Source organism: Vibrio ishigakensis, assembly GCF_024347675.1.
In the GTDB taxonomy this organism is placed as follows: domain Bacteria; phylum Pseudomonadota; class Gammaproteobacteria; order Enterobacterales; family Vibrionaceae; genus Vibrio; species Vibrio ishigakensis.
On sequence record NZ_AP024882.1, the window covers coordinates 1,669,328 to 1,784,670 of the forward strand.

Sequence of the window (115,343 nt, forward strand, 5' to 3'; positions counted from 1 at the left end):
TTTAGCTCAAAATATTAAGCAATTTAAAATAAAGCGAATTTCCCATTATTATTCTGAGAAAGTAGTACTCGCTTGTTTCATTTTTAATAGGCGGTATTTCTCCGCTTCTATTTGTAAGAGTTTCAGTTCATGCTCTGCCTGAGCTATTTCTTCTTCTCTTGAACGTTGACGAAGCTCAAATTCATAGAGCTTTGTGCAATCAACTCTGTCTTCACCACCAAATTGAATAGTTAACGCAGCATAAATACCTGCTTCATCTTGGTTCTGGTAATAATAATTGTTGTAATAGTTGTCACTGTCTTCATTTCCAGTTGCACCATAAGTGCCAACCTGGAATGTTTTACCCGTCGACACCGCTTGCTCACATGAAGCGCCCGCAGACGTTCTGACTCGGTCTGTACCAGACGGGTTAGAGATACTTGGAATTGGGTTTGCAAAGGCGAACGGAGATAGTAGCCCTAACAATAAAGTAAGCTTTTTCATAATTAATAACGTTTAAACTTCAAACGAGTACACACTTCGTAATCGTTAGGTCCATCTACGATAGCTAGTGTGCAGACCAGTTTCGTTGAGGTCCTTCCAGCCGGTGTATCAACGGTAATATCCAGCTCTTTGCTCTCGTTTCTTTCTAGAATAAGTTTTTGAGGGAATCGCTTCTCATCGATTCTGACGTAGTAAGCTGCCGTCTGAGGAAACTTATTGATTACCTTAAATTTAACGTGTGTTTTGTCCGTGTAGGTTTGATAAGTAGTCTGATCCCACTGGTGCACGTTCGCTTCCGCAACACCGCACATCACCAGCAGTGCTATCACAACCATATTTTTTGCAAAACTAATCATCATTACCCCTGACACAAACCGAACACAGATCACGTTTCATATAATTTTTGTGATGCACATCATACACAGGCTGTTACAGAAAAAATTACCATTACGCGCCACTTTCAGAAAAAGTGTGATCTTAAGAGCGCGCTAATTTAATCAATTTGGCTATTTTGGATAATGAATCTCTTAGATACCTGATATGCCCTTCCCGCATACCCTTATCCGCTCTGGCTTGGTACACTGTTTTGATTAGTAAGTTTTTATAAAGTAAAGAAAATGACTCAGCACCACTCCCTTACCGAACTGGTAAACACCCGCCGCTCTGTACGCAAATACGACCAAGAACATGACTTTGATTCCACGGCTGTTGATAAGGCTTTGGAGCTCACTCTGCTCAGTCCTAACAGCAGTAACATGCAGCTTTGGGAATTCCATCGTGTGGTTACTCCCGAGATCCGAGCAGAGCTTTCTGAGATTTGTATGGGGCAAAATGCGGCCAAAACGGCAAACGAGTTGGTGGTATTCGTTACCACTCCAGATAAGTGGCAAGAGCGCGCTCAGATGAATGCAGCGCAAGTTCGCAAGAATTTTGAGGGTCGCCCTATGGACTCAATTGCCAAGCGTGCGACCAAGTACTACGAAAAGCTCATTCCATTTGTGTACAGTAATGATGGTCTTGGCATTAAAGGGCTAGCTCGAAAAGCAATGATGACCTTCATGGGCATGAAGAAGCCAACCTATCGTGAAGTGATGAAAGAAGACCTTCGAGTTTGCCTTCATAAAAGCACCTCTCTGGCAGCTATGACTTTTATGCTAGCTATTCGCGATCAAGGTTACGACACCTGCCCAATGGAAGGCTTTGATTCAGTTCGAGCAAAGAAGCTTTTAGGCCTGAACAAAAATGACGAAATCACTATGATTGTTAGTGTGGGTAAGCGCACCGAAGAAGGTATCTATGGTGTCAGACATAGAGTGCCAAGCGAGTCAGTGATCTTTACTCACTAAAGAAGAAAAATAGAAGGGATGCTATTTAGATGACGAAGTCTTTCAAACGCTGGTTTAAAGCTTTTTTCGCACTTTGCGTCAGCTTAATTATCGTCGGGTGCGCCTCTGCACCCGAACCACCAGAGAAGGAGTATTCGGAGCATCTTTCATTTCAAGCTGATTCAAATCTCGCTAGGTATTTTGAGCAGAATCAGTACGATACCTCTATCGAGACTGGCTTTTATCCACTAGATAAAGGCCATGATGCCCTACTCGCTCGCATCTCATTAATTGAAGCAGCCGAGCACAGCCTCGATCTTCAGTATTACATCTATCGCAACGACGAAACCAGTAAGTTGATGACGTGGCGCTTATTTGAGGCCGCTGAGCGTGGAGTCAGGGTTCGTATCTTGCTTGACGATATGCAAAAACGAAATGACCAAGGACTGGCACTTCTCAATTCACACCCCAACATCCATATCAGGCTGTTTAATCCAAACAACTACAGGACCGCGAGAAACCTCGGTTTTCTGAAGGAGTTTGGACGGCTCAACAGTCGTATGCACAACAAATCCATTACCGCCGACAACGTCTCCTCTATCGTGGGCGGGCGTAATATCGGCAACGAGTATTTCTCCTACGACACTTCAGTTGAGTTCGGTGATTTCGATTTATTGCTATATGGGAACACCGTTGAACAGGTTGCTGATCAGTTCGACCAATACTGGAACAGTGACTTTGCTATTCCGGTTGAGTGGATTTTTGAAACCGATGAGGTAATAACCGCTGAAGATGTAAAGCAGACCGTACTCACTGAGCGTCTAGAAGAGCAGTTCACCACAGGTGCCTATGACATCACCAAACTGGATCTGCACCGCAAGCTGGTTAACAACGAGTTGCCTCTCTATTGGGGAGAAGGAAAACTTCTGTATGATCTGCCCGACAAAGTCGGAACCCAAAATAGTCAGCTTATTGATGACCTCATGCTAATACTCGAAGATGTCGAGGACAACATCGTTATCATCTCACCCTACTTCGTTCCTACAGAGTTAGGTACACAACACTTGGTTGAAGCGGTGCAATCGGGCAAGCAAGTGACAATTATCACCAACTCCTTGGCTTCCAATGACGTGTTTGCGGTTCACGGTTGGTATGCAAAGTATCGAGAGGATTTGATAGAAGGTGGCGTTGATCTTTGGGAGATAAAATCCACCGCTAAGTTTAAAAGCAAATGGTCAATGACAGGCAGCGGCCGTTCCAGTTTACATGCCAAGGTGATGTTCTTCGATGACCGCTATCTATTTGTCGGCTCGATGAACTGGGACCCTCGTTCGGCACTGCACAACACTGAGATGGCCGTGATCATAGACCAAGCGGATTTTGTGTTGGAAAACGAAATTGAACTTTTTAATGAGCTAGACACATACGCCTATCAACTCAAGATCCGAGATGGTGATTTGGTCTGGGTAGACAACATGACCCAAGAGGTATTTGAAAGTGAGCCTGATGCAAGCATTTGGCTAAGAATGGGAGCTTGGATGGCCGGTATTCTGCCCATTGAAGAGCAGTTATGAAAAAGGGTTGGCGCGTTGCCAACCCTTGTCGTTCAACCTAACGATTAGAAATTAAAGTTCACGCCCACAAAGTGGATGCGACCTTCAAATGTGCCGTTAACGCCAACAAGATTACCGTTCAATGCACGTTTCTCAGATTCCACTTCGCCAAGGTCTGCATACTCATAGAAGAAGTCGATCACAACATCATCCCAGTTTGTTGATGCGCCTACAGAATAGCGGTACTGCTCGCCAACTGGCAGATCTACCCATTGCTTAGTAGGGTCGTCTTGTGGAGAAGTCTCGTAAGAGAAACCGGCTTTTAGTCGCCAGTCGCTGTTTAGGCGATAATCAGCACCCAGTGCAAGCTTCCATACATCATCCCAATCGCGCTGAATACTCACGCCATTGCGGTCCGTACCACTTAGGTTAAGTACGGTTTCATCCCACTGACTCCAACGGTGGAATTGAACGCTAGCAAGGAGGTTCAAGTCTTCGTTGAAGCCATAACGCATACTCATGTCGACGATTTCGGGTACGATCACATCGGTACCAACAGAGCGGTTAACCCGCTGCAGATCCGCATCAAAACTATGCTCAGATTTAGAGCGGTAGCTCAAACCAAAATCTAGCTTGTCAGTTGGACGATACATTACACCTAGGTTGTAACCATAAGCCCAATCACTGTCCTGATCAGTTGCGAATAAACTGCTCGATTGCTCGAAAGCCGCCCAGCTGAATTGAACCCCGCCACCTACAGACCACTGGTCATTCAGTTTGTAAGACAGAGATGGATTCAAAACGATCACATTCAAGGTGATTGAATCAAGCCACGGCGCTCCAGCCCATTCGTCACCATAAGAGAGGCTCGAGCCACCAGCAGCGCCCAGCGCTAAGCCAAGATGCATGTTTTCTGATATTTGGTGAGCGTGGAAGATGGAGACAGAAGGAAGATAAGATTGTGCTTCTCCATCATTACGAATACCGTCGTTCTTATACTTCATCTTAAGATCAAAGCCCATCACATTGATGGTGGTGAGTGACTCACCCATATAAGACATGGTTGCAGGGTTGGTCCACATAGCAGCGGCCGATTCGGTGTATACACCATCACCAGCGCCTGCAACACCTGCATTTGCAGTGACTGCTTCTTGGAGGAAGATACCACTTGCACTGGCGCTGGTTGCCGCCAATGAAGTCGCAAGAATACCGAATGCTTTTACAAGCTTGTTCGGTTTGAATTTATGAGTAACCTGATGCATGTTTTTCGCTATTTCTTCTACTAATTAGGGCGCGCGCTATTGTAGACACGGCCATTTAAACTTATGGTTATAAAGGATATTCTTGGGTTCATGGCGCCCTTTCTAACTAAACGGAATATCATTTATCACGGACGAAATTCATTAAATCTCGAGGTGAAAGGCTGAATGCAACTTCTCAATAATCTCCACGTTTTTATCGCATTGATGCAAACCCACTCCACTCAAAGAGCGGCTAAAAAACTGGGGCGCTCTCAGTCTTACGTTTCTAAGGTTCTGGCTCAGCTTCGAGAAGATCTGGATGACCCTTTGTTTGTCCGTAGTGCCGAAGGTCTCTCCCCTACCTCTTATGCGGTAAGCATCTATCCCAAGCTGCAAACAGCGCTCGAACAAGTAAACCATGCGTTAGAGCCAGAGGATTTTGACCCCAAGAATATCGATAGAGTCTGCATTCACATTCTTGAGCCAGTGCTTACCATGCATGGCAAAGAGATAATCCTTAAGATAAGAGAGCAAACCGATGCCCTTATTGAAGTGCGCACCTGGAATCATCTTTCTGAAGGGATGATTATCGATGAAGAGGTTGACCTCGGTATTCACGTTCTCAGCGACAAGCCGCAAACGCTGTGGCAACACCGACTCTTCCGAGGATCTGGTCAGTTCAATGGCAACCTTGATGGCTGCTATATCAAGTTCATGTCAACGGGAGTGAATGAGCATTTGAACCGCTTTCAAGAGGTTAGGCCGGATGCTGAAGTCGATATCATGGTGGACAATCAAGCCCTGCTCAATCAGCTGAAAGACATTGGCTATACCATGGATTTCGTACCATACAGCGAAGACGCCGACCATCCAGATCTGGATATTGACCTTGCTGTGGTGATGAAGGCAGCTAAACGTAAATCACCAAAGTATCAATGGTTGCTTGGCATCATAGAGTCCATTGCAACATCAATAAAATAATGTCTAAAAAAGCCCTCATTCGAGGGCTTTTTCTTTGCCTGCATTACAGTGCAGATAGGTAGGTCTTGTAAGCTTTAAGTCTAACGGTCGCAGCACCTATGATGTCCATAAAGCCAAGCAGTGGATGAGGCTTATCAGCCGATACCCAGCCTGAACCGGTAGCACCGATTGGGATGTTATAACCTTCTGGCTCTTCAAACTCGATAACGATAGTACGACCGTGCGAGTTGGTATTGTTGCCAACGTGCTGTCTCACATGTTGAGAACCCTGACGTACCGATACCTGAGCTTCACCCGTACCTGTGGTCACACTGTGAACACGACCACGGAAGATTTCGCCTGGATACGCATCAACATAGAATTCAGCAAACTGACCGATTTTGATGCCTCGATAGGTTTGGTCTGGAATACGCATCTCTACAAACTTCTTGTTGATATCGTACAGATGCATGTTACCTAGACGAGTACCCTCAGAGATGTTGGTGATAGAAAGCTGCCCATCAAATGGTGCTCTAACCTCGCGACGAGAGTTTTCCCACTCTGCAGTCGCAAGTTGCGCTTCAATACTCTTGATTTGAGCATGTGCAGAGGCCATTTTTGCATCCGCTGATTCGATGCGAGTTCGTGCATCATCCTTTTCAGACTCTTGAGCAAAGTCATCCAGTTTGATCAAACGATTAAGTGTACGCTTGTCGTTGGTCTGCTGGGTCTTAAGAGATAGGATCTCAGCTTCATAAGCCGCTTTCTGAGCATTCAAGCTTTCTACCTGAGACACCGAATCTTCAGTGCGCAGCGTATAAATAACATCGCCCTTCTTAACCATTTGGTTGTGGGTAACGAATACCTGATCAACCTCTTGGCCGATGAGTGGACTTAGCACTGCGTGGGGCGCTTTAACCGTTGTACTGTCAGTCAAATCCGCTGGAGACCAGAAACGGTGCGAGATAAACAGCATTGTCGCGATGAACATACCAATGCTCACCATTAGTGTGCCGCTACGCAGGTTCCACTTAACAATGCCAGTCTTAACCAACAACCAGCAGACCAAGATATAAGGCAGCATAATCTCTTTCATGGGTTACTCCTTATTCTCGATAGCTTTTGGTTTGGACACACCGTTACGGATAACCTTGGAGATAGAGTCTCCAATCACATCCCAGCGTGCAAAGGCGATGATGATGGCAAGAACCCACCAGGTTTTGCTGATAAACAGGCCGCATAGAGAGAGAGCAAAAACGATCTGAGTGTGTGCGCTCGACATTTTTGCAGCTTTATGGACTGCGATTTCATGGAGTTGCCAAAAGAGATAAAGAACGTAGACAACCACGGCTAGGGTGACAAAGAAGATAAAGCCCATAAAGATTTCAGAATCTAGAAGCTTCAAGATGGTTGGATAGCCGTTTGAGAAATATTCCGCAGGTAGATCCTTTCCGTGAATCTCGCCTAGATGCGAAAGCGCCACTGAAGAGCCAGCGACTACCGCAAAAATGGACACCATTTTCACGATATAAAGTACAAAATTTAAAATGCTCCTTGCGAATGTACGTCCCTTCCCTTCAGGTGCTGAAGGCAAAGCATTTGCAGACATAATTGTTTCACTGTAGTTGTTAAAATCGTAATGAATTTTACACAGTGAAATATTCTTTTAAGAATTACCGAAATTCCCTTGAGAATTTGGGGGCATTATTTTTATATCTAATATAACTTGCTGTTAATAAAGCCCTTTACTTATATGCACTTATTAAATTTTTCTTCGTAGAACTTCTCAGTTTCCTCATCCAAAACAGAAATTTTTAATACTAGGTCTTCAAGAGATGAATAGGTTAAGCGATTTTCCTCGGCAATATTTAATTCCAAAACCAGATCTCGCTCATAGATCTTCCAATGCTCTAGAAGTCCCTCATCGTGAGACATTCCCGGCCAAGCGGAACTCATGAAGGGTTTAAACGCAACCGCACCACCAGAATGAATCAAAAATCGCCACATGATCTGACCCGGATTAACCGCAAGCGCAGTCACTATTCGCGGCATATCAGAATAGGCTTTAGTCACCAACTCTTGAATATGAGGACTGAACTCTTCACCCTCTTGGGCTTCATTTTCTGGGTGATGGATATAGTCGAGCATGATCTGACACAGCTGAGGTTTTTTCAGCATGTACGCCATGAAGTGGCATAAGTAGCGATAGAGTCGCTCGTTGTCAGGAAGTTCAGTATCAATATGATCTTCTAGCTTTGCGCAGTAGGCATCTACAAACTCGTGAATTTCATCGATGATGGCTCGCCAGATCTGAACCTTAGCGCCAAAGTAGTGACGAATCAGGCTATGGGTGACTCCGGCTTGTTCACTGATGTCTCGGATCGAGACTTGGTTATAGCCTTTCTCACAGAATAGAAACGCAGCACTCGCCAGTATCTCCAGCTTAGTTCTTTCTGCCTCTTCTGCGGTTCTTCGCCCTTGTTTTCTTTGCGCCATCGGATTCTCCAAGTTTGTACTTCCTGAATAGTAACATTAAACGCGAAAAATATTTTACTGCACAAGTGTAAAATATATTGATCTTGAATGGGATCAGAAATTATACTGCACACGTGTGCAATATGAGATTCCAATAGTGAAACTACTAACTTTGATCTTTACTGCGTTTATCAGCTTGCTACTTGTTGGGTGTGATGTCTCACATTCCGATGAGGTAGCGGAAGAGTTCTCTAAACCAGTAAAAGTGACGCAACTTGAGTTGCAAAATCATGCCCCTATTTACCAATTCTTGGGTGAGGTTGTGCCTGTGCAGAACTCACCTATCTCTTTTCGAGTAGGTGGCGAGCTTGAATCTATTTCGGTTGAAATGGGTCAGAAAGTTAAACAAGGCCAACTGCTGGCGCAGCTAGACAGCATCGATTTTGAGCTGGCAGTTCAAGCTGCTAAAACTCAATTTGATCTAACCAAAGCTGAGTATCAAAGGGCTAAGCGTCTTCAAAGCCAAAAGCTCATCAGTAAAGACAGCTTTGACCAAGCTTTCACCCAATATAAAACCAGTGAAGCAGCACTTGAGCAGGCTCGAACAGACCTTTCTTATACCAAGATCTACGCGCCGTTTTCTGGGGTGGTGTCACTGCGTCATGTGAATACACATCAGGTTGTAGGCCCGCAACAGCCAATCGTGAACGTAATCGACAACGGTACCTACAACGTTTCGGTTTCGGTTCCAGTGAACATTGCACACCGTCTCATGGGACGAGATCCAAGACTGGTGTTTATCAGCGATACCCTAGACACCCCATTCCCTGCTCACATGGCTGAGGTTTCCAGCCAGCCAGATGCAGACACCAACAGCTATCTGGTTACAGTGGCGTTTAGCTCGGCTAAGCCTCTAATGCCAGGTAACAGTGGTCAGCTACAGGTATTCCTAGATGATGCCATCCAGACAGAAGAACCTATTCAAGAGTCCGCTTGGTTAGATTCTCGATTAGAGCAAAACACACGCTCAGGTCAGGTTTGGGTATTCGATCCAGATTCTTCTCGAGTAAGCCGTCGTCATGTTTCGGTAAACATGGTTTCTGGCTCGATAAGTGGCGTCCATAACGGTGAGTGGATCGTTGAAAGCGGCGTAAACCAATTGGTCGATAACCAAATCGTTCGCCCATGGGTGAGAGAGCGAGGCATCTAATGAAAAGAATCATCACGATAACTGCCATCGCAAGCTTGCTAAGTGGCTGTTTTGGTCAAACGCAGCAGCATCAAGCGCCGCCTTTAGTTCTTAAGACCTTTCAAGTTGACCAGGTGGTTGAGTTAGGAAGCCGCGATTTCATCGGTGTAACTATCCCTGCTGAGCTTACTCCTATCTCGTTTCTAGCCGATGGCGAGATTACCAGTTTGTCCATCAAATCGGGTGATCGCGTCTCTAAAGGTGACGTGCTTGCCAGCCTCGACAACACCCGCATCAAGCAGCAGCTTAAAGAAGCGAAGATTGAGCTCGATCTTGCTAATAAACAGTTAGACCGCGCCAAACGCCTGCAAAAGCAGAAGATGATCTCAGCCGCTGAATTCGATGGCATCAATAGCAACTTCAAGCTAGCGAGCATTCAATATAAATCGCTACAGCGCCGCTTGGATCAAACACAGCTTATCGCCCCCTTTGATGCGCTAGTGGCCACTGTTGAGAAAGAGCAGGCACAAAACGTTACCACCGCAGAGCCAGTGCTGACCCTGTATCGCACCGACAGAATCCACGTGGATCTTAACGTGACTGAAGAAGTGCTGCTTAGCCTTAACCCGCAAGTGGGTAAAGAAGTCAGCGTGCAGTTTGAAGCCTTTGCAGAGCCGGTATCAGGCAAGCTTATGCTTTGGTCCGAGGAGCCGACGGTAAATCGCAGCAACTACCTGATGCGCTTCGAGATTCAAGAATTGGATAGAAAGGTTCTGCCCGGTACATCGGCGCATGTGACGATTCCTCTCGAAAATCAGAAGAACGAGCCCGCCTATCTGATCCCAGCCAATATTTTAGTGCCAGCTAAAGAGCAAGGCGCATTTGATGTTTGGCTATATCAAGACAACAAGCCGACCAAGCAAAGCGTTGAGGTGTATTCCATCACCAAACAGGGCGCGGTTATCAGCCAAGGTCTAGAGCAAGGTGACCTTTTGATAACCAATCAACTATCAAAACTGACTCAAAACCGTGAGTTCAAGATCGCGGGTGAGGCAACGAAGTAAATGAATATCGCAGACTACTCAATCAAAAACCGCGTCATCAGTTGGATGTTTATTGTCATCTTGGCCATTGGCGGTATCAGTGCCTTTGGTAACCTTGGTCGCCTTGAAGATCCGGCCTTTACCATTAAAGATGCCATGGTCATCGCTACCTATCCTGGCGCGACCACGCTTGAGGTTGAAGAAGAGCTCACCTACCCGCTAGAAAAAGCGATTCGTCAGCTTCCATATGTGGATAACATCACCTCGACGACCTCAGCGGGTAAAACCCAAATTATGGTGAGCATGGGCATGCAATATGGTCCCGATGAACTGCCCCAAATTTGGGATGAAATGCGCCGTAAGATCAATGATCTTCAGCCTAGCCTACCTCAGGGTGTACAAGGTATTTCCATAATGGATGACTTTGGTGACGTTTATGGTATGTCACTAGTGCTTACCGGCAAGGCCTACACCTACCCTGAGCTTAAGCGCTTTGCAGACTTCCTGTCGCGCGAGCTAGAGCTTGTCGATGGCGTAGGTAAGGTGATGATCACTGGCGATCAGCAAGAACAAATCTTTGTTGAGATGTCTACCGACCGCCTAACCGCTTTAAACCTTGATTCAAACACGGTTGTTGGCCTTATCAATCAGCAAAATGCTGTTCAAGATGCAGGTAAAGTCATGGTCTCGGGAGAAAGCCTGCGCCTTCGCCCTACCGGCAACATGTCTTCTCTGGAAGAGCTTGAAAACCTGATCATCCATGGTCGCGATACCGGCAAGCTTATCCGCCTAAAAGACATTGCTGATATCAAGCAAGGCATTGTGGAAGAACCGCAAAACTTGGTTCTGTTCAACGGCGAACCCGCTCTAAACATCGGTATCTCGTTTGCATCTGGCGTAAACGTGGTAGAGATAGGTAAAGCTATTCATAACAGGCTGGTAGAACTGGATAGCGAGATGCCTGTGGGTATGAACGTAGATGTGTTCTACGACCAATCCCATGAAGTTGCCAACTCGGTTGACGGCTTTATCGTAAGCCTCGCTCAAGCGGTAGGCATCGTAATTATCGTGTTGCTGTTTGCTATGGGGCTGCGAAGCGGTCTTATTATAGGCTTGGTTCTGCTACTTACCGTGTTCGGCACCTTCATCTTGATGGATTACAACAAGATTGAGCTACACCGCATCTCCCTTGGGGCTCTGATCATTGCGCTGGGTATGTTGGTAGATAACGCAATCGTGGTTGTCGAAGGCATATTGGTCGGTATTAAGAAGGGCTTGTCTAAGGCTGACGCTGCTATCGCCATCGTCAAACAAACTCAGTGGCCACTGCTTGGCGCAACTGTCATTGCTATCACAGCATTTGCGCCTATCGGTCTATCTCAAGATGCGACCGGTGAGTTCATGGGCTCTCTATTCTGGGTTCTGTGTTTCTCGCTGTTCCTAAGCTGGGTAACCGCGCTGACCATCACCCCTTTCTTGGCCGAGAAGTTCCTGAAGGACGAGACCTCACAGGTAAATGAAGATGATCTATACAAGGGCTTTATCTTCACTCTGTTTAAGAACACCTTGGTATTCGCGCTACGCTTTAGAAAGCTAGCTATTGCCACGCTAATGGTGCTTTTAGTTACCACCGTACTGGGTTTTGGTTCGGTAAAACAGCAGTTCTTCCCTGTTTCAAATACACCTATTTTTTATGTGAACGTGTGGCTTCCTGAAGGCACCGATATTCGTGAAACCACTGACATCACCAAAGAGATAGAGCAATACGTTCGAGCAAAAGAGGATGTGGAGTATGTAGCGACCACCATAGGTCAAGGTTGGCAACGCTACTCCCTAACCTATCAACCTGAGAAGTCCTACACCTCGTACGCGCAGCTTTTGGTTCGCACCAACAGCTTGGATATCATGTTTGATGTAATCGCAGACCTTGATAAGAACCTGCCAACACAATTCCCGAGCGGTGACTTCCGTATGCAGGTAGTAGAGTTTGGTCCATCTCCGGCTTCTAAGATTGAAGCGCGTGTTGTAGGCCCTGACACTCAAGTGCTGCGCAGTATCGCTACGGATATCGAAGCTATCATTGCTAGCGACCCTGGCGCTCGTAATGTTCGTAACAACTGGCGTGAGCAAAACAAGGTACTGGTGCCTGCGTTTAACGAATCTAAGGCGCGTCGCTTAGGCATCTCTAAACAAGATCTCTCTGCAACCCTTGATATGACATTTGGCGGTTCAGCTATGGGGATGCTTCGTGACGGTACTAAACAGTTGCCTATCATTGCGCGCCTACCTGAGATTGAACGCGAAGACATTCAAACCTTGAAGCTGATGCAGATCTGGAGCCCAGTACTGCAAAGCTATGTTCCAATTGAGCAGGTGGTTGATAACCTTACCCTAGACTGGGAAGAATCCATCATTATGCGTCGTGACCGTAAACGTGAAATCTCCGTGCTTGCTGACCACGATATTCTTAGTGATGAGACTCCTGCTGTTCTGTTTAGCCGTGTCCGCCCTCTTGTTGAAGCCTATCAACTACCCGAAGGCTACCATTTAGACTGGGGCGGAGAGTATGAATCTGAGAACGATGCGCAGGAGGCGCTGGGCGCGGCTATGCCGTTGGGTTACCTACTCATGTTTATCATCACGGTATTTTTATTTAACTCGTTCAGAAAACCTCTGGTTATCTGGTTTACCGTGCCTTTGTCTATCATTGGCGTGAGCTTCGGTCTGTTAGCAACGGGTCTACCGTTTAGCTTTACCGCCCTGCTTGGTCTATTGAGCCTTAGCGGTATGATCTTGAAAAATGGCATCGTACTGATGGATCAGATCAACATGGACCTAGATAGCGGTAAGGCCCCGTATACGGCGGTGATCGACAGTGCTATGAGCCGTGTTAAGCCGGTAAGTATGGCAGCTCTGACGACCATTCTTGGTTTGATACCTCTGGTAGCCGACCCGTTCTTTGGGTCAATGGCGGTGACCATAATGGCAGGTCTAGGATTTGCAACTGTACTCACCTTGGTAGTAGTGCCACTTCTGTTTGCGACCTTCTATAAGGTGCATCCGGAAAGCTAATCTATTGAGCTTCAAATACAAAAAAGGTCTAGCATTGCTAGACCTTTTTATTTGCCTCAGATTTAGTCCCACTCAGGAGCGAAATCAGGATTCGCCAATCTGTGGTTTCTATCCAGAGTTGCAATCTCTTCTAAATCAGATTGTGACAGCGTCACTGAGTCAGCTTTCAGATTGCTCTCAATATTCTTCTGCTTAGTCGAAGATGGGATGGTCACAAAATCATTTTGACGCATCCAAGCCAATACGATTTGCGCAGGAGTCGCTTTGTGAGAATCAGCAATGCGAATGATGGTTTCATCTTTAAGCACATCACCGTAAGCAAACGGCATGTAGCCAGTCACAATTACATCGTTCGCTTTACACAGTTCCACAACCTTACGGTTTTGCAAGTATGGATGAACTTCGACTTGGTTGGTGTAGATAACGCCCTCACCCAGAATCTCGATAGCTTGCTTAAGCTGAGCGTTAGTGAAGTTAGAAACACCAATCTGCTTCACTAAGCCCTGGTCTTTCGCAGCCTTAAGCTCAGTAAGGTATTCCTGCATTGAAACCTCTTCATTCTTTAGAGGCCAATGGATAAGCAGCAGGTCGACATAGTCTGTTTTCAGCTTTTCTAAGCTTTCATGAACGCTAGGCAGAAAAGTCTCTTTAGAAAATTTATCCATCCACACCTTAGTGGTTAGAAAAATCTCTTTGCGAGGCACATTTGAGTCCACCATCGCATTGCCCACTTCCGCTTCGTTACCGTAGATTTGAGCTGTATCGATATGACGGTAACCAGCCTTAAGCGCCATCATTACTGAGTCGTAAGCAGCTTGTTCTTTAAGGCGGAAGGTGCCAGCACCTAAATAAGGCATTGTTTTCATTATTATCTCCGTTGTAGAGCTAAAAAATAGCCGTGAAGCCCAAGACTCCACGGCTTTAGAATCAGGTTATCGTTTATTAGGGTCTGTTGACCTTTTGAGTTCGTTTTTGTAGCGAATTGTTGGGCGTTTATACAAGGCAGGCACTTTTAGGTGTAGTGGTTCTACATGAAAAGTGTCTAACGCAGTAGAAATGCCCAACAAACGCTACCCGAAGGGCTCGGCCAGAAACGATTTACTCTTTGTTGAGCCCCTTTTGCTTAGATGACTAGGCTACAAGGTTCTCGCCGCGATTAAATCGTTTCTGACTCGAGCAAAATTCAACTGCAAAAGGTCAACAGACCCTAGTTATAGGCGCCACTAGAATAATGTAACTCATAGCTATGGCTGTAGATCTCAAGAATGTTACCAAACGGGTCTTCCATATAGATCATGCGATACGGCTTTTCACCCGGATAGTAGTAACGAGGTGCCTTCATGCGCTTCTTACCACCAGCCGCAACAATCTTCTCGGCCAGACCCTCAACATCAGGGTCTTGCACGCAGAAATGGAATACACCGGTTTTCCAATACTCGAAGTTATCTTCTGGATTCTCTTGACTCTTAAACTGAAACAGCTCGACACCAATGCGGTCGCCTGTTGATAGGTGAGCAATACGAAAACTCTCCCAGCCAGCACCGAATACATCGGTACACATCTCACCAATCGCAGAATCGTCCTCCACGATCTTGGTCGGCTCCATAATCAGGTACCAACCCAGTACTTCGGTATAGAACTTCACCGCAGCCTCTAGGTCAGGCACTGAGATACCGATATGGCTAAAGCTTCTAGGATAAGTGTGGTTAGTGTTCGGGGCTACAATCGCCATGTCTATTCTCCTTTGGCTGAATAACCAAAGAAGTATAGGCTTCACCAATCAATTACGATCACTCTACCGTTCCACAAGACACACTAACAATTATCATTAGTCATGATATTGATAAAGAAAGTTTATATTGTGGAATTATACTTCCATCGTCGGATGGCCATCCTAACCAATGATCAACCAACGAGATTGACACCTATGATTCCGTGATACCTCTTCCTTGGTGTACGATGGATTCATTTGTACTTCCTGTCCAATTAACTTGCGGATGATGTTCTTCCCCACCATGCAGCACGATTAGTCCCCGTAATTCGCCTTATAATGTCCCATGAACCCCACATATTTGGTACTCACCAACACTTTTTCTACAGAGTAGAAATTTACCAGTCCCGTAATGTCAAAAAGTCCCGCGGCACGGGCTACCGCGACGCAGGACTCAAAATATGTCAATCTTTACGATTATTGAATATGCTGTAACACGTAATATACCCAGTCACGCTTCAAAGCTTCTTTACCCTCGCTATGCATAGCTTCAACAAGTGTCTCTACTACTTCTACAGGTACAGAAACGTCGCTGTACTCACATTGAATAGCATCATCGGTTACGTAGCCTTGACAGTAGAAATAACCATTGTCATCTTCGCTAGGGAACTCTAGTGAAAGGTTAACTAGCCCATAGTCTTGAATGGAAATGTCTAGGCGACCTTGGTTCGAATAGCACTCATTGACTTCGCAAATCTGATGCTTGTCTTTAGTTACTCTTAAAGCCTTTTGAGTACCACCATCACTTTCCTGTAAGTTAATCGTGACAGCATTATAACGCTCACCATCATTTGTCATGGAATAACGGAAGTCGTAGCCTGTACCGTATGGGTTCCATGTCGAAAAGAAGTATTCGTTTGCGTCTTCGAACTTATATTCAGCATGTGGACTGTCTTGTATCGGAGTAACAACACGTTCACCATCGGACATCTTTTGGAAGCTATACCAAGTACCATCACGGTCTTCCCACGCACTAACTAGATGCCAGTCTGTGTCCGCATATTGGGCTGGTTTAATGGACACAGAGTCCACCACTTCACCGATAACACCCACCGCGTCAACAACCACATCGAATTCGTATTCACTTGTCATGGTAAATACAAGTGGATTTTTGTACGAACCCTGACGGTAAACGAAGTCTTCGCCACGCTCACCTTTTGGGTATACACGCCAAATGTACTGTTGCGCCAACTCGGTTGATTCCACTAGACATTGCACAGGTTCGCCAACGTAACCCACTTCTGGACAGTCTACCGATATAGTTGAAACGATAGGATCTGCTGGTTGAACGATAGTTGTGGTGTCGCCGTCTGAATCACAACCCACTAGGGCACTTGCGACCAATGTCGCTAATAGAAACTTTTTCATTATTCTGTTCTACTTTACTTTAAAGTACAAGGTACGAATTGAGTGTAGTGTATTTAACTTTCCGTACTATGTAAAGATTATTTTGAACAGTTTTTAAGAGACTCAATTTCCATTTCTAGGAGTTTCAGTTCTAAACATTAAGCGCAGATTATTTCCTTACTTTGATCAGCTATAAACTACTCGATCAAATAGTAACGTCTGCACGAACAAGAAAAACCACACGATAGCGTACATCAATCAATCGTCCGCAGGATTTGATGAATTTCTTCAGTAGTGAACTCACCCGAGTCCATGATAAGTAGCGCATTAGATAGGAGATAGCTGAAATGACTTTGACGTTACATTCTTCATCAAAATAACACCCCGTTTGAACACAGTAAGTAGTTTCAGTAACGTCAAACAGTAAGAACGGAGCAGTCAGACTACCCTCACTAGCATCCTGCCAAGTAAATAATCCAAAACCATCACCTACGACTGAAAACAAAAGATTACCTTTCTGTCTAAAAACAATAAGTTTTTGTCATCAAATACAGGGCATTTAATAAACGGTTAAATCTCGACTTCGCACATTTGTACACGTAAGGTTTTTAAATTCGTTTTCAGCCAAGTAAACTAAAGGCGAACCTTCACTACTAAGTTGGACTCAGTATGACAACGCTTACTATCCCTAAAGATCCTCAAGAGCGCTTCAACCTTTTCTTCAAATCTGCCATCGAATCGAAAAAGATTTGGCTACTGATCGATGAATACGGCAGTGTGATGCTCAATACCGACGATGAAGAGTGCGTGCCTGTATGGCCATCAGATGAACATGCCCTGCAGTGGGCAACCGGAGAATGGGAGGGCTTTACGGCTGAGCCTATTTCTATCGCGAAGTGGAAATCTCGTTGGACGCGAGGCCTAGAAGAAGATGAATTATCACTGGTGGTGTACCCTGATCAAGACGGTGAAGGAATCATTCTTTACCCAGATGAATTTGAATTCGAATTAGTAAAACGAGAGAACAAAGCTCGTCGATAATTCTAGTGAAAGCCAGGCTTGATAGTCTGGCTTTTTTGATTCTTAGCCTATCTTTAAGCAACAGACTGCCTATATTTCCGCATTCCTACAGCCAGCTATACAACCAGTAACATATTAATTTCGCTCAGTAAGTTACATATAAGAATTGATCCAAATCATTTGCCCGATGGATTAATAAGCGATACCAGCGTGCATACGTCACAGAAAGATACAAGCTCTAGACTTCGATCCCATTTCTGCACACTTACTTACAATTGTATTATTAAAATATGTATTCTTATTACCAAGACAGAGCCAAGAACCTCTTGAAGTAGGGAATCTTGTGATTCGAATAAGAGCCGCACTGTCTCTTATGCATCTATTTTAAATTGGATTTTATACTACAAATCGCCCTTTTGATTTGTACTGCATTAGGTAAATAGTGAAATGAAACATATCTTCTTAAAAAGCTTAATCGCTTCTTCAGTTCTACTAGCTGTTGGCTGTACGTCAACGCCAGTACATCAGTTCGACAATAACAAAGAAACTGGAGAGCCAATCCTGACTCCTGTAGCGCTAACTGCTAGCAGCCACGATGGCAACGGTCCTGACCGTCTGTTTGACCAAGACCTAACTACGCGTTGGTCATCTGCAGGTGACGGCGAGTGGGCAATGCTTGACTATGGCTCAGTTCAATCTTTTGACGCAGTACAAGTAGCATTCAGTAAAGGTAACGAGCGTCAAAGCCGCTTCGACATTCAGATGAGTGAAGACGGTGAGAACTGGACTACTGTTCTTGAAAACCAAGTTAGCTCAGGCAAAATCCTTGGCCTAGAGCGCTTCCAATTTGAACCAGCAGTTAACGCTCGCTACGTTCGCTACGTTGGTCACGGTAACACCAAAAACGGTTGGAACAGTGTGACTGAGCTTGCCGCTCTAAACTGTGACGTGAACGCATGTCCAGCTAGCCACATCGTTACTTCAGCTGTAGTCGCTGCCGAAGCTACAATGATCGCTGACATGAAAGCGGCTGAGAAAGCGCGTAAAGAAGCTCGTAAAGACCTACGTAAAGGTAACTGGGGTGAGCCAGCGGTGTACCCATGTGAAACCACAGTTAAGTGTAATACCCGCACAGCACTACCAGTACCAACTAACCTACCAGCTACTCCAGTTGCAGGTAATGCACCAAGCGAAAACTTCGACATGACCCACTGGTACCTGTCTCAACCGTTTGACCACGATGAGAACGGTAAACCAGATGACGTTTCTGAGTGGAACCTAGCTAACGGCTATCAGCACCCAGAAATCTTCTACACTGCTGACGACGGCGGTCTAGTATTCAAGTCTTACGTGAAAGGCGCTCGTACTTCTGCAAACACTAAGTACGCTCGTACTGAGCTACGTGAAATGATGCGTCGCGGTGACCAGTCTATTAAGACTCAAGGCGTGAACAAGAACAACTGGGTATTCAGCTCTGCACCAATCGCGGATCAGAAAGCTGCTGCAGGTATCGATGGCGTTCTAGAAGCAACTCTTAAGGTTGACCACACTACAACCACTGGTGATGCCAACGAAGTAGGTCGCTTCATCATTGGCCAGATCCACGACAAGAACGATGAGCCAATTCGTCTGTACTACCGTAAGCTTCCAAACCAACCAACAGGTGCGGTTTACTTTGCTCACGAAAGCCAAGACGCAACTAAAGAAGACTTCTACCCTCTAGTTGGCGACATGACTGCTGAAGTTGGTGAAGACGGTATCGCACTAGGCGAGAAATTCAGCTATCGCATCGAAGTTGTGGGCAACACTATGACAGTAACTGTTATGCGTGAAGGCCATGACGACGTAGTTCAAGTTGTTGACATGAGCGAAAGTGGCTACGACGTTGGCGGCAAGTACATGTACTTCAAAGCTGGTGTTTACAACCAAAACATCAACGGCGACATGGACGACTACGTTCAAGCAACTTTCTATCAGCTAGACGTATCTCATAGCAAGTTCGAAGGTTAATTCCCCTTCTCAAAATCAAAGCCCCTAAGCTTTTAGCTAGGGGCTTTTTTATTATTTTCTTACGATAAAAAGACCGAACAGCCACGCCCCTGATACAAGAAAACGTCAATTACGAATGACACGCTAATCTAAATAGTGCCTATTTAAGTGATTCCCGATAGTCGCTCGGGGTACAAGATTTAATATTGGAGAAGTTTCTGTAAAAGCTACTTATGCTATCGAACCCTACCTCTAATGCGACTTGAGAAACCGGCAAATCACTGTGTAATAAGAGTCGACATGCATCTTCTACTCTTATGCTATTTAGATAGGTGAGGTAACTTACTGACATGGATTTCTTAAACCATCGACAAAACGCTGGCTTAGTCATATTCGAAAATTCCGCCATGGCGTCTACCGACAAAGATTGAGCTTTATTGGCGTGGATATGAGCAATAACTCGGTTCAGCTTTTCATACCTATGATCCTGCAACGCCTTTTTTGAAAACTCCACAGAGGAAAGTAACTGCGCTGAGGGATGCCTTATTAACTCGTCTAAGATAGAAAATAAAGCAATCAACTGAGTCGAAGGTTCAAGGGTTTCAACGCACTTCAGTTGCTGGTGCAATTCACTAGACAGCTTGTCGAAACTCATCCCAAAGCGTGATGATTTTATAAGCTGAACCATCTCACGAAACTCAGGGTACACAGACAAAATCTGAGCATCAAACTGAATGACCAAAATAACGCAGTCATTAACCCCTTCCCCAACACTAAACCCGTGGGGTAAATCTTCTCCAAGTAGCAGGAGCTCTCCTTGTGAGAAGACCCCTCGATTATCACCTATAAGGCGTTGTGCGCGACCACTATATGCATAGAGTAACTCTATCTGCTTGTGATAGTGCCAATATGGCTCTGGCGTATCCAAATTGACCTTCTGGCAAGTAATAGTACTTATTTGGCTTTGATCAGGAAGGTTCTGTCGAAATGGACGCATGGAGTAAAGGGATGTAAACGAATGATGATGTTGCCAATCTTAGCATTTAGGCCAATAACCCACTACATCAAGCCGAAGCTCTGCCCTCTATGTGACCCTATCAAGATCGCAAAAACAGTAAGTATTGGTTAACCCCAACTATGGCGGTTAATTTTTGGGAATCACTTGCCAATTATTGAGAAGCACACCTCAATCACTTCCTTTAATGTGAAAGCAATTCAAAACAAAAGAACTCTACCTAGGATTGCCCAATGACTACGCCTAACATCACCATCGAAGAGAGCTCACAGGGAGAAAACTTCCTTTCTCGTGTAAACCAAATTTCAGAATGCATTAGTGATGACAATGAAAAGCTGAGGTTCTTTGACAATCAAAGAATGCCATTGAAGCCGAAATTTCAGATCCCAAGCGCTGACAAGATTAAGCCTGAGGCATGGATAAAATCCCTGATGAACAATGACTTAAATCAAGGTGTCGTAGGTGCGTTGGACAGTCTATATCCAGGCATCAAGCGCGATGACATCTACAACACCCATCGCCGTGCGGGCCTTGATGATGTGCCAGAAATGGGCGACTTAGTGCTAACTGGTGATGAGTGGGAAGCGTCCATCATGTGGTGGAATGCCGAAACCATTGGCAATTGGTGGGATGGTTTCATTCGTCACGCATTCTTAACCGGTGAGCTAGAGGCACAAAATAAGGCTAAATCCATCGTAGAAAACCTTATACAGTCTCAAGATGAGGATGGTTACATAGGCATCTATCAGCCAAGTCTACGTTACCAACATGAGGGAGCAAACGGAGAGCTCTGGGCACAAACCACAGCATTGCGTGCCATGCTTTCCTATTATGAGTTCACCAAAGAACAAGTGGTTCTGACCGCAGTAGAACGCGCAATGGCAGTCTCGATGAGGGAGTATGGGCCAGAAGGTCGCAACCCATTTCGCCTGAAAAACGAATTTGGTGGTGCCACGCACGGCCTGATGCTTACAGACGTGTGCGAGACCCTACATCGCTTGACGGGCAAGTCTGAATATCAGGAATACGCGACATTCTTATACAAAGACTTCTCACGATTCCCAATCAACCGTGCCTTCAACGATTTCCGTTACCCTTATTTGATGGATCGTGAGGGTAAGTTTGAAAGTCATGGCGTACATACCTACGAACATCTGCGCTCGCTCCTGCAAAGCTATTTTTGGACTGGCTACCCTGAGCTAGAGGAGGCTTGGGACAATGCTCTTCACAAGCTGGGCCATACAATTTTACCAAGTGGCGCAGGTCATGGTGCAGAGTGGATCGCTGGACTAGCTGCAGATCCGGACTTCACTGCTACTGAATTTTGCACCATGTTTGAGCTGCGTAACTCACTATTGTTTGCCCTAGAAAAAACCGGAGATACATCTTTTGCAGATCATGCTGAGGTATTGACTTTCAACGGCATGATGGGATTTAGAAACCCTGCAGGGACAGCTATCACATATAACAAGTCAGACAACTGCTGCAAACTAAACAGTCACCATCAAACACCAAATGGTGAAGAAAAAGACGTACGATACAAGTACTCTCCAACTCACTCTGATCCAGCAGTATGCTGCGTGCCAAACTATGGTCGTAACCTGCCTACTTACCTTCAGTATATGTGGATGGAATCAGATGATGAACTGGTGACTATGCTTTATGGCCCATCAAGTTACACCACTATCGTAAATGATACCGAGCTGACCATTACTCAAAAAACTGAATACCCACTCTCTGATCAAGTGCAGTTGCAAATCACAGCATCAACGCCCACTCAAAAAACTATAAAATTGCGCAAGCCAGGGTGGTCTAAACATACAGTTGTAGTCGCCCCAGGCGCCACTATCGAAGAGCAAGAGCGATTTGTTGTGGTAAACAAAACTTGGCAAACCGGCGACACCATAGACATCACCTTTAATAACGAGGTACGCATCAAGCAAGCCAACAACGGTGATCGTTACTACCAGCGAGGTCCAATCGTATTCGCTGCCTCTATTGAACATGAAGAAGTCACTATCAAAGACTATGAGCAAGGTCAGTTCAGAGATTATCACTGCCTACCGCTTGAGGACTCGACCAACCAGCTTCGCTTTGACCCGAACTTGTCCGGTCAAGCCGTTTACTGCCCTGCTCTAGGTAAAAAAGCTTGGTACGAGAGCATGCCCTGCCTAGATGTCGTGATGATAAATCAGCAAACGAATAAATCACATCAGATACGTTTACAACCTATGGGTAGCACAATCTTGCGACGAGTCTCATTTAAAACTATCTAACCCTCACAATGAAAATAAGTAATTCGATGCAACCTAAACAACTGACTAAAGCGTGGTGGAAAGAACTCGTCGCGTATCAAATCTATCCTAGAAGCTTCATGGACAGCAATGGAGATGGCATTGGTGACCTAAACGGCATCACTAGCAAGCTAGACTACCTTAAAGATCTTGGTATAGGACTGATCTGGATATGCCCTATGTACAGCTCACCAAACACAGACAATGGATATGACATCAGCGACTATCACGGAATCATGGATGAGTTTGGCACCATGGAAGACTTCGACCGTTTGCTGGCTGAAACTCACAAGCGCGGTATGAAGTTGATTCTTGACCTAGTCCCTAACCACACCAGTGACGAGCATGCTTGGTTTGAGGAGTCCCGCTCTTCAAAAGACTCACCAAAGCGTGATTGGTATACATGGCGTGACAAGGAGGATATCAATAACTGGGAGAGTATCTTCAAAGGCTCTATCTGGAAACACGATGAAATCACCGACCAATACTACCTGCACTTCTTTGCCGACAAACAGCCCGATCTAAATTGGGAAAATCCAGAAGTTCGTGATGCCATGTGTGACATGATCAACTGGTGGCTAGATAAAGGTATCGATGGCTTTAGGATTGACGCCATAAGTGTAATGAAGAAAGTCGAAGGCTTACCAGACCTGCCCAACCCGGAAGGTCTAGAACATGTGCCGGCAATTAAGGCTATGACGAATCAGGAGGGAATTCTTGATTATGTTGATACCATGTGCGCTCGAACCTTTAATAAACGTGACGTGGTAACTGTCGGTGAGGCGAGTGGCGTAGATACACAAGGTGCCATCGATTGGGTCGGCGAAAAGCACCAACGACTCAATATGATCTTCCAATTTGAACACATGGGGCTTTGGCAAGAAGACGAAGAAGAACTTGATGTTGTTAACCTCAAGAAAGTATTTAAACAGTGGCAACAAGGCCTACATGGCATAGGCTGGAACTCACTGTTCATTGAAAACCACGATTTTCCTCGCAACGTTTCGACTTGGGGAGATGACGGTCAATACTGGCGAGAGAGTGCCACTGCGATAGCGGCCATGTATTTCTTAATGCAAGGCACACCGTTTATCTATCAGGGACAAGAAATTGCAATGACGAATACTCGCTATGCGTCTGAGGCGGATTTCGATTGTATCTTGATGAGAAATCGCTTCAAAGAGATGAAAGCACAAGGAATTGATGAGCAAGTGATCGTCAGCAAGCTGGCCAAGTTGACTCGAGATAACTCTCGTACGCCGATGCAATGGAACGACAGAGAGTTTGCGGGTTTCTCTAGCGCCAACCCTTGGATGCCAGTGAATCAGAACTACAACGAGATCAATGTTGAACATCAAGCTAAACAGCCAAACTCTGTACTCAACTTTTACAAACAATTGATTAAGCTCCGCAATCAGTCGAAAGCTCTTATCTACGGTGATTTTGATCTGATAGATGAAAGTAATGAAAAGGTATTTGCATACACTAGAAGTATTGAAGGTGAGGCATACCTGATAATAAGTAGTTTATCGAAAAGTACCGCTGAGCTTACCCTACCAAGAAACATAAAGCCGTATCAGCTCAAGATGGCGAACTATTCAGACGTGGCAGACAGCCAAGTCTTATCGAGGTTGAAACTGCGTCCATATGAGGCTCGAGTCTATAAACTCTAGTTTTCTGAATAGAGCCCAAACATATAAAAAACAAAGTGATTCAGCACGTATGAATCACTTTTTTGTTTGGATATGACAGTTTAACAAAGTGGAAACTGCTATTAAGGTGTTAACACCAAGCCTATTTCAGTTGTACTAAACTTCATGACGAAAATTTCTCATATTAAAACCAGAGAAGGTATGAAGCACAGTATGAATCAACACGAAAAACTCAACTATGTTGAATTCGCATCTGAAGACTTAAACGCGACTAAAACCTTCTTTACCGCTGTTTTTGGATGGGAATTTGTAGATTACGGGCCTGAATATACAGCCTTTTCAAATCAAGGTTTGGACGGTGGTTTCTACAAAGCCAGTGCCTGTAATCGAACAAACACTGGTGGTGCCCTGTTGGTTTTTTATAGCTCCAATATTCAATCAACCCTCGACAAGGTTGTTGCCAATGGCGGCTCAGTCGTAAAAGAGATCTTCGAATTTCCTGGAGGGTATCGCTTTCACTTTACAGAGCCGAGCGGGAATGAGTTTGCCGTTTGGTCGGAATCGATAGGCTAAAAAGACTCCCTGCAATGGGCAGGGCTAGTTCTATTCATAGATGTTTCTCGAAGAAATCTAACATCTGTTTTGGATTCTCACCAAAGTAGTTGTAGCCATCAAACCGTCTAGTGGTTCCCTCTATCCACAGCATCTCTTTTTCACTAGAGGAAATCAGGTCAAAGGTCTTTTGACCATCTGAGGGATTATCAGTCCAGATATCATCTAACACCTGAGTCATGAGTAGTGGCATCTTCACAGCATCGGCAAAAAACTGAGGGTTCATGTCTTTATTTTGGTAGCCACCAAACTTTAACTGCTCAAAGTCCATCACATCCAGATATTCTTCAACGCCTTGTAGCTTGGCAAAAGAACCCATCAAGGCTTCCATTGAAACCGCAAGAGGTGCCAACATACATGTGATGTTTTCAAACAGTTCTGGATGCTTAGAAAGTGCCTCAAACTGCGCGTTTGCACCAGTACATTGGCTATAAAGGGCAACATCCATCTTGCTAAGAATCGGGTGACTATCTACAAATTGTTTAGCACCAACACAGTCTCGCCACTCGTACCGTCCAATGCCGCAAATGCCACCGTTTGCAGAACCACTGGTGCCATGGTTTCTAAGATCATAAGCAAGCACGTTATAACCGGCTTTGACTAGGTGCGCCCAGATCTTCACAAAGTCAATTTTGATATCATCAACGTTGCTCCAAGGCTCACCAAAGTGACCACAAAAACCGGCGCGTGACATAGGCATCGGGTGATTAGCGATAATAAGCTTGTTTGAGTTTTCAGCTTTCATCCACCAGCCTTCTAGTGGCACGCCATCCGATGACTGAAAATAGACATCTTCATAGTTATCAATGCCCCACTCCTCCGGCTTTACAAACAGTGGGGTACGAAACATAGGCCTTACTGCAAATTCTGCTAGATAGCGAACGATTTGCATTTTATCTTCAGGGATATTTTTAGTATCCATTTAACGCTCCAACTAAGAGTGGTTTTAAGACCCCTAAACCTTAGTTTGAAAGTAAAATGCCAACTAAGCACAATCCTATTTAAGTTGTGCACATTCCTACCAAAATCCTTTTCTCAGTACATTGAAAGTATGCACTGCACTATACTTTCAACCATAGTCGCAACCACTAAAGCCCTATGCCACATCAACTGTTAGACCAATTTAATCTGTTCAAACAGACTTATGCCATCAAAGGTGATTTAGGTTTTATCGAAACCCATTTACCCGGTGTGAATTTTTTCTGGAGTGAGAAAACCATAGACTTCAGCTCTATGGTGTATCCCTCTGGAATTGCGCTAATTCGGAGTGGCAGAAAGGTCGGTATCTTTGACAGGGAGTTATTTCATTACGACCGAGAACACTTTCTCCTTATCACAGCCTCTACTCCTTTAATTTGTAAAACCATCGCCTCACCGCAAGAGCCGGTATTCGGCGTGTTCCTCCAGTCCAACTGCGCCGAGATTAAACAGATGGTAATGGATATGGGCGGCGAGTCAGCACTCCCAGCAAGCGAGTCACGAGGGGTTGAACCCGTTACCATTAACTCTGAACTAGACAATGCTATTGAAAGGCTACTAGGTGTCCTTTTATCTGAGCAGGAGAGCAAGATTATTGGACCTTCTGTATTAAAGGAGGTGCTGTTTAGAGTGCTTCAAAGCGAACATGGTCGATCACTATATGCCTCTATGCAGGTGCACTCTACACAACACACGCTCATAGAAGTCATTGAGTTTATCCGCAGCAACTTCGCAGAAAAGCTGGCGGTAGAAACGTTGGCCAGTCGTAGCAACATGAGTAGCAGTCGATTCTACCGAGAGTTCAAGAACATGACAGGTAGCTCACCCATTCAGTTCATTAAACGCATTCGCCTGAGCAAAGCAAGAAGCCTTATCACACACGAAGATAAAAGCGTTAGCCTAGCTGCTGCTGAAGTCGGATACACCAACCTTTCTCAGTTTCATCGCGACTTCAAAGCCTACTTCAAGGCGACACCTACTGACGCCGCAAGCACTGGTTATTCAGAGATAGATATCTGGCCGACTGATTCTACTCAAAAGGAAGCGGAAACATCCAAACAATCTATTTAGGTTTTCTCTCCGGTAGCGGGATATGCTCTTTCCTATCTCCTGGGATGGTTGGAAAACGTCCCTCACTCCAATCCTCCCTTGCTTGCTGTATACGTTCACGGCTGAACGAAACGAAGTTCCAATGAACATGGGGCGCTTTTTCATACTTCTCGCCACCTAATACGACTACTCGACCGCAGCTTGCAAAGATGATGTCATCATTGGGTTCGAGTAACGCGCACTGATTGGGCTCTAGGTTAATTCCCCCTACCTCGACTGAGCCAGAGATACAATAGATAGCGGCTTCTTGATGTCGATTCGGGCGCTCTACTAGGCTGCCTTTGTCTGCGGTGATATCAAGATAGAACAGTGGCGAGTAGGTCTTAACCGGAGAGCTCATTTCATAGGCCTCACCTGCAATAAGCCGAATCATCACATCTTCATAGATAGAAACTGGAAGCTGTTCTTTTTTAATATGGATAAAAGAGGGTTCAATTTCAGCTAACTCTTCTGGCAGTGCAATCCAACACTGCAGTCCGTTAATGCTATGTGGCCTAGAGCGGGTTTCGAAACTTTCTCGCTCAGAGTGAACTATACCCTTACCTGCGGTCATCCAATTTACATCGCCCGGCTGAATTTCTAGATTGTTCCCTAGTGAGTCTCTGTGAAGGATGGCACCATCAAAAAGATAAGTAAGCGTTGAGAGCCCGATATGAGGATGCGGACGTACGTTTATCCCCTGACCCGACTCAAAGCTGCTCGGCCCCATATGATCTAAGAAAATAAAGGGCCCCACCATTTTCTTCTCTATATGAGGCAGGACTCGTTTCACAAATAGCCCACCAATATCGTGCTCCGTTGCCTTTAGATGTTTCGCCATTTCCGAGTCCGTTGTTGTGTATTCAATAGTCTAAGTAAATACCGAGACGGTCGAAACTGCTAGCCAATCCATGACTGTTTCCCTTGCACAAAGCCAAGCATTCATTTATGTATTATTCAAATTCAATACTGGTTATTTTTGAATGAATTGGCTGCAGATATTATTCCCTCATCGAAACGCAACCTAGCAATGAGGAATAACAATGAGCACTTCGCAACTAATCCTAGAACTATCCCTTATCGGCAGCATGCTACTAATCACCGGCATCTTCTTGTTCCGCTCTTACGACAAGGCTGACACACTTTCTATGAAATCACATAAAATCCTGACAGGCTTACTTGGTGCGTTTATGTTGATGGCTGGCACAGTTAAATTCTTCGACCCCTTCACAACCATGTTTGCTAACCAGATTGCCTTGAGTGAGTTGCCTTTCCCTACCCTTTCACGTTGGGCAGGACAACTCGGCGAGATGGGAGCCGGTGCGATTCTTTTGCTTATCCTAATCGCGGGTTCCCGACTAAGTGATCAACTGAAAGACCTAGCTATGCTGGCAACAACCAGCTTGACCACAGTTATCATGCTTGTTGCGGTCTACGTGCACTTACTTCCAAACGTTCCAGCAGAGGTATTGCCACTGCAATCTAAACCACCAGTATTAACATTGGTTATTCTTGCTCTTGCTTGGCTCAACGCATACTTCTACAAGATAAATCGATAACCCTTGAACGCCGGCTTAGCCCGGCGTTTTGTCGTTTGCTTCGCTCTTAATCGATGCTAGAAATGCCTCAGTTTGACCAAATCGCTCAAACACCATATCCCGAAATGCGACAACTCGAGTTGAGATAAGCTTCCTGTCAGCCCATACCAAATAAGCCTTACCCGTTGGGCATTCAACCTCAGGTAAAACCTGAACTAATTCACCCTTTTCTGCCCTTACTTCGAATGCCGCCTTTGGCATTAAACAGATCCCTGCCCCTGCCACTGTCGCATCTATGTTTAGCCTGAGACTGCTAACAGCATACTTAGGTTTGTATGGTATACGAACCGGACACTCACCATCTCTTAGTTCCCAATAGGGTAAATTGTTTCCTGAAAGCAATCTGTGGGAAACCAAGTCTTCAGCGGCTCTCGGCATGCCATGTTTCTCTACATAGCTTGGAGATGCTGCCATTAGAAGCTGCGACTCAAACAACCTTCTTTGCACTAGATGCTCCGCATGAGGTGGGCTGGTTACTACCGCTAAGTCAATCTGTTCATCAAAAAAACGCTCTGTACCAGCACTAAATTGGATAGAGATGGACACTTCTGGGTGTAAATCCATGAATTCTATCGCCAACTTCTGTAAAAACGCATCTGCAAACGGTTCTGGGCAAGAAACACGAATTTCACCGGTTAAAACGGGCTGGCTGTTGGACAGGCGGATCCACTCATCATTGAGTTCTGAAAAGAGTGACGAAAACCTTTGATAATACTCATCACCCGCCGTAGTAAGTTGAAACTGCTTAGCATTGCGGTGCACCAGTTTTTCTCCCAGTTGCTGCTCCAAACTGGCTACCGCTCTAGATAAGGTTGGCGCAGAAACATGAGTTTGCAGACTTGCCGCAGCAAAACCACCGCACTCCACTGACTGACAAAACAGGTAAAGGTTGGATATATCTTTAGCTTTCATAATTGTACGATTGAGATTCATGGCTGTCTATTTTTGATTTATTAACCCGAGACTAGAATAGCCACATAAGTTAGTCAATCGGAGTCAACGATGAAAAAGTTTCCACGTAAATTTCAATACCCTCTAATGGTCTCTATGGTTCTACCAAGCATGCTATTAGGTATGCCAGCCATCATGGTTGCAAAAAGCCTCCCTCAAGATGCCTCATTCTTGAATGCTTGGCTTGAAGCGATTGGCCTGATTGTACCGTCAGCACTCTTGCTGCTTGCTGTAGTAGCCCCAACAGTTCGACTGTTTGTCAACAAAGTGCTCCTAGAGCCAGAAACTAACTAACCTATTTAATTAAATTATTCGTAAGCAAAAAACGCACTCTATAGAGGAAAACACCATGAAAGATTTCACACTACACACTGCCGAAACCGCTCCTGAGAAAAGCAAAGCTATCCTAGAAGGCGCGCAAAAACAGATGGGGATGGTTCCTGGACTTTATGCTGTGATGGCCGAGTCTCCAGAAATCTTGAAGGCCTATACACAACTTCACCAGTTGTTTACTCAAACCTCGTTTGATGCAGAAGAACTGACTGTCGTTTGGCAGACCATCAACGTTGAGCACGAGTGCCACTATTGTGTGCCGGCACATACAGGTATTGCACATTCTATGAAGGTGGATCCTGCACTTACTGAAGCGCTTCGCAACGACGAAGCTATGGCAACTCCTAAGCTACAGGCACTAAAAGACTTCACTCTGAACGTTGTGAGAAGTCGAGGTAATGTTTCAGAGCAGGATCTCGAGGCGTTTTATGCTGCGGGATATGAACAAAAGCAAGTTCTTGAGGTGATCCTCGGACTTTCGCAAAAGGTTATCAGTAACTATGTAAATCACGTAGCTCACACTCCAGTAGATAAGGTGTTTGAGAAGTTTGCTTGGAAAAAGTAATCCCTTATAAAGAAAAACGGCAGCCCTTACTTGGCTGCCGTTTTGTTTTATTAGAAGTGGAACTCTGCACTCAATGAGAAGCTGTCTTCGATAACTTTTGCTTCATACATGGTGTATTCAAGCGCTACTCGAACTGGACCAAGCTTCACACCCGTACCTGTACCGTAGTAGATGTCATTGGTGTCACCTAGGTTGGTTTGGAAGTGACCCACACCTACACGACCATAAAGATCGAAAATAGTGATAGGTAACATCACCTTAGCACTGGTTAGCCACGCATCAGAATAAACGTGCTCGAAATCTTTGTGCGTATCAACAAAATCTGCGTAACCTGCTTCAATCGCAAACATAGGGTGTAGTTGATAACCAATGTAAAGGTTGTAACCACTGTTCTCATCAGTAAAGTCGGTATCTTCGTTCTTCACTTGATACTCAGAGTAAAGGTAGCTTGCACCAATATATGGGTTAGCTTGCGCTTGTGTGATAAAGAAAACGGCTGCGATAGGAAGGATTAGCTTGTTCAGTTTCATTTTAAAAGACTCAAATTTAAAAGGTTTAAAGTAAGTTCTATTCCTTTAGTTATATGTTTCGCATCCTGCGGCAAGCGACATCTGTAAGCCGGCCCTTTCTATACTCATTAGGCTTGCTCCACTACTTGCTGTGTGGGGTGCATATTGGGGTGAAACTGGAGTGTTGACATAAATGAAAGCTAAGTAGTTGATAACTTCTAATCAGGCTGTTATCACAAAGATATAACGGCCATTAATTCATATAGTTACCTCTCCATAAGAGCAGAAAATCAAAACAAAAATAGATTGAGAAATTTAAAATTCGCTACTCTTTTAGAAGAAAAGCACCTCATAAAAGTCGATGTAATCCTTTGCTTATCTAGAACTTGGAGTTAGGGTGCTCAAATCATCCTCAGTTAGAGATAAATTGTCTGAAAAATCATTTAATTGCGTCTATGTTTACAGTGGGAAATTAGCAAAATGGGTGAAGCGTAGTAAATGCCAGACAAGAACATCAGTTTTATCGTGGATGAATGGCGATTTGTGCCTAACGAGGGACAAATCCAATTCGCTAATGCCGAGATCACGATTGATAATCGCCTGACCAAACTACTGGAGTTTTTCTGTACCAATCCAGGGCTTACCCATACCAGAGACGAACTCATAGAACATGTGTGGGGCGGCACAGTATTAACCGACCAAGCCGTCACTCAAGCAGTATTTGAATTGCGAAAGCTCCTCAAAAAACACAGCACCGAAGGATGCAGTTATATCGTCACGGTAACCAAGCGTGGTTATCGCTTCGACGGTGAGGTTAAGATTGAAAAGCTCGCACTGCAAAAACCAGAACGCCAGACTCCCCCTTCGACTGAAACAACAGCGAAGAAACAAATCAAACTGATCCCAGAAAAAGAGTCGATTAAATCGATAAAATCCCAGACGGTAATAGTGGTTCTGTCTGTGGTTGTGGTTTTGCTCGCTTCTTTGTTACTTCTGCCAAGAGAAGAGCACAGTCGGATGGGCGTGCAAGGTCACAAGCACCTTGCCCACTATGAATTTCGTTATGCGGTTCTTAATGTCAGTGATGAGGTCTTTAATACACCAGAGCTGTACGGCTTAGTGATAAAGCTAGTTGAACATATTGGGTTTTACAGCAATATTCGGGTGGTCAAATCTGAAGAGCATAGGAAACTGGCTGCCATTGAGCTGAACATCTCAACGGTTCCAAGTCGGGACGGGAAAAAGCAGCGCCTGCAGGTTCAATACCATAATCGTGTATCGGACCAAACACACCTCAATCGACGCTACTCCACTAACTTCGCGCGTTTTCACGAAACCTTCCCCGCAATTATTGATGATTTGCTTCGTGCTATGTATATCAAGGTTCCAGAAGAAGAACTAGAGCAAAATGTATCGGTGTTTCCAGAAGAGCCTGAGGCGGTAAAAGCCCTGATGACGGCAACTGGTGTTACCTACAACAAAGCAAATTTTAAGGGTGCGGTGGAATACTTTAGAAAGGCGCAGCAGCTTGCACCGGATAACGCCTACACGGTAGCGGTAGGCTATATCAGTGAAGTTATGGCTGTATTTGCGAGTGGTAAGGAAAACCAGGAGACTCTGATTGAAGACCTCAACCAAGAGTATTCACTACAGCTAGCGACTATCTTGGAGAAAGACAATAACCCGAGAGTCTGTGAAGCCTATGCCATCCTCGCTCTTTCTGAGGGTAAGCCTGAGAAAGCCTCTCAGGTCTTACTTTCTATTCCCTACAACCAGCAGACATCCCTTACTTACTTGTTGCTGGCCAAAACAGAAGAGGCGTTAGGTCATACCGACGGTGCAAAAGAGCTCTATCTACAGGCAACCCAAAACACTTCATCTGCAGCTGCACTGGAACTAGCAGGGCCTCTGTTCTTTGACAGTAATCTAGATAACCTTATCCAACAGCTTAAACTTCGAAAAGAACACCAAAATTAGAGTTCTACCTGAGCTGCCATGGGAGTGTCGGTTCTCTTTCGTCCCTTGCGACGGCGAAGAGGATATCGATTCTTCGGTAGCTCAAGGTTTGTATTCTGCACACTCTCCTCTTTCTCTTCACTTTTCTTATCACTGTTTCTTTTGGCAATATTATTACTAGCAACCTTAGTCACGCTCTTTTGCAATAGCAGTGCATTGGGGTAGGTAATGATGTTTCCTTCAGGGTGTTTGATAAGCGTGTGGAATATCTTTATTTCCAGCAGCGTTCCTTCATTTCCTTCGCCATCAGCAACCACTATGTAGTCACCGATACGGTACGGGAAAACGAAAAAGATAAGGAAGCTTGCGGTTACATTGCTCAAGATCGACCACTGAGCAATGAAGCCTACACCCACCACAGTGAATACCGATGAAATGAAAATTGCAAAGTTTCCATAGCCAATGCCACTGACTATGAGGAAGGTTGCTGTCAATATCAGAAGATAAAAGATATTAAAGCATCGGATGATAAATGCGGTTCTGCTGGCAGAAACAGATTTGTGTTTAGCCAACACGTTAATGGTGCTTGAAGTAAATCTCCTAAGCACGCGATACCCAATAAAAAACAGCACCGCAAGCACTAGGTGATGTTCCTTAATTACGTCGAAAATGGTTTCAAAAGAAATAGACATAACAACCTCTGCAATAAATGAAGCAGCATTATGTTCACTTCTGTTTTCCGATACATAAGCAGGCGATTAGGCTTGTATCATTTTCTAGTTTATCAGCGAGTCTTTAGAACATTAATCAAAACGAAAAACCTAAAAATAAAACATCAAATCATTGATTTTATTGGGCTTATATTCTTGTGATAGGAGTTTTATACCTAACTAATCCTTTGATGATGCCACTGATATCTCGATTTGTAGAATGGCCGGCCTGTTCATTAACAAGCCGAGCCAACCATGATTTTTATAGTCGTTAAACTAGTTCTTTTCTGTGCACATAGATGGCATAAAAAGAAACAATCCGATACCCAATTTGCACCAAATAGAGTGAGGCTAAAATAAAATGCTCACTCTATTTCTTACTCAATTTATTACCCTGTGGGCAGTTGTCGACCCTATAGGTTCAGTGCCTGTTTATCTGAGCCAAACGCAATCTCTGAGCGTTGCACAGAGCCGTCACTTGGCTATTAAGTCGGTGCTGTTCGCATTCTGGGTGCTGTTATTTTTTTTGGTTGCCGGTCAGTTTATTCTCGACGCTATGGCTATTCCCCTGCCCGTGTTTCAGGCAGCCGGTGGCTTAGTACTGCTCCTTTTCGCTTTGACCATGATATTTGGACAGAGCAAACCGGAACAAGAACAGAAACTGCTTGAAGAGGAGCTATGCCGTGCAAAATTGGCAGAGCGTGCAGTCTACCCTCTAGCTATCCCATCAATTGCATCTCCGGGAGCCATGATGGCTATCGTTATGCTTACCGACAAAAACCGCTTTTCCTATATGGATCAATCCATTACTGGGTTGGTGTTATTGCTCGTGCTTGGCGCTACCGCACTATTGCTACTGGGTGCTAGACGTGTTCACAGCGTAATTGGTAACGCCGGCGCTCAGATCATCAGTCGTGTTATGGGTCTAATTCTTTCTGCTGTTGCCCTAAACAACCTTCTACTTGGCCTAGTTGGCTTTATCGAACTCTATCAAATGGGGCATTAAGATGTTTATGGATTACGCAGTGGCGTTCAGCACCCTTCTTCTACTAGAAGTCATTCTCGGTGTAGATAACCTTATTTTTATATCCATCTTGGTGGAGAAACTGCCTAGGCACCTTCAAGCAAGGGTAAGAAATCTAGGTATTGGGTTGGCGGTATTTGCTCGGATAGGTCTGGTGTTCTCAGTTTCTTGGCTAATGACACTCACCAAGCCACTTATCACAGTGTTTGAGCTGTCTTTTTCAGGCAAGGATCTTATCTTATTTGGCGGTGGATTGTTCTTACTGCTCAAGAGCATAAATGAGTTGATTGCTTGGCTTAAAGAGAAAGGTCAGGTGCACTCGGGAATGGTAAGCGCCAGCGTTACTATGATTTTGCTACAAATCATCGCCATCGATCTTGTGTTCTCTTTCGATTCGGTAATCACAGCCGTAGCTTTGGTTCATAAAATCGAGATAATCGTGGCTGCTATCGTTATATCGGCTTTGATCATGGTAGCTATGGCAGAAAAGATACAAGTGACCATTACCGCCTACCCTGGACTTAAGCTATTGGCGCTACTGTTCTTAGTGATGCTTGGGGGAATGCTGGTATTCGAGGGCGTGGGATTCAAGCTAGATAAAAGTTATCTGTACGTAGTGTTAGCATTCGGCTTAGCTTTAGAAACCCTGCATATCGTGTTAGATAAGCAACAGCAAAAGTCAAAGCTAAAGCGAGTACAGTTCTCTGTGGAAGCGAAATTTAATCAGGCGGGTAAACCTCACCGCAATTTCTCTCGGGTATAAAAAAACTGCAGGCCTTTACAGGTCTGCAGTCTCTTCGACGTTAATCTTCAAACTCGTAGATTAGATACCTAGAGCTTGACCACCACCGATTTGTAGAGTTTCAGCAGTGATGAACGACGCATCTTTGCTTACTAGGAAAGAGATAGCAGAAGCTACTTCTTCTGGCTGACCTAGACGACCTAGCATGATGCTGTTAGCCCAAGAAGCGAATACTTCTGGCTTAGTTTCTTTGATTTGTGCGTGGAACGGAGTATCGATAGTGCCTGGAGATACAGCATTAACACGGATGTTTGCTGGAGCAAGCTCTTTCGCTAGAGCACGAGTTAGAGTGTGAACTGCAGCTTTAGAAGTACCGTAGATACCAGCACCTGGGCCACCTGCATTCCAAGCAGCGTTAGAAGTGAAGTTGATGATTGACGCATTGTCAGACTTCTTAAGGAATGGGATAGCAGCACGAGATACGAAGAATGCGCTGTCTAGGTTAAGAGCCATTACCTTACGGAAGAAATCAGTTTCCATGCCTTCGATTGGGCTACGACCACCTAGGCCACCAGCGTTGTTAACAACAACGTCGATCTTGCCATATTTCTCACCAACAGCAGTGATAGCAGCAGTTACAGCGTGCTCATCAGTTACGTCAAAACCGTGGTACTCAGCTTCGATACCTGCTTCTTTTAGCTCAGCTAGGCGCTCAGCGCCTTTCGCATCTTCGATACCGTTAAGGATAACTGTGTAACCGTCTTGACCTAGACGCTTAGCAACTTGAAAACCGATACCGCCAGTAGCGCCTGAGATGAATGCAACTTTATTAGACATATTGAAATTCTCTATATGAGTTGATGATTGGCCCAACCTTCACAAGTCCGACTGTGTCGTTCCTACTCAGGAAACCATTTGTATTACAATAAGGCTATTTTATGCATAATTGAGAAATAATCAAGTGTACTAGAATCATCCAATTACACTCTGAACCTATATTGATGCTGGTTCTGTGAAATGCCCCACACTTAATTGCAGGAGTACCCCTATAAACGTCGAGTCAAGGCGCCCTTGTATGACTTTATATTGCATCTGTGTCATATAAGGTGAGCCAATTAGAAAATAGAATGAGGTTCTGGGGCGCAAAGCAGTTAGCAAAATATAGGTTCTCAGCAACCTAAATAGATAGCGCTACAAGCCCTCTAATACAGCCAACCTTGATCAGTTACCCTCACCTAGCTTGTAAACTGAACATACATTAAAAGGGTGATCTGATTAAATTCTGCCCGCAGAGCTTCTTGAGTATATGCGCAGCTGGAATATCAATATGATGGAGGTAACATTTAAATTTGGGATTTCTATTCTGAAATACGATTTTCGATTGGTTTCTTGTCGACATTTTAGACATCTAAACTTCAAAAAAGCCTTCAAATGTAACTAGATGCTACAAGCCATAAAGTTACGAACAGCACCCAAAAACCACATTAATCATTAAAAACAATGCCTTATATTACCAACGACTCTTAAACGTTACATACAGTTACATATTTCGCTTTTTTTACAGGCTCTATGTCACAGACAAAGGTTTTTCACGCAATTAGCATTCTTGTCATACAAAAACACAAGACAAATAGGAAAACTTCATGTCTTCATTTAGCAAGATCGCGATTGGCGTTCTTTCAACATTTGCTGTTTCTTCAGCTATTGCAGCCCCTACTCCAAACGAGGTCCTAGACCTGAGTTGCTGGAAAACTACATTGCCTGTTTCACTAACTGGCGGTGACAAACCAACTGAGTTCAGCGAGAAAGAGATCGCAAATGGCGCACAGCATCCAGAATACTTCTACGTAAATGAAGCTGGTGACGGCGTGGTTTTCCGTTCTCCTGTTTCTGGCGTAAAGACTTCAGAAGATACTAAATACATCCGCTCTGAACTTCGTCAAATGCTTCGCTGTGGTGATACCTCAATCAAGACCCGTGGCACGAATAAGAACAACTGGGTATTTGGCTCTGCTCCAGAGAGCGACCACGCTAAAGTTGGTGGCGTAAATGGTCGTATGGAAGTCACTATGTCTGTTGATGAAGTGACGACTACTGGTGTTGATTGGCAGCAAGGCCGTGTAATCATTGGCCAAATCCACGCGCCTAAAGATGAGCCAATCAAGGTTTACTATCGCAAGATGCCAAACCACAAAACAGGCTCTATCTGGTTTAACGTAGAACCAGATCGTCGCTCTGGTCTTCGTGACGGTGACATCACCTTCCCTGTTCTAGGTTCGACTAAACCAAACTTCTGGCGCCAAGGTGAGAAGAACACTCCTGAGTCATTCGATGATGGTATCGCACTAGGCGAAAAGTTCTCTTACGCTATCGATGTTCAAGGTAGCATGCTGACGTTCGAACTTTACCAAGAAGGCAAAGCACCACGTAAGGTTTCTATAGACCTAGACATCTATGGTGTAAGCCTAGAAGACAGCTGGAACTACTTTAAAGCTGGTGTTTACGTGCAAAACCGTACTGGTGATGCAGACGACATGACTGCGGCTACCATCTACGACCTTAAGGTAACGCACGACTAATATCTGAGATCTATTACTCTCAGAAAAACACAAAGCCCTAGCTCAATGACCTAGGGCTTTTTCATTATCAGAATGTGCTAGCTATAAATCAGGCAATCTTACCCGCCGCTTTGATCTTCACATGCACCATGTTGCCTTGCAGATAACTAAGTGGAATTTCACTGCGCTCAATAACCGCAACGCTTTCAGGGCAAGCGCCAGCTTCAACAGCCAAGTCTTGCGCCTCTTGTTCCAAAGCATCTAGCACCTGTTGACGTTCACTCGGTGCGATAGGCACTATCTTGTCTAGTTGACCCGAGATCTCCCCAAGAGCAACACCAATAGCATTGGCTACTTCAAAATTCTGCGGACGAACAACTTCACTTACGCCAGCAAACTCGTCAGGAAGCAATGCACTACCGCCGCCAACAAGGATAACTGGCACTTCAGCAGCCGAGGTTTTCATCTTGTCGATGCCCTCTTCCACTACCTCAATCATCTGCTTGTAGATAGTAGAGGCTGACTCTTGAGATAGGTCCACCTCTTGAGGTTTGTTTTCCGCATGCCACTGCATCTTATCCAGAGTCAGAGCTACATCGGTTAGCGTAAGGGTGTCGCCACCAAAACTCTTACCTTTTGCTAGAAGCTCGTGACCAACACTATCTGGGCCTAAGGTAAAGCCCCGCTCTTTATCGCGAACAATAGTGCCGCCACCAATAGCCAAAGCTAGGATATCTGGCATACGGAAGTTGGTTCTCACCTCACCAAGCTCAACTGCGATACTCGATTCGCGTGGATAGCCATGCACCAGCGCGCCGATATCTGCTGTGGTGCCGCCCACATCGACCACGATAGCGTCATCTAATTTGGACAGATGACTTGCACCACGAATAGAGTTGGTTGGGCCGCAAGCTACCGTCAAAATTGGGTACTTAAGGGCAAACTCTTGCGACATCAGAGTGCCATCGTTTTGACCAAAATATGGGTGTACCAAAATGCGGTGTGACTCTAGTGCATTGCAGAAGCCCTGAACGAAACGCTTAGCCGTTCCTTGAAGAGCTGCGTTCAGAATAGTCGCGTTTTCACGCTCTAGAATACCCAAGCTACCCACTTGGTGAGAAACAGAGATGTTTACCTCAGGAAGTTCCTCTCGAACCCAGTCCGCTACCTGATTCTCTTGCTCACCATTCACCGGGGAGAACACGCCACAGATAGCGATTGAATCTACCTTGCCACGCATCTTAGCGCACAGGTCACGGATCTCTTGTTCTTGAATATCGGCAATCAGTTGACCGTCATATTCGTAACCACCGTGTGCCTGATAAAAATGCTCGCCTAGCAAGGCTTGCCATGAGTCACTCCAACCGCAAAGCGGAGGAACACTGCTACCGCTTGGCAGAGCAAGACGGATCATACCAACCCGGTCTAATCCCTTTTTCTCTACAATGGCGTTGGTGCATTGGGTTGTACCTAGCATTGCATGTTTGATTTGCGCACCGCTAGCACCACTTTGCTCAAGTAGAGCAGTAATCGCGCCATCGATACCAGTGAAAATGTCGTGTGAGGTAGGTACTTTTACCTTAGCCACACATTCAAGATTTGAGTCGAGCAATACACCGTCTGTGTTAGTACCGCCAACATCTATACCCAAACGAAACTGTTGCATTATGCCGACTCTCCCTCGGTTAGTTGCTCTATGGTCTTGTAATCAACGTCGTAACCAAAGTAATTAGGACCTGCGACCTCAATGCCTTTTTCGGTGCGCCACTTAGGGTCACAAGGATAGGCAATTAAATCCACACGTTGACCGTATCTTAGTTGCTCGGTAGTTACCGGCTGACCCGTTTCGTGGTCAAGAATAGAGATAAGATCTGGCGTGGTCGCTAGCAAAGACTCTTCGCTTAGATCCTCAGCTTTGCGTCCTTTATGAGCCAGCAGAAGTTCATTTTGGAAGTGCACACACACATCCTTTGGCTGAGCTTCTGTGCCTGCTTTATTAAGCTTCTCTATGATTACGCCACCAGTGACAAAACCGCCTGCGGTAGTGCGCTCAATATCAACTATCTTGCCACTCACGAGACGTGTGCCACCAACGATCTCAAGCACGGCATCTACGGCATTTTCACCGTTTTTGTTTGCGTTTCGGATTGCTTGACCGATTTTCATCGCCTCAGTTAGTGTGCCGCCTAATGCGCTACGTTTAAGGTTGTGCCCTTTCATCGGGTAGTCACACATAGCCGCGCTACCACCCATCTCTTCTGTAATAGGTCGAGCAAAGCGCTCTGACCACACGCCATCGAGTGGATGTAGGGTAACCACGTTACCCTTTTCATCGGCTAGCGTGTTTGGCGCCGATGGAAGACCATCTAGGTAAAAGGTCACCATCTGAGATTCAGGGAAAGCACGCCCCATAGCATCACAATCCACTACAGGAATGCCTTTTTGCGCCGCGACCAGAATCGGGATAAGAGAGTTAAAGCCACCTACCTCGATTGGAAACGTTGCTTGAATCTCTTCACCTAGTGCCTGCTCCATCGCCTCGAATGCCACAAGCATCTGAGACTCAGAATTAATCTTTTCAATAGATACCGTCGGTGCACCGATCATCGATGACGGAACCGTCATCCAATCGTCTTGAACCTCATCCAGAGAGATGATCTCTACCGGCTTTTTAGCGTTCTTAATAGCCACTTTAGCCATCAAAGCACCGCTATAAGGATCACCGCCGCCGCCTGTGCCAAGCACGGTCGCGCCAAGAGCAATATCGTCAATCATCTGCTCATTAATTAACACCAGCGATCTCCTTCTTCTTTTGTGTAGCACCAACCTTTACCAGTACAAAGTAAGCTACGAATGATGCAAGGATGCCGTCGATAGCCGAGATAGAGGTTAATGAGAATAGGTTAAAGAACTCACCTGCTGTACATGCACTGATAGCACTACCAAATGCCCATGCAACCAAACCTTTTACTAGCCACGCTGGCGCTTGTTCGATGCGTTCAAAATTGAATTCGTTCTTGTCGATGAAGTAGTACTGAGCCAGATATACACCCGCTGATGGAGCGATAGTCACACCCAGTAGCGTTAGGAAAGCCGTAAACTTATCTACCATGCCAAATTGTGCAATCGCTAGACCTACAACCGTCATTAGCACTACCCATACAGGGCGAGGTACGCGAGGAAGCGCTACTGCCATGCCCAAAGCACCAGAAACTAGGTTACTACTGTTGGTTGTCCACTGCGCAAACACCAAGATGATGATGGCCATCATGCCAAGACCAAGGGTGAAGAACACCTCTACTAGGTTGTCAGTACCGGTTAAGTGAGTAAGAAGAAGCGCTACAACGATAGTGGCACTGTTACCTAGAAGGAAACCAAAGCCAGCACCTAGGATGGCGTCTTTACGAGTCTTTGCGTAACGTGCGATATCAGGGGCAGCAACTGCAGCTAGGATCCAGATAGACATAACAAACGAGATAGCCTCACCCATAGACATAGGCGCTACAATCTCAGCCTCTCCCATTGATTCCATACCCGCCGCCATATAAAGACCAACCGTGATCAGAGTTACCATCAAAGGTACTGACCAAGTCGAAAGCTTACCTAGGGCACGTACACCGTAGATGGCGGTTACCATCATTAAGAGTCCGCCACCAACAAGCGCAGTAAAGTGACTTACTTCAAAGCCAGACTTGCCCAGAGCCTCAACTAGGATCAGAGCGAAGAAATCGGTTTGGAACGCAAACCAACCTACAAGAGACACACCGGTAATAAGACCCAAGATCTTACCGCCATTACGGCCAAATACTGCTGTACTCACAAGCGGTGTCGATACACCTGCCTGAAAACCTATGTTGGCACATAGCATCGCCAACACAGCCAAAATTGAAGAGCCCACAAATGTCGCGATTAGTGCGTCATGAATGGCCATACCTTCACTTAAGATAGCCCCAAGGAATAGACCGGAAATATCGATCCCAATCGCTAGCCAGATCAGGCTGATCACCCACCATGAGCGTTTAGCCGAATCTGGTACTGGTACCAGCTCAAAATCATCCATTTTTGAGTTGTTTGAATCTGACATCCATATCTCCCACATAAATAGTCATTAAATCCACATAATTTAAGTTACCACCTTGTTACATCCAAATAAATGTATATTATTGAATCTAAACATTCGTAAATGCATATGGAAAAAGATTCATGGTCAACAAGGTGGACACACTGGATAAGCGTGACCTGCGCCGACTCGAATTATTTAGTGAGATCGTCGCCAGTGGGGGCATCAGCAATGCAACCCTCAGCACCGGCCTTAGCCAACCTGTACTTAGTAAAGAATTGATAACTTTAGAGAAAAGCCTAGGAGTAACCCTATGCAATCGTGGTCGCAGTGGATTCGAGCTCACCGACGAGGGACGCAAGGTATATAGTTATGCAAACGAAATCACAACAATGTTGCATAATTACGCAGCCAAACTTAAGGGTGTCCAATCCAAATTGACCGGCCATGTACGTGTTGGTTGCTTGGATAATACCGTATCCCTGTCGTCAAATCCCCTATCAAAAGCCATAGAAAATTTTTACCAGCTTAGCGATGACGTGGAGCTTTCCTTAGAGATAGGCGACTACACCCAGCTCAACGACAAGCTAGCTAAAAACCAATTAGACATGATGATAGTGGTGCTCGATGGCCTGCAAAATCACACCTACTTTCACATCGAGCCATTATTCACAGAACGTAGCTATTTATACGCGAGAAAGGATGTCGCTAAGACCTTTCATGACAAGGGCTATTCCCTTGAAGGAGCGCGGGTAAATGTTGGTGGCTATGCGGCAGACACCATGTATCGCCTTTTAGAGGTCAACAAATACCAAAACCTGAAACTGCTGGATGGTTGGCACGTAGAATCGGGACTAATGCTTACCCTATCGGGCACCCATATCAGCTTTCTTCCCACCCACCTAATAGAGAACAATCACTACGGTGAACAGCTTGAAGCCCTGCAACCAGATAAATGGCACTTTATCAGTCAATTTTCAGTAGTTTTGAAAAGCCATTTGCGCTCCCTCTCACCGGCAGCAAGTGCTTTCTATAACTGCTTGCTCGAAGCGAGTAATGAGCATAGTGTAGATGGGTAACTATTTGATTAAGCGAAGATTATGAGTAAATGGCTAGATTGGGCTAAGCAGTTAAATGCGATAAGCCAGGCAGGGAAAACCTACTCCAAAGATAAATATGATTTAGAGCGATTTGATCAGGTCGCGCATATCTCACATCAGATGTTTGCCGAGCTTAGCGATCAGCCTGTAGAAAAGATTGCTAGCCTATTTGTAGATGAGGTTGGCTACTCAACTCCCAAGATAGACCTGCGTGCCGGTGTTATCCAAAACGGAAAGATCCTGCTGGTAAAAGAGCGAGAAGATGGCAAATGGACTCTGCCTGGTGGCTGGGGCGATGTATGCGAAACACCAACCCAAGGCGTTATTCGAGAAGTGTTGGAGGAGTCTGGCTATATCGTGGACTCCCCACGCCTAGTCTCGGTGAAAGATAGAGCGGTACACCCTTATGCACCACCTTATCCATTCCATATCTATAAGATGTTTTTCTTATGTGAGCTCAAAGGTGGCGAGCCAACCATCAACATTGAGGTCGCCGAGATAGATTGGTTTTCACCCAATGAACTGCCTCCACTGTCTGAGGGGCGTACTCGAGTTGAAGATATCGAGTATCTTTTCAATGCGTTACAGAATCCCAATCAAGCGGTTTACATCGATTAAAACACATTCATAATGCCCTCATAAATGAGGGCAAAACCAAGTCTCTTTTTCGCAATTAGGTTGAGTGAAGTTGCTCTTTTAGGGTATCGATAAAGAAGTCGATCATCTGCTGCTTTTCATCAGAGACAATCTTTCCTTTTCTTTGGATCGTGCCGTACTGGTATCTGGGCAGGCCCAATATTGGAATGGCCACAATCCCCTTTTGGTCCAACCCCTTCAAAATAGTGCCGTTAGCAATTGAGATCCCAAACCCATTAGCTACCATGGAACAGGCGCTCTCTACAGAGTGAACCTCAAGCTTGATGGTTGGCTCAATACCCCCACCAGCGAACCAAGCGTCTATGTCTTTACGAGTCGCACTGCCCTTACCAATTAGGATCATCGGCTGTGATTTTAGGTCGCTAACGCTGATCTCCTTGTTGTCGCTCAATGCATGACCCTCGGGTAATACACAAAAAGGTGTACCTGAATCTATGGGTGTATAACTAAATTGAGTTTTGTCATAAATCCGAGTAAAGCCAACATCAGCCGAATCGGATTCTATCTCGGATTCAATCATGGAATAGCGCCCGGTCAGAAGCTGAAGTCTCGCATCAGGATACTCTTCCCATAGTAACTTCAAACACTTAGGAGCAATATTAGAAGTAAACGAGCTGGGCAAGGCAACAACAAAATGTTGGTCATTGATTTCTCGTTTCAAGGTCGCGGCTTCGCGATATAAATCCTCAAAATGCTCCATCAACAAAATTGCTTTAGATATCACTTTTTCAGTTTCAGGCTTAAATTTCACCACACCCTTTTCTCTTGAAAAGAGATCTAAATCAAATTCTTTTTCAACCTGTTGTATTGTGCGACTGACCTGAGACTGCGATATTCCTAAATCTTTTGCGGTAGCTGTCATTGATGAGGTCGATAACAGTGACTTTAATACCGCAAGTTGCTTGGTAGATAGATTCATGACTGAAAGCTTGTGTTTGCATTAAATGCATAGAATTATGCAATATTAGCATTACTTTGTGGTGGATAAAAATTCTACTTATTTTATCGAATATGTCAGGCAGAAGTTATGGAGAAAACGATGACAGCGATAAACCAAGCTGTAGAAAATGCGCCACCAATGGAAAAGAAGAAAAAGAGTCTCAACCCAGTAATCATATTGCTAGGAGTTGTGTTTGCAGCATTGCTACTTACCTACACCCTAGATTCCGGCGAATTTCAACGAGACGGGAAGTTAATCGTTCCTGGCTCGTACCAAGTTCTAGATAAAGACGTATCCCCCCTAAATCTTATCGGTATCTATTCCGACGGCGCTGAAGCTCAGGCAGTCAGCCTATTAGATGCTCTAGTTAGTATCCCTAAAGCGATCAACAAACAATCCGGCATGATCTTTATGGTGCTGTTTATTGGCGGCATGTTTGGCGTGCTTAATAAAGTCGGGGCTATCGAGACTGGACTAGAGCGCACGCTCTCAGTCACCAAAGGCAATGTTTACCTGCTAGTGCCTTTCATGATGATAGTATTTTCTATGGCCAGTACATTCATGGGCATGGCAAAGGAGTTCTTGCTAGTTATCCCTATGGTGGTAGCTATGGCTCTACGTCTTGGTTTATCCCGTGTAATTGGCTTGGCCATCGTTTGCTTGCCGGTAAAAGTGGGTTATCTAGCATCCATTACCAACCCATACGCCTTGTCTGTTGCTCAGCCGCTAGTTGGGGTTCCTATTTTTAGCGGTATGGGCATGCGCGTGTTCGTTTATGCGGTGTTGATGATACTGGCCATTGTTTATGTGCTGTGGGGTATCCGCAAGGAAGCAAAAGGCATGACTATCGCCGCAGATTGGGATGATACGCCACTGCCAACCCGCCATACGTTAGTGCTACTCGCACTTGGTGTGGGTATCGGTTTCTTGGTCTATGCATCGCAAACCTGGAAGTGGAAATACAACGAACTGTCAGCCTACTACCTGTTTCTTGGGGTGGTATTCGCCGCGCTTGGTGGACTTAACACTAACGACACCATCAATGCCTTTATCGATGGCATGAAGAAGGTGCTTATTGCTGGCGTGCTGATAGGACTTGCCACCAGCGTGGCACTCATCCTAGCCCAAGGTCAGGTACTGGATACCATCATCTACAGCCTAGCGGGTGTAGTTGGGGACAATCAACCACTGCTAGCAGCATTTGGTATGTTCTTATCTCAACTTGTTATCGACGTTGCCATCCCGTCTACCTCAGGACAAGCCGCTGTAACCATGCCAATTCTTGGACCTCTAGGGCAGCTTTCTGGCGTCGATCCTCACACCACGGTTCTGGCGTTCTTGATGGGTAACGGTGCGACAAACATCATCACTCCAACCTCAAGTGGTCTATTGATTTTCCTCGCTACCGCACAGGTAGGCTGGGGACAGTGGGCACGCTATGTGTTCCCATTCTTCTTGATGATCATAGGTTGCGCGTTGGCATTTCTTGCTATCAGCCTGCAAGTGTATGGCGGGTAATGGGACAGTCTATGAAAGTGTTAAAAGATCAACTGGTCACCACGCGAGATCAAGTACAGCTGGCTATAGATATTTACCTTCCCCAAGGGGAAGGTCCCTGGCCTGTGGTAATGGAGCGCACCCCCTATAACAAGGAAGCCCCATCCCGCTCTGAGTTAACCGTGACCGGTCATAAGATATCCCGTGAAGAGATGGCAAAAGCCTTTGTTGATGCTGGTTTTGCCTGTGCATTTCAAGATTGTCGCGGACGCTATAAATCTACCGGTACATTCACCAAATACACCAATGAAGCTGAGGATGGCTTTGATACCTGTGAATGGCTAATTCAACAACCTTGGTGTAATGGCAAGATAGGCACCATGGGTCTCTCCTATGCCGCCCATGTGCAAATGGCTATGGCGTGTCTAAATCCACCTGGGCTTGCGACCATGGTGATGGATTCAGGTGGTTTTTCTAGTGCCTATGAATGTGGCATTCGCACCGGCGGCGCATTCGAGCTTAAACAAGCAACTTGGGCTTATCGCCAAGCGTTAGTGAGCCCTTTAGCCAAGACAGACCCCAAGGTTAAGGCTGCTTTGGAACAAGAAGATATATATGAATGGTTCAAGTACATGCCATGGAAAGAGGGATACTCTCCTATTCGTCATGTACCCGAATATGAAAACTATCTGCTAGAGCAATGGCGCCAAGGCGAGTTTACTGATTACTGGAAAAAATCAGGCATCTATTCACTCGATTGTTACCAAAATATCCCTGACATCCCGATTATGGTGATGTCCAGTTGGTATGACGTCTATGTGAAAAGCACCCTCGATAACTTCCGTGTCTTCAAAGAGAAAAACCAATCTGAAACCGTGCTGGTCATGGGACCGTGGTTACATGGCGACAGAAACAACACCCACAGTGGCGATGTTGAGTTCGGTGCTAGAGCCTCGTTTGATAACAACGTTGATATCGATTGGCTTTCATATCGCTTACGCTGGTTTAAAAAGCATCTGCTCAATCACAGTAAAGAGCAATTCCATACGGCCATGGTATTTCAAATGGGTGGTGGCAATGGCAATCAAAACGAGAATGAACGTCTAAACCATGGTGGCAGTTGGATCAACAGTACTAGCTGGCCTATGCAAAACACACAAGCCACTAAGCTGTATCTCTCTAAATCTGGGCACCTTAGCGCCAAAAAGCCAACTGCAGATATCAGCCAGACCTACCTTGCAGACCCAAATAACCCTGTGCCTACGATAGGTGGCGCTCTCACCTCTGGTAAGCCGGTATTTGAGGGTGGCGCTTATGATCAAAGGGAGCACAATAAGTTCTTTGGCTCAGCCGGTAATAATATGCCCTTAGCCGCTCGTCATGACGTTCTTAGCTTTCAAACGCCTCCCCTTGAACAAGATATGGTTGTTACCGGCAGTGTAAAAGCACGGTTGTATCTAGAAACGGATGCTAAGGACACCGACCTCACCATCAAGCTTGTTGACGTCTACCCTGCTAGCCAAGATTACCCACAAGGCTTTGCAATGAATATCACTGACGGGATCCTGCGCTGTCGCTACCACAAAGGCTTTGATGCACCTCAGCAGTTAGAAAAAGGTCGTGTCTATGAGATAGACATCGAAGCGTTTGCCACCAGCAACCTGTTCAAGGCGGGACATAACATCCGACTGGATATTGCCAGCAGTAACTTTCCTAAGTTTGACGTGAACCCAAATACTGGAGGGGCGGAGGGCTTTCTAGGTGAGAAGGTGATTGCCAGAAATACGATTCATATTTCTCCAAAATACCCTTCTTATCTCGAACTCGAAATAGTGTCTGGACAAGACTAGACAAGCTTAAAGTGCACCGAACAAGGCGCACTTTAAGCTTGCTGCTTTAACCACTGCAGTGGAGTTGTGCCTTCAAGGCGTTTGAAGGCACGGATAAACTGCGAGGGAGCACTATAGCCAAGGTGTATAGCCACATCGTGAACGGAGAACTCGTACTCTTTAAGCACTCGCTTGGCAAACTTAATGTTCTGCTTCTCTTTAAGCTCACGAAAGGTAACCCCCTCCTCCTTTAGATATCTCTGCATCGCTCTTGGGTGTATCTCTAAAAGCTCACAATACTCCTCAAACGAATAGGCTGTTCGTCCAATATAGCTCTCAATAGCTAGTTCAATATTTTCGGACAGGCTCATCGGCTCGAGAGCATTAAAGCTATCTACTAGCGCTTTAATATCTGTGGCCCCTTTATCGAACACTATCTGTGTCGCGTCGTGCTCAAGATATAATGGGACGTTGAGATCCAGCGAGTCTAAAAGTGGCGTATTGGGGCTTTGTAGCCTGATACCAAACGGTGATGGGCTGCCTTTAATTTGTTTTTGAATGGCGTACATCACGAAATACACAGCCATTATTTCATCAGCAAGATTAAGCTGAGTTTGCTTTGCTAGCGGATAGGACGAAGCCATTGAAACCACTGCCCGCTCCCCCTCGTAATCACAGTGAATACGATTGTGCATGGAGTAGCTGGCAAGAAAATCGAGTCCTTTGTTGTGAGTCAATAAACCTTCTACCAAGTTCAAACATTCACTGTTTACTAACTCAATAAAACGCTTAGATCCTAGCTCCTCGAGCACCTGATACAGATAACGAGAGAATACACTCTGCGGAATGTACTGCGCCATTGAGGTATCTAGTGCAGTGGATACCTGCGAGCTATTCAATAAAGAAGCGTTATCCCGTACTTCCTTAGTAAATACGTCGATAAAGTAACTGGCGGTTAGCTTCTTTACGATAGGGATTCTTATCAAACGAACGTCCTTTTAATTCAGAACCTTAACCTCATTATCCATAGATAATAGCAGTGGCTTCAGCTGCTCGGTATTAACCTCAAGCGTGGCAGTATTCTCATAGGGGTGACAGTGTAGCGTCTCAGAGTCCCATACCTTTTGCGTAATCAAAAGGGTTACCTGATGAGGTTCTGCTCTAAAGATATCCAGCAATGATACTCGCCCAGGCTCGGAAGAGAGATATTTCGCTAAGCGATCGCTGGAGCCCAAGCTCATTCGTTTTACCTCGAGAGTTTGTGAAAGCGCATTAAGATCCACGTTTTCATCATCGGCACCAACCCAAAGCCAATGTTTCTTGCCCTTGCCATCACGCAAGAATAGATTCTTTGTCGGCAATCCCGGAATCTCGATATCCAACTGGTTAGCCTCTTCAATAGTAAGCACAGGTGGGTGTTCGAAGCTTTGAAACGAGACTTGGTTGTCACGCAAGAATTGGTAAATGTCCATATTTGTCCTCCTTCAAGCATTAAACCAATATCCAAGGCACAAAAAAAGCCTCATCAACCGATGAGGCTCGCAAACCTATGTAACTAAAGGTTATTCTTCTGGTTTCTCTACAGACTCACTCTGTTCCGTGTCCAATTGCGCCTGCTCTTCTTCCATCTTGGCGCGCTCTGCCTTAGAGATGTACTTTGGCTTATTGTTCTTGTGCATTCGGGCATTCTTCTTTTTGTGCTTCGCTAGCAGGCTATCTTTGACTCGCTTCTTACGGCTCATAATCGTCTCTCATAATTCTTTGGCAGGCATACTAACAAAACTGAGCTGAGATTTTTATCTCGAACCGCGTCTATCTTCGCCACTCCAAACCTTTTTGACCAAAGAAACCACAGTTTCCCCTTCACTTGGGGCAAATTCGGTGCTGTCTCCGACTAGGTGAATCCGCTCTTGGGCAGTCACTACAAAGACCGGCTGGATTAGGGTGTCGGCATACTGTTTTAGATAGTCTTCATAGGTGAAGCTCTCACTTAACTTGGTGTGCTTTATTTCAGCTCCTTGATTAATCAAGCTCGCCAGTTTCTTGAAGCTGTGTTTACCACCAAACAGAGTCTGCCCGAAGGACCCGCTGCCTACGATATGTTTGTCACCATTATTGTTCTTAACGTCTCTTAAGCAGAAGACGCGCTGCGAACCAAAATCGGAGACATATTGCATACACGACATAATATTAAAGTGCTTATCAGGGGTGACAGCAGCGACATGCCCTATCCCGATAAGATCCAAATACTCATCCGCATGCGACGAGGTAGGGTTACCGAAGTAGAACTCCAAGCCCGACATCTTGGCTTGGCTAATGTAATCCCAGTTCGAATCCGCCACCACCACTCGGCAATCGTATTTCTTAAGTGCTAAAGCAATGCTTCTTGCCACATCGTTAGCACCTATAACCAAAAAGCCTTTTGGCGCAGGCTCAGCAACCCCAAGCATTCTTGCCATAGGCTTAGCCGAGATAGACTGCAAAACAACAGTGCCGATTATCACCATGAAGATAAGTGGCACCAGCAACCTAGCCTCTTCCACGCCATACTGATAAAGCTTAATAGCAAAAAGTGCCGATACTGAGGCGGCCACTATGCCTCGTGGTGCTACCCAAGCAAGGAAGATCTTCTCTTTAAAGTTGAGGTTACTGCGTAGGGTTGCAATGAAAATAGAAAGCGGTCTAGACACCAGTTGGATAACAGCGAACAAGACTATAGCGCTGACACCTAAGGTGCTAAAGCTATCCGGCTCTATGCGGGCTGCCAACAAGATAAACAAGCCAGTGATAAACATGATGGTAAGGTTTTCTTTAAAGTGCAGGATATGACGTATGTCCACATCCTTGGCATTAGCTAGCCACATCCCCATTACGGTCACAGTTAATAACCCTGACTCAGATTCAAAGTGGTTGGAGATTGCAAATACACCTAGAACCAATACCAACACTGCAAAGGGCTGAAGATATTCAGGTAGCCAGCGGTGACGGATGACATGCGCAGTTGCCATACCCGAGGCGATACCAATACCAAAGCCAATGATCAAGATAAGTGCGAATACGTGCAGGCTCTGCAAAGAACTGTCGCTGATAATGAACTCATAGACCATCACCACAAACAGCGCGCCTAGTGGATCGATTAAGATCCCTTCCCAACGCAGAATATTAGCCAGTTTAGAGGTCGGTCTAACGGTGCGAAGAAGTGGCACTATTACTGTGGGGCCTGTCACTACGGTCAAACTACCGAATAGCAAAGCCATTGACCAATCAAAGCCGAGCAAATGATGAGTCGCGACACTGGTAACCACCCAAGAAATCAGTGCCCCGATAGAGACAATACTCCAAACGGTTTTGTTGACGCTTTTTATTTCGGTGAAGTTGAGGGTCAGGCTCCCCTCAAAAAGAATGACGGCTACAGCCAGAGAAACCAAGGCAAAGAAATGTTCTCCTAGCACCTCTTGCGGCTCGATAAGTCCTGTGACGGGCCCCGCCATGATACCAGCGATAAGAAGGAACAAGATGGCGGGCAGTTTTAAACGCCATGCTAACCACTGGCAAGCAAGACCCAGCAAGCCAACCAAAGCTATTCCCAACGCAGCCCACTCTTCCATGTCGCCTTCTTATTCTTTTTAAGAATCCTGGATATAACTTAGACCATTCAATGGGTTATGCCCACAAATGCACTAACCAAGGGCTTGGATGCACCGAGACTGGGCAACAAAACAACACACCTGAAATAAAGTCAAATAAAAACAACAAGTTAATGAATGGCATCGAGATTGCCTACTACTAAGTAGGTATCTTGATAAGGAAGTTGTTATGGATATATCGAGCAATATTTTACTGTTGATCACCAGCATGCATGAGGCAAATGCTGAACTTTCAGAAAAACTGATGGAAACCCAAAGTGCGCTCAATGTTGCCTTTGAAACCATTGATACGGTCAGAAGCCATAGATCGGTGGTTTACAAACTCTATACTGGCGAAGAGATAGACAACCGATTGTATGAACAGACCCAGAGCCAGTTGAATGTCATGGCAGCCAAGGTAATCGAATGTCCAGTGTTTGGTAGCAGAGCAGAAAGGCGCTTGTTAGCTGAACGCTTGAGACTGCTTTCAAGGCATGAAGAGAAGTCTCTCGCCACCCATCTTGTGTCTCATGGGCAAGCGATTCGTCACCTTTTTTATGCCTGTGATACCGCTATGGTGACTTGTATTGGAAAAAATCAAACCAGCTTACAAACCTACAACGAACGCTGGCAGTCGGTAATGGAAGCAGTGGAAGCCCTTACCCAGTATCGCTTATCACTCACAACTTATAGAGCGGAGTACAAAGCAGATATACAGCTAACCCTAAAGCGAGGCGGTACGTTAATAAGCAAGATCCGCAACTTTCACTACCGAGAGATAGAGCGCCCTATTTCATTGGATCTCGCGATAGAACAGTTGTCTAACTCACTATTCAAGCTTGCGAATAAAGAGGCAATAAAGCCAGCCGAGCTCTACCTTGATACAACAGAGATCTCCCAGCAACTTATCAGCGTCTATCATCAGGTCATAACTGATAGCCTGTTGTCTCTGACCGACCAAGGGCAGTTCAAAGCATAAAATGGGATATTCGCGTTTACAAGTTACACACATACGTCTTAAAGATCGCAGATAGGCACAGCCTTCCGCGATGACGGTATTTGAGATGGCTTTATGGTAATGAATGAGGAGTAGCGCTCGTCATCCCGGCCTTGAGCCGGGACCTTCATGCGGACAAATTCCACATTTACGTCTTAAAGATCGCGGATAGGCATTGCCTTCCGCGATGACGATAGTTTGTTTTAATGAGTAAGTAAAAGCGCTTATCGCCTAAAAATAGATTCTAAACCCTGCTTTAGCTTCAAGCTCGAGATCCAACTCATCTAAGTAAATCGCTGGAACAAGGTCAAAATAAAAACCCACCGGCTTAACCCTGAACTCAGCGCCAATACCCGGTGTCACGGCGATAAAATGATTGTCTCTATCCACATACTGGCCGCCGATAAACACATACATAGGTGTACCTGAAATAGGAAAGGTTTTGTTCGCGCCTAGGCCAAATCTGTCATCCAAACTCACGTTTACTCGAAAACCATTGTGGTTCACATCAAAGCCCCAATAGGGCTTACCTACAAACAGACCCACCCCTGTATCTGCTCGAGCAGACCAAGATGCACAAAGACTAAATAGAAAGATAAAAAGAATAAGCTTTTTCACATCGATGCCTCTAAATTAAACGCGTCGATACTAGTGCTTTTTCATATGCTTGAGGTCAGCAATTTATTCATTTTGCTTATGTTTGACACTTCTGTATGCCAGATGATCAGTTCTAACTTTCTCTAGATAAAACAAAGGCGAGCACTGGGCTCGCCTTGAATTATCTATTTACAAACAGTTACTTAAGTACGTAAGTAGGACCTGCAACATCAGCGGTAATGATGTTTAGCTTAGAGGTGTCCGCACCTACACCTTCGGCAGATTCGAAGCCGCGGTCGTTGGTCATAACTGGAAGCTCTGTGCTGTAGTTATCTACTAACTGAGACTCAGTTACCTTACCTACATAAACCTCATCTGAGTAAGTTGCGCCCTTAAGTGGGAAATCCGCAGTTGCGCGAACAGACACAAACTCAGGGTTTGCAGAGTTATCAACTAGGTTCTTCTTGAAGTGGATATCAACACCACCGAAGATGTTTTCTACTTCGTCGTTGTTGAACAGGCTAACACGGTGAGTTTGGTTACCGTAAACAATGCCCCACTCTGTATCTACAAGCGTGTTGTTCTCGATGGTAATGTTCTTCGGAGTCCATTGCTTGTTCAGTTCTTTGCCCTTAACCGCTTGGTCAAGTTGTTCGCCGTTCGCAACGTCGATGATACCTGTGTTGATCACGATACCACCACGAAGATCCGCATTACCTTCGATAAGACCGTCACGACCGCGAGTGCCTGAGATGTAGTTGTTGCGAATTACATGGTCTTCATCATAGATACGCATACCGCCAGTCAGACGCTTCTCGTTACCAAGAATCACGTTGTTCTCAACTGTGTTCTCTTTACCGTGACGCAGTGAGATAAGTGCAGTACTTTCAAAGATGGTGTTACCACCGATCACGTTACCGCCAGACTTAATAGAGATAAGCTCACGCTCACCGTCCATGTCGATCATTAGGTTATCAACGAACTGGCTGTTTGACGGCCATTGTGATGCTTTAGAGTCACCGATACGGATCGCTTCCCAGCTGTTGCCGTTGTAACGGATCGCTTCTTTAATGTCGAACTCGTTATATTGGTTTGGCTTCTGATCTAGGAAGATATTGTGCTTGATGATGTGGTTGTCAGGCGTTTCATCTTTTTGAACACCGATAAGAGTACCGCGCTTTTGCTTACCCTCGAAACGGTTGTTGATCACCTGACCATCTTTACCCCATAGAGAAACCCATAGGTATTTCGGGTATTCAGAGCGACGCTCGTCTGGTGCGTACGGGTAGTCATCGTTGAAGTAGTAGAAGGTAGAGTTCTTAAGAACGTTCTTATTACCCATCATGCGCACGCCACCAAAGCGCTCGTTTGGACCACCTTCAGTGAACACTAGGCTATCTAGCACAATACCATCACCTTTTAGCTCGAACTGAACAAGGCCAGTCACCCAAGCCGTACCGGCTTTTTCAGCTTTGATAGTGATGTTATTCGCTGTAATGGTTAACTGACCTAGGCCGTTATACTTACCCGGTGCGATAACAATAGTCTCACCATCTTTTGCATTAAGGATACGCTCACGCAACTCAGCAACTTGTGCTTCTGTTGCGTCAGTGATCGAAGCTTTATCGATAACGGTTAGACGGTCGCTTTCAAGTAGCATAGAGCGGTTTACATCTTGCAAGCTAACAACGTCCTGAGATTGAGTGTCGTTCGTCAATGAACAACCAGAAAGGGCTAATGCCGCTGCTAGAGCTAATGCACTCTTTTTCATAAATGCCTCTTATTTATCAAGGATATGTACCAAAGGTACTGGGGGAATGTGAGAGGAATACTCTCGAAAAAAAAATGCGGACCTATTACAGCCCGCATTGAACAAAAATCTTTTTTAATTATTGAGCGGTGCTTTCTTCTAGTTGCTCAACTTTATCGTCTACAGCTTTCACCAGTAGTAGACCAACACTCATTACAATCGCACCACATAGGATGAAGATGAAGCGGCCCCACATTGGGTTAGGTAGTAGGAACATCAGCATTACACCTACACCAGCTACTGCGATTAGAGAACCAAGCATACGACGCTGTTTGTTATCCAATTTCTTCTGCTCAGTAGACTCAGCTACTAGAGGTGTAGATAGGTTGTTGAAGAACTTATCTACTTGCTCTTGACGCTCTTCAGAAAGAGGCTTGTAGAACAGAGTTGTTAGGCAGAAGAAGCCAGCTGTGAACACTAGGTGACCGATTAGGCCGATAGCTACTTTAAGATCTGACCACTCACGACCTGTTAGAGGCTCTAGGTTGAACCAGTTAGCAACCATGTCTGCTGTGATTACGAAACCTACGAAGTAAGAAACGATACCACCTACTACTAGCGTACCCCAACCTGCCCAGTCTGGAGTCTTCTTAATGAAGAAGCCACAGAATGCTGGAATTGTCATTGGGAAGCCGATTAGAGCACCAACGTACATCATGGTATCGAACAGGCTTAGACCTTTCAGTGAGTTGATGAAAAGTGCAACCAGGATGATACAGATACCGAAGAAAGTAGAAGTCAGTTTAGAAACGATTACTAGCTCTTTTTCGTTCGCATGAGGGCGTAGAATTGGCTCGTAGAAGTTTTTAACGAAGATACCAGAGTTACGGTTTAGGCCTGAGTCCATAGAAGACATAGTTGCGGCAAACATTGCTGCGATTAGTAGACCAACCATACCTGCGGGCATGAACTCTTGTACAAAGTATAGGTAAGCGAAGTCTGCTGCTTTTGAACCTGCCTCTGGGTAAACCGCACCTAGATCGATACCTTGACCCGCGATGAACCAAGAAGGCATGAACCAGATTAGTGGACCCATAGTCATAAGAACACAAGCTAGTAGAGCTGCTTTCTTAGCGTTGTTCGAGTCTTTTGCTGCAAGATAACGGTAAGAGTTAAGCATGTTGTTAGTGATAGAGAACTGCTTAACGAAGATGAAGAATGCCCAGATACCGAAGATGCTTAGGTAGTTCAGGTTGTTACCAGAAACAAACGATGCGCCTTCGTCAGTTGGGAAGTTGTTGATGATCTCGCCAACACCGCCACCTTGGATGATAGCTACTACCGCACAAGTAACAGTTACCGCCATGATGATTACCATCTGCATGAAGTCTGATGCGATAACCGCCCAAGAACCGCCAGTTACAGACATTACTAGTACAACCAGACCCGTTAGGATAATAGTGGTTGTCATGTCGAAACCGAAGATACCAGAAGCAATAATTGCTAGACCGTTTAGCCAGATACCTGCAGAGATAACGCTGTTAGGCATACCAGACCAAGTAAATACTTGCTCGTTGAACTTACCAAAACGCATACGGATTGCTTCAATTACCGTAACAACGCGAAGCTGACGGAATTTTGGAGCAAAGTATAGGTAGTTCATTAGGTAACCGAATGCGTTCGCTAGGAAGATAACCGCTACTGCGAAGCCATCTGCGTACGCTTTACCAGCTGCACCGGTAAATGTCCAAGCACTGAACTGAGTCATAAACGCAGTTGCGCCAACCATCCACCAAAGCATGCTACCGCCGCCTCGGAAGTAATCAGAAGTGGTACTAGTAAACGTTCTAAACATCCAGCCTATTGCAATCAGGAATAGGAAATAGATGCCAACTATTAGGGTATTGAGATCCATCGTAAAACCTTTGTGAGTTTTGATTTGTTGTTTGATTGATAAAAAGTCTAACCAGAACCCTTACCTACTTGTACTACAATAAGTCTTTAATGTGACAGTAGCCTCGCAAAATATTCATTAAAAAATCATACAAGTGATCTAGATCTAACATTTGATTGCATCCAAATTTGGACAAATCAGACAAGATCACACCTTGTTACAGTTAGAAATAACCATTTACAGGGATTATATCGTGACTTAAATCACACTAACTCCCGATTACAGGCTTATATGCGCTAATTTTGGCGATTCACAGCCGACTCCCCTTAATAAAAAGAAAAACAAACTCGCAACAATAAGTAATACAATTAATAGGTGAATTAGTGTTTTTAGGGAGTGCTTATCCCACTTAATTAAGCGAAATGCTCAAGTGCTGAGCAGCGTACTGAGACTTTTGGAAATAGATAGGCCTTTGAAAGTCGTACAATTAAACAGGCCTGTGAGTTTTAACTTGCTGTATTTCCCCGAATGCATTTAAACACGACCAGGTTCTTAGACAGTTGCTCCTTTTCAATAGATGACGGTAACGTTCGGTTTAAATAACTCGTTTCCTCAAACACAAAAAAAGCGGGCTAAATAGCCCGCTTTCGCAATTAATAGAACCTTTATTGTGATTACTGTTCAGTAGCAACCGTTTCTTCAAGGTCTTCTACAGTGCCGTCAACTGCTTTAACAAGAAGCATACCAACACCACCTACAATCGCACCACATAGGATGAACACCATGCGTCCCCACATTGGGTTAGGTAGAAGAGCCATTAGCATTACACCAACACCCGCTACTGCGATTAGTTTACCCAGCATTTGACGCTGTTTGTTATCAAGCTTCTTCTGTGCTGTAGATTCAGACACAAGAGGAGTAGATAGGTTGTTGAAGAACTTATCAACGTCAGCTTGACGCTCTGCACGTAGTGGTTTGTAGAACAGAGTCGATGCGATGAAGAAGCCACCTGTTAGAGTGATGTGACCGATTAGACCAATCGCAACCTTAACGTCTGACCATTCACGCTTAGTTAGCTCTTCTAGACCGAATGCGTGAGATACCATGTCAGCGTTGATAACGAAACCTACGATGTAAGAAACGATACCACCGACTACTAGCGTACCCCAACCTGCCCAGTCTGGAGTCTTCTTAATGAAGAAGCCAAGGAATGCTGGGATTGTCATTGGGAAGCCGATTAGAGCACCAACGTACATCATTGTATCGAACAGGCTCAGACCTTTTAGCGAGTTGATGAACTGTGCGATAAGGATGATAGCAATACCGAATACTGTAGAAGTGATCTTAGATACGGTTACTAGCTCTTTCTCTGAAGCTTGGTTCTTACGAACAACTGGTTCGTAGAAGTTCTTAACGAAGATACCTGAGTTACGGTTCAGACCTGAGTCCATAGAAGACATGGTTGCTGCGAACATAGCTGCAACTAGTAGGCCTACCATACCTGCTGGCATGTACTCTTGAACAAAGTATAGGTAAGCGAAGTCACCTGCTTTAGAACCTGCATCTGGGTAAGCAGCAGATAGGTCTACACCTTGACCTGCGATGTACCAAGAAGGCATGAACCAGATGAATACACCACCAAGCATAAGTACACATGCTAGAAGCGCAGCTTTCTTAGCGTTCTTCGAGTCTTTCGCCGCTAGGTAACGGTAAGAGTTAAGCATGTTGTTAGTAATAGAGAACTGCTTAACAAAGATGAAGAATGCCCAGATGCTGAAGATGCTTAGGTAGTTCAGGTTGTTACCCGCTACGAAAGATCCAGTGTCACCTACTGGGAAGTTAGAAACGATTTCACCAACACCGCCGCCTTGAACGATAGCAACTACCGCACAAGTAACAGTTACCGCCATGATGATTACCATCTGCATGAAGTCAGATGCAATAACCGCCCATGAACCGCCCGTTACAGACATCGCCAATACTACTAGACCAGTGATCCAGATAGTCATTGTCATGTCGAAACCGAAGATACCAGAAGCGATGATTGCTAGTGCGTTTAGCCATACACCCGCAGATACAACGCTGTTAGGCATTGAAGACCAAGTAAATACTTGTTCGTTCGCAGCACCAAAACGCATGCGGATTGCTTCGATTACAGTAACAACACGTAGCTGACGGAACTTAGGAGCAAAGTATGCAAAGTTCATGAAGTAGCCGAATGCGTTTGCTAAGAAGATGATAGCTACCGCGAAACCATCGTTATAAGCCTTACCTGCTGCACCGGTGAAAGTCCAAGCTGAGAACTGAGTCATAAACGCAGTTGCACCAACCATCCACCAAAGCATGTTACCGCCCCCACGGAAGTAATCACTAGTGGTGCTTGTAAACGTTCTGAACATCCAACCTATTGCAATCAAAAACAGGAAGTAGACGCCAACAATTATTGTATTGAGATCCATCGCTTTACCCTAAACTGTAAATAATTATTTCAAATCCAGTTCAGTGTAATCCGAGCCATTAATATTTTGTATTACAATAACTCATTAGTGTGACAAACTCCGCAACTCGCGACACTTCATAAATCATACAAGTGATCTAGATCTAACAATAAGTAAGGTTGATACTTGGGAGGGAGAGTTATTAGGTTAACGCTGTTGCATAGAAACTGTAGCAATGACGGGCGGTTCAACGCTAAATTCGTCGAAATTGAACCAGATAGAAATACATCTATTAGGAAATATTTCCAATATATCCTTACAATTAAATATTGATTTGAATCAATTTGTCATACCAATCACTGTCTCTTATTAGAGTTAGGTTAGTTCGAAACACAAAATAAATCAGACAATTAACTCAAATAAATAGTAAACCTTTGGTTCATATTTGGCACCTAACCACATGCAGAAGAGATTTCAACAACTGAGATCTCCCCCTATAGGATGAGTATATGTGCCTATCTATAAGCCAAGTCTACTCAGCTAACAGCTAACAGCTAACAGCTAACAGCTAACAGCTAACAGCTAACAGCTAACAGCTAACAAAATAGCATACCGTTACAATTACGTGCCACAACAGCACTAAAAGTTAGACGCTAGTATCAATATGTACAAATGAAGAGATAAAAAAAACCCCTATGTACGTGCAATATACATAGGGGCAAGATCGGTGGTGTACCGTCTCGAGCATTAGAAGGGAGTTGCTCGAGAGATATGTTTATAGTTATGGAGCAGTAAGTATTAAGCCAAACCGAACAACACTGCGCCTTTTCCAATCGCAGTGAACTTCACTTCAGCGAAATTCATTTCCTTAAAAAAGTTGAGGAGCACATTGAAACTAAAGCGGCTTCTACCTTGAGATGCTTTGCTTGTTGCTCTTACTCAACGGCAATAAGTATATTGTATTACTTATTATTTTGACAACTAAAATAAATGCATTAATTTGAAATATATCTTAACTCGAGCTCGAGCTACTCGACCAACTTCAAACAAACCGTTGTTTTTAATAAAAATAATGTGACGAGATATGCAATTAGATGCTTGCTATTTTCCTTCGCAACTTTGCCCACTTTCACACGTTCAAACCGTAGATAGCATGTTTAACGCCCCATTTGTATTATCTTAAACCTCAACTATGGAGGTTTTACTCCATCACTTCTTTAAAGCTAGCGACAAAGCAGCCGTCTCAAACTCCGTTACACTACCCAATTCTTCTCCAAGGCAGAGTCTTCTCTATCGATTCTATATTCCCTTACCGATGAATTTGACGTAACGTAAAGCCAAACGGAAAGGAGCTAACTATATGAAACTCATCATAAATGCCGATGATTTTGGCCTAACGCCAAAAGTAAACGAAGCCATTGTAAGGTGTATGCGCTTTGGCTTAGTTCGCTCCACCACAATTATGATGAATCAACCTGGTGTCGAAGACGCCATTGACCGCTATCACAGAGGACAAGTGCCCCAAATAGGTTTGCACCTGACCCTAACAGCAGGTAAGCCTCTAACCAACTCGAACGAAATACCAGATTTGGTAGATAAAGAACGCAACTTTCTAACTCGTTCTGCGCTTAGTAAAAAGCGAGCAATAGACAAAGCTCAAATAATAAGAGAGCTAACTGCTCAATATCAGGCTGCCATTAACAGTGGGCTAAAACTGAATCATCTCGATAGCCATCACTTTGCTACCATCTACCCAAACCTAAAAGAGGCCTTTATAGAGTTTGCAAATCAAGTGGGTCTGCCCTGCCGACGAGTAGACGTTATAGAAGAAGGACAGCAAAACTTGGCTGTGAACACACCAGATGAGTTCGATATTAGCTTCTATGATGAAGGTGCAACACTAGACGTCTTTAAATCGCGTCTGTTAGAACACAAAGCCAAACACCCAAACGGAGTTGTAGAATTTATGTGTCATCCAGGCTTGAATGACGATGCTATTCTAGAAAGACTTTCTGGATACAATTCAAAGCGCAAAGATGAAACAGACATACTCACTTCCAATGAGCTAAAACAATGGCTTATTGAGCAGGAGATAGAAGTTATTGGCTTTGATTCCCTGATCTAAAGCTATCCCAACAACACATAACGAAATCAACTTAAGTTACCATTTCCGCATATACCTATTAGTCAGTCGCTGTGTAAAAGTCTGTCCCTCAATCAACAAGGGGGAAACGATTGTGAAAAACACCCAACTTAAACTAGCTCTAATGGCGGCAGGTGCATTGGCCCTTTCAGGCTGTTCGGCCATCTTACCGAGCCCGAAAAACATCGAGACCAGCAACGGTTCAACTGTACAACTCACCTACCAAGATCCAGCCGATGCTCAACAGTGCCAATTGGTAGAAGAAGTTGCTTACAACCCGAACTCAAAGATCCTGTTCAGCTTCATCCACATCGGCCCTAATGATTATGATGCGATTAAGCTATCGGATGACTATTTCGTGAATCAAGCGCAAAAGCTTGGCGCGAACTACATCAACAGAGATACGGTCAGCGATACAGAGATCTTCGGTGTATATGGATGGTCAAACGACATAGATGCAGTGCTTTATAACTGTGCGAGCCTAGACGCAAGACCAGCTGAAACAGCCAAAATCTAGTTCCAATAGCCCTTAAAACCCTTCAAGCCACAGTGAAAACTGTGGCTTTTTTAATCAAAAGTCGTTTTAAGTACCTGATTCTTCGTTCAAATCATCATGGATTTGTATGAATATATACCCACATAAAGGTACTGCACACCATATTATTTGCATTACTTTATCGCCTAATTTTGGCTAAAAAAAGCAAAACAGCGTCTCAAAACCTCGGATAATTTCTCATCCGCAGCCCAGGTAAACCCATTAAAAACCTGCAACAACCTGACATATCTTGACACTAAATTACCAATTGTATGACGTAGATCTCACATAAAAATTCCTAAAAACTCCATTAAAAGGGGTTTCTTGCACCAATTTTCGACCAAAAAACATACAATATCGCAATATTATGAGAGCCAGATCTCGCTTTTTATCGGCATGAGTGCGCATAACAATAAATTGCACTGCCGTCACAGTTTGTTACACGATTCCTACCTAAAGTATTTGTCATACATTAATTCAAGACACCACAAAACCTCAAAGAAGGGTAATTAATCAAATGAAAACAAATAGAATTGCATTCGCAGTATTAGCGACACTTTTCGCAGGAGCGGCAAGCGCAGGTTCTTTGGACTATCGCGCAGAGTACAAACATGAAAGCGAAGAATACCAACACCGCGTAAAAATCGGCGGTTCAACAAAGCTTTCAGACCCTGCAAAACTGTATTTCAGTGTTGAACAAAAGTTTAACAGCAATGACAAAGGCGACTTTTGGTATGAAGTAGAGCGTGGTGACTCTGAGTTTGATTGGGGTGTTCAATACAAGATCAATAACAACTGGTACGTGCAACCTGGCATGCCTATTACTTTCGCTGACGAAAAAACCACTTATAAACCACAATTTCGCGTCGGCTATAAGTCTGATTTCGGCCTAACCACTGCCCTACGTTACCGTCATGAATTTCAAACTTATACCTCTAGCTCTACCAAAGAGTCGACGCTCGTTGATGGAAAAGGTACAGCTGTTCTAGCTGGTAAAACAGTTCAACAAGGTAAGTGGACTCTAACTGGATCATACAAGTTCTCTGATGAAGCTTGGAAAAATCTACAACTTAGCTACGAAGCCAACTACAACCAAAACTATGACGACATTCGCCTAGCCAACAACGAAGACTGGGATTGGGATTTGGGTATCAAAATCGGATACAAGTTTGATGCACTACGCCCGTATGTTGAGTTTTGGAATATCAAAGGGCCAGATGGTTCAACTACTGATGATCGCCAGCTGAGAACGCGTATAGGTCTAACTTACTCATTCTAACTAAACATCAAAAATATGCCTCCGAAGGAATGGAGGCTTTAAAAAGAACAAACGTGAGATACTAATATGAAAAAGTCAAAAATAGCATTAGCGATTGCCTTATCTGCAGGCCTACTAACTGGTTGTGATTTCGATGTAGGTCCTGAAAATGGTGATTCAAGTGGCGGTGACGGAGGTTCAACACCAACATCTGCACTAGTTGGTCCAATTTGGAACTTTGAAGACACTTCTGGTGCTTCTACGCAATCCACAGATCTTCCAAATGTTTATGTTTTTGATGGTGAGAATCAAAGATATTACACCGACAATACCTCTGATACTTTACTTGGTACCTATGTGATTATTACCGAAACTTACAGTGAAGAAGACGGTGTTGTAACCTTCACTTATTACGATTCGGAAGGTAATCCAATTAAAGCAACCGGGCAATATGAAGTAGCTGAGGATGGAACTATTACCATTGATTCTGACACTGTTGGCGTTTTGAACGGTGCAGACGAAAGTGCAAATGACCAAATCAAAGCCGCTGTAGAAGCAGCTAACGCTGAGGCGGGCTTTAATAACCTAGTCCAGATTCAAGATACTGTTAGTTCAATAGGTGAGAAAGAAGATCCTGATTACTTCAAGGGAGATAAAGGCGAGTTGCGCCTTAAGTTTGAAGAAACATTAAAAGACTTAGGCATAGATAGCATTGCATCTGGTCGAGTTACCGTCGATCTAATATATCAAAATGATGAAGATACAAAACAAGCCGCTGATGGTACAGGTGACAACGCTTACCTATCTCTGTACGCAAGCGGCACATCTAACAGCAACCTTCATGGTGAAATACTGTTAGAAAATGGAAAAATCAAATATCGTGATAAAAATGGTGACCAAGTAGAAACAGGCGAAACATTTGAACTTGGCGAAACTCTTGCCGTAGATGTTAGTTGGGCAAATGGCTTGTTTTCTTTTTCAATCAACGACAAGTTGATTGCATCTGACATCCCCGTTGCTGACACTACCACAGACGTAACAGTTCTAGCTCTAAAGATTGGCGATGACGGAAATACCACAAACTTCGAACTACTTGCTGATAATCTAGTCGTTTACTCAATTGAAGATGGTTTAGAAGAAAAAGTATTTGAAGACAACTTTGACCTTTATAAAGTCGGTCAAGACTTATCAGGAAATCCATATAACAACAACAGCCACGAAGCTATTGTTATAGGTAATACTCCAGACGAGCCAGAAGATCCTATTGACCCAGTTGATCCACCCGCACCTGGTGAATTCACTGATGATTTTGAATCATACGTTGCAGGAACACAGATTGATACTGCTAATGAAACGTACACCGTTGCGGGTACTGATGTAAATGGCGATCCAATGACAGCTCTAGTTAGTAGTGACTTCGCAAACTCTGGTGTTAACTCGCTGTATTTATTTGATGATAGTCCTGAAGTAGGGACACCGGGAGAGGGTGAAACCCCGCCAAGCGACGATTACTTTAAAGGCGCTAAGCCAGTCGTATCAAAGGCATTTGCTTCTGGAGCAGCCGAGTCAGGCTCAGTCTCTACATCGGTATACATTCCTACCGATGGCTACGTAAAATCTACCTACTTATATTTAGGGGCGTCTGATAGTGCATCATCAAGTAGCAGATTTACAGAAATTATATTTACTTCGGACGAAATTAAATTTCGCGACAATGAAAAAGATCAAGTTGCGTTACATGAGTATGCAAAAGATAGTTGGGTTGACGTAACTATCTCTTGGGAAGGTACAGCTATCACTCTAGAAGTCGATGGAACTAGTTATACTACCTACGAAAAAGAGGTCGACAATGTGCTCACAACACTTCCTATGACTGCAGAAAATAAAGGTGCTGCCGAGTTGTTCGCTGTATATGTTGGCGACAACGGTAGCGAAGGAACATACTCTTACTTCGATAACCTAGATTCAGACTTGTTCTAATCAACAACATCGAACTCCAATCCAAAGCCATAGCATTCGCTGTGGCTTTTTTTCTAATCCGCGTCGTAAATCAATTGATCCCCGTTTACCTAGCCTAACTCGACTGAGCGACGAAACCCGCAAATATCAAGTCACGCCCCCTCTTTTAGACGAACAGGTCATAGACAACCGTTTACCAGCTAACTTATTCTACTGCTCAAAAAATGAGCTTTACCCAAACACAGTTATGCCACTCTCATAAGAATCAATCCCTAGATATTGCTCCACTGTTTCAAACATCAAAATCCTGCAACCCAACAGTCAACACTCTCTTGTATGAATTAACCCTCCATTTATTCAGCTTTACTTTTTTTTATTTGTAATACATATAAATCAAGTTTCATAAAACACCCAATTCAAAGAAAACAAAAACACTAAAAAGCAAGATAAAAATCACATTCAAACACCTAAAGCGGATCAATAAATACACATTTAGGAGCATTTATCGTGATCGCAAGCCCAAAATTTTAAAGCATCAGAAATCTGAATATCAAATTCTACTTTCATCACAGAATAATGCGTAACGCTACCATAAAATAATTGTCATACATTAATGCAAAACCTAAAACGCAACAGACAGAAGATAAAAAGATATGAAAGCTAATAAAATCGCATTCGCAGTGGTAGCCACTCTTCTAGCAGGCGCAGCAAACGCTGGTTCTTTAAACTATCGTGCTGAGTACAAGCATGACGAAAAGACATATGCTCAACGTGTAAAAATCGGTGAGTCAGTAAACATCGCAGACAAGACAAAACTTTACTTCAGTGTTGAACAAAAGTTCCAAAGCAATGACACAACTGATTTTTGGAAGGAAGTAGAGCGCGGTGACTCGGAGTTCGATTGGGGTATTCGTTACGACCTAAATAAACAATGGTACTTCCAACCAGGCATGCCAATCACATTTGGTAATGAACGTACTACTTACAAGCCTCAACTACGTGTTGGTTATCGTTCAAGCTTTGGTCTTACTACTGCCCTACGCTACCGTCATGAGTTCCGCGAATATACCAGTTCATCGACCGACAACCGCAGGCTGACAGACGGAACCTCTGCAGCAGCGGCTGGCAAGACATTCCAAGAAGGCAAATGGACTCTAACTGGCTCATACAGATTCTCAAACCCAAGCCTTAAGAACCTACGTTTAAGTTACGAAGCAAACTATATGCACAACTATGACGATGTAGTCATTTTTAACGACACAAACGAGAACTGGGATTTAGGTGGCATCATCGGTTACCAATTCGGCAACATCCGCCCGTACATGGAATTCTGGAACGTGAAAGGCAAAGGCTCAAACAATGATGATCGCCAACTTCGTACCCGTATCGGCGTTGCTTACTCGTTCTAATCAGTAATACAAAATAATAAATCGTGACTTAGCCGAGCGTCATTCCCTATCTCTGCTAAGCCATAACAAGAAATAAAAGAGAGATTAATAATGAAAGCTTCTAAAACAGCAATTGCAGTAGCACTTTCGAGTGTATTTTTGTTTGGTTGCGACTTCGATGTTGGCAGTGAGAATAAAGCTACTGGACCTGGCGATAATCCAGGTGGCAGCAACCCTGGTGGTGGTGAAACAACACCTGGCGTAAACTACTTCGCACAGATTTTGGACAGTACAGAAAAAGGAACTGGTCAACTTCGCTTAAAGCTATCTGAGAGCAAATCTGAGACAGCTGTGAGTGAAATTTCTGCTGGCTTTCTTACCGTTGACCTAACCTATCAGAAAAACGGCTTCATTAATGAAGTTGACTCAGCAGAAAATGCTTACATTCAACTGTACACAACAACCGGGACAAGCACCAAAGACCTGCGAGGTGAGTTAGTCCTTGGTGGCGGTAATATAAAGTATCGTTTCCACGATGGTAAAGATGAAAATGGAGAAGATAAATATAGCCTTTCAGACTCTATTGGCACTTATGAACTGGGCGAAGAACTAAAAGTAACTGTTAGTTGGACTAAAAACGAAATAAATTACTCTATCAACGATCAAGATCTAGGTACTTTCCCCGCGATAAACACAGAAGCTGTTGAGTATATTTCTCTGAAGCTAGGCGATACCACATACAAGTCAAACTACGAAGTGCTGGCGGACAACTTAAAAATTTACACAGGCGACGCTTCAAACAATGAACTGATTTTTGAAGATGACTTTGATAGTTACGGCCTTGGCCACGATCTAAACGAAGTTCGATATAACCGTGCATTAGACGTGATGATTTTAAGTGATGAACTCGACAATGGCGGTGATGACAACGAAGGTGACGGCAACGACGGCGACATCAACGAAGATGGTACAGCTGTCGACACACTAAATGCACTGATCAATTCAGCTAACGTCGGCGACACTATTACCCTTGCAGCAGATCTAGACTACTCGACAGGTGTTATTAAGCTAAATAAAGCAGTAACGCTTGATGGTCAAAATGTAGCAACTATTACTGGTAGCGCTTGTATCCAGATCACTGCTCCTGGTGCTGCTGTTGCTAACCTAGCATTTGAAAATAGTGCTATTGGTGCTGAATGTGGCGTACACGATAGCGATAGTCGTCGCGGTGCAATTACCGTAGAAGAGGCGGCATCGGAAGATGGTAACCCAGTACGACTAACCAACTTGACTTTTGATGGCTCCAAAGTAACGCAGGATAGCCTTTATAAAAAAGCAAGTTGGGTATTCTCTTCAGGTTATGCAATTCTAGAAGACAGTGAATTTAATAACCTACAATCCCGCATACAAAACAATGCTTTTTATACGTCATGTGTTTCTGCAAGCCAAAGAGGAATTGAAATTAACAACAATACCTTTGAGATTGATGACCTTGGTGACAAAGAAACAGCTGCGATAAAAGTTGGTAACTCAAAGAGCGGCGAAATTGATAGCGGAGCGACTAACTGTAATGTCACGATCTCAGGAAATCAGTTTACTGGTTACAACCAAGAGATTTCGTCTAATGCAGGTTCCGGCAAAGACCGTGTAGTCGCAATATTTGCGAATCAAGCTGGAAACAACATAGCGGGTAACCTATTCAACTAAGACCCAAAAATCTTGAGAAGCCATGCCATCATTTGCATGGCTTCTTCATTTAAATTCAGCTAAACACAAATCACTTTGCTAGGTTATTGCAAACTTTCCTCGCCAAAATAGGCTTTAAATGAAACACAGTTTATGACTAAGAAACAGATAAAAATAATTTTTATAGCCGTTGTCCTTGGCCTCTCCGGCTGCAATAGCTCAAGTTCATCCAGTGACAATGGCTCCACTAACCCAGGGAATGGTAATAACATTCCAGACGATGGAAATGGTAACGAAAATAGAGAAATCGACTGGAACTTAAACCAATGGAAGCTCACCCTTCCAATTAGCGAAACATTTTACAGTGACACCTTTAACAGTTCACTATCAGGTGGCAATAGTGCTGCTGAACTAGTTCCTGGTGGGTGCCCCGGTGAAAAAGACAACTTAACCGAAAATACCTACTTCCAGGATTACTTTTACAAAGGTAATACCGGAAGCATGCATTTTAGAGTAGATTTGAATGGTGAAGGTCTAGCCACGACTGAAAATACCAAATACGTTAGGTCTGAACTAAGAGAGCTGTACAATTACGAAACTGCAAGTGGTTGTAGCACCAGCAACCAAAACTGGCGTATTCAAGACGACAATTACCACCAGCTACAAGGTACTCTGGTTGTTAATCAACACCCCAATATTTCTCAACCTAAGGTTATTGTTGGGCAAATACACGGTCAAAAAATCAAACAAGCTCTAGTTAAGCTTCAATGGGAAGGTGCTTCTAGACCGATTCGCGTTATCCTGAATGATGATTTCGCCACAGGGAACAAATCTTGCGAAGATGTGGGTAAAACGTGTAACCCATTCAGTGTTGAACTTGGCTATGCCAAAGCAGGTGAACGATGGTCGTACAACATTGTCGCTAATGAAGAGGGACTGCGCCTAGAAGCCGCTGGTAAATCAAAATTCATAGGCTGGGGAGACTCCGTGTACTGGAATGGAAAGTTCTATACCCTTTCTGATAATTGGAAAAACAACTCGAACAGTTTCTATTTTAAAGCGGGTATCTACCCTCAACTTATAGCTTCTGACTACTCTGGAGTCTTCGACGTAAGCTTCAGTGAGATAAAAATCACCCACCAATAATCATCACTGTTACAAATTCCAGAAAGCGGCTTCGGCCGCTTTTCTTTTACCTAAATCACACTTCGCGCTTACTTGTATTATAAAAATACATCAAGACCACTCTCTTTCTGAACAATCGAACATCATACTGGTTGTTTTAGAAAAATAATTTGAACTTCCAAAACCCCTGTCTTTGCTTAGTTGCAATCTATTGCAAAGCGCCTTTCTATTCAAAAAAAAGATAAATATGCACTTCTAAGAGATCTCGGTCACATCCAAAGAAAACCTAAGTGCTTAATATATTTGTCATACATTACGACTTATAACTAAAAGTAAGCAAAGGTTAACAACCAATGAAAACGATTAATAAAGTAACAATCGCTCTTCTTACCACTGTTGCAGCAGCATCTGTAAATGCAGGTTCTCTTGACTACCGTGCTGAATACAAACATGAAAGTGAAACATATGCTCAACGAATTAAAATTGGTTCTTCGGTAAAAATTTCTGACCCAGCAAAACTCTACTTTAGCGTAGAACAAAAGTTCCAGAGTAATGATACCGGAGACTTCTGGAATGAAGTTGAACGAGGTGACTCTGAATTTGATTGGGGTGTAGCGTATAACCTAGACAAAAACTGGTACATCCAACCTGGAATGCCAATTACCTTCGCTGATAACAAAACCACGTACAAACCTCAATTCCGAATCGGGTATAAAGCTGATTTCGGTTTGACTACTGCACTAAGATATCGTCATGAATTCCAGAAGTTCACTGCGGATAAAAATGACGGTGATACCATCCAGCAAGGTAAAATTACTCTTACTGGTTCATACAAGTTCACAGATGAAGCGTGGAAAAATCTGCAGCTTAGCTACGAAGCGAACTACAACCATAACTACGATGACGTAATTCTTTCAAACAACGATAATTGGGAATGGGATTTAGGTGTGAAGATTGGATATAAAATCGATAACTTCCGCCCATACGTTGAATTCTGGAATATTAAAGGTGATGACGGTAAAACTACAGATGATCGCCAGCTACGTACCCGTGTTGGTATCACCTACAGCTTCTAATTTGAGCTAACTCCCCCGAGAATACCAAGGGCTACATATTCTTATGTAGCCTTTCTACCCTTCGAAAGCCAAAGTACTTACCCAACTTTACGAACCAATGCGATCCAGATCACCAAATGGCGTGCCACACCAACGACTTGTAATACAAATAAAACTAAATGCAACCTGACGCGTAACACAGATTCATTCACTTTATGAATTTTTATGCAACTTTACCCATACTGAACAATAGTCAATAAAATCAGTTAGATAAGCCTTAGCTTACCGATATAAAAACTTATTCCGTTCTAAAACCCCTACCTAAAGTGATTTCGGTCACATCGAGAATCGAGAAATAGCCCTTAATATATTTGTCATACATTAACACCAACGTTATGAACAAAGGGTTACCCCAATGAAAGCTTTAAACAAAGTTACTCTATCTCTACTAACAGCTCTTGCTGCTACTTCTGTAAGCGCAGCTTCATTCGACATCCGTCATGAGTATAAGAGCCACACAGAGCAACATGCTACTCGTATTAAGATGGGCGATAGCATTGGTAACTTCTACTACAGTGGTGAGCTTAAGTTTAAAGGCGCTGACGGCGACTTTATGAAAGACCTTAAGAACAACGGCTGGGAACTTGACCTAGGTTACCGTTACCGCGTTGAGGGCACTAACTGGACCATCCAACCAGGTATGCCAATCGAAGGTCGTGAAAGTGGCATGACTTATAAGCCTCAGCTACGTGCTACTTACGCTCTAGAAAGCGTTGACGGTCTAAGCCTAAGTGCTCGTTATCGTTATGACATCAGAACCTTCAGCAACGGTGACGACACTCAATACCGTCACCGCCTAACTGGTAACGTAAACTATCGTCTAGATGACTGGCGTTTCGGCTTCGAAGCTAACTACTACAATGCAGACGGCTACGACATCTATGACAACGGTGAAGAGAACTACGAGCTAAACGCAACTGTACGTCGTCACTTTGGCAGCTGGGCACCATACGTTGAATTCGGTGACGTGAGCACTAGCGCGTCTAAAGCGACTCGAGAGCTACGTAGCCGTGTAGGTCTAACTTACAGCTTCTAATCGATTCTAATTCCTATAAAAAACATTTTAGATTTCCTTTTGGCCAAACCTCCCGTTTGGCCTTTTTTATGCCTGCATATCAGCTATGCATAGGAACAATTACGCTTCAACAAGCTTCTGTTTTATCGTCCTGACAATTTCATCATCTGGATTATCATCATGAAACTTAAGCACCTTTCCCCTCTTCTCCTAAGCTTTCCAATCGTCTGCATCGCAGGTGGCGGTCATCTCGTAGATGAACGCTCAAAGATAGCGTTCGACTATGACACAGTGTCTTCAGAAGTCGCTCAGAATGAATTGGTTGAGTGTCAGCAACTCGCCACCAGCACACAGAGCAATGTGCAAGATACAACTAAAGGCAGTGGTGCTAGAGGCGCAGCCAAAGGCGCCGCAAAGGGTGCAACCGTAATGGCTATAGCCGGTGAGTCAGGCAGTGATGGTGCGAAAGTTGGTGCTGCCGTTGGAGTAGTAAAAGGTAGGCGAGACAGTAAGAAAGCCACCCAACAAGCAATGGCGAATAATGAACAGCAATATGCGACTGTACTCAGGAACTGTATGGTAGACAAAAAATACGTAGCACTGAACTAGGCACAAAAATGCCAGCTTAATCGCTGGCATTTAATTACTGGCTTAGCTTATACAGATACCCAAACTCCACATCTTGTTTGGGTTCCAGCCGTTTACATTGCGCCATAAACAACTCTGCAGTGGCTACCGCATCTATCAAGGCATTGTGTCCTGCGTATTCTGGCAATCCATGACGCTCTCTCGAACCCGCTAGGGTGACATCGATATCTTGATGTTGCTGACGAGCCTTTGCCATGTTCTTTTCAATACACATGGTATCTAGCCACCACAAAGGCAGTTCGTTTAGGTGATAGTGCTCTTTTAAATACTGTTGCAGAAAACGCGTTTCCACCACACAGCCATGAGCAATGATCACTTTATCCATGGCCGCTTCGAAGAAGGTTCTCATGGCATCGTGTATCGATATACCCTCAGTCAGCATCTGAGGCGTAATATGGTTGATCACCGCGGTCTCAGGCTTAACCAAGGACTCTTGGTTGATATAGAAGTGAACCGCATTAGCCAGATCCACCTTTCCTTCTGACATTATCACCCACCCAATAGACAAGATGCGGTCTGTCTCACTATCGAGCCCTGTAGTTTCTAGGTCTAAGATAATGTATTCAAAATCACTGACTGTGGAATGAATCTCTGGCGAAAGCCTACCCACCAGCTCTTTAAAAAACTGAGCTGACACACCGGTTTCTTTCCATGAGCTCTGCTCTCGCTTCATGCGCTCTACTGGATGAAAATATGAGAACATATTAGCGAGCCCCAAACTTCAACTTCGCCGCCTCTTGCAGGTCAGCGATAATGCGGAATGCATCCTTCAAGTGACCACGTTCAAAGCTACCAAAGCTATCTGGGTTAATGTGGTTATTTGGAGCCTCACCACGTTTCAGCGCCTCTAACTGATGGCTAAAACGGAATGACAGAATGAACTCATAGGCACCCAAGATATTCTTGTATGAGTCCTCGGTCAGCTGCCCTTTTTCAAACGCATCTCTAAAGCGCTGATCTGTTGCTGAATGTTCACTCTCTACTGCCAAGCCATAGATACGTGCAAGGTCGATAATCAAGGTAATGGCATACTTCTTAATATTCAGGGTTTTGGTATTCTTGCCCGATTTTTCTAGCACTAAGCTGTTGAAGATACCCAGTGGAGGGTTAGTGCTAACCGCATCGTTTACCAATGATGGCAGGAACTCACGGCTGGCATTAATGCTTTGATGCAATGCATCGCGAAGAATGCCTTCGTACTCTTTATTACCATAAACCGAGCGGATCTCTAAGAATACACTGATGTTCAGCAGGCGCTCATACTCAGGATTCGATACCCATTTCTTGTAGTAGTGCTTCCACATGCTAACCGGTTGCAACCACTTAGGGTTGGTCGCCATGTAATCACCCGAGCAAAGTGGATAGTCGCAACTAGCAAGGCCATTACACACAATCGCGGCTAGGTGTTTAAAGTAGATCTTATCGTTTTCTGTAGCGTCATCAGCGAGCACAATTGCGTTGTCTTGATCTGACAGCATGTGCACTTCATTACGCGCATGCGATCCTGCTACGATCCACGAGAATTCACATGGCGGTGGACCTAGTTTGTCTATTGCTATCTGAATCAAGCGTCTGGTGTAAGAATCAAAGATAAGGGTCATTACCTGCCCTACGATCTCAGGCGCTACCTTACCTTCCACCAATGCCTCAAAAATCGCCTGACGCTCAGGAGTAAACTCAGCCAGAGAGCGCACACTGGTGGCGTATTTCACCTTTTCAATCAGGAATATTGCCTGCACCCTGTGGTTTTGCACCAGGTGAGAGGTCGTCAGCAGACCGATAACCTTATTGTTCTCAACAATAGGTAGGTTTCGAATGTTGAACTGCATCATCACCGAAGCGGCGTGAAGCACAAGATCATCAGGACTGATGGTCAACGGAGAGTAGGTCATCACTGACGAAACTGGCTGATCGATAGAAGCTCCGAGCGCAATTACTCGTTTGGTCATATCTCGGTCGGTGATCAAACCCACCAGTTCATCTTTGTCGTACACCACAGCGCAAGAGGTACGCTTAACTATCCGCATCTCATGGGCTACTTGCTGTATGGTTTGGTCGGCTTGAACAACCGCAACTCGGCCACTACCAATATCTCCGACACGCTTGATGAATAGACCTTTTTCTTTATTCGACCACACCACATCCAATGCCGATTTCAGGCGTACCTGAGCCTTAGATGCAAAGCGCTCGGCACTCTCAGGAGATGCCTTAAACAGGTTCTGCAGTGCTGAATGCGGGATCAGATAAAGAAGCGTCGGCTCAATAGCGATAGCCTTATAGCCATCATCACTGTTTATGTGGGTTTCAAGGAAGGTGAAGCCAAACAGGTCTTCTTGGCCCAGTCTTGCACGCAGAACGCCATCAGCTTTACGTTGCTCCATAGAGCCAGTACGCACTATGTAGAGGAATTTCTCTTCTCCTTCCACAAACAAAGCAATCTCTTCACCTTTGCTGAGGTAGGTTATTTGTACTTGAGAAGCGAGATCTCGAAGAGCTGGTTTTGGGATCTTATCGAAAGGGTCAATTTGGCCGATAAATTGGATGATATTGGGCAGTAGGGATTCAGACATTTTTGCGCTCAGTTAGCCTTTAAGTATTATTATATATGCAGAAAGCAACCTAGTAACATAGATGTAATGATTGTTATCGCAATAAGTTTAAAAAAATTTTCAAAAACTTGATCAAAAAAAGCATGCCGAGGCATGCTTTTTAGTGATTTCGTAAGACATGAGGTCTTTTTTAGCTAGCCAACGGCAAACGGTGGTTAGATGCTTGCAAGTGATTCGCTGATGCTTGACGCGCTTTATCTGGGTTACCTGCCATGATTGCTTCGTAGATTTCACGGTGCTCATTGATGCAGGTGCTACCCTCTTCTGACGAGTGAACGATGAAGTTCACGAACATAGTTGTCAGGATATTACCGAATGGTAGATAGAAGTCGTTACCTGTCGCGTTGAAGATCAAGCTATGGAAACGCATGTCTACGTCTGTCCATTTAACAATGTCCAGTTCAGGTGCCGCAGCAACCTCTGACATCTCTTGGAAGGTTTCTGACAGCTCAATGCGTTGCTCTGCAGTTGCGTGGATAGCAGCCAGTGCACATGCTTCCGGTTCGATAGCACGGCGCAGACCTAGGAATTGACCACAGAAAGTGTCAGTGTCCGCTAGACCATCCATCCACTCGATAAGTTGTGGATCTAGGAAGTTCCAGTAAGCGCGGTCTACTACTTTAGTACCCACTTTTGGACGAGACTCAAGTAAACCTTTTGATGTCAGAAGTTTAACCGCTTCACGAAGAGCAGTACGACTGATACCAAATTGCTCACATAGAGCCATTTCACCTGGAAGAATGGACCCCTCAGCCAACTCACCAGATAAGATACCACGTGCGATCTCACGTGCTACCTGGACGTGCAGGCTACGTTTAGAGCCCGCGATAGAATTAAATGAACCTAACATAATTTGCTTCTTGTATTGTAATTATTAAATATTATCTAAGGGCAATGTTAGCACTCATATATACATAAAGACATGCCACCGCCCGTTAAACGTGACCTTTAACATCATTTACGTTAATTTACGCCTAAAAAATCAATAACATCCCCTTAACATACAGCATACAAGCACACCCCTTAATCATAGCAGATATGAAATATGTGGCTCGCTATCGTGATAAAGGTCTGAATTCTTATTACTCATCAGCCTGATGAACAGGTTTCTTGTTGAGAAAGTAAGATACTATTGTATTATGATTAATCAAAAGGGGATGGTTAGAATTAGTACACGCATATGGCGTATGTTTCGCATATACCACCCTTCCTTATTGGCTACATTTTGGAAACATTCCAATGTGTAACAGGTGACCAAACGGCACCCAAAGTTCGTCATGAACTGCTTTTTATCCGTAATAAAAATAATAAAAACTAATAGCTAGGTGGTAACAATGTCACTGTTTTCATTGGTGGAAGACTCAAGCCGCCGTATTCATGTGCAAGTCGCGAGACAAATTGCTCGCAAAGTTCTTTCAGGAGAACTAGAACAGGGTCAAAAACTGCCTTGTGAAACCGAATTGTGTGAAGTGTTTGGTGTAAGCCGAACTGCTCTTCGCGAATCTACGAAACTACTATCTGCGAAAGGCCTGATTGAATCTAAGCCAAAAGTGGGTACACGTATCTGCCCGCGTAGCCAATGGCACTTCCTAGACCCACAACTCCTAGAGTGGATTGAAGATCTTGAAGACAACAAGCCATTCCTCTCTCAATTCCTGGGACTGCGTAAAGCTATTGAGCCAGAAGCTTGTGCTCTAGCTGCAGAAAACGCGACCGTTGAGCAAAGAAAAGAGCTGTCGACTTACTTCCAGAAGATGACTGAAGCGGCGACCAACGTGGATTATCACAACTGGACCATGAACGATCATATGTTCCATAAGACGATCTTCCTAGCAACGGGCAACCAGTTCTACATTCCGTTCAGCAACATTCTTTCTACCCTGTTCAAGCGTTTCCTTGGCGATTCAGCGGTAGGTGGTCGTTTCTGTCTGGAAGAGCACCAAGCTATCTACAACGCAATCATGTCAGGTAACGCTTCTCAAGCTCGCGTAGCCTCCATGACTCTGCTTGCAGATGACAACCAGCGCTTGTCTCAATTGGACTAAAACTGTTCAAAATTTGATTGCAGTTAACACAGAAACCTTAAGCTAATAATAAAATATGACAAATATTTTATTTCGGATAAAATTCCCGCTCTCGGAAATTAAATCCAACTAGCTTAAGGTTTTTTAGTGCCCAAACAATCCTACGTTCGCAAAAACATCTCTATCGCATGGCCTCTCGCACTTAACGCTCTGTTAATGCAATCCATGTTGATGATTGACACCTTCCTTGTCTCTCCTCTTGGTGAAATCTCGCTAGCTGCAATGGGCATTGCAAGCACTATCGTTGCGTTCATCATGGGTATTCAGATGGCATTGGCTAATGGTTCTCAACTAGTACTGAGCCGCGCGGTTGGTTCCGGTGTTAAAGCATCCCTTGCTCGTGGGTATTGGTCTGGCATGGCCATTAACTTTGGTGTCGCTTCCCTCTTTCTTATCCTTTTGCAGTTCTTCGACCACCAACTTATTGAAGCGCTGACCGATGACACCTCTCTTTATGGCGAGATCAACGACTACCTGTCCGTTTCTCAATACCTAGTAATTTTCACTGCAGTCACTCAAGTAAGTATTGCGCTATTCAACGCATTGGGACGCACTAAGGTGCCGTTTAAGGGTTACTTGATTGAAATGCCTATAAACGCCCTACTCTCTTACCTGTTCATCTATGGTTTTGCTGGGTTTGAAGGACACGGTGTAAAAGGTGCCGCGCTTGGTAGTGTGATTGCGATAATGATACGTACCGCCTATCTGTTTGCTTGTATGCACTATTCTGAAGAGATTGAGGTACGTCTAAAAGATCATATAAGCGGGATCAAGAAGAGCATCAAGAACCACTTCCTTGAGATATTCCCTGTTGCGGCCAACGTTACCATTCTTTCTATTGGCGCTACGGTTTATCAGCTTCTCTACTCGCAGCTCAATATCAACGCCTACGTAGCCATTACCTTGGTGTTCCCGTGGATTCGCTCTGGTACTCAGTTTATTACTGCTTGGGCACACTCTTCCGCTATCTCTATTAGCCAAGCAATTGGTTCAAACAAGATGGATGACTTGGTAGAGAACGTCGACAAGAGTATCGATATTGCTGTATATATCTCTATTATCACGGCGGTTCTGTTCGGCATCTTGAGCCTGTTTATCGCAGACCTGTATCCAAACCTTGACCCAGTGACCTACGCTGCCCTAGCCACAATTGCACCGCTATATATCTTCCTGCCTATTGTTCGTGGCTATAACACAGTACACGGGCATGTTTTACGTGCATTGGGTAAAACAACCGACGTATTTAAGATCAACTTTACCGGTCAATGGGTCATCTCTATTCCCCTATGTGCGGCCATTATCTTTGTATTTGATGGCTCTATCTTCTGGGCATTTGCTATCCAGCCTTTTGAAGAAATAGTGAAAGTACTGCCGTTTAGACACCTTGCAAGAAAATCACTGAAAGAATTCAACAGCGAAAAAGCACAGAAACTGATGTACGACTAATATAAGCTCGGTCACATTTCTACTGGTCGCGATTTACCCAGAATTCATCGATTCAAAGCCTGCTGTCCTAGCAGGCTTTTTTGTTACATTTGAAAATGTGATAAAAATCATGCATTTAAATCTAACTCCATCTCATCAGACCAGACTATTGATTTCCATCAAATACAGCATTTCATTTCGTTTCTAGGATAAATCCAGTTTTTAAAATCAATAAAATAATCTGGAGAACTAAAATGGCAGCATTTTTTATTCCGTCTATCAACCTTATGGGTGCAGGATGCTTGGTAGACGCCGCTGACAACATCAAGGCTCAAGGATTTAAGAAAGGTCTGATCGTAACCGATAGCATTCTGGTCAATATCGGTATCGTTGGTAAGGTTCAAAATCTACTAACGGAGCGCAACGTTGAAACCGTTGTGTTCGACGGAACTCAGCCAAACCCTACAATTACTAACGTTAACGACGGCCTAAAACTACTTAAAGAGAACGAGTGTGACTTCGTTATCTCTCTAGGTGGCGGTTCACCTCACGACTGTGCGAAAGGCGTTGCGCTTCTGGCAACCAACGGCGGTGAGATCAAAGACTACGAAGGTGTAAACCTATCTGCTAAGCCTCAGCTTCCGCTCATCGCTATCAACACCACAGCGGGTACCGCATCTGAAATGACCCTTTTCTGCATCATCACAGATGAAGAGCGTCATATTAAGATGGCTATCGTAGACAAGAACACGACACCGATGATCTCTGTAAACGACCCTGAGCTAATGCTAGAGAAGCCAGCTTCTCTAACTGCAGCAACAGGTATGGATGCACTGACACACGCGGTAGAAGCCTATGTATCAACCGCAGCGACGCCTGTTACTGACGCAGTTGCTATCAAGGCGATCGAACTTATCCAAGCGAACCTGCGCACAGCAGTTGAGCACGGCGACAACATCGAAGCTCGCGAGCAGATGGCTTACGCTCAGTTCATGGCTGGCATGGCATTTAACAACGCCTCTCTTGGCTATGTTCACGCTATGGCTCACCAACTAGGCGGTTTCTACGACCTACCACACGGTGTATGTAACGCAATCTTGCTACCACACGTACAGCGCTACAACGCGCAAGTAGTTCCTGAGCGTCTGTTAGACGTAGCAAAAGCTATGGGTGTAGATGTTACAGGCATGACTGCAGAGCAAGGCGCAGAAGCGGCGCTTGAAGCTATCCAACAGCTTTCGAAAGATGTGAAGATCCCATCAGGCCTTAAAGAGCTAGATGTGAAAGAAGAAGACTTCAACACGCTAGCAGACAATGCACTAAAAGATGCGTGTGGTTTGACGAACCCTAAGCAAGCTTCGCATAAAGAAATCGTTGATATCTTTGCCGCGGCTATGTAGTTGATGCATTTCAAATAATAAGTTTGAAAGCCCGTAAGGTTTGTCTTGCGGGCTTTTTATTTGTAAGCTTATAGCGAGGAGTCGTCATACCGGCCTGCGATCCGGTAACTCTACTGAATTAATGCGCTTCGAAGATCCCGGATAATCGCATAGCGATTTCCGGGATGACGTGGAGAGTCTATTTCTGGGCTATGAACTATACAGCTAAGGGGGCTTTCCTAGTCCTATATAAATGGACCCCAGACAGCAATATCAAACCACCAATAATAAAGAAGGTCAGCATGTCTGCCCAAGTATCAACGGTTAGGCCGATCACCATGATCAGTCCTCCCAATATCTGAGTCATCTTACCCAAGTACTCACCTTGCCTGCGGTCTACATCCGCCTCTTCTTCCCCGCTGATCGGTGTCTTTAGGTTTTTAAGCATGGTATTGGTCTCCTCTGCCCTTTCTCCAGTTCGCTCTTTATAGAACAGACTGGTCATGGCAAAGAAACCACCGGTAATGACTATCTGAGCCAGCAGTGCGCTCACAACTGTTAAATCCACATACTCGCGATGAGTGAAGGACTCGGCGCCAAACAGTGGCAATAACCAGTTGACCTCAAAAACGAACTGCATAAAGGCTGAAACACATAAGCCAACCACGATAGTCGCCCAACCTGACCAATCTGGCGTGCGCACAATAACCAGCGCCAGCAAGGATGGAATAGAGATAGGCATTTGAAGCAGAGCACCAAACAGCATCATTAGGTCGAAGAAACTGTATTCACGGATAGAGGCAAACATCAGTGCAGCGCCTACCGACAACAAACCAGACACCAGAGTGGCTATCTTGCCAACCTTCATTTGGTCTCGTTCCGTGGATTCTTTATTGATCAGTGGCTGATACACGTTACGCACAAAGATCCCTGCGTTGCGGTTTAGTGCTGTCGTCATAGGGGCTACGGTAGCCGCTATCATGGCCGCAAGGACAAGTCCTAGTACGCCCGTTGGCATATAGTGGTCAATGTAGAAAAGATAGGCTGCGTTATTGGCACTTTCTGCAAGGTTTGGATAGAAGGCTTGAAGGTCAACGCCCATGCCTGCCGCTACCCAAGGTGGAATAAACCACATCACAGGGCCGATGATAAATAGCACACCCGCGACAAACGCAGCTTTCTTCGCTTCCTTCTCGTTGGTGGTCACTAGAAAGCGATAACAGGTCAGTGCGTTGTTGGTATTGATAGTCTGCTTGCTCATGATGATGACAATCCACAGGGCAAAGATGTGCCAATATTCGATGCCACTACCCATCAAAAAATCACCCGGGAACTGCTGCGCCATCTTCACCGGTCCCCCGCTCTCATACAGAGCGAATGCACCGACTGTCATAGTAATAGAGACCAATAGAATCAATTGGATAACGTTGGTAGCAGAAACCGTCCACGAGCCTCCACTAACTGCAACAAAGGTCACTACAGCGCCAACGATCAAGATAGTGATGTAGAGGTCGATATTGAACACGGCCGCGACAAATATCGCCAAACCATTAAGCCAGATAGCCGCAGAGATAATCCCTAGAGGGAAGCTAAGCCAGGTATAAAACTGCTCTGAGATACGACCAAAACGGAGTTTGATCACCTCCATCGGCGTTTCCGCACGAAGCTTACGATAGCGCTCTGCGAAGTAATAGGATGCGACAAAGAAGCCCATCGCATTACCCCAGAACAGAAATAGCACCGTCAGGCCGTCTTCATACGCCTTGGCCGCCGCTCCCGTAAAGGTCCATGCTGAAAATTGAGTCATAAAGGCGGTAGCGCCAGCCATCCACCACATCATTGCGCCGCCACCTCGGATAAATCCCGAAGAGGTTTTGGCGAACCGTTTAAAGATCATTGCAGCAAAGATAACGAATGCAAAATAGGCCAAAACAATGGCCAAATCTAACAACTCCATAAGCCCTCAAAGTGTAAATATGAAACTGAAACCACGTTCCATATTTTACTATTTATTTGTATGATTTTTGCTACCCAGTGCATATTCCTGCCAACCACTCACATAAGTTCCCAAGCAAATTGCAAGCAAATGTAAGCTGTTGCATAAGCTAAATCGCAGGTACAAAAAAACCGGACATGGCTTGAACCACATCCGGTTAATGTTTCAGTTTCGACTAAAGATTAGATCTTAGCGAAAGAACCAGTCCAGCTGAACTCACCTACTGTGTGCTCTGACTGCTGAGCTTCCTCAGCGCGGTTAGAGATACCGAAGTGGTAAGTGTTACCTGTAGTGGTTTGGATACGAACTACAGTGCCGTCAGCGGTGTCAGCTACTACATTTACAGACTCAACTAGACCACGAGCGTTAACAGACTGCTCGAACTCTTCGTTGAAGTAACCGTGAGTTTCTAGAACAGAAGCGAACACGTGATCTTTACCAGACTGGCGCATAATCATCGCAGGCTCGCTACGTAGGTTGAAGTCTGGATCGTTAGCACCAAGACGCGCGAAGATCACTTCACTGTCAGCGGTTGCGCTAGTGATCAGCGAGTAGTAGCTGTTGTTTACTAGCCAGCTAACCAGTGAGCTACCTTCAACCTTGCCAGAACCTAGGTTCCACAGGTGCTGATAACCGTCAGACTCACCCACAGGGCTTAGAGTAGAGTTAGTCTTGTATTCGAAGTCAGTACGGATGATCTGGCCTGAGTAGTGAACCGGTAGATCATACTGGTGCTCTTCTTCAGACTGGATACGGTACACATCGATTACTAGTGGCTTCTCGAACTCTTCGATGTCAGCAAGAATGATGCTTCGCTGCATATCTACGCCTTCGTAGTAGCCAGAGATACGACCACTCATGCCTTGAAGCTTCTCGTTTTCAACGTTGAAGAAGTGCTTCTCACCAAACTTAGACTCAGCTAGCGCTGTGTTGAAGTTGTTCTGAGTTTTCTGATCAACCGTTACTGTGTTGTGCGCAACAGTTTGCTTACAGTAAGACTTGTTCTCTGGGATGTAACGACCGCCAAACTTAGGCTCAACGTTTACCCAGCGACCGTAGCCGTAATCGTGCAGAACTTCGTGACCGCGGTTGAATACGCTTAGGTGTAGACCGTCATAGTGACCGTGGTCTAGCGCTGAGTGGTACTGGTGATCAGAGCCGTGCTGACCGAACCAGATAAGCGCCATAGTGTCATCATCTTGTGCGTCACGGTGACGTAGGATACCTAGACCACCCTTCTCGCCTTTAGGGCCATCAGTGATGTATAGGCTGCCCCAGTTAAATGGCTTGATTTCATCAGCCGCTTCAACTGCGTTAGATAGAGTTAAACCTGAGCTGTGAACCCAAACGTTTTGTTGGTGGTTAGCCATCGCAAGTAGTGTCTCAGCTTGCTCGTAGCGGTGGAAACATACAGATGTTGCCATCACAACGCCTTCATCATTGATAGAGATAGTCTTAGATGAATCGTTACAAGCTGGTAGAGAGCCGTCTGGGAATGCAGTCTTGAATACAGCGTAAGAAGTGGTCTTGATCACTGAGTCGTTGAACTCATAGATGCCGATCTCTGGTTGACGACGCTCAATCGCTTCTGCGAACAGGTAGATTGGACGTAGAGAGAAACGGTGGTAGTAAGGACCTTCCATGTAGTAGCCGTCTGGAGAGAACAGTTGGTCTAGCTGAGCTAGGAAACCACCGCTTACTTTGTCCAGTTTCAGACCGTAAAGTGCCTTATCTACAGACTCTTGATCGTTGATCGCATAGCCACAGATACCTACTGCCGCTACTGCCCACAGACCGTGGTTGTGTACGATGTCGAAGTCGTGACCGTAGGTTACTACGAACAGGTCGATCATCTGCTTGAACAGATCAGTCTCGATAAGCGTCTTCTGATCATCAGAAAGCGTATGGAAAACACAAGAGTATGCGCAAGATGCGTAAAGCATCCACATGTTCTCGTTCAGCGTTTGGTGGAAGATTTTACCCGGTGGGTTGGTATCTTTACTTACGTTGCTCTCAAGAGTTGGGTACACCTTAGCGTATGCCGTTAGCATATCTACGATGTAATCACGGTACTTCTGATCTTCTGTGATAAGGAAAAGACGACCAGCGATGTCCATGTGAATGTAGTTCTGCTTGTGACGGTTGTGCTCGTAACCGCCACCTTCACCGTGACCTGGAACCTCGATACCTACTTCTTGCATGTAGGCGTCAGCTTGCTTGATATCACGCGCTAGCGCTTTACCCAGCAGGCTATCCGTGCCTAGTGCTTTGCGAAGCTCAGCCGCTTCTTCGAAGTTAAGTAATAGTGGTTGATAGCTCATTTAAACTGTCTCCTGAGGGATAGCTTGGATTTCAACTGAATAGAAACCTGTCCAGTTGTATTTTTTATCATTGATAGTTAATTCGTTTTCAGATGTCTCGGATGCATTTGCATCGTTAGACAGTAGCAAAGTCACTCGAGATTGCTCGGTCTCGATCTCAACAGCCGATACTGCATCAGTGTGACCCTGTACTTTGATATTCTTAACCTTGCCGCGTGCATTAACTGACTGCTCGAACTCTTCATTGAAGTAGCCGTGTGTCTCTACCACAGAGGCAAACAGTGAGGTTTCGCCTTTGCTACGCAGAATAAACGCAGGCTCACTGCGAAGGTTGAAGCTAGGGTCGTTCGCGCCGGTGCGAGTAAAGATAACCTCACCATTGTCGTTCGAACTTGTACCTAGCCAGGTGTAATAGGTGTTGTTTTGTAGCCAGCTTACTAGTGCAGTTTCGTTTGCCTCACCTGCACCCACTTTCCATAGATGCTGATAGCCTGCATCGGTGCCAAGCGTTTCTAGAGTCTGATAGGTTTCATACTCGAAGTTGGTGCGGATAATCTGACCTTGATACTGATGAGAATAATCGTATTGATGCTCGCCCTCACCCTTAACGCGGTATAGGTCAATCAGAAGCGGAGCTTCAAGCTCTTCTAGAGAAAGCAAGAACACACTGCGCTGCAGACCAAAGCCATCATAATGTTCGTTAGCAAACGCACTCATGCCTTTTAGGCTTTCATCGTTTACTTGGAAGAAGTGTGGAGTACCACTTACTGAGTCTGCGCGGTCTACATCAAAGTAGTTCTGACAAGTCTCATCGATGGTAATCGCATTGTGTGCAATGGTTTGACGCGCATAGCCTGGGTTCTCAGGCAGATAACGACCACCAAACTTAGGCTCAACGTTTACCCAGCGAGCGAAACCGTATTCACGCAACACTTCTTGACCACGGTTAAAGAAGCTAATGCCTAGGGTATCGAAGTGACCGTGACCCATGCCGTGCATGCCATAGTTCATGACGAGTTGAGTAACGTCACCGCTATCATCTTGCATACGCACAAAACCTTGTGCGCCTTGGTCGCCATCAGGACCTTCTGCAAGCTCCATACTTGGCCAGTATGGAAGGCCGATCTCGCGCTCAGCTTGCGCTTTCTCATAAGCTTGAGAAAGCTTCAGACCACATGGGTGCATCCATACGCCATCTTGGATCTTAGCCATTCCTAGAATGTTGTCGTCTAGCTCGTAATGTGCACCATAGATGCTCACTGCAACCTGCACGCCTGCATCGGCAATGCCCATGCTTTGAGATGCATCGTTCAGTGCTGGGAAAACGCCATTAGGGTAAGCAGTGGCAAGCAGTGCTTGAACCGTATTGCCTACAACGCCATCTTTGTAGTTGTAGATGTCTACCTCAGGCATATGGCGATGGATGATCTCAGCCAACAAAACCAAAGGACGAATAGTAAAGCGAGAATAATATGGACCTTCTAGGTAGTAGCCAGAAGGTGCAAACAGGTTCGAAACCTGATCTAGGAAACCGCTAGTCGCATCACGGTCTTTACCGTAAACCGCCATCTCAAGATATTCTGGCTTGCCGATAGCAACTGCGCACGCACCTACTGCCGCGACAGCCCAAACACCGTGGTTGTGGATGTGGTCAAAACGGTATGCGTATTTTTCTGTGCTCATCTCAATCATAGGGATGAACACACGCTCTACGATACGGTCACGCTCTTCTTGGGTCATGGTTGAAGCAACACAAGAGTAAGCGATGCTGGTAAACAGCAACCAGCCGTGCTCGTTTAGAATTTGGTGGAATAGACGACCAGTAGGGTTAGTGTTCTTTTGAACTTGGTAGTCTAGGGTTAGGTACTTGTCTGCGTACCAGTTTAGTAGGTCTTTAACAAAGGTTGCGTACTTCTCTTCCTGAGTAATAAGGAAAAGACGACCAGCAATATTCATATAGGTGTAGTTTTGCTTGTGGCGGTTGTGTTCGTAACCACCTGCTTCGCCGTGTCCTGGAACATCAAGGCCAAGTGCCATATAAGCATCTACTTCAGCGATGTGTTTTGCGATGGACTTACCCATCAGTGTTGGACGGCCTACTTCTTTACGAAGTTGCTCGATTTCTTCTTGAGAAAGCAAAATCGGTTGTGGAGTCATCTCGTTTCACCTTTTGTGCACGAATTTTTAATTTTATGAGCTCTTTAGCCAACGACTTCTGTGTAATTTGAAAAACAGAGGCCTTTGAGGGCTTTTTGTGGCTATAAAGTAATACAATACGAGAAATTATCCTATACTTAGGTGGCAAAATAATGAGAAAAATCACAGTTCCTTGCATATTTTCTCAGTCGCTAAACTTAAGAAATCAGTAGAATAGTTCTCTAACTCCTTGATTATACAAACAAGGACTTAGGGACAATTGACCTAGGTCACACATCTATAAACTTATTGTATGACAATTAGGATTAATCCATTATGATAAAAAGTAGATAAAGTTTCTTTAATTCGCCCCGTAATCGAGGACAAGACTATGAACCCATTCTTCATTGCAGACGATCAACCTTGGGAAGACCTAGGAGATGGAATCTCTCGAAAGATTGTTGGTTATACCGACGACCTAATGGCAGTGCATGTTCGATTTGAAAAAGGTGCTGTCGGCGCAGTTCACAGCCACGAAATTCATGACCAGATCGGTTACGTAGTGTGCGGTAGCTTCGAAGCTGAAATCGAAGGTGAAAAGAAGGTTCTTAAGGCAGGAGATGCTTACATTGCACCCAAACACTTCAAACATGGTGCGGTTGCCCTAGAAGAAGGCAGTGTTCTACTTGACTGCTTCTCTCCGGCAAGAGAAGATTTCCTCAAATAATTATTCAGCCCCCAGACTTTTGGTACAAAAATGACATCATTAAACATCGCTATCATCGGCGAATGCATGGTAGAACTTCAGCAAAAAGGTGAACTTCTAAAGCAAGCATTCGGTGGCGACACTCTAAACACTGCTCTTTACCTATCTCGTCTTACACATAGCCATGGCATCAAAACTAGCTATGTAACTGCACTGGGCCAAGACCCATTCAGCGCAGACATGCTGTCTAAGTGGCAAGCAGAGAACATCGACACTGACCTAATCGCGCGTCTTTCTGACAAGCAACCTGGCCTTTACTACATCGAAACTGACAGCACTGGCGAGCGTAGCTTCCATTACTGGCGTAACGATGCAGCAGCTAAGTTCATGTTCGACCAAGCTGACTCTGCAAAACTTATCGAAACTCTAAGCGGCTATGATGCTATCTACCTAAGCGGCATCACTCTAGCAATCCTGACTGAAAACGGCCGTAACGAGCTATTCAACTTCCTAGAGAAGTTTGAAGGTAAAGTATTCTTCGACAACAACTACCGTCCAAAACTATGGGCAAGCCAAGAAGAAGCTCAGAAGTGGTATCTGAAGATGCTTGCGCACACTGATACTGCCCTACTGACCTTTGATGACGAGCAAGACCTATACGGTGACGAGCACGTTGAGCAATGCATCGAACGTACTCAAGGCGCTGGCGTTAAAGAGCTTGTGATCAAGCGCGGCGGCAAAGAGTGCCTAGTTGTTGAAGGCGAAAGCGCAAACTACGTTTCTGCAAACGTAATCGACAACGTAGTTGATACAACTGCAGCGGGCGACTCATTCAGCGCTGGTTTCCTAGCGAAACGTCTATGCGGTGGCACAGCACAAGAAGCAGCGGCAGCGGGTCACGCGGTAGCAGGTACTGTAATCCAGTATCCTGGTGCTATCATCCCAGCTGAAGCAATGCCTGAACTGTCTCTATAATTCTGAAGTTTCAGAATCACACATTATTTAATGGAAATATCATGACAACTCTAAACGATAAACTAGCTAGCCTAAAAGTTATCCCAGTAATCGCTATCAACCGTGTTGAAGATGCAATTCCTCTAGGCCGTGCTCTAGTTGAAAACGGCATGCCATGTGCTGAAATCACTCTACGTACTGAGTGTGCAATCGAAGCTATCCGCGTTATGCGTAAAGAATTCCCAGACATGCTAATCGGTTCTGGTACTGTTCTAACTAACGAGCAAGTTGATGCTTCTATCGACGCTGGCGTTGACTTCATCGTAAGCCCAGGCTTCAACCCACGTACGGTTCAGTACTGCCTAGACAAAGGCGTTGCTATCGTACCTGGCGTTAACAACCCAAGCCTAGTTGAGCAAGCAATGGAAATGGGTCTACGTACTCTTAAATTCTTCCCAGCTGAGCCTTCAGGTGGTGTTCCAATGCTCAAAGCTCTAACTGCAGTTTACCCAGTAAACTTCATGCCTACTGGCGGTGTTAGCCTTAAGAACGTTGACGAGTACCTAAACATCCCAGCAGTTCTTGCTTGTGGTGGTACTTGGATGGTTCCAACTAAGCTAATGGACGAAGGTAAGTGGGACGAGCTAGGTGCACTAGTACGTGACGCGGTAAACCACGTTGCTTAATTAGCAAACACCCTCTTTTTGAAAAGCGAGCATCATGCTCGCTTTTTTTATATCTATACTCTGTAACACCCTGTTACACCCATACACACTTGAGATCATTTATATTTTTGTATGACCATAAATATTTCAAATATGGGATATAAAAGACCACTTCGTGGGGATTTTCTAATTTTTATATATGTAAGTTATTGATAAATAAAGAAAAATACCAACAAATAACCAGTTGCACTTGAATGTGCGCTAGATCACTAAAAATGCATATTGTAGTACAATTAAATCGAGAAACAGGCTAATCTTGGTCTCAGTATTTAGTTAAAACATTTAAGGCTGAAAAGATGACTATCGATACTTTTGTTGTTCTCGCCTACTTCTTCTTCTTAATGGCCATTGGCTGGATGTTCAGGAAGTTTACGACATCAACCAGTGACTATTTCCGAGGTGGCGGCAAAATGCTGTGGTGGATGGTGGGTGCTACCGCCTTCATGACACAGTTTTCAGCATGGACGTTTACAGGTGCCGCAGGACGCGCATTCAGCGACGGTTTCGTCGTTGTAATCCTATTCTTAGCTAACGCATTCGGTTACTTCCTTAACTACCTATATTTCGCTCCGAAATTCCGTCAGTTACGTGTTGTTACCGCTATCGAAGCAATTCGTCAGCGTTTTGGTAAGACTTCAGAGCAATTCTTCACATGGGCAGGTATGCCTGACAGCTTGATCTCAGCTGGTGTATGGCTAAACGGTCTAGCAATCTTCGTTGCTGCTGTATTCCATATCCCAATGGAGTGGACCATTGTTGTAACTGGTCTAGTTCTAATGCTGATGGCTGTAACAGGTGGTTCTTGGGCGGTTGTAGCTTCTGACTTCATGCAGATGCTAGTTATCATGGCCGTTACCATTACCTGTGCAATCGCGGCTTACTTCAACGGCGGTGGTCTAGGAAACATTGTTGACAATTTCCAAGGCGACTTCATGTTGGGTAACAACCTGAACTACGTAAGTATCTTCATCCTTTGGGTAGTATTCATCTTCGTTAAGCAGTTTGGTGTAATGAACAACAGCATCAACGCTTACCGTTACCTATGTGCTAAGGATTCAGAGAACGCTCGTAAGGCAGCAGGCCTAGCTTGTATCCTAATGATCGTTGGTCCTCTAATCTGGTTCCTACCACCTTGGTACATGGCTGCATTCCAACCTGACTTCGCGGCACAGTACGCAGAGATGGGTAGCAAAGCAGGTGACGCAGCATACCTAGCATTCGTACAGAACGTAATGCCAGCAGGTATGGTTGGTCTACTGATGTCTGCAATGTTCGCGGCGACTATGTCTTCAATGGACTCTGGTCTAAACCGTAACGCTGGTATCTTCGTGATGAACTTCTACAGCCCTATCCTACGTCCACAAGCGGGCCAGAAAGAGCTAGTAGCAGTAAGTAAAGTAACAACTGTTATCATGGGCTTCATCATCATCGGTATCGGTCTGTTCATCAACTCACTGAAGCACCTAAGCCTATTCGACATCGTACTAAACATCGGTGCACTTATCGGCTTCCCAATGCTAATCCCTATCCTACTAGGTATGTGGATTCGCAAGACTCCAGACTGGGCTGGTTGGGCGACTCTAATCGTTGGTGGTATTGTTTCTTATGTATTCGGTATCGCACTAACTGCAGACGACATCCAGAACGTATTCGGTCTAGAGCATGCACTTACTGCACGTGAGTGGGCTGACCTTAAAGTTGGCTTGAGCCTAGCAGCACACGTAGTGTTCACAGGTGGCTTCTTCATCGCAACGACGCTTCTATACAAAGGTCTATCACCTGAGCGTGAAGCAGAAGTTGAACAGCTATTCACTAACTGGAACACTCCAGTAGTAGCTGAAGGCGAAGAGCAGCAGAACCTAGACACAGCTCAGCGTTCAATGCTTGGTAAGCTAATCAGCACAGCAGGCTTCGGTATCCTAGCTATGGCTCTGATTCCAAACGAACCTACTGGTCGTCTACTGTTCCTACTATGTGGTTCAATTGTACTAACAGTTGGTATCCTACTAGTGAACGCATCTAAAACAGGTGCAAAACCAGCGGCTTCTTAAGCTAGCTAGTTAAACCCCAAATTGAAAACTCCAGCCTAGGCTGGAGTTTTTTTATGTCTGTTATCCAAGGCCAATGGCTACAAGAGGGATAATAATGACTAGGAGAATAAGGAAGGCGAATCCACCGAAGAAACCTATCAGGAACTGATAAAAGAGCCAGCACACTGATAATAGGCCCTTCCAACATAAGATCAAAATGACGATCAATACTAACCATTCCATGCCCTACCCCCACTTATGTAAAAAGCGTGAGTCTAGATCTCTAATTAGTTTTCAAACAATGCTTTTAGCCTATACCTGTTATTACTGATTAAACTTGTCAAAGCAGCGCTCGATCATCTCTATGACCACCTCTTGTGCCCGAGACTTCTGGGTTCTATGCCTATAGCCCAAGTAGGTTTCTCTCTGACCAAAGTCATAATCTGTTAGCCACTCCACCAGCTCACCACTTTTTAGTGAATCGTCGACAAAGTAGTTTGGTACAAATGCAAAACCGACGCCTTTACAGGCCATCTCAGCCACTGCATCGGGCTCTGAAAGAGATAGCTTAGGATAAAGGTTAATGCTCTCGAGCGCCCTAGAGTGCCTGTCATAGCCAGTAATGCGCTGTTGTTGTAGGTGCCCAATAAATGGCAGTTCTTTCAAATCTTGTAACTTGAGAGGAACTGGCTTGAGCTGAGTATTTGCGACCACTTGCATGTCGATTGAAACGAGACGCTTAACCACAAGATTACTGTCAGGAAGCTCTCCCGCCAGTATCGCGAGATCGGCATCTGGATGAAAACTAGTCGTGTCTCGGGAAGGGATAAACTTGAGTTTGAGATTTGGATACTTAAGTAGCAGCTCTTCTACGCCAGACTTGAGGAAGTAGTCGTATACGAAATCGGTACAGTCAATGGAGACCTTACCGGTGACCTCATTGAGGTCACTATCAAGGGTGTCTAATTCTGAATATAGAGACGTAAAGTGAGGAGAGAGTCGCTGATAGTAGTGCAGTCCAGTGTTAGTGGGCTTGAGGGCCGTTTTAGAGCGAACGAACAAAGGAGAGCTTACGCTCTCCTCTAGGTTGGCAATTCGGCGACTGACGGTCGATAGGGGGATCTCTAGCTCTTCACTAGCCGCCTTCATACTCCCAAGCCTGACGACCTGACAGAAGATATAAAAGTCATCCAAATTGCGCGCCATCTGTTCACCTTAAACCTGTAACCTTCTGATATTTAAGATACATTACCAGGCTTAAAGGCGCGACTATTTATGAATTAAGAGAAATGAGTCTGACCACCTTGCTCTACAAAACCACCGCCGCTTTTGTTACTTGGGTCGTCGTAGGTGAAGCCACCGCCAGATTTATTGCTTGGGTCCTGCCACTGGTACGCAAAGTTGCCGCCTGACTTTTCACTTGGGTCTTCCCAGGTGTAACCACCACCAGATTTATCGCTTGGATCTTGCCACTGGTATGCAAAGTTACCGCCTGATTTTTCACTTGGGTCTTCCCAGGTGTAACCGCCACCAGATTTATCGCTTGGATCTTGCCACTGGTATGCAAAGTTACCGCCCGACTTCTCACTTGGGTCTTCCCAGGTGTAACCGCCACCGGATTTGTCACTTGGATCTTGCCACGTATAGCCGCTTTGAGTATCAGTGATTGGGTCAGTATTAACGTTTGATGCGAATACCGCTGGAGTCACGAACAGAGAAGTCAGTAGTAGAGTAGATAGAGTTTTCATGTTGTCACCTATTCAGTTATGAGTTTCGATTGCTAAATCGCGTTCCCTGTCGACACAAACAATATTACGTCTAGCTGCACTTCCCGTATATATGACTTTTTGAGAGGCTCAATCCCATAAATGGAATTGATATCTTTTAGAAAATAGCGGAAGACAAAAAAGGTTCTTCACGGCTTAGAGAGGAGCGTAACTATTCCTTCTGAGCCAGTCACTCCCTCCGAGTGATTGATTCACAAGGCCGCGGTAAACCCATCCGTGGGCGCTTGACGCTCGCCTCCCTGCGAGCGACACCTTGCTCCATCAATCACTCTCCAGTGGCAACATCAGTGGGATCCCAAGCTTAGTAAGGTCCCGGATTTGGGAGCGGCAGGCTGTGGTGCTCGGCAAGTGTTTGAGGCAAGGATGCCGAAACCAAGCCTACAGGGAAGTATTTACGGCGACTTGCCCTGCGTCACTGGCAGAGTGAGCACACGAATCTAAAGTACTAGTTGTTCCCGCTAAGCTAAGAACCAAAAAAAGCCCCGAGCTTTCGCTCAGGGCTTTCTACTTTCTAGCCAACTATCTGTTATTAGTTAAGTTCGATAGTTACTGTTTCGCCGTCTACAGTCAGCTCTAGAGTGTTACCTTCTAGCTTGTGAGACACTTCAACTTGCTGGCCTTCGTTCTTATTTGGAACAAGAAGGGTAACAATGTTGTGCTCTTTAGAAGCAGCAAACTCAGTCTCAACGTGACGGTGGATTTCTAGGTCTTGGAACTCGTATGGGTCTACCTCACCGAAACCTTCAACGTTCTTCACAGACTGAATGCGATCTGCTTGGTTGATGAAGTTAACGTCTAGGTGTGCGTTCTCACCACGGATAGTGAATGACTTCTCGCCTGGCTCAGTTGCAAACGTAGTGTGCATTAGCCAAGTTAGGTCTTTCTCTTCGGTGAAGCTCGCCTTGTCCTGCATCACGAATACTTTACCCTGTACGAACCAGATCTTACGCTTGTAAGACTCGATCTCTGGAGTGAAGAACTTATAAGAAGCAGTCGCGTCGCCTTCAACGAATTTAACGTCTGACTCAGTATCGTAATCAGTGATGTTACCACCTGCTTCGATACAGTAGCGATCTTGGTGACCTTCGAAACCAGTGTTCTTGTTCTCACCATACTGACCCTTGCCACCAAATAGAGGCAGGTTCTTAGAGAAAGTGTGACGACGCCACTTAGTGTGCATGTCTACACCGAAACCACCGTAGTAGCCAGTGATTGACGCTAGAGTCTCACCGAACGCATGTAGGGTGAATGCGTTTTGGTCACCGTGTGAGTGAGAGATAGAACCAAATGGAGAACATTTGTAAACCATGTGGATGTGCTCTTCACGCTCAGTCATACGGTTATGGAACGCAGCCCAACCTGTGATCGGGAATACTTTCAGTAGAGGGTCGTTTGACGGAGCTTTCTCTTCTGGAGCGTCCCAAAGAACGTTGAAGCGAAGATCGTCGTAGCCGAAGTCCCACCAACCAAAGTTGTAGAATTTAGTATGCGCTTCAGTATCACGACCTTTAAGTTGGTTGTAGTACCAAACGTACTCAGGTTTCTGGTTAACACCCGCGTAGTGCTTGATGTTGTAAGCCAGTTTTAGGCCAGGGAAGTCACCGATTGAAGACTGGTCACAGAAGCTCGCGCGCTTAGAGTGAACAGGCATGCAGTATAGTGGGAAGTCACCAGTGTTTTCGTAGAATGTTTTGTTGAACATGTCTACGCCACAGTATGCTTTCAATAGGTCGAATGCTTCACCTAGGAATGCAGTCTGGGTGTTCCAGTAGTCAGGACCTTCAGCCCAACCGCCGTCTTCACCACCCCATGGTGGGTAGTGTACTGCGTAGTATTCTAGTGCGTATGCGATGTACTCGCCTGCTTTCGGGTGATCGTGGTAAAGCGCGATACACGTTGGGATGATAGCAGAAGAGATAGAACGAACACCGTGGCTGTTTAGAGGGTTGTTCAGTAGGTCAACCGTTACGCGTAGGTGGTGCATGATTTCGTCAAGGCGCTCGATCAGTGCATCTTGAACTTGCTGACGCTCTTCATCGGTGAAGTGAGCGTGTAGCCAGTCGTAACCCCAAGCCATAGCTGCGATTACACGGAAAGCCGCTTCGTCGTTATAGCCACGAGAAGTTACGCCTTCTGGATCATAAGTAGACAGTTTTAGAGTCCAAGCTTTTGCTTTAGCAATTAGCTCTTCGTCTTCTTTAACGATACCAGCGATAGATAGGTTACGCGTAGCGTTAAGAGCCATTTGGCAATCAACGTACATTTGACGCCAGTAAGGACGCCATAGAGAAGCCTTACCTACAGTTTCTTCTGGGTATGCTTGTGGCTCTTCGTATGGTGCTGTGTCTAGGAACTTCTTAGTAGAGTTATTAAAGAAGTCGTCGAACATGCAGTAAGACTCGTCTGCCTGCACCTTCGCACGGAAATCAGCTAGATCTTTACCTTGAACTAGAAGGCGTGGGCGCTCTTCACTTAGGTTGTCTAGGAATGATAGGTCGAAGTCACGTTTCTGAACTTCGATAGGAAGTAGGTCTACTAGGTTACCAGCTGAAGTGTCGTTCTCCAGCTTCATCTTCCTAATCGCGTCAAGCGCTTTATCGCTGCTCATGTCAACTCTCTTATCAAAAACTTGATGTTAGGGGGAATGAAAAATTCAATTAGGCTTATTGTAATACAATTAATTGAGTTGGCGAGAAGAATCGATCACATTTGTGCCAATTTCGTGACCTACATCAGATGTCTGAAGCTAGGGAATCTATAGCCGAATCAATAATCACAACAAGTTAAGCAACTGATCGCACCATTCGCAAAGGCTCTAGCAAAACTATTTCAAAATATTTCACTTGCCATACTAATAGGCGTTTTAACCTCAATTTAAAGCCTTTAACGCAAATGAAACAGCATGATGCTCATTAAGTATTTATGAAATTCACTGTAAGTTCCGTAATCGTTTACGTGATCTGTATCAAATTAATAATGCAACCGATTGCGCTGTAACAAGTGTTTCTGTGGACACAACCAGAAACATCCGGACTTTTTCACGCCTTGAATCTGTCACATTAGAAATCCAATATGCACTGGATTTTTATTCCAACCTACCCCGAGGAAACAATGTCTTATACCAAGAACATTGCTTTGTGCAGTGCATTAACACTGGCACTAGTGGGCTGCAACAGCTCAAGCAACTCCACAGACGACAATAGAATCACTATGGATCTACGTTTGATGGAAACCACCGACCTTCACGGCAACATGATGCCGTACGACTACTTCGCTAACCAATACGACTCAAGCTATGGCCTTGCGCGTACCGCAGTAGTTATCGGTGAAGCTCGCTCTGAAGTTGAAAACAGCATGCTGTTTGATAATGGTGACCTTATCCAAGGTAGCCCAATGGCAGACTACCTAGCGAACCTAGGTGTGGCTCACCTTGAAAGCAACACTCACCCTGTTTATAAGGCAATGAACCTATTGGATTACGATGCAGCAAACATCGGTAACCACGAGTTCAACTACGGTCTTGATTTCCTACATGCGGCAATCGAAGGTGCTAACTTCCCTTATGTTGTTTCGAACGTGTTTGAATACAACGAAAACCTTTTAACAGCATCTCACTTCGCGTCTAACAGCTGTGAAACTCGTATCGATGATGAGTTCCTAGCGAGCGCTACTACGGCGTTTAACCCTTACATCATTCTAGAGCGTACCTTTGTGGCTCGTGATGGTCAGGACTACACCATTAACGTGGGTGTGATTGGCTTTACTCCACCAAACATCATGAGCTGGGATAAGAGCTACCTTGAATGTGAAGTAGTAGTATCGGACATCAAGGCAACTGCCGAATACTATGTGCCTCTAATGAAAGAAGCAGGTGCGGACATCATCGTTGCTGTGCCTCACTCTGGCCTGACTGGCAGTGATGCAGACCTGCCATTCCAAGAGAACGCTACCTGGCAGATCGCTCAAGTTGACGGTATCGATGCCATCATGTTTGGTCACGACCACAACAACTTCCCTTCAACGACTGGCTTCTATGACGGTATGGAAGGTGTAAATGCACCAGAAGGTAAGATCTACGGCAAACCAGCTGTTATGCCTGGATTCTGGGGTAACCACTTGGGTGTTATCGATCTAGTAGTTCAAAGTAATGACCAAGGTGAAACCTGGACTGTGAACTACGAAGAGAGTACTGCTGAGCTTCGTGCTCTGCCTAAAGACAAACTAGAGATCTCTCCAGTTATTGCTGCATCTGTGGCTACAGAGCACGTGGATACCCAAGAGTACATGGCTACCCCAATTTTGGGTATCACTCAAAAGATCAACAGCTTCTTCTCAGCAATCGTTCCTGATCTATCGGTACAGATCGTTAACGAAGCTCAGTTCCACTGGGCAAACCAACTTGAAGAGCTGAGCTTTGACAATGGTGAAATCCTGCTTTCAGTATCTGCACCATTCAAAGGTGGCCGTGGCGGTGCTGACGATTACACCAATATCAACGGTGATGAGCTAACTAATGCAAGCGTTGCAGACCTTTACGTGTTTGATAACAACACACCTGCAGTGCTTAAGCTAACGGTTGCAGATATCAAAGAGTGGCTAGAGTCTATCGCTTCACAGCAGTATCAAACAGTAACCAACGAGGGTGATTACCTACTGAACCAAATGTTCCGTAGCTATAACTTTGACGTGTTCTACGGCGGTTGGGATGCAGATGGCCAAGCGATTGGTCTTCACTACGATATCGACGTTTCTCAAGCTCCACGTTACCAAGTAGATGAAAACGGCGAGCTAGTTACTGATGAAGAAGGTTACGCAATACTAAACGAAAATGGTATTCATCGTCGTATCCTAAACTTCTCGTACGACGGTGTGGTGTTGGATGACAACCAAGTTATGTATGTTGTGACTAACAACTACCGCGCATCAAATACTAAGATGCCAGGCGTTATGAACTCTGAACTGGCTCTTGAAGATGCAGCTTATACAAACCGTGAGCTAGTAGATCAATACCTGAAGCACCTTGCTGAAACTGCTGGTAGCGAAACAGTAACGGTACCAGAGCACACTTTCGAGAACGCAGAGAACTTCTCACTAGTTGGCCCATCTCAGACTTCAGTGAAGTTCCTATCATCACCAAACGGTGAAGAATTCTCACGAGAAGTAGAAGGCGTTACCTTTACTACTGATACTGGCAACGTTGGCGACAACGGCGGTTACAGCGTATACACCTATACCTTTAACTAATTTACCTACTACCTATATCAGGGTCGCAATCGCGGCCCTTTTTTTATCGCATTTTTTACTTCTAATTCATTGAACTTGATAAAGTTTTGTTAAAATTAATCTGTTCAACGAAAAGGAAGTTCGAGCAGATGCCGAAAAAGAGAAAGCAAGTCCCTGTCATTCAAACCCAATATGCCAAGATTTTCGTGGAGCTGTTTGCTGAAAACGGCTTTGATGTCCACCAATTGCTAAGGGATGCGGATCTTCCCTCTGATTTGATGGACAGCAATAGCGACTATGTACCATCTGAGAGTGTCAAACGCCTACTCTACTTGGTATCTGCGCAGTTAGGGGTGACCAATCTTGCCGATATCCTTTCACTTTCCTTTAAACGTAACATCATTCCTAAGCTACTTGATGGCATCTCCGGCTATGACACCTTGAGAGACGTACTAGAAGATATCGACAGTATCTTCACCTTCGACTCCCCCGGCTCATCGGTCTCCTATTCAGTAGAACATGGGCAGCATTGGTTTAATCGCCATACCAAGACCGAATATCAAAGCGAGTTTCAGTGGAAAGAGATATTCCCTATTCTCTACATCGAACAGTTTATTAGCATGCTAATTGGTAAACCTTGGCGAGCAGAGAAAGTGCGCCTGCAAGGCGCCGAGTACGATATCGTCAAATCCGTGCTAGATAGCCGCTGTCAGATCTTCGTTATGCAAGATAAGACCGGCGTTTGTATCCCTGAAGAGTTTCTGGATTACAAGGTTTCAATCAAGCAAAGCACTAAACAGCCTATCGAATGGCATGCAAGCTTCACAGACAGTGTGTTTGAAACCCTGAGACCTTATTGTCTGGAGCAGAACCTCACCGTTGAGGATGCCGCTGAGATTCTCGAATATTCTGTGCGTTCATTCCAACGGAGATTAAAAGAGGAGAACACCTCTTTTCGAAAGATAAAGGACAGTATCCTGCTTTCGCTGGCATGCGAGTTGATGGAGCAAGGCAAGACACTCACCTTTATTGCAAAGCAGTTGGGGTATCAGGACATCTCCCACTTCTCACGCGCATTTAAACGTATTACTGGCCTGACGCCTAAGCTTTACAAGAAGTCGCTAGCCCCTGAAAAGGGTTAGCTAGCAACCTGCGCGGTACAGTTACGAGATGCCAACTGAGCGGTACAGTTGAGCTTTGCCGTGCAATTAGCTCCATCCAACCACAGGCTATTTAACTGGCCAAATTCAGACTGATAAGCCTGAAAAAAGCCACTTTGAGCCTCTGTCAGTTGTTCGAGGCTGGGTTCGTGGTGCAGAAAGCTACCGAGGTGCTCTATACAGAAGTCATGATACTCGCGAGTGAACAAGATGAATTGATGCCACAAAGCATCCACCTTTTCACTGTGCATGCCTAGGTTTTGATAACCCAACTTATTTAGCAGGCAATACTTCTTAAATTCATTTAAAGCGGCGTTAAATTCTTCAGCATTTCTAAATACTTGGCTTTGCATCAGTTTCTGCTCGAGAAACGGCGCTCGATAAGCCCAGATGGGGTCGTTAAAATTGTCCATGAGGCTCCTCCTTTCAAACAGCTACACAGGGTGCTGAGTGGAATTTTCATGGTAATTCAACCTTAGTCTTTCACCGCGATTTTTCAATTTTACCCTCTGAGTTACAGGTCATGAAAAACCCGCCACTTGGGCGGGTTGATTAGCTTATTTTTGGGTGTTGAGCTGCGACAGAAGTTGCTTCACCGCTGTCTCTAGCTGCACATCCCGATTTCGAGCAACGCTCTCTGGGTAGTTGTGCACCAGTACATCCGGAGTGATATCTTGGTTTTCAAGCCACTTGCCTTTACTGTCTTTGATGCCGAGTTGAGGAACACCGTATTGCAATAGAGGCTCTTGCTGTGTCTGCCAGTTAACAAAGGTACCCGTACCTGGAACTGCATCACCCACCAGCTTACCTAGCTTATTATCTTGATACAGCTTTGCCACAACGGAAGCGTCTGAGTAGCTAGATGGATTAGCCAACAATATGGTTGGCTTGGTCCAACGACGCAGTGGGAAGTTTGCTGCCTTGTAGCCGTCTCGACTGACCGCTTCACCGTAATCCACGCCAGACAGCAGGTCGATGAACTGATCATGAATATTACCGCCCGTGTTGTAGCGAATATCTATTACAACCGCATCCTTGTCTTGGTTTTCACCAAATAGTTTATCCACCAGCTTCTTATAATCTTCCGACTCCATCTGCTGCACATGGATATAGCCGATACGACCCTCTGACAGTTTATTGGTCAAAGATTTACGCGTGTTATTCCAATAGCTGTAAGAAAGCTTGCTCTCTTTATATTGGTCGATTGGGAACACCTGAACCGTGTCGGTTTTATCCGAATCAGGGGCTTTAACGGTTAAAGTAGTAAGTTTGCCCTCTAGGTTTCTCAAATATGGATAGATGTCTTTGTCTTTAGCAATCGTCTTGCCGTTGACAGCCGTAATAATTGAGTCATCAGATATAGGAGAGTTTGGCAGGTCTACAGGTCCATTTGGCAGCACCTTATCTATCTTTATACCCTCACCTTGGTAGGTGTCATCATAGAAAACACCTAGACTAGCCACTTTCTCCCGATTACGACCAGCTCCAAAATAGTTTGCTCCGGTATGCGAAGCATTCAGTTCACCGACCATCTCGCTCAGCATCTCGGCAAATTCTGGATAAGTATGGATCGAAGGTAAGTAGCGCGAGTAACTTTGACCCAATGCATCCCAATCCACACCGTGAAGACCTTTATCGTAGAAGCGGTTCTTAGTCATACGCCAGACGTGATTAAAGATATATTCACGCTCTTTGCCAAAGTTGAACTCGGCCTGCACATCGAAATACTTCGCATCCGATTTATGGTTAGCGAGCGTTACCTTGTCGATCATGCCATTTCCAAGGATCACCACGGCGTCATTGCTCGGACTCATCTGCACATCTTTTACCGCATTTTTAGGGCGGGTAAGCATCTGATTGAATTCGCCAGTTTTGGTATTGATGTCCGCAAACACGTAGTTGTCTTTCTGGGAATACACCACCAACAAGTCTTTATTGTCTGGGGACAAGAACATATCTTTGATATCTAATGAGAATGGCGTTAAACGATGCAATCTATTATCTAGACCATTCGCCTCAAACTGCGTCGATTTATCATCCTCTTTCTTACCAGACTTAATATCTGTGCCATCGTCCGGCCTAAACCAGTTGTAATCAGCCACTGGGTTTAGGGCAAGCGCATAAATATCTCCTGCCACTGGTGAGCCATCGAGTTCAGTATTTCCGTCTCGTGGGGTAAACCAATATACGATTTGCCCGTCTTGGGAGAACTTAGGCGAATACTTAATAAAGCCGCTGTTATTGAGCACCATTTTGTCTTGCTTACCTGAGGTATCAAACAGCGCTATCTGGTTTTTGCCAAGCACGGTACCCAGGCGAGAGACCATATAACGGCTATCCGGCGACCAAGAGTAGTGCCAATCGCTAGCCTCGTATGAATAAAACTCTTTCGCTGAGATAAGGGTTTCGGTGCTGTTATCTTTAAGGTTTTCCACCACTAGACTATTGCTGTTTACCCGATAAGCCAGTTTGCCGTTATCAGGAGAGAGCAGAGGCTGTGTCTCATCGACATCGGTCTGGGTAATTGCCTGCTCATTAATGTTAGAGGCAGTGATAAAGCTCTCATCCGTTGGCGCTATCTCGCTCTTATATATATCCCAGTTACCGTTTCGCTCAGAGGTGTAATAGAGACTTTTACCATCAGCGGAGAAAGAAACCGACGCCTCTTTTTCTGGGGTATGGGTAACACGAACCAAGTTGCCCGAGCGCATAGAGACTACAAAGATATCACCACGCGCAACTATGGCCGCTTCTGGCGCAGTTGGAGATATAGCAAATTCCGAAATCTCGTACTTAAGATTTACATTACGACTGCCATCCTTCATTCCCAGCTTGCGGATATGAATGTCCACCTTATGACTCTTCTCGTCATCTTTAGCTTTTAACCAAATATCGCCGTCATAGCTAAATACAAGATCATCTTTGTTGCTCACTGACAAAGCGCGCACTGGAAAGTCTTTAAAAAAGGTTTGTTGAGTGGGTTCTGAATTTGAAGAATCTAGACCTTTACGCCAAACGTTAAATGAACCCGAACGTTCGGAAAGATAATACATGGCCAAATCATCTGAAGACCAGTGAGCATCTCTGTCTTCCCCCTTGAACTGAGTCAGTTGAAGGTGCTTGCCCCCCTGATAAAGCCAGATATCTCGCGCCGCCGATGAGGTGTGATGTTTGCGATACGCCTGCTCGACAAACGAAGGTCGGTTGGTATAAAGATAGCCCTGCTTGTTGTGCGCACTGGCAAAACTGCTGATCCCATTAGCCAACTCTAGCTTTTCACGACCACCTTGTGAGCCTACCGAATAGAGATAAAAGGCTTCACCGAAGAAACCATCGTTGACGTTCTTATCGCTTCGACCGATACGCATGGATTCAAAATAGATACGCTGTCCATCTGAACTGAATGCATAGGGTACATCCTGGCTTGGATGGTAGGTAAGGCGTGTTAGCTCTCCGCTTTGCACATCCATAGAAAACACATCCCCTGCCCCATATCGATTGGAACTAAAGGCGATGGACTTCCCATCCGGTGACCATATAGGGTGGCTACTAAACACGGACTCACTGGTAAGCGGAATGGCATCGCCACCTTTACTTGGCACTAACCACAACTGGCCTGAGTAGCGAAATACTATCTGAGAGCCATCTGGCGAGACCGCTGCATCTCGATACCAATTTGCCGAATCAGATGAATGTAGAGGAGCAGCCATACTCGCCCCTGTAGAAAGAGCAATAAGAGCACCGGCTTTGATAAAACGCGCGAGCATGTAACAAATCCTTACGCAAAATTAAATACGACTCTAGCAAAGCCTATGCACTCTGTACCTATCAGAGAAACGAGAAATCAGGTTTCAAATGTGGAAAAACAAGGGGTTAGCATACTCATCGACGATGCTTTTTAAGGTTAATAAAAGCCACCGGAGAATTGCACCTTGTTAGTGCGATGAATAAAAAAGCACGATTATCATCAAGAAAAGTTGGATACAGTTAACGAATAAGATGAAAGTTACATGATATTTTTACGACTTTGATTGACAAAGTAATTAGTTGCCTTAGTATCGATTGCGTCTGATATATAAAGTTGAAAGTGAAATACCGAGCAACGCAAGATTTATAGTATCCCTTCATTGTTCGACGCTACTTGTTGTTTTTCATTGGTTATAATTTTCTATTCAACTAATCAGCATGTTTATATGTAACTGTTAATTCTTTTGTAAGGGACACTATCATGTCTAATAAAACAACTGGCGTTGTTAAATGGTTCAACGAAACTAAAGGCTTTGGTTTTATCGCTCAAGACGGCGGTCAAGATGTATTCGTACACTTCCGTGCTATCACTGGCGACGGCTTCAAAACTCTAACTGAAGGCCAAAAGGTTGAGTTCGAAGTAGAGCAAGGTCAAAAAGGCCCTCAAGCAGCGAACGTTGTAGTACTTTAATTTTAAGTACAGACAAGATTTCAAAATGCCACTCTCGAGTGGCATTTTTTATGCCCGTTACAAAACCGACAGCTCAAGCACTGCCCTCCACCATTGAGAGCTGTTACACAGAATTTCTGTTCTACTCCGAGCCATCTCTCACTAATTCACACCTAGGCTAAGCATTCCCATTGTTAAATGTTACTTTTCAGTAACATTTGGATTACTAGTAACAAGGAAAAGTCACGGTGACATGGAGTGCATTAAGCCTACGCAAACGCTTACTATTGGTGATGGTGCTATCTGGCTTCATTGAACTGGTAATCCTTTCCATTGCAGGTTTCTATTACATCAAGAGCTCCCAAGAGCAAGAGACCGGTGAGAAAGCACTAGGCGTGGCCAACTTTCTGGCAAACAGTCCATCGATTATCAAGATGATCGAGACCCGAGAGGTGGGTGATCTAGATATAAAGATGGCCTCTCTTACCCAAGCCCTAGGGGCTACTTTTATTGTGATTGGTGATAACAAGGGGATACGCCTCATCCACCCAAGAGCAGAGCGCCTTGGCCTGCCAATGCGCGGTGGCGATAACATCCGTGCTCTCACCCATGGCGAATCTTATGTTTCCTTTGCTCAGGGCTCTCTCGGGCATTCTGTTCGCGGTAAGACAGCGGTGTTTAACGACAAAGGCGAGATCATAGGCGTAGTCTCTGTTGGATACCTACTAGTTAGCCTGCAGCAGCGTATCGAACCCTACCTTATCTTTTTACTCTGCATTGCCCTTGGAGTTGCGCTGCTTAACGGCCTACTTTCCAACTACGCCTACAAAAGATTTAAGACCACCTTGCTAGGTTTTGAACCCGAAGAGATGTCTCGCCTGTTCAGTGAGCTAGATGCGACCCTGAGTACCATCAAAGAAGGGGTTGTTAGCATAGACAGTCACAGCCGAGTGCGTATCTTCAATACTCGTGCAGCGCAGATCCTTGGCGTTAAACCTGAAAAGGTACTCAATAAGCCACTGTCCGAAGTGCTACCGAGAAGCGAGCTCAATCAACTGCTCAGTACCCACAGCGCTGAGAACGATATCGACCTTCTGCTCAATGGCGTACATATAGTGGCAAACCGTCAGCCGATTGTTGTCGATGGCAAGACTATAGGTGCGGTATCCAGTTTCAGGCCGAAAAACGAGATAAATGAGCTCACTAAACAGCTATCACAAACTAAGCAGTACGCTGAACTGCTACGCTCACAAACCCACGAATATCGTAACAAGCTCAACACCATCAGTGGCCTTCTCCATCTGGAGCGTATCGACAAGGTGCAAGAGCTGATTGGTCAAGAGTCCGACCATTATCAGCAGCTGATATCTCAGCTTCATCAGAACATTCAAGAGCCACTCGTTGCCGGTCTATTACTAGGCAAGATAGAGCGTGCTCGTGAGCTTGGGCTAGAGCTAAAAATAGAGGAAGGGAGTCAGCTCTCTCCCCTACCTAACCATATTCAGGCTGAGGACATAGTCACCGTGCTCGGTAACCTTATCGATAACGCCTTTGACGCCTCTAGTAGTCTGGAGTCAAAGCCTCTACCTATAAAGGTATCTGTGTCCGATCTCGGTAACGACCTTATTTTAGAGGTAACAGATTCTGGTCGCGGACTCCCAAATCAGATTGATGTAGAGCAACTCTTCACTCTGGGAGTCTCTTCCAAAACTGAGAAAGGACACGGCATAGGTCTACATCTGGTGAAAGAGATCGTAGAGCGTTATCAAGGCTCAATAGAAGCAGAAAACGGCCCTCAATATGGTGCTCAATTTGCAGTATTCATTCCTAAGGAAGGGATATAAATGAACAACAAAATCCGAACCCTAATCATTGAAGATGATGAAGCGATTGCACAGCTTCACCTTCAGTATCTGCAAGCAAACCCAAATCTTGAGATTGTCGGCATCGCGCTTAATAAAAAACAAGCAGAGATGCAGATAGACCTGCTCAATCCAGACCTGATAATACTGGATGTCTATCTGCCCGATGGCACAGGCTTGGAGCTTATCCAAGGACTCAGACAACAAGGCAAGCAGACCGACATCATTCTTATCACCGCCGCGCGCGAGCCTGAGATCTTACAAAGTGCCATGCGATTAGGCGTTGTAGAGTATCTACTAAAACCCGTCATGCTGCCCCGCTTAGATACAGCGATTAATAATTACCTATCTAAACAACAGCTCATCGAGTCTACCGATACCTTTGATCAGGACTTTGTGGACTCCCTATTAAGCGCAGAGCGAAAAGAGCAAGAGAGCGAACCAGATAGACTGCCAAAGGGCATTGATGCGGTGACTCTTAACAAGATACGGGATCTGTTCAAGGGGCAGAACGCTTGGAAAGCGGATGAGGCAGGGAAAGAGATAGGAGCTAGCCGAAGCACCGCTAGACGATATCTAGAGTTCTTGGTCAGCACCCAAGAGGTTAAAACCGATGTGCTCTATGGCACGGTAGGACGTCCGGAGCGAACCTACGTTCGCCAATAGTAAAAAGCGCAGACCATTAGCCTGCGCTTTGTATTAGGGGCTAATGACCTAGTTAGTTTGAGGCTGTGGCTTTAATTTCTTAAACGCCATTCGCCAGATTGGCGCCGTTAATACCATTACCGAGAGGATGGTAAAGACCATAGTAATTGGGCGCTCCCATAGGAATGAAAGCTCGCCATCGCTTATCATCAAAGCGCGACGAAGGTTCTCTTCCATCATCCCACCTAGAATAAATCCGAGAAGCAATGGCGCTAATGGGAAGTTCGCCAGCCTCAGGGCTATTGCACCCATGGCCACCAACAGCATCACAAACACATCCATAGTATTGAACGAAACCAGATATACCCCTGTGATTGAGAAGAACAGAATCATAGGTAGCAATACTGTTCTTGGCACAGCTAAAAGCTTAGAAATATACGGAATCAAAGGCAGATTCAGGATAACCAATACTATGTTGCCAAAGTACATGGAGATGATCACCGACCAGAATACATCCGGATGCTCAACGAACAAACGCGGACCAGGCTGAATCCCATAGGCAATCAAGGCGCCTAGCATAATAGCCGTTGTGCCTGAGCCCGGAATACCTAAAGTAAGCAGAGGTACAAACGAGCCACTAGAGGCTGCATTGTTAGCAGACTCAGGAGCAACTAAGCCGCGGATACTGCCCTTACCAAACTCTTTCTGTTTATCTTTCGGAGCTAGGTTACGCTCCATACCGTAACTAAGGAAAGCTGCGATAGTTGCACCCGCACCCGGCAAAACCCCGGTAAAGAAACCCAGAATGGAAGAACGAATAGAGGTAGGCGCGACATCCTTAAACTCCTCTTTGGTCACCTTCATGCTACCGATATTGCTCATCTGCTCATTCTCTTGAGCACTAGTATCTTGAGAGGGCTTCAAGATCCCCATCAAGGTTTCACCCAAAGCAAAGGTCGCCATTGCCAAAAGCAAAAAGCTAAAGCCATCCATCAGGTCGGTAAGACCAAAGGTAAATCGCTCAACCCCTACGCCTTTATCGATACCCACGGTTGAAAGCATCAGACCAAGCACCGTCATCATCCAAGCCTTGATAACCTGACCGGGACCAGCAAATGCGGCTACTGCCGATAAGCCAAGAAGCATAAGCGCAAAATAATCTGAAGATTGGAAGCTCAATGACACAGTAGCCAAAGCGGGCGCTGCCACAAGCAGCATCAGCGCTGATAGTGTACCGCCAGTGAACGAAGAATAAGCCGCCAGAGCTAGCGCCTTACCTGCTTGTCCTTTCTGAGCCATAGGATAACCATCAAAGGCGGTCACTACAGTAGAAGAGCAGCCAGGCGCATTGATCAAGATTGAAGAGGTCGAGCCGCCAAATACCGCGCCATAATACACGCCCGCCATCAAAATAAGACCTGAAGAAGGCTCAAGGCCATAGGTGATAGGTATCATCAGCGCGATAGCTGAGATTGGGCCAAGCCCTGGCAACATACCGATAAAGGTACCCACAAAGCAGCCCACCACCACCATCAAGATATTCCATGGCATGATGGCCGTAGAGAGCCCTTGGAAAATTCCGTCTAACATTCTTATGTCTCCCTACATAAACCACAGAATCAAGGTGCCCGGCTCAAGATAGATATCTAGCCCTTGAGTCAGCAATAGATAAAACCCGATCACAAACGGGAAAGAAGCGCCAAATAGCACAGGCTTTCTGCGCTCTCCCAGAAGGTAGAAACCTGCCAACAAGAAAAGGCTGGTTGCCAGTACGAAACCAAGATGCGTAAGACCAACCCCATACAAAGCCATCAGTACCAGAAAGCTAATCAACAGCTTCCAGTTAAAGTCCATGATTGCGCTGCTCTCTTGATCGCTCTTGCCCGTTACCAGAAGCATTAGCGCCAGACCAACACCAACCCAGGTCAAGATGGTTGGCAGAGTGCGAGCAGTGAAGGGTTCGTACTCATCACCCGGAAAGAGAGGGATCAGGCTGGTTTGATATCCATAGCCCAAACAGAACAACAAAAACAGCAAGGCACCGACGCGGTTTCGGGACAGCAACTGGCCTTTTAAGGGGGAAGATAGATGAGACATCTCTCTCTCCTAAATAGAAACTGTATATGGGCGGTTCAGCAAAGGGGTGAACAAGGTTGGCATTAGCCAATAGGTAAGGAGAATGAAAAGGCAGACCTAATCAGTCGGTAAAACCCATATACAGAGAAAATTGGAAAAGAGGCCAGCCTAAACTGGCCTATGTTTGATTATTTAAGGAAGCCAAGCTCTTTCATTAGTGAACCCATCTGCTTCTCTTGATCTTCAAGGAAGGTGTAGAAATCTTTGTCAGCTTTGTAGTTGTCGATCCAACCGTTGCGGTCACGCACTACCTGCCACTCATCGGTGTTATACATCTTAGATAGCACCTTGTTCCACTCATCGATCTTCGCTTGTTCAGTACCAGGAGCGGCAAAGAAACCACGCCAGTTAGCAAATACTGTGTCGTTGCCATACTCAGTTAGAGTCGGAATATCAGGTGCTGCTTCAAGGCGTTTAGGCGCAGTCACCGCAAGCACGCGAACCTGTCCTGAATTGGACATCTCTAGCACTTCACCTAGACCCGTAGACAGCAGCGGAGTCTCACCTGAAAGCAGTGCTGCCATCGCCTTGCCACCTGCGTCATAAGCGATATAACGTACCTGGCGGGCATCAAAACCTTCGCCTTTAAACGCTGCTGCTACCACTAGATGGTCCATACTGCCGCGAGCCGAACCACCAGCAATCTTCACGCTGCGAGGGTTCTTCTCAAAGTCCGCAACCACGTCTTCCCAAGTCTTATACTTTGAGTCTACTGAGGTCACGATAGCGCCATAATCGGAAACGGTTGCTGCAACTGGGGTAAGGTCACGGAAAGACTGAGGAAAAACACCACTTAAAGAGCGCACCACGATAGGGGTTGAGTTCACCATCAAGGTGTCTTCTTGGCGCTTAGCGGTCTCAATCAGGTGCGCGATAGCCTTACCGCCACCGCCACCAGATAGGTTTTGGAAAGAAACCTTTTCCACTAGGTCTTCTTTTACCAAAACATCGCCTGTGCCACGCGCGGTCATGTCCCAACCGCCACCGGCGCCACCAGGGATCAAGAAGTGGATTTTATCAATATCCGCTGCTGTTGCTGAAAAAGAGAAAACGACGGTCAGTAGAGCCGATGCAATCGAAGGTTTGAACTTGTTTAACATGATTCACGTTCCTTATGTACCGCAAGCGCGGCTGTTTTTATAGGTCGATGAAAAAGTTAAACGATTGTTAACGGGACGTCTTTAAAGAACGAATATTGTGAATTAGGAGCATATTGGGAGTTTTGTTCATATTGTTCATGACTTCTCGGGCAATAGAAAAGCTAAAAGAGAGCCATTCGGCTCAATGCCCCCCTTTAAGCCCTAACTGATCGGCATTGCTCCTAATCACACCCATATCGAGCCACTGACTATATTCTATCCGTGTTCGGATGTTGTCGTATCTGGTGTAGTCTGCGACATCAACTCATCACAAGGTTTGCCAGCCATCATGTCATGCATCTTAGCCATCATAGGATGGTCTTTTATCATCTGCTCCATGCTGTTGCCGTCCATCATTCCATGGTGCTTTGCTATTTCAGCTGCAAAAACAGAGGCCGAGGCCACACCACTTGCTAACAACACCAACAGAATTACTTTTTTCATTCTCGTCTCCTTAAGCAATTAACCGAAGAAATAGGCAATCAGAAAAATCGCTGCGAATATCCCCAATGTCACCTGCAACAACAACTTTGGGTTCTCGGTTCCGCCATTGGGTGGCTTATTACAACAACTCATGTTTCTTCTCCCTGAGATTTAGACTTTGATAAACATGCTAAAGGTTGTGTCCTGCACCCAAGTCAAATGGAAACGATAAAAATTTTTAGTTGGCACATATTGGTAACTAAAGTGCACAATTATTGACTATGATCACACTTCATTCAGTCGCGGTGCTCTCAACATGATGCTTATTTACTTTATTACCTTCTTTATCCTCGCCTACATCTTTGGCTTGTTTGTAGACAACAAACTAAATGCGGTGCATACCATCACCGGCGTTTCCTTCATCTGGTTATTTGCCGCAGGCCCCATCGCACTGCTTGGGTTTGCAGGTATGCTAGTGTGCTACTTTTTAGGTCGTAAGAAGGCAAAAACAGGCATCAATTTTCACTGGCGCCGCGCTTCAAGATAAAAAAAATCCCGACCTCAATTGAGAGTCGGGATTTTTCACTTTTAACACTTAGAAGGTGTAACGCATACCAAGCATGATCTCGTCTTGGTCGTTGTCACCGATACCACCCTGACCTTCGTCAAGTAGGTTGATCTTATAGCTTCCAAAGAACGCCATATCACCGATGTAGCGAGCATACTCAAGGCCGATAAAGTTGATATCTAGCTCTTCGATGTCATCTGCAGAGAAGTAGCTATAGGTCAGGTTTACGTTGTTATCGCCAAACGCGTAGCCAAGGTAAGCGTCTGCTGCATTGTAGTCAGAGCCCTTCACGCCTTCTTTAGAGATGCTACCGCCTTGATAAAGTGCCGCTAACCAAAGACCGTTGTCATTGGTGTATTTTGCTGCCGCCATGTAAGCATCAGAGCGGTCAGTTTTGTTGCCAGCACCATAGGTTTCATCGCTCGACGCGTAACCGATACCCACTTCAACACCCATAGGTAATGCATAAGCCACTACTGCACCGTAGCCATTACTCTGAGCACTTTCACTGTCTGAGTTGAAGTTGCCGTCTACATGTACGCTTAAGCCGTTGTCGAAAGCCATCTCATACTTAAGAACATTCTTAGCGCGGTCAGCAGTCGCTACTGTGTATTCGTTGATATAACCACTGTAGGTTTCCGCCATATCCGTCCAATCGGTTAAGTAGGTGACCGCATTGTTTTGGTGGCCGTAGTAAAAGTTACCATAAGTAGATTGAACACCAGCGAATAGGTGACGGGTGTTTACTGCTACATCGTCTTTGGTACCGTCTTCGTTTTCGGTCAGTTCAAACTCATACTTACCGAAGAAAGACACATCTTCAGACATCTTCTGAGTACCATCAACGCTCAAACGTACGCGAGATGCATCTGAATAGCTACTACCGTTTTTGTCTGTCTTGTTTGCGTCAGAAAAGTTACCACGAACCTCAGCGCGACCGCCGATGTTTAGGGTAGTTTTATCATCTTGAAAAACCGTGGCTGCAGTTGCAAAAGGGGCTGCAAAGGTACTCGCCACTGCAATAGTCACTAGCTTTAATTTCATAGTAGAAACCGATCCTTATTTTTATAATGGGGTGCCATTTCATTTCAGGGTCAATGGCATTTAGAGAATGAAAAATCGATAAGAATCAGCAGGCTAATGAGTGCCTGCTTATTATCGATGGCAAGGATTATTCGGCAGCTGGCGAGACTTGTACAACCGCATATGTAGGATCAAACCCTCGTCAAAAAGGGACACATTTGCTTAAAATTGATTATTAGATGAGTCAGCTAACGTCAGATAATATCTCCCCTCTAAGACGCAGTTGAGGATTGGGAAATGACGTATTCGATTGAGGTTCTAGTTTTAAAGCAGAAGCTAGATATTTCGATGGAGTTGGCTGAAACCCTATTTAGTATGGGCTCAGTGAAGACAATAGAAAAAGGCAATCTAGTTGCCCTAGAAGGCGCAGAACCCGTTAGTCTAATATTTCCTATATCTGGTATGTTCGGCGCACAACCTACCTTGGAAGAAGGTCAAGAACACGCCTTTAAAGTGTATGGTCCCGGCATGATCATCAACGATGCCTATGCCTTACAACCTAGCCAAAGACATTGCGATATTCGTTGTATGCAAGAATCTAGAGTCCTTTATATTTCTCTTTCTAAAGTGCGACGATTACTCGAGGTCTCTATCGAATTAAACCATCTGTTACTGGCATCGGTATCAAAAAAACTCAATGCGTCTTCGCTGCTTCTGTTTATCCGTAAAGAGAAAAACCCTACTCTAAAGGTAAGCCGAGCTCTCAATTTCCTCGCTACTGTAGATGAAAACAAAACCGTGCACCTTAACTATTCAGAACTAGGCGCACTGATCAACACCTCAAGGAACACCATAGCCGAAGTCATCGACGAACTGCTAGCCAAAAAGAAAGTCACCAAGGTAAACGGCACCATCAAGCTCTCAGGTTGCCTTCTTACCGAAAACTAAAAAGCGCCCCCAATTGGAGCGCTCTAAATAACTAGATTTGGTAGTTGAACTCAATACGATGCTCACCATCTTTAAAGTTGCCATACTCGTTCCAGTTGGCAAAATAACGCACATTAAAGCGTGATGTGAACTGATAAGAGGCTGCAACCTCATGCGCAAGGATAGACGACTCACCGGCAAAGCCAGCATCCTTATACACGTCTGATCCCGATAAAGTAGTCATCCACATAGGGTTGTAGTTAAGCCAGATCTTATCCGTGATTTCAATCTTGGTATAAGTACCCACAACAGCAAATGTGCCCGGCACCGAATAACCGCTGATCACCTCACCATCATCACCTATAGCATTATTAGCAAAGGATACACCTAGCCCAGCCAAAGGATAGAACTGCACAGGGCCCAGTTTAGGTAAGGCTTGAATAAAGCTATAAGAGGCACTGCCCGCCTCATTGTTAAAGTCATAGCTCATGTCTATCTGCATACCACGGCCATTGGTCAAGTCTGCCTCGAAACGACGAAAGCGAACGCTATCGATACTGTCATTTGCATAGTCTCTAAAGCCCAAACTATCACCTAACGCTCCCTTAAATTCGAGTACGTTCATGCCCATAGTGGCATCGTTGCCCGTGTCAAAGGTTTGACCCAATTTAAAGTTGATTCCACGGTCGGTATAACCCGCACCAAGCTGTGTATAGACCGCTAGAGGGTCGGACATGTCTTGAACCTCAGTTTCAGCAAGAGCCAAAGATGAAAAAGAGGCCAGTAACAGAGAAGGAATTAGGGTTTTGTTCATCGTCTTATTTCTATCTGATATTGAAATAAGGCGATGCTAGCAATCCCAGAATTTTGCTTTTGCACTAAGAGTGCAACTGGGCTTAAGGGTAATCGCGAAGAGCTAAGGGACTACCTTGTTCGACTAAGTAGTCCCAGGATTCCACCTATATAGACGATGCTCCCATCAGCTTTTAACCAGCGCTCTTCAACACCTAAAGCCTTGTGATACCACTTACGGCGGATTCGTTTTTCTATCTTTTTGCTCATTATTTTGCGTTTAATTTCTGGACGATATTTAGGTTTTTCTGGGCGCTAGTCTATCGAAACTTATTGTTTGAAAGTTGCCATTTCATGCCAGATGACAAATTAAAGGCGTATAGAAAATAGGCCTGCGGGATTACACCTATGTCTTGTTATGGGGTAAAAATAGCTACCGTAACCTCCTCTTACTCCTTAAGTAGGTAAACTTATCATAATGTCACTGGAGTTCAGCTTCACGTAATGGGATCAAGAGCCCCAAGATGATCATGCTGACACCTCCAACAATAGTGAACCAGAGTCTAGGCATAAGTACGGCCTCAACTATTTCGCTATTAAATGGGCCTACGGATACAGCTAATATCAATAGCATGATAAACGCAGTAGCAACCGTATAGTTGTGCTCCAGATAAACCAAAATCATATATAGGGACACAATCACTAGGCTCCAAGTGATGACACTCACTACTAACGGAGAATCCATGTAACCCAACATTAAACCGAGGGGAACATAAATTAACGCCCCCAGAACGGTACCACTCAATCGCTCCCAAGCTTTTGGTGCTAGATTCTTAGTCAGCGGGCTGTGGATCATCATAAATAGATACGCTCCCAGTGCCGCGCCACTACCGCCGATAAGACCTAAACAAAGAATAAGACCAACACCTAGCGCCTTACGCACAGAATACTTTAGGTCCACCTTGTTCAGTTTATACGCTTGCTTGGCTTGCTCGCTTCCACTCTCAGGATTTGGCCAAACAATGGTTGCCGCAATTATCGCAACCACAATACCCAAAATTACAGACACAGCACGCTGAGTCATAAGCGCAATTGGGTCAACATTTGATGGCACCATCATCATAGACAACAACAAGAAAGTCAGAGGCAGTATGTATTTAGGCACGCTTTGGTGGTGTGAATCGCGCTCAAACAGCACCAGTACAAAGGTAAAGATTGCTGTGGTTAACGGCGCCCAAGGCATAGCAACAAGGGATAGCGGAACCGCAATTAACGTAGTCAGCAAAGGTATCAAGCTACCCTTTACAGCCGACTCAGATGAAGAGAACTTTAGACAGAAAAGATAGTGAATGATCCCCACCTCAACCGCCACAAAGGCTTCACCTGCGTCATAGAGATACGCACTGATGATTAATAGCACAATAGAAAGAATAAACATTCTATTACCCAAAACCAGATAAGGCTTAGGGGGGACCACTTTTTGCAAAACTACACTCATCATATTCATTAACCTCAGTTGTAATTGCTAATAAAGACTCTTAAACAAGGCGCATAGAATACGTGAGTTATTCAAATTAGATTGCCATTTGGTGACATGTTGATGCGATTAACTGGAAGCAACAAGCCTAAGTATCACAATGTCACCGAATGACTACCATTGGACTATATACCTGCTCGCGGGGAACAGTACCTTGGTCTCAGCCCACTCTCTGTTATTAGTGCAGATTGGAGTGACCTTTTTTACTAATAAATCAGTACTTTATTGGATGGCATGAAATGACAAGTAATCATTCATAAAAAGCGTACACTGCTCCAATAAAATTAACCTGAGTAATCCTTATGTACACTTCAGAAAACTGGAAGTTCGGGACAAGAACAACAATAAGGCAGGGAAAGCTATTGCTTCTTCAGCAACTAAAGACTGAGGAACAGATTGCACTATTTATAAAGGTGCAACTTGATAAGATGGCAACGACCATCGAAGGTGATATAGAAAATCCAGAGCTAGAGTCTCTAAAGCTACTGTTAGAGAGTGAGCAGGTAAATGCCATTGAGTATCAAGGCTGTTGGCAAAAGGCCGAGCAATCCTATAAATCCCTAACGGATCATCTGCAACGATTCCTAAGTTGCATCGCCTACGGAGTAACGCCAGCAGTTATGGCTCTGATTTGTGATATTACCCATGAGCTTATTGAAGACACCTCAGTTGAGGTAATTGAGCGTTATTCGTTTAACTAAAAACGTATGCATAAAAAAAGAGCCGCTTAATTAAGCGGCTCTTCTCATTGATTCATAGTATCGGCTTACTCTTTACCGAATACGTTGTTCTCTTGCTCTTGTACACGGATGAAGGTAGTACGCTTGGTTAGCTCTTTAAGCTTTGCCGCGCCTACGTAGGTACAAGTTGAACGAACACCGCCTAGGATGTCTGAGATAGTGCCGTGAACGCTACCACGGAATGGTAGAAGTACGGTTTTACCTTCAGCTGCACGGTATTTCGCAACACCGCCAGAGTGCTTGTCCATCGCGCTTTGTGAAGACATGCCGTAGAACTTCATGAAGGTC

General features: G+C 44.9%; 96 protein-coding genes (1 of these 96 cut by a window edge). 49 read left to right on the forward strand and 47 right to left on the reverse strand.

What is annotated here, in order from left to right; all coding sequences use genetic code 11:
* Nucleotides 1-48: 48 nt before the first annotated feature.
* Both Pcarn_RS21510 and Pcarn_RS21515 read right to left on the reverse strand, forming a co-directional pair.
* Nucleotides 49-483, reverse strand: a complete 435-nt coding sequence (locus Pcarn_RS21510) for a hypothetical protein (RefSeq protein ID WP_261836374.1) — start codon at nucleotides 481-483, stop codon at nucleotides 49-51.
* Between the two features lie 2 nt (nucleotides 484-485).
* Nucleotides 486-839, reverse strand: a complete 354-nt coding sequence (locus tag Pcarn_RS21515; RefSeq protein WP_261836375.1) for a hypothetical protein — start codon at nucleotides 837-839, stop codon at nucleotides 486-488.
* A gap of 261 nt (nucleotides 840-1,100) precedes the next feature.
* Here Pcarn_RS21515 and Pcarn_RS21520 point away from each other — a divergent pair, with 261 nt between their 5' ends.
* Entirely contained in the window at nucleotides 1,101-1,829 is a 729-nt protein-coding gene (locus tag Pcarn_RS21520) for a nitroreductase family protein (protein WP_261836376.1), read from the forward strand.
* Between the two features lie 29 nt (nucleotides 1,830-1,858).
* Nucleotides 1,859-3,382 carry a phospholipase D family protein gene (locus Pcarn_RS21525; RefSeq protein WP_261836377.1) on the forward strand — a complete coding sequence of 508 codons (1,524 nt, stop codon included), beginning with the start codon at nucleotides 1,859-1,861 and terminating at the stop codon, nucleotides 3,380-3,382.
* Nucleotides 3,383-3,426: 44 nt separating this feature from the next.
* Here the strand turns inward: Pcarn_RS21525 and Pcarn_RS21530 are convergent, their stop codons facing one another.
* Nucleotides 3,427-4,623 (reverse strand): OmpP1/FadL family transporter, encoded by a 1,197-nt coding sequence (locus Pcarn_RS21530; RefSeq protein WP_261836378.1) that lies wholly within the window; start codon nucleotides 4,621-4,623, stop codon nucleotides 3,427-3,429.
* A gap of 165 nt (nucleotides 4,624-4,788) precedes the next feature.
* Between Pcarn_RS21530 and Pcarn_RS21535 the strand changes: the two genes are divergently transcribed.
* The gene (locus Pcarn_RS21535) at nucleotides 4,789-5,583 is read left to right on the forward strand and encodes a LysR family transcriptional regulator (RefSeq protein ID WP_261836379.1); all 795 of its coding nucleotides are present in this window, start codon (nucleotides 4,789-4,791) and stop codon (nucleotides 5,581-5,583) included.
* A 43-nt stretch (nucleotides 5,584-5,626) separates the two neighbouring features.
* On the opposite strand, the gene Pcarn_RS21540 is transcribed toward Pcarn_RS21535, so the two are convergent.
* The 3 genes from Pcarn_RS21540 to Pcarn_RS21550 all read right to left on the reverse strand — a co-directional run bounded on the left by Pcarn_RS21540 (nucleotide 5,627) and on the right by Pcarn_RS21550 (nucleotide 8,058).
* Nucleotides 5,627-6,658, reverse strand: coding sequence for an HlyD family secretion protein (locus Pcarn_RS21540; protein ID WP_261836380.1), 1,032 nt, complete (start codon nucleotides 6,656-6,658; stop codon nucleotides 5,627-5,629).
* A gap of 3 nt (nucleotides 6,659-6,661) precedes the next feature.
* Nucleotides 6,662-7,171, reverse strand: coding sequence for a magnesium transporter (locus Pcarn_RS21545; protein WP_261836381.1), 510 nt, complete (start codon nucleotides 7,169-7,171; stop codon nucleotides 6,662-6,664).
* 140 nt (nucleotides 7,172-7,311) lie between these two features.
* A complete protein-coding gene (locus Pcarn_RS21550; RefSeq protein ID WP_261836382.1) occupies nucleotides 7,312-8,058 on the reverse strand; it encodes a TetR/AcrR family transcriptional regulator in 747 nt (248 codons plus the stop codon).
* A 136-nt stretch (nucleotides 8,059-8,194) separates the two neighbouring features.
* On the opposite strand from Pcarn_RS21550, the gene Pcarn_RS21555 reads away from it, so the two are divergent.
* Genes Pcarn_RS21555 through Pcarn_RS21565 form a run of 3 tightly spaced genes read left to right on the forward strand, consistent with a single transcriptional unit; the run spans nucleotide 8,195 to nucleotide 13,341 of the window.
* Nucleotides 8,195-9,247 (forward strand): efflux RND transporter periplasmic adaptor subunit, encoded by a 1,053-nt coding sequence (locus Pcarn_RS21555; RefSeq protein WP_261836383.1) that lies wholly within the window; start codon nucleotides 8,195-8,197, stop codon nucleotides 9,245-9,247.
* Nucleotides 9,247-10,290, forward strand: a complete 1,044-nt coding sequence (locus Pcarn_RS21560) for an efflux RND transporter periplasmic adaptor subunit (RefSeq protein WP_261836384.1) — start codon at nucleotides 9,247-9,249, stop codon at nucleotides 10,288-10,290. Before Pcarn_RS21555 ends, Pcarn_RS21560 begins: the two co-directional genes overlap by 1 nt.
* Nucleotides 10,291-13,341 (forward strand): efflux RND transporter permease subunit, encoded by a 3,051-nt coding sequence (locus Pcarn_RS21565; RefSeq protein WP_261836385.1) that lies wholly within the window; start codon nucleotides 10,291-10,293, stop codon nucleotides 13,339-13,341. It begins immediately after the preceding gene.
* A 62-nt stretch (nucleotides 13,342-13,403) separates the two neighbouring features.
* Here the strand turns inward: Pcarn_RS21565 and dkgB are convergent, their stop codons facing one another.
* The 3 genes from dkgB to Pcarn_RS21580 all read right to left on the reverse strand — a co-directional run bounded on the left by dkgB (nucleotide 13,404) and on the right by Pcarn_RS21580 (nucleotide 16,480).
* Complete coding sequence (gene dkgB / locus Pcarn_RS21570; protein ID WP_261836386.1) at nucleotides 13,404-14,207, reverse strand: 2,5-didehydrogluconate reductase DkgB; 804 nt, start codon at nucleotides 14,205-14,207, stop codon at nucleotides 13,404-13,406.
* Between the two features lie 341 nt (nucleotides 14,208-14,548).
* Nucleotides 14,549-15,073: a lactoylglutathione lyase family protein gene (locus Pcarn_RS21575; RefSeq protein ID WP_261836387.1), complete on the reverse strand. Its 525-nt coding sequence runs from the start codon at nucleotides 15,071-15,073 to the stop codon at nucleotides 14,549-14,551.
* 456 nt (nucleotides 15,074-15,529) lie between these two features.
* A complete protein-coding gene (locus tag Pcarn_RS21580; RefSeq protein WP_261836388.1) occupies nucleotides 15,530-16,480 on the reverse strand; it encodes a hypothetical protein in 951 nt (316 codons plus the stop codon).
* A 648-nt stretch (nucleotides 16,481-17,128) separates the two neighbouring features.
* Between Pcarn_RS21580 and Pcarn_RS21585 the strand changes: the two genes are divergently transcribed.
* Nucleotides 17,129-17,500 (forward strand): DUF2750 domain-containing protein, encoded by a 372-nt coding sequence (locus Pcarn_RS21585; RefSeq protein ID WP_261836389.1) that lies wholly within the window; start codon nucleotides 17,129-17,131, stop codon nucleotides 17,498-17,500.
* A gap of 426 nt (nucleotides 17,501-17,926) precedes the next feature.
* On the forward strand, nucleotides 17,927-19,489 hold the full coding sequence (locus Pcarn_RS21590) for a polysaccharide lyase family 7 protein (protein ID WP_261836390.1): 1,563 nt from the start codon (nucleotides 17,927-17,929) through the stop codon (nucleotides 19,487-19,489).
* A 139-nt stretch (nucleotides 19,490-19,628) separates the two neighbouring features.
* Here Pcarn_RS21590 and Pcarn_RS21595 read toward each other — a convergent pair whose 3' ends face one another.
* Nucleotides 19,629-20,396, reverse strand: coding sequence for an AraC family transcriptional regulator (locus Pcarn_RS21595; protein ID WP_261836391.1), 768 nt, complete (start codon nucleotides 20,394-20,396; stop codon nucleotides 19,629-19,631).
* 320 nt (nucleotides 20,397-20,716) lie between these two features.
* Between Pcarn_RS21595 and Pcarn_RS21600 the strand changes: the two genes are divergently transcribed.
* The 3 genes from Pcarn_RS21600 (at nucleotide 20,717) to Pcarn_RS21610 (ending at nucleotide 25,002) form a co-directional block, all read left to right on the forward strand.
* A complete protein-coding gene (locus tag Pcarn_RS21600) occupies nucleotides 20,717-22,759 on the forward strand; it encodes a glycoside hydrolase family 127 protein (RefSeq protein WP_261836392.1) in 2,043 nt (680 codons plus the stop codon).
* A gap of 26 nt (nucleotides 22,760-22,785) precedes the next feature.
* Nucleotides 22,786-24,450: a glycoside hydrolase family 13 protein gene (locus tag Pcarn_RS21605; protein WP_261836393.1), complete on the forward strand. Its 1,665-nt coding sequence runs from the start codon at nucleotides 22,786-22,788 to the stop codon at nucleotides 24,448-24,450.
* Between the two features lie 192 nt (nucleotides 24,451-24,642).
* Nucleotides 24,643-25,002 carry a VOC family protein gene (locus Pcarn_RS21610; RefSeq protein WP_261836394.1) on the forward strand — a complete coding sequence of 120 codons (360 nt, stop codon included), beginning with the start codon at nucleotides 24,643-24,645 and terminating at the stop codon, nucleotides 25,000-25,002.
* Between the two features lie 34 nt (nucleotides 25,003-25,036).
* Here the strand turns inward: Pcarn_RS21610 and Pcarn_RS21615 are convergent, their stop codons facing one another.
* The gene (locus tag Pcarn_RS21615; RefSeq protein ID WP_261836395.1) at nucleotides 25,037-25,963 is read right to left on the reverse strand and encodes an alpha/beta hydrolase family protein; all 927 of its coding nucleotides are present in this window, start codon (nucleotides 25,961-25,963) and stop codon (nucleotides 25,037-25,039) included.
* 176 nt (nucleotides 25,964-26,139) lie between these two features.
* Between Pcarn_RS21615 and Pcarn_RS21620 the strand changes: the two genes are divergently transcribed.
* Nucleotides 26,140-27,090 (forward strand): AraC family transcriptional regulator, encoded by a 951-nt coding sequence (locus Pcarn_RS21620; protein WP_261836396.1) that lies wholly within the window; start codon nucleotides 26,140-26,142, stop codon nucleotides 27,088-27,090.
* On the opposite strand, the gene Pcarn_RS21625 is transcribed toward Pcarn_RS21620, so the two are convergent.
* Nucleotides 27,083-27,949, reverse strand: coding sequence for a pirin family protein (locus Pcarn_RS21625; protein ID WP_261836397.1), 867 nt, complete (start codon nucleotides 27,947-27,949; stop codon nucleotides 27,083-27,085). The genes Pcarn_RS21620 and Pcarn_RS21625 overlap by 8 nt on opposite strands.
* A gap of 202 nt (nucleotides 27,950-28,151) precedes the next feature.
* Between Pcarn_RS21625 and Pcarn_RS21630 the strand changes: the two genes are divergently transcribed.
* Nucleotides 28,152-28,667: a hypothetical protein gene (locus Pcarn_RS21630; protein ID WP_261836398.1), complete on the forward strand. Its 516-nt coding sequence runs from the start codon at nucleotides 28,152-28,154 to the stop codon at nucleotides 28,665-28,667.
* 15 nt (nucleotides 28,668-28,682) lie between these two features.
* On the opposite strand, the gene Pcarn_RS21635 is transcribed toward Pcarn_RS21630, so the two are convergent.
* Nucleotides 28,683-29,618, reverse strand: coding sequence for a LysR family transcriptional regulator (locus Pcarn_RS21635; protein WP_261836399.1), 936 nt, complete (start codon nucleotides 29,616-29,618; stop codon nucleotides 28,683-28,685).
* A 90-nt stretch (nucleotides 29,619-29,708) separates the two neighbouring features.
* On the opposite strand from Pcarn_RS21635, the gene Pcarn_RS21640 reads away from it, so the two are divergent.
* Nucleotides 29,709-29,951 carry a DUF2798 domain-containing protein gene (locus Pcarn_RS21640; RefSeq protein WP_261836400.1) on the forward strand — a complete coding sequence of 81 codons (243 nt, stop codon included), beginning with the start codon at nucleotides 29,709-29,711 and terminating at the stop codon, nucleotides 29,949-29,951.
* Between the two features lie 55 nt (nucleotides 29,952-30,006).
* The gene (locus Pcarn_RS21645; protein ID WP_261836401.1) at nucleotides 30,007-30,555 is read left to right on the forward strand and encodes a carboxymuconolactone decarboxylase family protein; all 549 of its coding nucleotides are present in this window, start codon (nucleotides 30,007-30,009) and stop codon (nucleotides 30,553-30,555) included.
* A 50-nt stretch (nucleotides 30,556-30,605) separates the two neighbouring features.
* Here Pcarn_RS21645 and Pcarn_RS21650 read toward each other — a convergent pair whose 3' ends face one another.
* Nucleotides 30,606-31,085: a porin family protein gene (locus Pcarn_RS21650; protein ID WP_261836402.1), complete on the reverse strand. Its 480-nt coding sequence runs from the start codon at nucleotides 31,083-31,085 to the stop codon at nucleotides 30,606-30,608.
* A gap of 477 nt (nucleotides 31,086-31,562) precedes the next feature.
* Here Pcarn_RS21650 and Pcarn_RS21655 point away from each other — a divergent pair, with 477 nt between their 5' ends.
* Nucleotides 31,563-33,041: a winged helix-turn-helix domain-containing protein gene (locus Pcarn_RS21655; RefSeq protein ID WP_261836403.1), complete on the forward strand. Its 1,479-nt coding sequence runs from the start codon at nucleotides 31,563-31,565 to the stop codon at nucleotides 33,039-33,041.
* Here Pcarn_RS21655 and Pcarn_RS21660 read toward each other — a convergent pair.
* On the reverse strand, nucleotides 33,038-33,712 hold the full coding sequence (locus Pcarn_RS21660) for a mechanosensitive ion channel family protein (RefSeq protein WP_261836404.1): 675 nt from the start codon (nucleotides 33,710-33,712) through the stop codon (nucleotides 33,038-33,040). The genes Pcarn_RS21655 and Pcarn_RS21660 overlap by 4 nt on opposite strands.
* A gap of 379 nt (nucleotides 33,713-34,091) precedes the next feature.
* Between Pcarn_RS21660 and Pcarn_RS21665 the strand changes: the two genes are divergently transcribed.
* Both Pcarn_RS21665 and Pcarn_RS21670 read left to right on the forward strand, forming a co-directional pair.
* Nucleotides 34,092-34,736: a MarC family protein gene (locus tag Pcarn_RS21665; protein WP_261836405.1), complete on the forward strand. Its 645-nt coding sequence runs from the start codon at nucleotides 34,092-34,094 to the stop codon at nucleotides 34,734-34,736.
* A 1-nt stretch (nucleotide 34,737) separates the two neighbouring features.
* Nucleotides 34,738-35,517 (forward strand): TerC family protein, encoded by a 780-nt coding sequence (locus Pcarn_RS21670; RefSeq protein WP_261836406.1) that lies wholly within the window; start codon nucleotides 34,738-34,740, stop codon nucleotides 35,515-35,517.
* A gap of 60 nt (nucleotides 35,518-35,577) precedes the next feature.
* Here Pcarn_RS21670 and Pcarn_RS21675 read toward each other — a convergent pair whose 3' ends face one another.
* On the reverse strand, nucleotides 35,578-36,333 hold the full coding sequence (locus Pcarn_RS21675; RefSeq protein ID WP_261836407.1) for an SDR family NAD(P)-dependent oxidoreductase: 756 nt from the start codon (nucleotides 36,331-36,333) through the stop codon (nucleotides 35,578-35,580).
* An 806-nt stretch (nucleotides 36,334-37,139) separates the two neighbouring features.
* On the opposite strand from Pcarn_RS21675, the gene Pcarn_RS21680 reads away from it, so the two are divergent.
* Nucleotides 37,140-38,075, forward strand: coding sequence for a polysaccharide lyase family 7 protein (locus tag Pcarn_RS21680; protein ID WP_261836408.1), 936 nt, complete (start codon nucleotides 37,140-37,142; stop codon nucleotides 38,073-38,075).
* Nucleotides 38,076-38,163: 88 nt separating this feature from the next.
* On the opposite strand, the gene Pcarn_RS21685 is transcribed toward Pcarn_RS21680, so the two are convergent.
* From Pcarn_RS21685 to Pcarn_RS21695, 3 genes are read right to left on the reverse strand one after another with little or no spacing between them, the layout of a single operon-like run.
* Nucleotides 38,164-39,720, reverse strand: a complete 1,557-nt coding sequence (locus Pcarn_RS21685) for a hydantoinase/oxoprolinase family protein (protein ID WP_261836409.1) — start codon at nucleotides 39,718-39,720, stop codon at nucleotides 38,164-38,166.
* Complete coding sequence (locus tag Pcarn_RS21690) at nucleotides 39,720-40,847, reverse strand: DUF917 domain-containing protein (protein WP_261836410.1); 1,128 nt, start codon at nucleotides 40,845-40,847, stop codon at nucleotides 39,720-39,722. Before Pcarn_RS21690 ends, Pcarn_RS21685 begins: the two co-directional genes overlap by 1 nt.
* A complete protein-coding gene (locus Pcarn_RS21695; protein WP_261836411.1) occupies nucleotides 40,837-42,138 on the reverse strand; it encodes a cytosine permease in 1,302 nt (433 codons plus the stop codon). Before Pcarn_RS21695 ends, Pcarn_RS21690 begins: the two co-directional genes overlap by 11 nt.
* Before the next feature lie 119 nt (nucleotides 42,139-42,257).
* On the opposite strand from Pcarn_RS21695, the gene Pcarn_RS21700 reads away from it, so the two are divergent.
* Entirely contained in the window at nucleotides 42,258-43,193 is a 936-nt protein-coding gene (locus tag Pcarn_RS21700) for a LysR family transcriptional regulator (RefSeq protein WP_261836412.1), read from the forward strand.
* Between the two features lie 21 nt (nucleotides 43,194-43,214).
* Nucleotides 43,215-43,832: an NUDIX hydrolase gene (locus Pcarn_RS21705; protein WP_261836413.1), complete on the forward strand. Its 618-nt coding sequence runs from the start codon at nucleotides 43,215-43,217 to the stop codon at nucleotides 43,830-43,832.
* Between the two features lie 55 nt (nucleotides 43,833-43,887).
* On the opposite strand, the gene Pcarn_RS21710 is transcribed toward Pcarn_RS21705, so the two are convergent.
* Entirely contained in the window at nucleotides 43,888-44,733 is an 846-nt protein-coding gene (locus tag Pcarn_RS21710) for a LysR family transcriptional regulator (RefSeq protein WP_261836414.1), read from the reverse strand.
* A 177-nt stretch (nucleotides 44,734-44,910) separates the two neighbouring features.
* Between Pcarn_RS21710 and Pcarn_RS21715 the strand changes: the two genes are divergently transcribed.
* Nucleotides 44,911-46,329 (forward strand): YfcC family protein, encoded by a 1,419-nt coding sequence (locus Pcarn_RS21715; RefSeq protein ID WP_261836415.1) that lies wholly within the window; start codon nucleotides 44,911-44,913, stop codon nucleotides 46,327-46,329.
* Nucleotides 46,330-46,340: 11 nt separating this feature from the next.
* Nucleotides 46,341-48,158: a CocE/NonD family hydrolase gene (locus Pcarn_RS21720; RefSeq protein WP_261836416.1), complete on the forward strand. Its 1,818-nt coding sequence runs from the start codon at nucleotides 46,341-46,343 to the stop codon at nucleotides 48,156-48,158.
* A gap of 32 nt (nucleotides 48,159-48,190) precedes the next feature.
* Here Pcarn_RS21720 and Pcarn_RS21725 read toward each other — a convergent pair whose 3' ends face one another.
* The 4 genes from Pcarn_RS21725 to Pcarn_RS21740 form a co-directional block, all read right to left on the reverse strand.
* Entirely contained in the window at nucleotides 48,191-49,123 is a 933-nt protein-coding gene (locus Pcarn_RS21725; protein ID WP_261836417.1) for a helix-turn-helix transcriptional regulator, read from the reverse strand.
* A gap of 12 nt (nucleotides 49,124-49,135) precedes the next feature.
* Entirely contained in the window at nucleotides 49,136-49,609 is a 474-nt protein-coding gene (locus Pcarn_RS21730; protein WP_261836418.1) for a YbaK/EbsC family protein, read from the reverse strand.
* A 90-nt stretch (nucleotides 49,610-49,699) separates the two neighbouring features.
* Nucleotides 49,700-49,879, reverse strand: a complete 180-nt coding sequence (locus tag Pcarn_RS21735; RefSeq protein WP_261836419.1) for a DUF2986 domain-containing protein — start codon at nucleotides 49,877-49,879, stop codon at nucleotides 49,700-49,702.
* Between the two features lie 54 nt (nucleotides 49,880-49,933).
* A complete protein-coding gene (locus tag Pcarn_RS21740) occupies nucleotides 49,934-51,745 on the reverse strand; it encodes a cation:proton antiporter (RefSeq protein WP_261836420.1) in 1,812 nt (603 codons plus the stop codon).
* A gap of 208 nt (nucleotides 51,746-51,953) precedes the next feature.
* Between Pcarn_RS21740 and Pcarn_RS21745 the strand changes: the two genes are divergently transcribed.
* Nucleotides 51,954-52,742 (forward strand): hypothetical protein, encoded by a 789-nt coding sequence (locus Pcarn_RS21745; protein ID WP_261836421.1) that lies wholly within the window; start codon nucleotides 51,954-51,956, stop codon nucleotides 52,740-52,742.
* A 249-nt stretch (nucleotides 52,743-52,991) separates the two neighbouring features.
* Here Pcarn_RS21745 and Pcarn_RS21750 read toward each other — a convergent pair whose 3' ends face one another.
* The 4 genes from Pcarn_RS21750 to Pcarn_RS21765 all read right to left on the reverse strand — a co-directional run bounded on the left by Pcarn_RS21750 (nucleotide 52,992) and on the right by Pcarn_RS21765 (nucleotide 59,460).
* A complete protein-coding gene (locus Pcarn_RS21750) occupies nucleotides 52,992-53,378 on the reverse strand; it encodes a hypothetical protein (RefSeq protein WP_261836422.1) in 387 nt (128 codons plus the stop codon).
* 178 nt (nucleotides 53,379-53,556) lie between these two features.
* Nucleotides 53,557-55,128 carry a polysaccharide lyase 6 family protein gene (locus tag Pcarn_RS21755; protein WP_261836423.1) on the reverse strand — a complete coding sequence of 524 codons (1,572 nt, stop codon included), beginning with the start codon at nucleotides 55,126-55,128 and terminating at the stop codon, nucleotides 53,557-53,559.
* Nucleotides 55,129-55,246: 118 nt separating this feature from the next.
* A complete protein-coding gene (locus tag Pcarn_RS21760; RefSeq protein WP_261836424.1) occupies nucleotides 55,247-57,022 on the reverse strand; it encodes a sodium:solute symporter family protein in 1,776 nt (591 codons plus the stop codon).
* Nucleotides 57,023-57,675: 653 nt separating this feature from the next.
* Nucleotides 57,676-59,460, reverse strand: coding sequence for a sodium:solute symporter family transporter (locus Pcarn_RS21765; RefSeq protein WP_261836425.1), 1,785 nt, complete (start codon nucleotides 59,458-59,460; stop codon nucleotides 57,676-57,678).
* Between the two features lie 1,339 nt (nucleotides 59,461-60,799).
* Here Pcarn_RS21765 and Pcarn_RS21770 point away from each other — a divergent pair.
* From Pcarn_RS21770 to Pcarn_RS21815, 10 genes are all read left to right on the forward strand, one after another.
* Nucleotides 60,800-61,564, forward strand: coding sequence for a carbohydrate deacetylase (locus tag Pcarn_RS21770; RefSeq protein ID WP_261836426.1), 765 nt, complete (start codon nucleotides 60,800-60,802; stop codon nucleotides 61,562-61,564).
* Between the two features lie 112 nt (nucleotides 61,565-61,676).
* Complete coding sequence (locus tag Pcarn_RS21775; RefSeq protein ID WP_261836427.1) at nucleotides 61,677-62,099, forward strand: hypothetical protein; 423 nt, start codon at nucleotides 61,677-61,679, stop codon at nucleotides 62,097-62,099.
* Between the two features lie 535 nt (nucleotides 62,100-62,634).
* On the forward strand, nucleotides 62,635-63,396 hold the full coding sequence (locus Pcarn_RS21780) for an oligogalacturonate-specific porin KdgM family protein (RefSeq protein ID WP_261836428.1): 762 nt from the start codon (nucleotides 62,635-62,637) through the stop codon (nucleotides 63,394-63,396).
* Nucleotides 63,397-63,462: 66 nt separating this feature from the next.
* Complete coding sequence (locus tag Pcarn_RS21785) at nucleotides 63,463-65,355, forward strand: hypothetical protein (RefSeq protein ID WP_261836429.1); 1,893 nt, start codon at nucleotides 63,463-63,465, stop codon at nucleotides 65,353-65,355.
* 632 nt (nucleotides 65,356-65,987) lie between these two features.
* Nucleotides 65,988-66,743, forward strand: a complete 756-nt coding sequence (locus Pcarn_RS21790) for an oligogalacturonate-specific porin KdgM family protein (RefSeq protein ID WP_261836430.1) — start codon at nucleotides 65,988-65,990, stop codon at nucleotides 66,741-66,743.
* Between the two features lie 90 nt (nucleotides 66,744-66,833).
* Complete coding sequence (locus Pcarn_RS21795; RefSeq protein ID WP_261836431.1) at nucleotides 66,834-68,429, forward strand: right-handed parallel beta-helix repeat-containing protein; 1,596 nt, start codon at nucleotides 66,834-66,836, stop codon at nucleotides 68,427-68,429.
* A gap of 132 nt (nucleotides 68,430-68,561) precedes the next feature.
* Complete coding sequence (locus Pcarn_RS21800; protein ID WP_261836432.1) at nucleotides 68,562-69,554, forward strand: polysaccharide lyase family 7 protein; 993 nt, start codon at nucleotides 68,562-68,564, stop codon at nucleotides 69,552-69,554.
* 332 nt (nucleotides 69,555-69,886) lie between these two features.
* A complete protein-coding gene (locus Pcarn_RS21805) occupies nucleotides 69,887-70,609 on the forward strand; it encodes an oligogalacturonate-specific porin KdgM family protein (RefSeq protein WP_261836433.1) in 723 nt (240 codons plus the stop codon).
* 394 nt (nucleotides 70,610-71,003) lie between these two features.
* Entirely contained in the window at nucleotides 71,004-71,684 is a 681-nt protein-coding gene (locus Pcarn_RS21810) for an oligogalacturonate-specific porin KdgM family protein (RefSeq protein ID WP_261836434.1), read from the forward strand.
* Between the two features lie 159 nt (nucleotides 71,685-71,843).
* Nucleotides 71,844-72,272: a hypothetical protein gene (locus tag Pcarn_RS21815; RefSeq protein WP_261836435.1), complete on the forward strand. Its 429-nt coding sequence runs from the start codon at nucleotides 71,844-71,846 to the stop codon at nucleotides 72,270-72,272.
* Between the two features lie 34 nt (nucleotides 72,273-72,306).
* Here Pcarn_RS21815 and Pcarn_RS21820 read toward each other — a convergent pair whose 3' ends face one another.
* The 3 genes from Pcarn_RS21820 to Pcarn_RS21830 all read right to left on the reverse strand — a co-directional run bounded on the left by Pcarn_RS21820 (nucleotide 72,307) and on the right by Pcarn_RS21830 (nucleotide 75,770).
* The gene (locus Pcarn_RS21820) at nucleotides 72,307-73,014 is read right to left on the reverse strand and encodes a 3'-5' exonuclease (RefSeq protein WP_261836436.1); all 708 of its coding nucleotides are present in this window, start codon (nucleotides 73,012-73,014) and stop codon (nucleotides 72,307-72,309) included.
* A gap of 1 nt (nucleotide 73,015) precedes the next feature.
* Nucleotides 73,016-74,881 (reverse strand): DUF294 nucleotidyltransferase-like domain-containing protein, encoded by a 1,866-nt coding sequence (locus Pcarn_RS21825; protein ID WP_261836437.1) that lies wholly within the window; start codon nucleotides 74,879-74,881, stop codon nucleotides 73,016-73,018.
* Between the two features lie 169 nt (nucleotides 74,882-75,050).
* The gene (locus tag Pcarn_RS21830) at nucleotides 75,051-75,770 is read right to left on the reverse strand and encodes a FadR/GntR family transcriptional regulator (protein WP_261836438.1); all 720 of its coding nucleotides are present in this window, start codon (nucleotides 75,768-75,770) and stop codon (nucleotides 75,051-75,053) included.
* A 484-nt stretch (nucleotides 75,771-76,254) separates the two neighbouring features.
* On the opposite strand from Pcarn_RS21830, the gene Pcarn_RS21835 reads away from it, so the two are divergent.
* The 3 genes from Pcarn_RS21835 (at nucleotide 76,255) to yiaY (ending at nucleotide 79,829) form a co-directional block, all read left to right on the forward strand.
* Nucleotides 76,255-76,965, forward strand: a complete 711-nt coding sequence (locus tag Pcarn_RS21835; protein WP_261836439.1) for a FadR/GntR family transcriptional regulator — start codon at nucleotides 76,255-76,257, stop codon at nucleotides 76,963-76,965.
* 195 nt (nucleotides 76,966-77,160) lie between these two features.
* On the forward strand, nucleotides 77,161-78,450 hold the full coding sequence (locus Pcarn_RS21840; RefSeq protein WP_261837335.1) for an MATE family efflux transporter: 1,290 nt from the start codon (nucleotides 77,161-77,163) through the stop codon (nucleotides 78,448-78,450).
* Nucleotides 78,451-78,683: 233 nt separating this feature from the next.
* A complete protein-coding gene (gene yiaY, locus Pcarn_RS21845) occupies nucleotides 78,684-79,829 on the forward strand; it encodes an L-threonine dehydrogenase (RefSeq protein WP_261836440.1) in 1,146 nt (381 codons plus the stop codon).
* A gap of 196 nt (nucleotides 79,830-80,025) precedes the next feature.
* Here the strand turns inward: yiaY and Pcarn_RS21850 are convergent, their stop codons facing one another.
* The 3 genes from Pcarn_RS21850 to Pcarn_RS21860 all read right to left on the reverse strand — a co-directional run bounded on the left by Pcarn_RS21850 (nucleotide 80,026) and on the right by Pcarn_RS21860 (nucleotide 86,282).
* Nucleotides 80,026-81,765 carry a sodium:solute symporter family transporter gene (locus tag Pcarn_RS21850; RefSeq protein ID WP_261836441.1) on the reverse strand — a complete coding sequence of 580 codons (1,740 nt, stop codon included), beginning with the start codon at nucleotides 81,763-81,765 and terminating at the stop codon, nucleotides 80,026-80,028.
* A gap of 221 nt (nucleotides 81,766-81,986) precedes the next feature.
* Nucleotides 81,987-84,125 (reverse strand): heparinase II/III domain-containing protein, encoded by a 2,139-nt coding sequence (locus Pcarn_RS21855; protein WP_261836442.1) that lies wholly within the window; start codon nucleotides 84,123-84,125, stop codon nucleotides 81,987-81,989.
* Nucleotides 84,126-86,282, reverse strand: coding sequence for a heparinase II/III domain-containing protein (locus Pcarn_RS21860; protein ID WP_261836443.1), 2,157 nt, complete (start codon nucleotides 86,280-86,282; stop codon nucleotides 84,126-84,128).
* A 370-nt stretch (nucleotides 86,283-86,652) separates the two neighbouring features.
* Here Pcarn_RS21860 and Pcarn_RS21865 point away from each other — a divergent pair, with 370 nt between their 5' ends.
* The 4 genes from Pcarn_RS21865 (at nucleotide 86,653) to Pcarn_RS21880 (ending at nucleotide 90,697) form a co-directional block, all read left to right on the forward strand.
* Nucleotides 86,653-86,988, forward strand: a complete 336-nt coding sequence (locus Pcarn_RS21865; RefSeq protein ID WP_261836444.1) for a cupin domain-containing protein — start codon at nucleotides 86,653-86,655, stop codon at nucleotides 86,986-86,988.
* A 30-nt stretch (nucleotides 86,989-87,018) separates the two neighbouring features.
* Nucleotides 87,019-87,942: a 2-dehydro-3-deoxygluconokinase gene (locus Pcarn_RS21870; RefSeq protein ID WP_261836445.1), complete on the forward strand. Its 924-nt coding sequence runs from the start codon at nucleotides 87,019-87,021 to the stop codon at nucleotides 87,940-87,942.
* Between the two features lie 41 nt (nucleotides 87,943-87,983).
* Entirely contained in the window at nucleotides 87,984-88,607 is a 624-nt protein-coding gene (locus tag Pcarn_RS21875) for a bifunctional 4-hydroxy-2-oxoglutarate aldolase/2-dehydro-3-deoxy-phosphogluconate aldolase (RefSeq protein WP_261836446.1), read from the forward strand.
* Nucleotides 88,608-88,942: 335 nt separating this feature from the next.
* Nucleotides 88,943-90,697, forward strand: coding sequence for a sodium:solute symporter family transporter (locus Pcarn_RS21880; RefSeq protein WP_261836447.1), 1,755 nt, complete (start codon nucleotides 88,943-88,945; stop codon nucleotides 90,695-90,697).
* Between the two features lie 303 nt (nucleotides 90,698-91,000).
* Here the strand turns inward: Pcarn_RS21880 and Pcarn_RS21885 are convergent, their stop codons facing one another.
* The 3 genes from Pcarn_RS21885 to Pcarn_RS21895 all read right to left on the reverse strand — a co-directional run bounded on the left by Pcarn_RS21885 (nucleotide 91,001) and on the right by Pcarn_RS21895 (nucleotide 95,071).
* Nucleotides 91,001-91,882 carry a LysR family transcriptional regulator gene (locus Pcarn_RS21885; RefSeq protein WP_261836448.1) on the reverse strand — a complete coding sequence of 294 codons (882 nt, stop codon included), beginning with the start codon at nucleotides 91,880-91,882 and terminating at the stop codon, nucleotides 91,001-91,003.
* Between the two features lie 74 nt (nucleotides 91,883-91,956).
* Nucleotides 91,957-92,424 carry a hypothetical protein gene (locus Pcarn_RS21890; RefSeq protein WP_261836449.1) on the reverse strand — a complete coding sequence of 156 codons (468 nt, stop codon included), beginning with the start codon at nucleotides 92,422-92,424 and terminating at the stop codon, nucleotides 91,957-91,959.
* A 568-nt stretch (nucleotides 92,425-92,992) separates the two neighbouring features.
* Nucleotides 92,993-95,071 carry a DUF4962 domain-containing protein gene (locus Pcarn_RS21895; protein ID WP_261836450.1) on the reverse strand — a complete coding sequence of 693 codons (2,079 nt, stop codon included), beginning with the start codon at nucleotides 95,069-95,071 and terminating at the stop codon, nucleotides 92,993-92,995.
* 617 nt (nucleotides 95,072-95,688) lie between these two features.
* Between Pcarn_RS21895 and Pcarn_RS21900 the strand changes: the two genes are divergently transcribed.
* Together Pcarn_RS21900 and Pcarn_RS21905 are read left to right on the forward strand one after the other, a co-directional pair.
* Nucleotides 95,689-97,707, forward strand: coding sequence for a bifunctional 2',3'-cyclic-nucleotide 2'-phosphodiesterase/3'-nucleotidase (locus Pcarn_RS21900; protein WP_449361602.1), 2,019 nt, complete (start codon nucleotides 95,689-95,691; stop codon nucleotides 97,705-97,707).
* Between the two features lie 128 nt (nucleotides 97,708-97,835).
* The gene (locus tag Pcarn_RS21905) at nucleotides 97,836-98,828 is read left to right on the forward strand and encodes a helix-turn-helix domain-containing protein (protein ID WP_261836452.1); all 993 of its coding nucleotides are present in this window, start codon (nucleotides 97,836-97,838) and stop codon (nucleotides 98,826-98,828) included.
* Here Pcarn_RS21905 and Pcarn_RS21910 read toward each other — a convergent pair.
* Together Pcarn_RS21910 and Pcarn_RS21915 are read right to left on the reverse strand one after the other, a co-directional pair.
* Nucleotides 98,825-99,259 carry a glycine-rich domain-containing protein gene (locus Pcarn_RS21910; protein WP_261836453.1) on the reverse strand — a complete coding sequence of 145 codons (435 nt, stop codon included), beginning with the start codon at nucleotides 99,257-99,259 and terminating at the stop codon, nucleotides 98,825-98,827. The two genes, Pcarn_RS21905 and Pcarn_RS21910, sit on opposite strands and share 4 nt — an antisense overlap.
* 144 nt (nucleotides 99,260-99,403) lie before the next feature.
* Nucleotides 99,404-102,613, reverse strand: coding sequence for a S41 family peptidase (locus Pcarn_RS21915; RefSeq protein ID WP_261836454.1), 3,210 nt, complete (start codon nucleotides 102,611-102,613; stop codon nucleotides 99,404-99,406).
* Nucleotides 102,614-103,074: 461 nt separating this feature from the next.
* On the opposite strand from Pcarn_RS21915, the gene cspE reads away from it, so the two are divergent.
* The 3 genes from cspE (at nucleotide 103,075) to Pcarn_RS21930 (ending at nucleotide 105,791) form a co-directional block, all read left to right on the forward strand.
* Nucleotides 103,075-103,284 (forward strand): transcription antiterminator/RNA stability regulator CspE, encoded by a 210-nt coding sequence (gene cspE / locus Pcarn_RS21920; RefSeq protein WP_261836455.1) that lies wholly within the window; start codon nucleotides 103,075-103,077, stop codon nucleotides 103,282-103,284.
* Nucleotides 103,285-103,511: 227 nt separating this feature from the next.
* Nucleotides 103,512-105,107 carry an ATP-binding protein gene (locus Pcarn_RS21925; protein ID WP_261836456.1) on the forward strand — a complete coding sequence of 532 codons (1,596 nt, stop codon included), beginning with the start codon at nucleotides 103,512-103,514 and terminating at the stop codon, nucleotides 105,105-105,107.
* Nucleotides 105,108-105,791 (forward strand): response regulator, encoded by a 684-nt coding sequence (locus Pcarn_RS21930; RefSeq protein ID WP_261836457.1) that lies wholly within the window; start codon nucleotides 105,108-105,110, stop codon nucleotides 105,789-105,791.
* A 48-nt stretch (nucleotides 105,792-105,839) separates the two neighbouring features.
* Here Pcarn_RS21930 and Pcarn_RS21935 read toward each other — a convergent pair whose 3' ends face one another.
* The 4 genes from Pcarn_RS21935 to Pcarn_RS21950 form a co-directional block, all read right to left on the reverse strand.
* A complete protein-coding gene (locus tag Pcarn_RS21935) occupies nucleotides 105,840-107,360 on the reverse strand; it encodes a tripartite tricarboxylate transporter permease (protein ID WP_261836458.1) in 1,521 nt (506 codons plus the stop codon).
* A 12-nt stretch (nucleotides 107,361-107,372) separates the two neighbouring features.
* The gene (locus Pcarn_RS21940; RefSeq protein WP_261836459.1) at nucleotides 107,373-107,867 is read right to left on the reverse strand and encodes a tripartite tricarboxylate transporter TctB family protein; all 495 of its coding nucleotides are present in this window, start codon (nucleotides 107,865-107,867) and stop codon (nucleotides 107,373-107,375) included.
* A gap of 167 nt (nucleotides 107,868-108,034) precedes the next feature.
* Nucleotides 108,035-109,006 (reverse strand): tripartite tricarboxylate transporter substrate binding protein, encoded by a 972-nt coding sequence (locus Pcarn_RS21945; protein ID WP_261836460.1) that lies wholly within the window; start codon nucleotides 109,004-109,006, stop codon nucleotides 108,035-108,037.
* 255 nt (nucleotides 109,007-109,261) lie between these two features.
* On the reverse strand, nucleotides 109,262-109,489 hold the full coding sequence (locus tag Pcarn_RS21950; protein WP_261836461.1) for a hypothetical protein: 228 nt from the start codon (nucleotides 109,487-109,489) through the stop codon (nucleotides 109,262-109,264).
* 295 nt (nucleotides 109,490-109,784) lie between these two features.
* Between Pcarn_RS21950 and Pcarn_RS21955 the strand changes: the two genes are divergently transcribed.
* A complete protein-coding gene (locus Pcarn_RS21955; protein WP_261836462.1) occupies nucleotides 109,785-110,015 on the forward strand; it encodes a hypothetical protein in 231 nt (76 codons plus the stop codon).
* A gap of 48 nt (nucleotides 110,016-110,063) precedes the next feature.
* On the opposite strand, the gene Pcarn_RS21960 is transcribed toward Pcarn_RS21955, so the two are convergent.
* Nucleotides 110,064-111,080, reverse strand: coding sequence for a porin (locus Pcarn_RS21960; RefSeq protein ID WP_261836463.1), 1,017 nt, complete (start codon nucleotides 111,078-111,080; stop codon nucleotides 110,064-110,066).
* Between the two features lie 276 nt (nucleotides 111,081-111,356).
* Between Pcarn_RS21960 and Pcarn_RS21965 the strand changes: the two genes are divergently transcribed.
* On the forward strand, nucleotides 111,357-112,007 hold the full coding sequence (locus tag Pcarn_RS21965) for a Crp/Fnr family transcriptional regulator (RefSeq protein WP_261836464.1): 651 nt from the start codon (nucleotides 111,357-111,359) through the stop codon (nucleotides 112,005-112,007).
* 31 nt (nucleotides 112,008-112,038) lie between these two features.
* Here the strand turns inward: Pcarn_RS21965 and Pcarn_RS21970 are convergent, their stop codons facing one another.
* Together Pcarn_RS21970 and Pcarn_RS21975 are read right to left on the reverse strand one after the other, a co-directional pair.
* Complete coding sequence (locus Pcarn_RS21970) at nucleotides 112,039-112,800, reverse strand: hypothetical protein (RefSeq protein WP_261836465.1); 762 nt, start codon at nucleotides 112,798-112,800, stop codon at nucleotides 112,039-112,041.
* Between the two features lie 459 nt (nucleotides 112,801-113,259).
* Nucleotides 113,260-114,216 (reverse strand): FUSC family protein, encoded by a 957-nt coding sequence (locus Pcarn_RS21975; protein ID WP_261836466.1) that lies wholly within the window; start codon nucleotides 114,214-114,216, stop codon nucleotides 113,260-113,262.
* Nucleotides 114,217-114,677: 461 nt separating this feature from the next.
* Between Pcarn_RS21975 and Pcarn_RS21980 the strand changes: the two genes are divergently transcribed.
* Entirely contained in the window at nucleotides 114,678-115,016 is a 339-nt protein-coding gene (locus Pcarn_RS21980; protein WP_261836467.1) for a hypothetical protein, read from the forward strand.
* A 65-nt stretch (nucleotides 115,017-115,081) separates the two neighbouring features.
* Here Pcarn_RS21980 and Pcarn_RS21985 read toward each other — a convergent pair whose 3' ends face one another.
* Nucleotides 115,082-115,343, reverse strand: partial view of a GMP reductase gene (locus Pcarn_RS21985; protein WP_261836468.1) — the 3' end only. It continues 782 nt past the right edge of the window; 262 of the gene's 1,044 nt are visible here — the last part of the coding sequence; the start codon falls outside the window, past its right edge — the gene reads right to left on this strand; the stop codon is at nucleotides 115,082-115,084.

Bases quoted from the DNA above. Each gene is read 5' to 3' on its own strand.
- Pcarn_RS21510 (WP_261836374.1), bottom strand. From the start codon at position 483: ATGAAAAAGCTTACTTTATTGTTAGGGCTACTATCTCCGTTCGCCTTT.
- Pcarn_RS21515 (WP_261836375.1), bottom strand. From the start codon at position 839: ATGATTAGTTTTGCAAAAAATATGGTTGTGATAGCACTGCTGGTGATG.
- Pcarn_RS21520 (WP_261836376.1), top strand. From the start codon at position 1,101: ATGACTCAGCACCACTCCCTTACCGAACTGGTAAACACCCGCCGCTCT.
- Pcarn_RS21525 (WP_261836377.1), top strand. From the start codon at position 1,859: ATGACGAAGTCTTTCAAACGCTGGTTTAAAGCTTTTTTCGCACTTTGC.
- Pcarn_RS21530 (WP_261836378.1), bottom strand. From the start codon at position 4,623: ATGCATCAGGTTACTCATAAATTCAAACCGAACAAGCTTGTAAAAGCA.
- Pcarn_RS21535 (WP_261836379.1), top strand. From the start codon at position 4,789: ATGCAACTTCTCAATAATCTCCACGTTTTTATCGCATTGATGCAAACC.
- Pcarn_RS21540 (WP_261836380.1), bottom strand. From the start codon at position 6,658: ATGAAAGAGATTATGCTGCCTTATATCTTGGTCTGCTGGTTGTTGGTT.
- Pcarn_RS21545 (WP_261836381.1), bottom strand. From the start codon at position 7,171: ATGTCTGCAAATGCTTTGCCTTCAGCACCTGAAGGGAAGGGACGTACA.
- Pcarn_RS21550 (WP_261836382.1), bottom strand. From the start codon at position 8,058: ATGGCGCAAAGAAAACAAGGGCGAAGAACCGCAGAAGAGGCAGAAAGA.
- Pcarn_RS21560 (WP_261836384.1), top strand. From the start codon at position 9,247: ATGAAAAGAATCATCACGATAACTGCCATCGCAAGCTTGCTAAGTGGC.
- Pcarn_RS21565 (WP_261836385.1), top strand. From the start codon at position 10,291: ATGAATATCGCAGACTACTCAATCAAAAACCGCGTCATCAGTTGGATG.
- dkgB (WP_261836386.1), bottom strand. From the start codon at position 14,207: ATGAAAACAATGCCTTATTTAGGTGCTGGCACCTTCCGCCTTAAAGAA.
- Pcarn_RS21575 (WP_261836387.1), bottom strand. From the start codon at position 15,073: ATGGCGATTGTAGCCCCGAACACTAACCACACTTATCCTAGAAGCTTT.
- Pcarn_RS21580 (WP_261836388.1), bottom strand. From the start codon at position 16,480: ATGAAAAAGTTTCTATTAGCGACATTGGTCGCAAGTGCCCTAGTGGGT.
- Pcarn_RS21585 (WP_261836389.1), top strand. From the start codon at position 17,129: ATGACAACGCTTACTATCCCTAAAGATCCTCAAGAGCGCTTCAACCTT.
- Pcarn_RS21590 (WP_261836390.1), top strand. From the start codon at position 17,927: ATGAAACATATCTTCTTAAAAAGCTTAATCGCTTCTTCAGTTCTACTA.
- Pcarn_RS21600 (WP_261836392.1), top strand. From the start codon at position 20,717: ATGACTACGCCTAACATCACCATCGAAGAGAGCTCACAGGGAGAAAAC.
- Pcarn_RS21605 (WP_261836393.1), top strand. From the start codon at position 22,786: ATGCAACCTAAACAACTGACTAAAGCGTGGTGGAAAGAACTCGTCGCG.
- Pcarn_RS21610 (WP_261836394.1), top strand. From the start codon at position 24,643: ATGAATCAACACGAAAAACTCAACTATGTTGAATTCGCATCTGAAGAC.
- Pcarn_RS21615 (WP_261836395.1), bottom strand. From the start codon at position 25,963: ATGGATACTAAAAATATCCCTGAAGATAAAATGCAAATCGTTCGCTAT.
- Pcarn_RS21620 (WP_261836396.1), top strand. From the start codon at position 26,140: ATGCCACATCAACTGTTAGACCAATTTAATCTGTTCAAACAGACTTAT.
- Pcarn_RS21625 (WP_261836397.1), bottom strand. From the start codon at position 27,949: ATGGCGAAACATCTAAAGGCAACGGAGCACGATATTGGTGGGCTATTT.
- Pcarn_RS21630 (WP_261836398.1), top strand. From the start codon at position 28,152: ATGAGCACTTCGCAACTAATCCTAGAACTATCCCTTATCGGCAGCATG.
- Pcarn_RS21635 (WP_261836399.1), bottom strand. From the start codon at position 29,618: ATGAAAGCTAAAGATATATCCAACCTTTACCTGTTTTGTCAGTCAGTG.
- Pcarn_RS21640 (WP_261836400.1), top strand. From the start codon at position 29,709: ATGAAAAAGTTTCCACGTAAATTTCAATACCCTCTAATGGTCTCTATG.
- Pcarn_RS21645 (WP_261836401.1), top strand. From the start codon at position 30,007: ATGAAAGATTTCACACTACACACTGCCGAAACCGCTCCTGAGAAAAGC.
- Pcarn_RS21650 (WP_261836402.1), bottom strand. From the start codon at position 31,085: ATGAAACTGAACAAGCTAATCCTTCCTATCGCAGCCGTTTTCTTTATC.
- Pcarn_RS21655 (WP_261836403.1), top strand. From the start codon at position 31,563: ATGCCAGACAAGAACATCAGTTTTATCGTGGATGAATGGCGATTTGTG.
- Pcarn_RS21660 (WP_261836404.1), bottom strand. From the start codon at position 33,712: ATGTCTATTTCTTTTGAAACCATTTTCGACGTAATTAAGGAACATCAC.
- Pcarn_RS21665 (WP_261836405.1), top strand. From the start codon at position 34,092: ATGCTCACTCTATTTCTTACTCAATTTATTACCCTGTGGGCAGTTGTC.
- Pcarn_RS21670 (WP_261836406.1), top strand. From the start codon at position 34,738: ATGTTTATGGATTACGCAGTGGCGTTCAGCACCCTTCTTCTACTAGAA.
- Pcarn_RS21675 (WP_261836407.1), bottom strand. From the start codon at position 36,333: ATGTCTAATAAAGTTGCATTCATCTCAGGCGCTACTGGCGGTATCGGT.
- Pcarn_RS21680 (WP_261836408.1), top strand. From the start codon at position 37,140: ATGTCTTCATTTAGCAAGATCGCGATTGGCGTTCTTTCAACATTTGCT.
- Pcarn_RS21685 (WP_261836409.1), bottom strand. From the start codon at position 39,720: ATGCAACAGTTTCGTTTGGGTATAGATGTTGGCGGTACTAACACAGAC.
- Pcarn_RS21695 (WP_261836411.1), bottom strand. From the start codon at position 42,138: ATGTCAGATTCAAACAACTCAAAAATGGATGATTTTGAGCTGGTACCA.
- Pcarn_RS21700 (WP_261836412.1), top strand. From the start codon at position 42,258: ATGGTCAACAAGGTGGACACACTGGATAAGCGTGACCTGCGCCGACTC.
- Pcarn_RS21705 (WP_261836413.1), top strand. From the start codon at position 43,215: ATGAGTAAATGGCTAGATTGGGCTAAGCAGTTAAATGCGATAAGCCAG.
- Pcarn_RS21710 (WP_261836414.1), bottom strand. From the start codon at position 44,733: ATGACAGCTACCGCAAAAGATTTAGGAATATCGCAGTCTCAGGTCAGT.
- Pcarn_RS21715 (WP_261836415.1), top strand. From the start codon at position 44,911: ATGACAGCGATAAACCAAGCTGTAGAAAATGCGCCACCAATGGAAAAG.
- Pcarn_RS21720 (WP_261836416.1), top strand. From the start codon at position 46,341: ATGAAAGTGTTAAAAGATCAACTGGTCACCACGCGAGATCAAGTACAG.
- Pcarn_RS21730 (WP_261836418.1), bottom strand. From the start codon at position 49,609: ATGGACATTTACCAATTCTTGCGTGACAACCAAGTCTCGTTTCAAAGC.
- Pcarn_RS21735 (WP_261836419.1), bottom strand. From the start codon at position 49,879: ATGAGCCGTAAGAAGCGAGTCAAAGATAGCCTGCTAGCGAAGCACAAA.
- Pcarn_RS21740 (WP_261836420.1), bottom strand. From the start codon at position 51,745: ATGGAAGAGTGGGCTGCGTTGGGAATAGCTTTGGTTGGCTTGCTGGGT.
- Pcarn_RS21745 (WP_261836421.1), top strand. From the start codon at position 51,954: ATGGATATATCGAGCAATATTTTACTGTTGATCACCAGCATGCATGAG.
- Pcarn_RS21755 (WP_261836423.1), bottom strand. From the start codon at position 55,128: ATGAAAAAGAGTGCATTAGCTCTAGCAGCGGCATTAGCCCTTTCTGGT.
- Pcarn_RS21760 (WP_261836424.1), bottom strand. From the start codon at position 57,022: ATGGATCTCAATACCCTAATAGTTGGCATCTATTTCCTATTCCTGATT.
- Pcarn_RS21765 (WP_261836425.1), bottom strand. From the start codon at position 59,460: ATGGATCTCAATACAATAATTGTTGGCGTCTACTTCCTGTTTTTGATT.
- Pcarn_RS21770 (WP_261836426.1), top strand. From the start codon at position 60,800: ATGAAACTCATCATAAATGCCGATGATTTTGGCCTAACGCCAAAAGTA.
- Pcarn_RS21780 (WP_261836428.1), top strand. From the start codon at position 62,635: ATGAAAACAAATAGAATTGCATTCGCAGTATTAGCGACACTTTTCGCA.
- Pcarn_RS21785 (WP_261836429.1), top strand. From the start codon at position 63,463: ATGAAAAAGTCAAAAATAGCATTAGCGATTGCCTTATCTGCAGGCCTA.
- Pcarn_RS21790 (WP_261836430.1), top strand. From the start codon at position 65,988: ATGAAAGCTAATAAAATCGCATTCGCAGTGGTAGCCACTCTTCTAGCA.
- Pcarn_RS21795 (WP_261836431.1), top strand. From the start codon at position 66,834: ATGAAAGCTTCTAAAACAGCAATTGCAGTAGCACTTTCGAGTGTATTT.
- Pcarn_RS21800 (WP_261836432.1), top strand. From the start codon at position 68,562: ATGACTAAGAAACAGATAAAAATAATTTTTATAGCCGTTGTCCTTGGC.
- Pcarn_RS21805 (WP_261836433.1), top strand. From the start codon at position 69,887: ATGAAAACGATTAATAAAGTAACAATCGCTCTTCTTACCACTGTTGCA.
- Pcarn_RS21810 (WP_261836434.1), top strand. From the start codon at position 71,004: ATGAAAGCTTTAAACAAAGTTACTCTATCTCTACTAACAGCTCTTGCT.
- Pcarn_RS21815 (WP_261836435.1), top strand. From the start codon at position 71,844: ATGAAACTTAAGCACCTTTCCCCTCTTCTCCTAAGCTTTCCAATCGTC.
- Pcarn_RS21820 (WP_261836436.1), bottom strand. From the start codon at position 73,014: ATGTTCTCATATTTTCATCCAGTAGAGCGCATGAAGCGAGAGCAGAGC.
- Pcarn_RS21825 (WP_261836437.1), bottom strand. From the start codon at position 74,881: ATGTCTGAATCCCTACTGCCCAATATCATCCAATTTATCGGCCAAATT.
- Pcarn_RS21830 (WP_261836438.1), bottom strand. From the start codon at position 75,770: ATGTTAGGTTCATTTAATTCTATCGCGGGCTCTAAACGTAGCCTGCAC.
- Pcarn_RS21835 (WP_261836439.1), top strand. From the start codon at position 76,255: ATGTCACTGTTTTCATTGGTGGAAGACTCAAGCCGCCGTATTCATGTG.
- Pcarn_RS21840 (WP_261837335.1), top strand. From the start codon at position 77,161: ATGCAATCCATGTTGATGATTGACACCTTCCTTGTCTCTCCTCTTGGT.
- yiaY (WP_261836440.1), top strand. From the start codon at position 78,684: ATGGCAGCATTTTTTATTCCGTCTATCAACCTTATGGGTGCAGGATGC.
- Pcarn_RS21850 (WP_261836441.1), bottom strand. From the start codon at position 81,765: ATGGAGTTGTTAGATTTGGCCATTGTTTTGGCCTATTTTGCATTCGTT.
- Pcarn_RS21855 (WP_261836442.1), bottom strand. From the start codon at position 84,125: ATGAGCTATCAACCACTATTACTTAACTTCGAAGAAGCGGCTGAGCTT.
- Pcarn_RS21860 (WP_261836443.1), bottom strand. From the start codon at position 86,282: ATGACTCCACAACCGATTTTGCTTTCTCAAGAAGAAATCGAGCAACTT.
- Pcarn_RS21865 (WP_261836444.1), top strand. From the start codon at position 86,653: ATGAACCCATTCTTCATTGCAGACGATCAACCTTGGGAAGACCTAGGA.
- Pcarn_RS21870 (WP_261836445.1), top strand. From the start codon at position 87,019: ATGACATCATTAAACATCGCTATCATCGGCGAATGCATGGTAGAACTT.
- Pcarn_RS21875 (WP_261836446.1), top strand. From the start codon at position 87,984: ATGACAACTCTAAACGATAAACTAGCTAGCCTAAAAGTTATCCCAGTA.
- Pcarn_RS21880 (WP_261836447.1), top strand. From the start codon at position 88,943: ATGACTATCGATACTTTTGTTGTTCTCGCCTACTTCTTCTTCTTAATG.
- Pcarn_RS21885 (WP_261836448.1), bottom strand. From the start codon at position 91,882: ATGGCGCGCAATTTGGATGACTTTTATATCTTCTGTCAGGTCGTCAGG.
- Pcarn_RS21890 (WP_261836449.1), bottom strand. From the start codon at position 92,424: ATGAAAACTCTATCTACTCTACTACTGACTTCTCTGTTCGTGACTCCA.
- Pcarn_RS21895 (WP_261836450.1), bottom strand. From the start codon at position 95,071: ATGAGCAGCGATAAAGCGCTTGACGCGATTAGGAAGATGAAGCTGGAG.
- Pcarn_RS21900 (WP_449361602.1), top strand. From the start codon at position 95,689: ATGGAAACCACCGACCTTCACGGCAACATGATGCCGTACGACTACTTC.
- Pcarn_RS21905 (WP_261836452.1), top strand. From the start codon at position 97,836: ATGCCGAAAAAGAGAAAGCAAGTCCCTGTCATTCAAACCCAATATGCC.
- Pcarn_RS21910 (WP_261836453.1), bottom strand. From the start codon at position 99,259: ATGGACAATTTTAACGACCCCATCTGGGCTTATCGAGCGCCGTTTCTC.
- Pcarn_RS21915 (WP_261836454.1), bottom strand. From the start codon at position 102,613: ATGCTCGCGCGTTTTATCAAAGCCGGTGCTCTTATTGCTCTTTCTACA.
- cspE (WP_261836455.1), top strand. From the start codon at position 103,075: ATGTCTAATAAAACAACTGGCGTTGTTAAATGGTTCAACGAAACTAAA.
- Pcarn_RS21930 (WP_261836457.1), top strand. From the start codon at position 105,108: ATGAACAACAAAATCCGAACCCTAATCATTGAAGATGATGAAGCGATT.
- Pcarn_RS21935 (WP_261836458.1), bottom strand. From the start codon at position 107,360: ATGTTAGACGGAATTTTCCAAGGGCTCTCTACGGCCATCATGCCATGG.
- Pcarn_RS21940 (WP_261836459.1), bottom strand. From the start codon at position 107,867: ATGTCTCATCTATCTTCCCCCTTAAAAGGCCAGTTGCTGTCCCGAAAC.
- Pcarn_RS21945 (WP_261836460.1), bottom strand. From the start codon at position 109,006: ATGTTAAACAAGTTCAAACCTTCGATTGCATCGGCTCTACTGACCGTC.
- Pcarn_RS21950 (WP_261836461.1), bottom strand. From the start codon at position 109,489: ATGAAAAAAGTAATTCTGTTGGTGTTGTTAGCAAGTGGTGTGGCCTCG.
- Pcarn_RS21955 (WP_261836462.1), top strand. From the start codon at position 109,785: ATGATGCTTATTTACTTTATTACCTTCTTTATCCTCGCCTACATCTTT.
- Pcarn_RS21960 (WP_261836463.1), bottom strand. From the start codon at position 111,080: ATGAAATTAAAGCTAGTGACTATTGCAGTGGCGAGTACCTTTGCAGCC.
- Pcarn_RS21965 (WP_261836464.1), top strand. From the start codon at position 111,357: ATGACGTATTCGATTGAGGTTCTAGTTTTAAAGCAGAAGCTAGATATT.
- Pcarn_RS21970 (WP_261836465.1), bottom strand. From the start codon at position 112,800: ATGAACAAAACCCTAATTCCTTCTCTGTTACTGGCCTCTTTTTCATCT.
- Pcarn_RS21975 (WP_261836466.1), bottom strand. From the start codon at position 114,216: ATGTTTATTCTTTCTATTGTGCTATTAATCATCAGTGCGTATCTCTAT.